This window comes from Streptomyces sp. NPDC032091 (assembly GCF_055580265.1).
In genome coordinates this window covers 497,915-581,852 of the sequence record NZ_JBVILR010000002.1, presented here as the reverse complement: position 1 = coordinate 581,852, position 83,938 = coordinate 497,915, and the positions used below count along the sequence as shown (strand labels likewise).

At 70.5% G+C, this 83,938-nt stretch carries 82 protein-coding genes and 15 pseudogenes (1 of these 97 only partly in view); 45 read left to right on the top strand and 52 right to left on the bottom strand.

The genetic code is table 11. From position 1 onward, the window contains the following. Positions 1-613: 613 nt before the first annotated feature. Positions 614-868 carry a hypothetical protein gene (locus ACZ5NJ_RS05810; RefSeq protein ID WP_468763123.1) on the bottom strand — a complete coding sequence of 85 codons (255 nt, stop codon included), beginning with the start codon at positions 866-868 and terminating at the stop codon, positions 614-616. A 378-nt stretch (positions 869-1,246) separates the two neighbouring features. Here ACZ5NJ_RS05810 and ACZ5NJ_RS05805 point away from each other — a divergent pair, with 378 nt between their 5' ends. Further along, positions 1,247-1,711, top strand: coding sequence for a hypothetical protein (locus ACZ5NJ_RS05805; RefSeq protein WP_468763121.1), 465 nt, complete (start codon positions 1,247-1,249; stop codon positions 1,709-1,711). Positions 1,712-2,179: 468 nt separating this feature from the next. On the opposite strand, the pseudogene ACZ5NJ_RS05800 reads toward ACZ5NJ_RS05805, so the two are convergent. Continuing rightward, positions 2,180-2,359: pseudogene (locus ACZ5NJ_RS05800) on the bottom strand (DUF305 domain-containing protein); the annotation flags it as partial. 810 nt (positions 2,360-3,169) lie between these two features. Continuing rightward, positions 3,170-3,466, bottom strand: coding sequence for a hypothetical protein (locus ACZ5NJ_RS05795; RefSeq protein ID WP_468763119.1), 297 nt, complete (start codon positions 3,464-3,466; stop codon positions 3,170-3,172). A gap of 217 nt (positions 3,467-3,683) precedes the next feature. On the opposite strand from ACZ5NJ_RS05795, the pseudogene ACZ5NJ_RS05790 reads away from it, so the two are divergent. Beyond that, positions 3,684-4,231: pseudogene (locus ACZ5NJ_RS05790) on the top strand (helicase associated domain-containing protein); the annotation flags it as partial. A gap of 358 nt (positions 4,232-4,589) precedes the next feature. Continuing rightward, positions 4,590-4,988, top strand: a complete 399-nt coding sequence (locus ACZ5NJ_RS05785; RefSeq protein ID WP_468763116.1) for a VOC family protein — start codon at positions 4,590-4,592, stop codon at positions 4,986-4,988. Positions 4,989-5,073: 85 nt separating this feature from the next. On the opposite strand, the gene ACZ5NJ_RS05780 is transcribed toward ACZ5NJ_RS05785, so the two are convergent. The 5 genes and pseudogenes from ACZ5NJ_RS05780 to ACZ5NJ_RS05760 form a co-directional block, all read right to left on the bottom strand. Beyond that, positions 5,074-5,397: a class I SAM-dependent methyltransferase gene (locus tag ACZ5NJ_RS05780; RefSeq protein WP_468763114.1), complete on the bottom strand. Its 324-nt coding sequence runs from the start codon at positions 5,395-5,397 to the stop codon at positions 5,074-5,076. Positions 5,398-5,446: 49 nt separating this feature from the next. Next, positions 5,447-6,106 (bottom strand): class I SAM-dependent methyltransferase, encoded by a 660-nt coding sequence (locus tag ACZ5NJ_RS05775; RefSeq protein ID WP_468763112.1) that lies wholly within the window; start codon positions 6,104-6,106, stop codon positions 5,447-5,449. 161 nt (positions 6,107-6,267) lie between these two features. Then, positions 6,268-6,738: a glycine-rich domain-containing protein gene (locus ACZ5NJ_RS05770; RefSeq protein WP_468763110.1), complete on the bottom strand. Its 471-nt coding sequence runs from the start codon at positions 6,736-6,738 to the stop codon at positions 6,268-6,270. 89 nt (positions 6,739-6,827) lie between these two features. Further along, entirely contained in the window at positions 6,828-7,055 is a 228-nt protein-coding gene (locus ACZ5NJ_RS05765; RefSeq protein WP_468763108.1) for a hypothetical protein, read from the bottom strand. 338 nt (positions 7,056-7,393) lie between these two features. Continuing rightward, positions 7,394-7,576, bottom strand: a pseudogene (locus tag ACZ5NJ_RS05760) (Scr1 family TA system antitoxin-like transcriptional regulator); the annotation flags it as partial. Between ACZ5NJ_RS05760 and ACZ5NJ_RS05755 the strand changes: the two are divergent. Further along, the gene (locus ACZ5NJ_RS05755) at positions 7,547-8,887 is read left to right on the top strand and encodes an XRE family transcriptional regulator (RefSeq protein WP_468763106.1); all 1,341 of its coding nucleotides are present in this window, start codon (positions 7,547-7,549) and stop codon (positions 8,885-8,887) included. The pseudogene ACZ5NJ_RS05760 and the gene ACZ5NJ_RS05755 sit on opposite strands and share 30 nt — an antisense overlap. Positions 8,888-9,119: 232 nt before the next feature. Here the strand turns inward: ACZ5NJ_RS05755 and ACZ5NJ_RS05750 are convergent, their stop codons facing one another. From ACZ5NJ_RS05750 to ACZ5NJ_RS05730, 5 genes are all read right to left on the bottom strand, one after another. Next, positions 9,120-9,578, bottom strand: coding sequence for a hypothetical protein (locus ACZ5NJ_RS05750; protein WP_468763104.1), 459 nt, complete (start codon positions 9,576-9,578; stop codon positions 9,120-9,122). 205 nt (positions 9,579-9,783) lie between these two features. Then, a complete protein-coding gene (locus ACZ5NJ_RS05745) occupies positions 9,784-10,494 on the bottom strand; it encodes a DNA cytosine methyltransferase (RefSeq protein WP_468763102.1) in 711 nt (236 codons plus the stop codon). A gap of 217 nt (positions 10,495-10,711) precedes the next feature. Next, positions 10,712-10,894: a 4-oxalocrotonate tautomerase DmpI gene (gene dmpI / locus ACZ5NJ_RS05740; protein ID WP_042811709.1), complete on the bottom strand. Its 183-nt coding sequence runs from the start codon at positions 10,892-10,894 to the stop codon at positions 10,712-10,714. A gap of 114 nt (positions 10,895-11,008) precedes the next feature. Continuing rightward, on the bottom strand, positions 11,009-11,908 hold the full coding sequence (locus tag ACZ5NJ_RS05735; RefSeq protein WP_468763100.1) for a LysR family transcriptional regulator: 900 nt from the start codon (positions 11,906-11,908) through the stop codon (positions 11,009-11,011). Positions 11,909-12,052: 144 nt separating this feature from the next. Then, positions 12,053-12,616 carry a hypothetical protein gene (locus ACZ5NJ_RS05730; RefSeq protein WP_468763098.1) on the bottom strand — a complete coding sequence of 188 codons (564 nt, stop codon included), beginning with the start codon at positions 12,614-12,616 and terminating at the stop codon, positions 12,053-12,055. 150 nt (positions 12,617-12,766) lie between these two features. Between ACZ5NJ_RS05730 and ACZ5NJ_RS05725 the strand changes: the two genes are divergently transcribed. Further along, positions 12,767-12,940, top strand: coding sequence for a CsbD family protein (locus ACZ5NJ_RS05725; RefSeq protein ID WP_468763096.1), 174 nt, complete (start codon positions 12,767-12,769; stop codon positions 12,938-12,940). A 269-nt stretch (positions 12,941-13,209) separates the two neighbouring features. Then, complete coding sequence (locus ACZ5NJ_RS05720) at positions 13,210-13,485, top strand: hypothetical protein (RefSeq protein ID WP_468763094.1); 276 nt, start codon at positions 13,210-13,212, stop codon at positions 13,483-13,485. On the opposite strand, the gene ACZ5NJ_RS05715 is transcribed toward ACZ5NJ_RS05720, so the two are convergent. Then, a complete protein-coding gene (locus tag ACZ5NJ_RS05715) occupies positions 13,486-13,971 on the bottom strand; it encodes a WapI family immunity protein (RefSeq protein ID WP_468763092.1) in 486 nt (161 codons plus the stop codon). It lies immediately after the preceding gene. Positions 13,972-14,009: 38 nt separating this feature from the next. Between ACZ5NJ_RS05715 and ACZ5NJ_RS05710 the strand changes: the two are divergent. From ACZ5NJ_RS05710 to ACZ5NJ_RS05680, 7 genes and pseudogenes are all read left to right on the top strand, one after another. Next, positions 14,010-14,525 (top strand): annotated as a pseudogene (locus ACZ5NJ_RS05710) (Tn3 family transposase); the annotation flags it as partial. Beyond that, positions 14,449-15,120 carry an amidohydrolase family protein gene (locus ACZ5NJ_RS05705; protein ID WP_468763090.1) on the top strand — a complete coding sequence of 224 codons (672 nt, stop codon included), beginning with the start codon at positions 14,449-14,451 and terminating at the stop codon, positions 15,118-15,120. The pseudogene ACZ5NJ_RS05710 and the gene ACZ5NJ_RS05705, both read left to right, overlap by 77 nt. A gap of 69 nt (positions 15,121-15,189) precedes the next feature. After that, positions 15,190-15,378 carry a hypothetical protein gene (locus tag ACZ5NJ_RS05700; protein ID WP_468763088.1) on the top strand — a complete coding sequence of 63 codons (189 nt, stop codon included), beginning with the start codon at positions 15,190-15,192 and terminating at the stop codon, positions 15,376-15,378. 249 nt (positions 15,379-15,627) lie between these two features. Beyond that, positions 15,628-15,801 (top strand): hypothetical protein, encoded by a 174-nt coding sequence (locus tag ACZ5NJ_RS05695; RefSeq protein WP_468763086.1) that lies wholly within the window; start codon positions 15,628-15,630, stop codon positions 15,799-15,801. 377 nt (positions 15,802-16,178) lie between these two features. Continuing rightward, the gene (locus tag ACZ5NJ_RS05690) at positions 16,179-16,613 is read left to right on the top strand and encodes a hypothetical protein (RefSeq protein WP_468763084.1); all 435 of its coding nucleotides are present in this window, start codon (positions 16,179-16,181) and stop codon (positions 16,611-16,613) included. A 64-nt stretch (positions 16,614-16,677) separates the two neighbouring features. Then, on the top strand, positions 16,678-17,217 hold the full coding sequence (locus ACZ5NJ_RS05685; RefSeq protein ID WP_468763082.1) for a hypothetical protein: 540 nt from the start codon (positions 16,678-16,680) through the stop codon (positions 17,215-17,217). Between the two features lie 96 nt (positions 17,218-17,313). Next, a pseudogene (locus ACZ5NJ_RS05680) lies at positions 17,314-17,826 on the top strand (helix-turn-helix domain-containing protein); the annotation flags it as partial. 1,003 nt (positions 17,827-18,829) lie between these two features. Here the strand turns inward: ACZ5NJ_RS05680 and ACZ5NJ_RS05675 are convergent. Together ACZ5NJ_RS05675 and ACZ5NJ_RS05670 are read right to left on the bottom strand one after the other, a co-directional pair. Continuing rightward, positions 18,830-18,979, bottom strand: coding sequence for a hypothetical protein (locus tag ACZ5NJ_RS05675; RefSeq protein ID WP_468763173.1), 150 nt, complete (start codon positions 18,977-18,979; stop codon positions 18,830-18,832). Between the two features lie 690 nt (positions 18,980-19,669). Then, a complete protein-coding gene (locus ACZ5NJ_RS05670; RefSeq protein ID WP_468763080.1) occupies positions 19,670-20,062 on the bottom strand; it encodes a hypothetical protein in 393 nt (130 codons plus the stop codon). A gap of 263 nt (positions 20,063-20,325) precedes the next feature. On the opposite strand from ACZ5NJ_RS05670, the pseudogene ACZ5NJ_RS05665 reads away from it, so the two are divergent. Then, a pseudogene (locus ACZ5NJ_RS05665) lies at positions 20,326-20,557 on the top strand (IS5/IS1182 family transposase); the annotation flags it as partial. A gap of 111 nt (positions 20,558-20,668) precedes the next feature. Here the strand turns inward: ACZ5NJ_RS05665 and ACZ5NJ_RS05660 are convergent. Beyond that, on the bottom strand, positions 20,669-20,809 hold the full coding sequence (locus tag ACZ5NJ_RS05660; RefSeq protein WP_468763078.1) for a hypothetical protein: 141 nt from the start codon (positions 20,807-20,809) through the stop codon (positions 20,669-20,671). Positions 20,810-20,937: 128 nt separating this feature from the next. Between ACZ5NJ_RS05660 and ACZ5NJ_RS05655 the strand changes: the two genes are divergently transcribed. Further along, a complete protein-coding gene (locus ACZ5NJ_RS05655) occupies positions 20,938-21,969 on the top strand; it encodes a hypothetical protein (protein ID WP_468763076.1) in 1,032 nt (343 codons plus the stop codon). Between the two features lie 184 nt (positions 21,970-22,153). Here ACZ5NJ_RS05655 and ACZ5NJ_RS05650 read toward each other — a convergent pair whose 3' ends face one another. From ACZ5NJ_RS05650 to ACZ5NJ_RS05640, 3 genes are all read right to left on the bottom strand, one after another. Next, on the bottom strand, positions 22,154-22,609 hold the full coding sequence (locus ACZ5NJ_RS05650) for a hypothetical protein (RefSeq protein WP_468763074.1): 456 nt from the start codon (positions 22,607-22,609) through the stop codon (positions 22,154-22,156). A 434-nt stretch (positions 22,610-23,043) separates the two neighbouring features. After that, on the bottom strand, positions 23,044-23,220 hold the full coding sequence (locus ACZ5NJ_RS05645) for a hypothetical protein (protein WP_468763072.1): 177 nt from the start codon (positions 23,218-23,220) through the stop codon (positions 23,044-23,046). A gap of 716 nt (positions 23,221-23,936) precedes the next feature. Continuing rightward, entirely contained in the window at positions 23,937-25,442 is a 1,506-nt protein-coding gene (locus ACZ5NJ_RS05640; RefSeq protein WP_468763070.1) for a S1 RNA-binding domain-containing protein, read from the bottom strand. 237 nt (positions 25,443-25,679) lie between these two features. Here ACZ5NJ_RS05640 and ACZ5NJ_RS05635 point away from each other — a divergent pair, with 237 nt between their 5' ends. Both ACZ5NJ_RS05635 and ACZ5NJ_RS05630 read left to right on the top strand, forming a co-directional pair. Continuing rightward, positions 25,680-26,570, top strand: coding sequence for an SDR family NAD(P)-dependent oxidoreductase (locus ACZ5NJ_RS05635; RefSeq protein WP_468763068.1), 891 nt, complete (start codon positions 25,680-25,682; stop codon positions 26,568-26,570). A gap of 104 nt (positions 26,571-26,674) precedes the next feature. Continuing rightward, positions 26,675-27,253 carry a TetR/AcrR family transcriptional regulator gene (locus tag ACZ5NJ_RS05630; RefSeq protein ID WP_468763066.1) on the top strand — a complete coding sequence of 193 codons (579 nt, stop codon included), beginning with the start codon at positions 26,675-26,677 and terminating at the stop codon, positions 27,251-27,253. 322 nt (positions 27,254-27,575) lie between these two features. On the opposite strand, the gene ACZ5NJ_RS05625 is transcribed toward ACZ5NJ_RS05630, so the two are convergent. Further along, positions 27,576-28,970: an MFS transporter gene (locus ACZ5NJ_RS05625; protein WP_468763064.1), complete on the bottom strand. Its 1,395-nt coding sequence runs from the start codon at positions 28,968-28,970 to the stop codon at positions 27,576-27,578. Between the two features lie 529 nt (positions 28,971-29,499). On the opposite strand from ACZ5NJ_RS05625, the gene ACZ5NJ_RS05620 reads away from it, so the two are divergent. Further along, positions 29,500-29,658, top strand: coding sequence for a hypothetical protein (locus tag ACZ5NJ_RS05620; RefSeq protein ID WP_468763062.1), 159 nt, complete (start codon positions 29,500-29,502; stop codon positions 29,656-29,658). Positions 29,659-29,772: 114 nt separating this feature from the next. Here the strand turns inward: ACZ5NJ_RS05620 and ACZ5NJ_RS05615 are convergent, their stop codons facing one another. Both ACZ5NJ_RS05615 and ACZ5NJ_RS05610 read right to left on the bottom strand, forming a co-directional pair. After that, a complete protein-coding gene (locus ACZ5NJ_RS05615; protein WP_468763059.1) occupies positions 29,773-30,573 on the bottom strand; it encodes a DUF6042 family protein in 801 nt (266 codons plus the stop codon). Continuing rightward, the gene (locus ACZ5NJ_RS05610) at positions 30,570-30,929 is read right to left on the bottom strand and encodes a hypothetical protein (RefSeq protein ID WP_468763171.1); all 360 of its coding nucleotides are present in this window, start codon (positions 30,927-30,929) and stop codon (positions 30,570-30,572) included. Before ACZ5NJ_RS05610 ends, ACZ5NJ_RS05615 begins: the two co-directional genes overlap by 4 nt. Positions 30,930-31,070: 141 nt before the next feature. Between ACZ5NJ_RS05610 and ACZ5NJ_RS05605 the strand changes: the two genes are divergently transcribed. Then, the gene (locus ACZ5NJ_RS05605) at positions 31,071-31,502 is read left to right on the top strand and encodes a DUF5958 family protein (protein ID WP_468763057.1); all 432 of its coding nucleotides are present in this window, start codon (positions 31,071-31,073) and stop codon (positions 31,500-31,502) included. A gap of 201 nt (positions 31,503-31,703) precedes the next feature. On the opposite strand, the pseudogene ACZ5NJ_RS05600 reads toward ACZ5NJ_RS05605, so the two are convergent. Continuing rightward, a pseudogene (locus ACZ5NJ_RS05600) lies at positions 31,704-32,276 on the bottom strand (transposase); the annotation flags it as partial. A gap of 312 nt (positions 32,277-32,588) precedes the next feature. On the opposite strand from ACZ5NJ_RS05600, the gene ACZ5NJ_RS05595 reads away from it, so the two are divergent. Further along, positions 32,589-33,080: a hypothetical protein gene (locus ACZ5NJ_RS05595; protein ID WP_468763055.1), complete on the top strand. Its 492-nt coding sequence runs from the start codon at positions 32,589-32,591 to the stop codon at positions 33,078-33,080. A 370-nt stretch (positions 33,081-33,450) separates the two neighbouring features. Here the strand turns inward: ACZ5NJ_RS05595 and ACZ5NJ_RS05590 are convergent, their stop codons facing one another. Beyond that, positions 33,451-34,146 carry a hypothetical protein gene (locus tag ACZ5NJ_RS05590; protein ID WP_468763053.1) on the bottom strand — a complete coding sequence of 232 codons (696 nt, stop codon included), beginning with the start codon at positions 34,144-34,146 and terminating at the stop codon, positions 33,451-33,453. A gap of 495 nt (positions 34,147-34,641) precedes the next feature. Between ACZ5NJ_RS05590 and ACZ5NJ_RS05585 the strand changes: the two genes are divergently transcribed. Together ACZ5NJ_RS05585 and ACZ5NJ_RS05580 are read left to right on the top strand one after the other, a co-directional pair. Then, the gene (locus ACZ5NJ_RS05585; protein WP_468763051.1) at positions 34,642-35,478 is read left to right on the top strand and encodes an alpha/beta fold hydrolase; all 837 of its coding nucleotides are present in this window, start codon (positions 34,642-34,644) and stop codon (positions 35,476-35,478) included. Positions 35,479-36,884: 1,406 nt separating this feature from the next. Then, on the top strand, positions 36,885-37,373 hold the full coding sequence (locus ACZ5NJ_RS05580; protein WP_468763049.1) for an ISL3 family transposase: 489 nt from the start codon (positions 36,885-36,887) through the stop codon (positions 37,371-37,373). A 7-nt stretch (positions 37,374-37,380) separates the two neighbouring features. On the opposite strand, the gene ACZ5NJ_RS05575 is transcribed toward ACZ5NJ_RS05580, so the two are convergent. Next, entirely contained in the window at positions 37,381-37,659 is a 279-nt protein-coding gene (locus ACZ5NJ_RS05575) for a hypothetical protein (RefSeq protein ID WP_468763047.1), read from the bottom strand. 153 nt (positions 37,660-37,812) lie between these two features. Between ACZ5NJ_RS05575 and ACZ5NJ_RS05570 the strand changes: the two genes are divergently transcribed. After that, positions 37,813-38,262 (top strand): hypothetical protein, encoded by a 450-nt coding sequence (locus ACZ5NJ_RS05570; RefSeq protein ID WP_468763045.1) that lies wholly within the window; start codon positions 37,813-37,815, stop codon positions 38,260-38,262. Between the two features lie 69 nt (positions 38,263-38,331). Here the strand turns inward: ACZ5NJ_RS05570 and ACZ5NJ_RS05565 are convergent. Next, a pseudogene (locus ACZ5NJ_RS05565) lies at positions 38,332-38,781 on the bottom strand (ATP-binding protein); the annotation flags it as partial. A gap of 861 nt (positions 38,782-39,642) precedes the next feature. After that, complete coding sequence (locus ACZ5NJ_RS05560; protein ID WP_468763043.1) at positions 39,643-40,260, bottom strand: TetR/AcrR family transcriptional regulator; 618 nt, start codon at positions 40,258-40,260, stop codon at positions 39,643-39,645. A 68-nt stretch (positions 40,261-40,328) separates the two neighbouring features. Between ACZ5NJ_RS05560 and ACZ5NJ_RS05555 the strand changes: the two genes are divergently transcribed. Further along, a complete protein-coding gene (locus ACZ5NJ_RS05555; protein WP_468763041.1) occupies positions 40,329-41,660 on the top strand; it encodes an alpha/beta fold hydrolase in 1,332 nt (443 codons plus the stop codon). A 316-nt stretch (positions 41,661-41,976) separates the two neighbouring features. Further along, positions 41,977-42,573 carry a hypothetical protein gene (locus ACZ5NJ_RS05550; RefSeq protein WP_468763039.1) on the top strand — a complete coding sequence of 199 codons (597 nt, stop codon included), beginning with the start codon at positions 41,977-41,979 and terminating at the stop codon, positions 42,571-42,573. Between the two features lie 192 nt (positions 42,574-42,765). Here ACZ5NJ_RS05550 and ACZ5NJ_RS05545 read toward each other — a convergent pair. Together ACZ5NJ_RS05545 and ACZ5NJ_RS05540 are read right to left on the bottom strand one after the other, a co-directional pair. Further along, a pseudogene (locus ACZ5NJ_RS05545) lies at positions 42,766-43,227 on the bottom strand (IS5 family transposase); the annotation flags it as partial. Positions 43,228-43,416: 189 nt separating this feature from the next. Further along, a complete protein-coding gene (locus ACZ5NJ_RS05540; RefSeq protein ID WP_468763037.1) occupies positions 43,417-43,800 on the bottom strand; it encodes a hypothetical protein in 384 nt (127 codons plus the stop codon). Between the two features lie 72 nt (positions 43,801-43,872). On the opposite strand from ACZ5NJ_RS05540, the pseudogene ACZ5NJ_RS05535 reads away from it, so the two are divergent. Beyond that, a pseudogene (locus ACZ5NJ_RS05535) lies at positions 43,873-44,378 on the top strand (transposase family protein); the annotation flags it as partial. 175 nt (positions 44,379-44,553) lie between these two features. Here the strand turns inward: ACZ5NJ_RS05535 and ACZ5NJ_RS05530 are convergent. Next, positions 44,554-45,513: an alpha/beta hydrolase family protein gene (locus ACZ5NJ_RS05530; protein WP_468763035.1), complete on the bottom strand. Its 960-nt coding sequence runs from the start codon at positions 45,511-45,513 to the stop codon at positions 44,554-44,556. Between the two features lie 160 nt (positions 45,514-45,673). On the opposite strand from ACZ5NJ_RS05530, the gene ACZ5NJ_RS05525 reads away from it, so the two are divergent. Continuing rightward, positions 45,674-46,273: a TetR/AcrR family transcriptional regulator gene (locus ACZ5NJ_RS05525; protein WP_468763033.1), complete on the top strand. Its 600-nt coding sequence runs from the start codon at positions 45,674-45,676 to the stop codon at positions 46,271-46,273. A 579-nt stretch (positions 46,274-46,852) separates the two neighbouring features. Here ACZ5NJ_RS05525 and ACZ5NJ_RS05520 read toward each other — a convergent pair. After that, positions 46,853-47,320: a hypothetical protein gene (locus tag ACZ5NJ_RS05520; protein WP_468763031.1), complete on the bottom strand. Its 468-nt coding sequence runs from the start codon at positions 47,318-47,320 to the stop codon at positions 46,853-46,855. 839 nt (positions 47,321-48,159) lie between these two features. On the opposite strand from ACZ5NJ_RS05520, the gene ACZ5NJ_RS05515 reads away from it, so the two are divergent. Continuing rightward, positions 48,160-48,333: a CsbD family protein gene (locus ACZ5NJ_RS05515; RefSeq protein WP_468763029.1), complete on the top strand. Its 174-nt coding sequence runs from the start codon at positions 48,160-48,162 to the stop codon at positions 48,331-48,333. A 274-nt stretch (positions 48,334-48,607) separates the two neighbouring features. Here the strand turns inward: ACZ5NJ_RS05515 and ACZ5NJ_RS05510 are convergent, their stop codons facing one another. The 3 genes and pseudogenes from ACZ5NJ_RS05510 to pdxR form a co-directional block, all read right to left on the bottom strand. Then, positions 48,608-48,916 carry a hypothetical protein gene (locus ACZ5NJ_RS05510; RefSeq protein ID WP_468763027.1) on the bottom strand — a complete coding sequence of 103 codons (309 nt, stop codon included), beginning with the start codon at positions 48,914-48,916 and terminating at the stop codon, positions 48,608-48,610. 208 nt (positions 48,917-49,124) lie between these two features. Then, positions 49,125-49,946 (bottom strand): annotated as a pseudogene (locus tag ACZ5NJ_RS05505) (IS701 family transposase); the annotation flags it as partial. Positions 49,947-49,987: 41 nt separating this feature from the next. Further along, the gene (pdxR, locus tag ACZ5NJ_RS05500) at positions 49,988-51,448 is read right to left on the bottom strand and encodes a MocR-like pyridoxine biosynthesis transcription factor PdxR (protein ID WP_468763025.1); all 1,461 of its coding nucleotides are present in this window, start codon (positions 51,446-51,448) and stop codon (positions 49,988-49,990) included. Between the two features lie 130 nt (positions 51,449-51,578). Between pdxR and ACZ5NJ_RS05495 the strand changes: the two genes are divergently transcribed. Beyond that, positions 51,579-51,854 carry a putative quinol monooxygenase gene (locus ACZ5NJ_RS05495; protein ID WP_468763169.1) on the top strand — a complete coding sequence of 92 codons (276 nt, stop codon included), beginning with the start codon at positions 51,579-51,581 and terminating at the stop codon, positions 51,852-51,854. Between the two features lie 233 nt (positions 51,855-52,087). Continuing rightward, positions 52,088-52,204 (top strand): annotated as a pseudogene (locus ACZ5NJ_RS05490) (IS5 family transposase); the annotation flags it as partial. Positions 52,205-52,220: 16 nt separating this feature from the next. On the opposite strand, the gene ACZ5NJ_RS05485 reads toward ACZ5NJ_RS05490, so the two are convergent. The 3 genes and pseudogenes from ACZ5NJ_RS05485 to ACZ5NJ_RS05475 all read right to left on the bottom strand — a co-directional run bounded on the left by ACZ5NJ_RS05485 (position 52,221) and on the right by ACZ5NJ_RS05475 (position 53,970). Further along, a complete protein-coding gene (locus ACZ5NJ_RS05485) occupies positions 52,221-52,640 on the bottom strand; it encodes a hypothetical protein (RefSeq protein ID WP_468763023.1) in 420 nt (139 codons plus the stop codon). 41 nt (positions 52,641-52,681) lie between these two features. Continuing rightward, positions 52,682-53,013 (bottom strand): annotated as a pseudogene (locus tag ACZ5NJ_RS05480) (helix-turn-helix domain-containing protein); the annotation flags it as partial. A 78-nt stretch (positions 53,014-53,091) separates the two neighbouring features. After that, a complete protein-coding gene (locus ACZ5NJ_RS05475; protein WP_468763021.1) occupies positions 53,092-53,970 on the bottom strand; it encodes a sigma-70 family RNA polymerase sigma factor in 879 nt (292 codons plus the stop codon). A gap of 79 nt (positions 53,971-54,049) precedes the next feature. Between ACZ5NJ_RS05475 and ACZ5NJ_RS05470 the strand changes: the two genes are divergently transcribed. Next, a complete protein-coding gene (locus ACZ5NJ_RS05470; RefSeq protein ID WP_468763019.1) occupies positions 54,050-54,460 on the top strand; it encodes a VOC family protein in 411 nt (136 codons plus the stop codon). Positions 54,461-55,019: 559 nt separating this feature from the next. Here ACZ5NJ_RS05470 and ACZ5NJ_RS05465 read toward each other — a convergent pair. Further along, the gene (locus tag ACZ5NJ_RS05465; protein ID WP_468763017.1) at positions 55,020-55,931 is read right to left on the bottom strand and encodes a short-chain dehydrogenase/reductase; all 912 of its coding nucleotides are present in this window, start codon (positions 55,929-55,931) and stop codon (positions 55,020-55,022) included. Positions 55,932-56,419: 488 nt separating this feature from the next. Here ACZ5NJ_RS05465 and ACZ5NJ_RS05460 point away from each other — a divergent pair, with 488 nt between their 5' ends. Both ACZ5NJ_RS05460 and ACZ5NJ_RS05455 read left to right on the top strand, forming a co-directional pair. Continuing rightward, positions 56,420-57,007, top strand: coding sequence for a hypothetical protein (locus ACZ5NJ_RS05460; protein WP_468763015.1), 588 nt, complete (start codon positions 56,420-56,422; stop codon positions 57,005-57,007). A 398-nt stretch (positions 57,008-57,405) separates the two neighbouring features. Next, a complete protein-coding gene (locus ACZ5NJ_RS05455) occupies positions 57,406-58,128 on the top strand; it encodes an SMI1/KNR4 family protein (RefSeq protein WP_468763013.1) in 723 nt (240 codons plus the stop codon). A 228-nt stretch (positions 58,129-58,356) separates the two neighbouring features. On the opposite strand, the gene ACZ5NJ_RS05450 is transcribed toward ACZ5NJ_RS05455, so the two are convergent. Beyond that, a complete protein-coding gene (locus ACZ5NJ_RS05450; protein WP_468763011.1) occupies positions 58,357-59,028 on the bottom strand; it encodes a response regulator in 672 nt (223 codons plus the stop codon). Then, positions 59,025-60,209 (bottom strand): sensor histidine kinase, encoded by a 1,185-nt coding sequence (locus ACZ5NJ_RS05445; protein WP_468763009.1) that lies wholly within the window; start codon positions 60,207-60,209, stop codon positions 59,025-59,027. Before ACZ5NJ_RS05445 ends, ACZ5NJ_RS05450 begins: the two co-directional genes overlap by 4 nt. Before the next feature lie 372 nt (positions 60,210-60,581). Here ACZ5NJ_RS05445 and ACZ5NJ_RS05440 point away from each other — a divergent pair, with 372 nt between their 5' ends. The 3 genes from ACZ5NJ_RS05440 (at position 60,582) to ACZ5NJ_RS05430 (ending at position 63,026) form a co-directional block, all read left to right on the top strand. Next, positions 60,582-62,057, top strand: coding sequence for an alpha/beta hydrolase family protein (locus ACZ5NJ_RS05440; protein WP_468763007.1), 1,476 nt, complete (start codon positions 60,582-60,584; stop codon positions 62,055-62,057). Then, positions 62,054-62,299: a hypothetical protein gene (locus ACZ5NJ_RS05435; protein WP_468763005.1), complete on the top strand. Its 246-nt coding sequence runs from the start codon at positions 62,054-62,056 to the stop codon at positions 62,297-62,299. The genes ACZ5NJ_RS05440 and ACZ5NJ_RS05435 overlap by 4 nt, the downstream gene beginning before the upstream one ends. A 100-nt stretch (positions 62,300-62,399) precedes the next feature. Next, a complete protein-coding gene (locus tag ACZ5NJ_RS05430; protein WP_468763003.1) occupies positions 62,400-63,026 on the top strand; it encodes a DUF6193 family natural product biosynthesis protein in 627 nt (208 codons plus the stop codon). On the opposite strand, the gene ACZ5NJ_RS05425 is transcribed toward ACZ5NJ_RS05430, so the two are convergent. Further along, positions 63,013-64,932 (bottom strand): SMI1/KNR4 family protein, encoded by a 1,920-nt coding sequence (locus ACZ5NJ_RS05425; protein WP_468763001.1) that lies wholly within the window; start codon positions 64,930-64,932, stop codon positions 63,013-63,015. The two genes, ACZ5NJ_RS05430 and ACZ5NJ_RS05425, sit on opposite strands and share 14 nt — an antisense overlap. A gap of 1,071 nt (positions 64,933-66,003) precedes the next feature. On the opposite strand from ACZ5NJ_RS05425, the gene ACZ5NJ_RS05420 reads away from it, so the two are divergent. From ACZ5NJ_RS05420 to ACZ5NJ_RS05410, 3 genes are all read left to right on the top strand, one after another. Beyond that, the gene (locus ACZ5NJ_RS05420; RefSeq protein ID WP_468762999.1) at positions 66,004-66,894 is read left to right on the top strand and encodes a phosphotransferase; all 891 of its coding nucleotides are present in this window, start codon (positions 66,004-66,006) and stop codon (positions 66,892-66,894) included. Beyond that, a complete protein-coding gene (locus tag ACZ5NJ_RS05415; RefSeq protein WP_468762997.1) occupies positions 66,891-68,852 on the top strand; it encodes an ATP-binding cassette domain-containing protein in 1,962 nt (653 codons plus the stop codon). The genes ACZ5NJ_RS05420 and ACZ5NJ_RS05415 overlap by 4 nt, the downstream gene beginning before the upstream one ends. A 79-nt stretch (positions 68,853-68,931) precedes the next feature. Beyond that, positions 68,932-69,654 (top strand): class I SAM-dependent methyltransferase, encoded by a 723-nt coding sequence (locus ACZ5NJ_RS05410; RefSeq protein ID WP_468762995.1) that lies wholly within the window; start codon positions 68,932-68,934, stop codon positions 69,652-69,654. Here the strand turns inward: ACZ5NJ_RS05410 and ACZ5NJ_RS05405 are convergent. Continuing rightward, positions 69,641-69,781, bottom strand: a complete 141-nt coding sequence (locus tag ACZ5NJ_RS05405) for a hypothetical protein (RefSeq protein WP_468763175.1) — start codon at positions 69,779-69,781, stop codon at positions 69,641-69,643. The two genes, ACZ5NJ_RS05410 and ACZ5NJ_RS05405, sit on opposite strands and share 14 nt — an antisense overlap. Positions 69,782-69,826: 45 nt before the next feature. Between ACZ5NJ_RS05405 and ACZ5NJ_RS05400 the strand changes: the two are divergent. Together ACZ5NJ_RS05400 and ACZ5NJ_RS05395 are read left to right on the top strand one after the other, a co-directional pair. After that, positions 69,827-69,970: pseudogene (locus ACZ5NJ_RS05400) on the top strand (integrase core domain-containing protein); the annotation flags it as partial. Positions 69,971-70,782: 812 nt separating this feature from the next. Next, positions 70,783-72,000 (top strand): lipase family protein, encoded by a 1,218-nt coding sequence (locus tag ACZ5NJ_RS05395; protein WP_468762993.1) that lies wholly within the window; start codon positions 70,783-70,785, stop codon positions 71,998-72,000. Positions 72,001-72,250: 250 nt separating this feature from the next. On the opposite strand, the gene ACZ5NJ_RS05390 is transcribed toward ACZ5NJ_RS05395, so the two are convergent. Continuing rightward, positions 72,251-73,105, bottom strand: a complete 855-nt coding sequence (locus ACZ5NJ_RS05390; protein ID WP_468762991.1) for a hypothetical protein — start codon at positions 73,103-73,105, stop codon at positions 72,251-72,253. Between the two features lie 507 nt (positions 73,106-73,612). Here ACZ5NJ_RS05390 and ACZ5NJ_RS05385 point away from each other — a divergent pair. Both ACZ5NJ_RS05385 and ACZ5NJ_RS05380 read left to right on the top strand, forming a co-directional pair. Continuing rightward, entirely contained in the window at positions 73,613-74,431 is an 819-nt protein-coding gene (locus tag ACZ5NJ_RS05385; RefSeq protein ID WP_468762989.1) for a glutamate ABC transporter substrate-binding protein, read from the top strand. Between the two features lie 188 nt (positions 74,432-74,619). Beyond that, positions 74,620-74,874, top strand: a complete 255-nt coding sequence (locus ACZ5NJ_RS05380) for a hypothetical protein (protein WP_468762987.1) — start codon at positions 74,620-74,622, stop codon at positions 74,872-74,874. A gap of 76 nt (positions 74,875-74,950) precedes the next feature. On the opposite strand, the gene ACZ5NJ_RS05375 is transcribed toward ACZ5NJ_RS05380, so the two are convergent. Both ACZ5NJ_RS05375 and ACZ5NJ_RS05370 read right to left on the bottom strand, forming a co-directional pair. After that, on the bottom strand, positions 74,951-76,522 hold the full coding sequence (locus ACZ5NJ_RS05375; protein WP_468762985.1) for an ABC transporter permease: 1,572 nt from the start codon (positions 76,520-76,522) through the stop codon (positions 74,951-74,953). Continuing rightward, positions 76,519-77,430, bottom strand: a complete 912-nt coding sequence (locus ACZ5NJ_RS05370) for an ABC transporter ATP-binding protein (RefSeq protein WP_468762982.1) — start codon at positions 77,428-77,430, stop codon at positions 76,519-76,521. Before ACZ5NJ_RS05370 ends, ACZ5NJ_RS05375 begins: the two co-directional genes overlap by 4 nt. A gap of 69 nt (positions 77,431-77,499) precedes the next feature. Here ACZ5NJ_RS05370 and ACZ5NJ_RS05365 point away from each other — a divergent pair, with 69 nt between their 5' ends. Next, complete coding sequence (locus tag ACZ5NJ_RS05365) at positions 77,500-77,988, top strand: GbsR/MarR family transcriptional regulator (RefSeq protein WP_468763167.1); 489 nt, start codon at positions 77,500-77,502, stop codon at positions 77,986-77,988. 29 nt (positions 77,989-78,017) lie between these two features. On the opposite strand, the gene ACZ5NJ_RS05360 is transcribed toward ACZ5NJ_RS05365, so the two are convergent. After that, a complete protein-coding gene (locus ACZ5NJ_RS05360; RefSeq protein WP_468762980.1) occupies positions 78,018-78,245 on the bottom strand; it encodes a hypothetical protein in 228 nt (75 codons plus the stop codon). 678 nt (positions 78,246-78,923) lie between these two features. Here ACZ5NJ_RS05360 and ACZ5NJ_RS05355 point away from each other — a divergent pair. Further along, positions 78,924-79,100 (top strand): annotated as a pseudogene (locus ACZ5NJ_RS05355) (DUF3117 domain-containing protein); the annotation flags it as partial. A 127-nt stretch (positions 79,101-79,227) separates the two neighbouring features. Here the strand turns inward: ACZ5NJ_RS05355 and ACZ5NJ_RS05350 are convergent. The 5 genes in view from ACZ5NJ_RS05350 to ACZ5NJ_RS05330 are tightly spaced (each overlapping or abutting the next) and all read right to left on the bottom strand, a layout consistent with a single transcriptional unit that may run on beyond the window. Continuing rightward, positions 79,228-79,965, bottom strand: coding sequence for an alpha/beta fold hydrolase (locus ACZ5NJ_RS05350; protein ID WP_468762977.1), 738 nt, complete (start codon positions 79,963-79,965; stop codon positions 79,228-79,230). Beyond that, a complete protein-coding gene (locus ACZ5NJ_RS05345; protein WP_468762975.1) occupies positions 79,962-80,792 on the bottom strand; it encodes a DUF1295 domain-containing protein in 831 nt (276 codons plus the stop codon). The genes ACZ5NJ_RS05350 and ACZ5NJ_RS05345 overlap by 4 nt, the downstream gene beginning before the upstream one ends. Next, positions 80,789-82,075, bottom strand: coding sequence for a class I SAM-dependent methyltransferase (locus ACZ5NJ_RS05340; RefSeq protein ID WP_468762973.1), 1,287 nt, complete (start codon positions 82,073-82,075; stop codon positions 80,789-80,791). The genes ACZ5NJ_RS05345 and ACZ5NJ_RS05340 overlap by 4 nt, the downstream gene beginning before the upstream one ends. After that, the gene (locus ACZ5NJ_RS05335; RefSeq protein WP_468762971.1) at positions 82,072-83,406 is read right to left on the bottom strand and encodes a class I SAM-dependent methyltransferase; all 1,335 of its coding nucleotides are present in this window, start codon (positions 83,404-83,406) and stop codon (positions 82,072-82,074) included. The genes ACZ5NJ_RS05340 and ACZ5NJ_RS05335 overlap by 4 nt, the downstream gene beginning before the upstream one ends. Beyond that, on the bottom strand, positions 83,403-83,938 hold the 3' portion of the coding sequence (locus ACZ5NJ_RS05330) for a DUF1365 domain-containing protein (protein ID WP_468763165.1). 169 nt of this gene lie beyond the right edge of the window; the window shows 536 of its 705 coding nt (coding positions 170-705); its start codon lies beyond the right edge, outside the window; it ends in the stop codon at positions 83,403-83,405. The genes ACZ5NJ_RS05335 and ACZ5NJ_RS05330 overlap by 4 nt, the downstream gene beginning before the upstream one ends.

The window sequence follows — 83,938 nt, the reverse complement described above, 5'->3', positions numbered from 1 at the left end:
CCCGCGGAGCGGGTACCTGAGCGCTGCGCGCTCAGGAGAGAACCGCCTCGCTGCGCTTGGCGGCGGACCGCTTCGCGGTCCTAGAGCCGGCCCTTCGGGCCGGTGTCCTACGCTTCGCTCCGGACAGTTCGGGGGGTTCCGCTTCGCTCCACCCCGAACGGCCTGCTCCGCCGGCCTGAGTGACCCCGTTTCACGGGGTCCGGGCCTACGGCCCGTTGGGTGGGTCCGCTCCGCTCCCCCACCCTGGGCCCTTTCGGCTCCGACTCCAGGACCAGCCCGTTCCCCGGGCAGCCCGCAGCAGTGGTAGGTAGGGGGTGGCGTAGGCTGATCCACGCCGCGGCGGGGGGCAGGTAGCGCAGAGGTCGACGCGCCCCCCTTCAAGGGGGTCTGACGCCGGTTCGAATCCGGTCCTGTCCACTCCGCCGCCCACTGCCCATGGCGCTTACGAGTAAGACACAAGAGCGTCACTGGCACCCCTGCCGGGCCGGTCTATAGCGTCGCCTAAGGGCTGTCCCGTCCACCACTCCATGCTGGGCACCGCCCAGCTGCAGAATCTCGCCCTGACCCTGTGGCCGAGGGTCAACCCAGCTCGGCCACGTCAAAGCCAGCCGACTTAGGGGGCCTCTGGACCGCATTCCAGCCGGGTTCCGTCGGCGTCCGTCACTGAGTACTCCAGGACAATCTTGGTCGGGTCGCCGTCCTCATAGGGCCACACCGTGATGCCTCCCTCCCAGACGAGAGTAGAGAACCAGACATCGATCCCCTCGGCCTCAGGCGCGACCGTGAAGACTTCCCCGGGCTTCAGATAGAAGTCCTCACCGTACGGTTCGATGAAGAGACAGAGATCGCCCTTGCCCGCGTTCTCCACAGGCAGCCTGCTGCGTCCCACTCGTCCCCCAAGACCGCCACTCCGATGAGCCATTCACAGTACCGCCACACCACCCCCGCCGGACTCAAGCCGCCTGCCCCTCCCTTACGCGGGCGAGGCACCGCGACACCCAGCTGCTTCAAAATTCCATCTGGGATAGGAACTGGCCCGACGGCCTACATGCGGATCACGCCCGTGTCAGGTCCTCCCGCCCCAGCCAAGCACGCCAACCACGCCCTCTACGCCAGCCAGCACGCTGCGGCTCGGGGTGGGCGGAAGGGGCAATTCAGGCTTTGTGGATCACACATTGCACCAGGTCAGGGGCGCCCCTACGATGAGCCGCACCCAACTCCCAGAACCAGCCCGGCGAGGACCCACGTGAACAAGAAGTCTGCTGAGCACTGTATATCCGTTGCCGCTCAGCTCTTCACCCCGGGCGAGCGAGTCGAGCTGGTCGAGGCGGTCCAGATAGGCAAGGTTTCGGCCAAACGCCAGCTGGCCGCCTCGGTGGCCGTCGGCATCGCCTCGGGCGGTACGGCGCTGGTAGCGCTGAAACCCCGCCCCTACTTCCTGGTGCTGACCGATCAGCGGCTGTACCTCATCGACAACAACAATGGCCGAGTGGGCAAGGAAGTCGTCTCCGCCGTCTCCCGGGCGCAGATCTCAGCCGGGCCGCTCCACAAGCACTTCCTCACGCTGTCGATGGAGGTCCAGATGGCAGCCCCCACACCCTGGCGTTTCAGCTGGGGCCGCGTCCAGTCGGACATGGCCCGACGCGTCGCCACAGCTCTCGGTGCTCCCGAGACGGACTCGCAGGCCCCCGCGGGCAGCCGCGCGTTCTGAGGCAGCCCTACGGTCACGCCGGCCCGGATGCGATCTCTCGGTTTCGTGTCAGCGCGCCACCTGCACGAATGCAAGATCACCAGATTCGGGGGGTCCCACTCCCGGTCGCACCTTCGGTCCCCCGCGTAGTGCAACCGTGCAGACAGCCCTCCAGCCCCCTTCCGGTGCAACCCTCCCGAAGGCCGCCGTGGCCTCCAGCCGGGGAGGCTTGCCCAGGTGGACCAGGCGGGTGAAGGCCGGCCCTGCGGCCCATCCGGGGGGAGCACCTCCCCGCCCAGGACGTCGTCACCGCTCTGCCCGGCCGCTGGAACGCCGTCGAAGCCGAAAGCCGGCTGGGGCAGCTAAGCAGTCCTGCGCCGCACCCACTGACTGAGCGAACGCGGCCAGGCGCGGCCTGAGGCGGGTGCCGCGCCCACGGTGCCCGTATGCCGGGTGCTCCCGGGGGCGGGCGCCTGCGGGGCGTGGGGTTCAGCTTTTGCCGAGGAGCTTGTTCATCTGAGTGATCTCGGCGGTCTGCGAGGTGATGATCGCGTCCGCCATGGTCTTGGCGTCGGGCAAGGCGCCGTCGGTCTTCTCCGTCTTGGCCATCGCCACCGCACCCTCGTGGTGCTTGATCATCATCTCCATGAAGGCGGTGTCGAAGGCCTTTCACGGTCACAGGTGTTCCGGCGGGGAAGTTGACGCGGATGGCGTCGATGCCTTTACACGAGACGTCGAACCTCTACGGTCGACCCCGCGACAGGCAAGACCCAACCCCAAGGTCTGCTCGTCTGGAACCTCAAGTCCCTTGAGCAAGCCGACGTGCGCGGCTGCGCTGACGACATCGCGGGCTGCTAGCGCGACAGCATCCCCGGACACGGCCAACGAACGCCTCGCTCCACGCCGTGAGGGCGGACGGACTTCCTCCTCCGCCGAGCTACAGGAGCAGCCCGCTGCGCAGTCCCTCAAGCGCCGTATGTCAATCCACGAAGTTCCGGACCGGTGGATCGTTCTCGCCACCGGCTGGGCGTCATGGTCGACTCCACCGTCGTCCGAACCCACCGCCATTCTGGTGGAGCCGGCAAGGAGGGGGAAGACCTCGGACTTTGAAGTTCCGCGGGTCAGGAGGAGCGTCACCTTGGCAACTTCATCGCTGTCGCACACGATGTCGAAGCGGAAGGGTTTGTCGCCGCTGGTGTCCAGGGTTGCCCGCAGGCCGGAGGCCACGTGCGGCGCGCCCGATTCGACGAGGCGTGTCGGGGTGTCATCGTCCTTCAGGATCGCCTGTGCACTTTGCAGGGCGTTGTCAGGCTCCCATTCCGTTCCTGGCACATACGGAGGCGTTTCATCGCTCGTACACCCAGCGAGAGCAACAGCGAGGGCTGAGGCCACAAGGGGCCGCGGTATCCGCACGATGGCATCCTCGGTCCGGGCCGGGGGCCCACGCCTGCCTCTGCGGGGGCCCCACGGCTGCTGGTTCTAGTGGCTGCGGCGATACAGCTCTGGTCCACATACTTCGCACAGGGGTCGTCCGGCCGGACGGCGCTCTGTGACCGGGCTGCCAGTGCTGCCGCGGGCGGGGGTACGCTGGTACTCCCGGCCGAAGGAGCCGGCCTGGGTGTTGCCGTACATGGTGACCTCGCCGTCCGACCAGCGGACGAACAGGTCGTCCTCCCAGTCGTTCATGCCGTACTCGCCGAGGGCGACGACGCGTGCATGGGTCCAGGTGGAGCTCGACTCGATGACTTGCTCGTTCTGCAGGCGTCCGGTGTTCACGTCGGGGAAGACGCTTACCGTTCCGCTGGCTGCGAAGTGCCGGTTCCGTGGCAGTGCCCGTCAGCCTGAAACGCCACCCCGTGTCAGTACGGCGAGGCCAGGCACCACCTTCCTGTCAGTGGACGCGCCGCCCCTGAACGGTTCACCATCGGCAAACCCCGAACCTGACCCGCTGTCACTGACAGCAGCCACTGCCACGAATCCGGCGCATCGCACCGACCGTGCCGCGGAACGCGCGGCGCAGCTGACCGCGATCGACGAGGACTGGGACTGCCCGTGGCCGCTGGACTGGCAGCGGCACTACCGCGTGCTCGCGGACCTGGTCGGTGCCGACGGGCAGCTGCCCGACATCGCCCCGGGCGTGCTGTGGGACGGCGACGACATCGGACGGTGGCTGCAGCAGCAGAAGCAGCCGGCCACCTGGGCGCGGCTGCTGCCCGAGCAGCAGGAGCGGCTGAACGAGCTGGGCGTGGAGCCCAACCAGGCGCCCGCTCCCGCTCCTGCGGCCAGTCGCGGGGCGAAGGGGCCGAGCAAGGCACAGCAGGCATTCCAGCGCGGCCTGGCGGCGCTCACGCAGTGGGTCGAGCGAGAAGGCGCCCACCGGCCGGTGCCCCGCGCCCACGGTGTGGAGATCACCGTCGAGGCGAGACGGAGCCGGTCGTCGTGAAGCTGGGCGTATGGATCTCCAACACCAAGAGCAGGCGGGACAAACTCACCACCGACCAACACGCCGCACTCGCCAAACTGGGCGTCGACTGGGCGTGACTCAACTCGGCGGAGAGTCCGAGTGCACGACTACACCGGCCGCAATCCCGATCAGCGCGGGCGGCACCCGCAGCGGGAGAACGTCGCTGCCCAAGCTGCAGGACCTGCTGGACGAGTGGATCACCGCCACTTTACCGACCGCGGGGGCTCGTGGACCGGCTCTGAACTGCGACGATTCATGGACTACATGTCCGCGACGGGAGTTGGGACGGCTGCTGTACATCGGCCGGGTGGACTCGTGGATGGCCCGTCGCCGGAAGGCTTCGCCTATGTAGGACGGCTGATGACCTAGACGGTGGCTACGGTCCGCTCAGTACAGCGCCCCAAGCGCGCTCTCCCCATCGAGGAAAGGATCGTTATGGCTGACAACAGCGCTGGCGAGGTTCCCCTGGGCACGATCCGCGGCCCTGCCATGTGGGCGCCGGACGGCCGGAAGCTTGCCGAATTTTATGCTGCGGCTGTGGGAGCCACGGTGGGCAACGCCTACCAGGACGAGGACGGCAGCGAGGTCGCTTTCCCGGTCCTGGTAGGGGAGTCGACATACTTCTTCATCACGGCGAAGTCGTTCAAGGCCCCGGACTGGCCCGGGCAGGAGCTGCCCTTCCACTTGGACCTGACATTCGGAGACGTCAAGGCAGCGGAGAAACGTCTGCTGGAGCTGGGCGCGACCAAGCCGGAGTTTCAACCGGGCGAGGGTCGCTGGACAGTTTTGTTCGATCCGGCGGGCCAGCCTTTTTGCATCACTCAGGCCCGCTGACCAGGTCCTTTGGAGCAGGTGCCTCTCCCGGCAGCGTCCTGCCGAATGTGATCGGCAGGACGCTGAGAATATGGACGGGAAAGGATCAGGTCGTTGACCCGTGGTCGGCAAGGCGGGCTTCGAGGTAGGCGACGCGGCGGTCCTGGAAGCGGAGGTTGGAGCGGGCGGCCTTGAGGCGTTCGTCGACGGTGGGGTTGTCGGTGGTGAGCTGGCCGAACCGCTCCCGGACGGAGTCGATCTGGGTGGTGTAGAGGTTCACGCCGACGGCCGCGGAGCCCGTGGAGGCCACCTGAGCGAGGTTGTCGCCTTTTCCCGCGCCGAGGTCCAGGACGCGGGTTCCGAGGCCGGTGTGAAGGAGTTCGATGCCGGTCCGTGGTCGGAGTGCTGGGTCCAGGAGAAGCGGTGCCACTGCTCCTCGGCCGCTGGGAACAACCCGAACTTCTCCCAGGACGTCTCGCTCATGCTGCGGCCTTGGCGGTGACCAGCAGGGTGCCGAGCGCGGCGTCGGGGCTAGGGATGATGTCGGCCTGGATGTCGGTGAAGCCGTGGCGCTTGAGGAGGTCGGTCCACTGCTCGGGGTTGTGCTGCCAGCGGAGCACGGTCAGTTCGGTTTCGCGGCCCTCCAGCCACTTGCCGCCCATCTTCTGGGCGCCGTACTGGCCCGCGGTGGGTTCGCGGTGGGAGAAGGCGAAGATCCCGCCGGGGGCGAGGCGGGCGGCGATGCGGGGGAACAGTTCGTCGGGGTCGGTGAACCAGACGGCGCCCCACGTGGAGTAGATGGCGTCCCACAGGCGTACGTCGCGGTCGAGGAAGGCGCAGGCTTCGGTGTGGACGAACTCCAGGTTCGGTACGTCCTGCCAGAAGTGGCGGGCGCGGTCGATCTGGACGGGGGAGAAGTCCACTGCGGTCACTTCGACGCCGGTGCGGGCAAGGAAGGCGGCGTTCTCGCCCTCGGCCGGCCCGAGGTCCAGTGCGGTCTTCGGGGTGCCGAGGATCTCGGCGCCGGGGCCGGTAGCCGGCAGGCCGGTCCAGTCGAAACGGTCAGCGGCCGGGCGGTCGCAGGTGGGGCGGTACTTGTCCCAGTACTCGGCTGCGGTGCTGGGGGCGGCGCTGGTCATTGAGGGGACCTCCGGGAAGGGTGCCGTGTCGAGGGGCGCCACGCTATCGGCGCTGTCCTCGGGGCAGGAGCGAAGGATAGAAACTCACACATATGGGCATAAAAGCGCCCGGAGGTGCGCGGGGCACCTCCGAGCGTGAGCGGGCCTACGGCTCTACCGGGTCAGTGGCACTTGGAGCCGGGGTGGCAGGGGCCGCACTTGGCGTAGTCGGCCTCCCACAGCTTCCAGTCCACCTCGAACCCGTTGTCGTGGATGATCTGCGCGGTGCGCTCTACCGAGCCGTCGTATTTGAACGCGATCTCGGGGATATGCTCCAGGAACCGGCCGCCGAAGTGCTCGTGGCAGAACTCCCGGTAGTTGCTGGTGTCGAGGATGAACACGTGCACGGCGATGTCCATGATCCGGCCGCAGCACATCTCCAGCGGCACCGGCTCGTCCCACTTCTCCATCGCCGTGATCAGGTAGGAGACCGCGGCGTGGAACAGCCGGGTCGCCATCACCTCGTCGAAGGGGTAGTCGCGCATCAGCAGAGTGATCTCGCGGTCCCAGACCTCGGGCTTCACGAAGTCGCGGGGGTTGCGGTACTGGCCGGCGCCCGTGCCTTCGACGGGCCTGGTCAGCATCTCGGTCATGTCGTGCTCCTCTCGATCGCGTTCGAGTGGAGCAGGGATGGAGCAGCCCGCCCCGGGGCTGTAGGAAGGCGGAGCGGGAGGTTTGGGGGTCAGCCCCGTTCGAGGCTGGAGGGATCCTTGACGATCCACTCCTTGCCGCCGCCGGGGGGCCGGGCGAAGACCGCGTTGGACATCACCACACGGGTCGCGGGGTCCTCCCACTCGCCGATGAACTGGACGATCCCGTTGCGGCCTTCGATGGGGTCCGTGATCGCGGTCCCCTCGGTGACCCAGCCGGGCACCGCCTGGCGCTGCCGCTCACGACCAGGTCGGGACATCGTCACTCCGTTCGAAGTCAGACCCGCGCATGAACTTCTCCCAGCTGTCTGCCGCGCGAACGCGCAGGGCCCGGCTCGGCACACCGGGGCTCGGATGCTGTAGGGGGAGGGTGCGTCCGCTGGATCCGATGCCGGGGACGGGCTTCCGGCGCGGCAGGGAGGTCATGGCCTTGCTCCTCTCCGACGGGGGGACGGCAGCGGACTGCGGGAGGCTGAGGGCCGGCGGCCCGCTGCTGGGTGGGCGCTTCCCTGAGCCGGTGGAGTGCTCCGGGGTGCGGGGACCAGTCAACGACTGGACGCTCCTGCCCCTCAACGTGATTGCGGCTGATTGCGCAATTTCACCCGAGGGCGTCGATCGCCGCCGTGATGAGGGCGCGGGCTTCGTCGCCGTAGACGGCCATGGACGACAGGGTGGCGAAGGCGCGGGCGTAGTCGGCGAGTTCGCGGGGCTGGTGGACGTTGATCTCGGCGGTGAGCGTCTCGACCACCACGTGCTCGTCGTCGAAGAGGTAGAACGCCTCGCGAGCGGAGGCGGAAGCATGGTGCGCGCCACTTACCCGGGCGCACGTGTCGACCGCGACTGCGTGAAAGCCGACAAACGCGGAAAGTCCGCCCTGAGGGACGTCTCCGTCCTCCATCGATTCGCCGAGGTCCTCGGCATCCCTCCCCAGGATCTCGGCCTCGCGCCGACCCCGGGCGTTCATCCGGAGCCGTCCAGCCAGCCAACCGGGCCGTATCCGAACCTGCCCACACCTACTCTGGGATTCCCAGGTCACGACGAGGGGGAGGATCCGGTGCGCAGCCGAAGGCAACTACTGGCGAACCTCGCGGTCACCGCGGCGGCCGCCATGGGCGCCCCCGTCACCGGGTCCATGCCGGGCAAGACCGAGGAGGCACAACTCGGCGAAGCGCTCGTCGCTGGGCTGCGCGACGCGATGCTGGGACTCGGCCGCGGCTCCTCGGACACGCCACTGGAACTCCTCGCAGCCGAGCTACGCAGGGCCTCTGCCGAGTTCAACGACTGCGCGTACTCCAGCCTCGCTCTCCGCCTTCCGCGCCTGATCTCCGCAGGGCACCAGTCCACCACCGACAGTTTCCGGTTGCTGGCGCAGGCGTACCTCTTGGCGACTCGGATCCTCGTCAAGCTCGACGAAGCGCAACTCGGCTGGATGGCAGCCGACCGCGCGCGGCAGTTCGCCGCCGCCGGCGGTGCACCGGTGGCTGTCGCGGAGGCGGCCCGTCAGCAGGCCGTCCTCGCCCGCAAAGCAGGCTGGCACGATCAGGCCCTCGCCCTCGCCCTGAACGCCGCTGACGACCCCTCGTTGCGTGAGCTCGGGAAGGTCGGGATCGCCCAGAGGGGCCTGCTGATCCAGTGCGCCGCCTACACCGTGGCCCACCAACGCGATCAATCCGGCATGCGTGAGCTGACCAGCGAGGCCGCCACCATCGCCAAAAGCCTGGGCGCCGTCACCCACCTCCGAGACACCAACGGCGGCTTCAGCCAGGCGACCGTACAACTGCACCTGATCTCGGCGGAGACCACCGCCGGGGATCCCTCAGCGGCCATCACCGCTGCTGACGCCCTCGCCCCCCAGGCGCTCCCCACCACAGAGCGACGCGCGCTCTACTTCACCGACCGCGCGAAAGCCTTCGCCCAGTGGGGACGACGAGACGAATGCATCCGAGCCCTCCTCCAGGCCGAGTACTGGGCCCCTCAGGAGACCCACGCCCGTCCCGCAGTGAAGACCCTTGTTTCCGGCCTGCTCGTCTCCGGACGCACCACACCCGAACTTCGAGGCCTCGCCGCCCGCACCGGCGTCCTGCACGGCTGATAGCCGGCCCGCGCTGCTCGTTCGCAACCAGTTGCCACATCACCAACCGCTCAGGGGCGCACCGGGGGACGTCGACGGCGGCCGGGTGGCGCCTGGAATCGGAGGTAGCGATGGGTGCGCGGCCACGGTCTGGTGCACGGACGGGCCGTCGCATAGCGCCCGCGTTCGCGGCACGCCTCTGCCCGGCCGGTGCTGTCGGCTCCGGCCGGGCGGGTGGTGGGGTTCGGTTCGGTTAGTTGGGGACGGCGAGGCTGCCGTCGTGGAGCTCCCAGCCGTCGGCGTCGACGAGTTCGCTGGGGAGGATCCAGTGGTCGCACACGGGGCTGGTGCAGTGGAGGGCTGCGGTGCTCGGCCGGTAGGCGAAGTGCCCGACGTCGCAGCCTCCGCAGCGCGGGTTGATCCATTCAGGGACGACCGGCTGCTCAGCCTCCCGCGCGAGCAGGAACTCGCGGATGGCTCGGATCATCTGGTCGCTGTCTTGGGCCAGGGTGCGGTATGAGGGGGGTGGGTCGTCCGTGCCGGAGTCGAAGACGATCCAGCAGTCGTCGGTGTCCTTGAGGGCGCATGCCTGGGGGCTGTGGTGGTCGCCGACGGGGTAGCGGATGTCGACGTCTCCGTTGGTGCGGCTGGTGCCGGTGACGGTGATCTCCCAGGGGCCGACGGTGAGGGTCAGGAACTCCGCACCGAGCACGGCCTTGAAGCCGTGGTCGGCGAGTGCGGGGAGGAGCTAGCTGTGGAGGGGCTGGCTGGCGGCGGTGTTGCCGGGTGCGGTGTGGTGCTCGGCGGCTGGGTTGAGCGGGTCGGTCACGGTTCTCCTTGCTGGCGGGTGTCGTCGGATGGGGCGGAGTACCGGTCGCCCCACCCGACGGATGCAGTTCTCTGGCGGTGGGTGAGGGTCAGAGGACGGCGGCGACTCGCGCGCCGAGCCACTGGGCGACGTTGCAGCTCACGGCGTTGCCCGCCTGCTGCGTCTGTTCCGTCTTGTTGCCGCGCATGATGTAGTCGCCGGGGAACCGCTGGGCGGCGAGCTGCTCGTGCGGCTGGAGCATCCGGAAGTGGCAGTCCTCGACGCTCAGAGCCTGCTCTACGGTGTCGGCCGGGGTGAGCACTCCGGCGGAGGCACGGGTGACGAGGGTCAGCATCGGCTCGCTGGTGGGCTTGGCGGCGCCCTTGCGGTAGGGGATGACCAGGCCGTGGTGGCGGCCCCGGGCGGCGAGCGTGGCGAGCGGGCGCTCGACGGTGTCGATGCGGCCGTTGCGGCGCATGGTGACGACGTAAGGCATGGTCAGCAGGGTTTCGGAGTCGCGGGTGGTGCGTGTCCGCATCGGCTCGGAGAGGTCGGTGGTGGTGTCGTTCCAGCTGCCTCCGGCCGGGACGAGCATCCCGTGGCGGCGGGGCACGAGCAGGCCTTCGCCGACCTTGCGGGTGCGGGAGGGAAGGGCTGCCTGCTCGGGGAGCATGGCGCGCCCGTCGTGGCCGCGGGCGATCACCCGCACCTGGCCCAGCAGCCCAACGGACTGGTACCTGGCGGTCAGCCGGCGCGCCGACGCCCTCGCAGCGAGGGCGGCCAGCGCGTCGGCGTCTTCGACGGTGGACCAGCCGGACAACTGGTGCTCGCCGGCTGGGTCGTCAGCGAGGACCGGGTGCGGGTCATCGCAGACAGAACCGGTGTGCGGCGCCGTCGGTCCCGGCCAGCGTCGGGGAGGCCACCGTCGGGCCCGTGATACTTCGATCGTGTCGTGGGCCGGCAGCCAGGCGACCACGGTGCGGCCGTTCGAAGTGCGGTTGCAGGGGGGTGATGACCACGAATGGGCCGCGCGGCTGCTACCGGTCGGCGGTGAGCTTGCCTGCGGCGGCCCAGCTGTCGGCGGGGACCTCGTGGATCCAGACCTGGACGGTCTCGGCGGGCAGCTGCAGGGTGTCCACGAAGGCGTCGGTGATCCGCGCGACCAGCTCGCGCTTGAGCTCGATGCTGCGGGGGCCCTGCTGGACGGTGACGATCGGCATGGTCTGCTCCTCAGTGTGGTTGCGTTATCCGGCTCCTGATGTCCGGTCTGCGCTCTGGGAACAGTCCACCGCAGAGCCCGGCGGCGAACCAGATGTGCTTCGCTCTGGCAGCGATCACGATTCGTGATCGTGCGCGGCCCGTCCCCGGCAGGCCGCGACCAGCAGCTTCGGGTGCGGCACGGTGCGGCGCACCCCGAGCCACAGCGGCAGGGTCAGCACCCGGTCCCGCAGCGGCCGGAAGGCGATCCGCGGATGGCTGGTCAGACGGGCGTTGGTCGCGTAGACCACCGTCCACATCGGGGTGCCGTTGCCGATCGCGGCGAGCGTGTCCTGCAGGGTGCTGGACGCCGGGCCGGGGACGGGCTGGAAGCCGGCCCGGTGGCAGGCGGTGAGCACCAGGTCGACCAGCGCCGGATGGTTGCGGCGCTCGGTGAGCCGCAGCGGCAGTTCGGCGAGGTCCGCCAGGTCGAGCGCACAACGCTCCGCGAGCGGATGGCGGGCGGGCAGCGCGATCGTCAACTCGTCGGCCGGCAGCGGCAGGAAGCGCACGTCGTCGGTGCCCGCGGGAATCTCGCCGCGGACGAACGCCGCGTCCAGGCGGCCGTCCGCGAGCCTGGCGAGCCGCTCCTGCACCGGGGCCGAGTGCAGTTCGATGCGGACCTCGGGCGCGTGCCGTTGGTAGGCGTCGAGGATCCGGTCGAGCCGCTCGCCGAGCCCGGTGATGGTACCGAGCCCGAACGCCCGGGCGCCGGGAGCGGCCAGTTCGGCGGCCAGCCCGGCGGCGGCCCGCTCGGCGGCCAGCACCTCCCGGGCGGCCGGCAGGAACCGCTCCCCGGCCGCGGTGAGCCGGACGTAGCGTGGCGAGCGGTCGAACAGCTCCACCTTCAACTCCCGCTCCAGCCGACGCACCTGCTGGCTCACCGCCGGCTGGCCGAGCATCAACCGGTCGGCGGCCCGTCCGAAGTGCAACTCCTCCGCGACCGCGACGAAGCACCGCAACTGGCGCAGCTCCACATGATCCCCCGGTTCCGGTCCCTGTCCTGAACTGCGGCGGCCCGCGAAGGCCCCCGGGCAGCCTACGGCCGGGCCGGGCCGCACCCGCCGCCCGGGGACACCCTCACCACCGGCGCAGGACGACCACGGACGGGGACGGCTCGGTCAGCGGGCCGGGAAGCGGGGCTGCTCGACCAGCCCGGCGAAATGCTCCCGGAAACCGGTCCACCACGCCATCGGCGCCCAGGAGGGCGACGCCCGCCAGCCGCTCTGACTGCTCGGCGCCCGCGCCCCGCAGCAGGAGCGTGCCCGTTCCGAGAGCGGCGACCGGATTGCCGTGCCCGAGCGCCTCTCTGACGAACCCCACGGCGTCGGGGTCCGCGGCCAGGCATCGGTCCTGTCCAGGACCACCACTGCGTCGTGCAGCACCGACGCCGTGGTGGGCAGAGGCAGGTCGACGGCCAACCGCTCGCCGTCGCGGACGGGCAGCTCGCCGCCGTGCGCGGCCAGCGTCTCCACGGCGGCGTTCGCGGGATCCGAGCTGCTCGTGGCGCCGCGCACCTGGGCGCCGTCGGCGCCCTCGGCGGCCAGCACCGCGACCTTGCGGGCCGTGATCCCGGAGCCGCGCAGGTCGGCCAGGCTCAGCCCGGGCGAGCTCTCCGGCCAGCGAGTCCGGCCCGCCCCGCCGCCCTCGTCATCCGCCGACCCGCTCCCCCACCCCCCACTCACCGCAGACGCCGCACCGTCCGACGGCAGGTCCCCGGCCTGCCCGGCTCCAGCCCCACCGACACGGCACAACACCACGGCCCACGTTTACCCGTCGCGGATGCGAGCAGGAGAGCGGTCACGACCGATCCGGTACAACACGAGGAGGTCCCCATGTCGGGCACCGAGAAGACCAAGGCCACTGCCGAGCAGGCCAAGGGCAAGACGAAGGAAGCCCTCGGCCACATGACCGGCAACGAGCGGATGACCGCCGAAGGCCGCACCGAACAGGCCAAGGGCGACGCCCGCCAGGCCAAGGAAAAGACCAAGGACACCTTCCGCCACTGACCGGGAAGACACATCCGGTACACGGTGCGGCGGCCCCCGACCCACTCCCCCAGGTCGGGGGCCGCATCACGCCCCCACCCCAACCCCCGGCGGGCCGGCGACCGGCCCGACCACCACGGATCGACGAAAACTCGGCACGAGCCTCAATCCGCCCAGACAACCGGCCGCGAGCCCTGAACGACCAGGAATTTCTCCGGGACTACAAGGCCGTCCTGGAACCCGGTGCCAGCATCGCCGGCCCCGCCGCCGAGAAGCTGAAGTCCGGCGCTTTGCCCGAGGCGGCCGTCGACTGGCTGAAGACGAACTTCTACAAGACCGACCTCGACCTGACCTGCGCGAAGTTCGTCACCACACCCGCCTATGCATCGCGGCTACGGGCTCGGCGCAAGGGCGAACACGCCCTCGCCACAGACGCCGCCAGCCACGGCTGGGCCCGCGAAGTCGAACGCCGCCACTGCACGGCCAGTCGCATCGAAAAGCTGCTGCCCGACCTCGGCCAGCCACTCGACGACCCGACCGACCCACCGGAGCATGATCACCGCTGATCAGCGGGTCGGGAAGGAAACCAGCGCAAGATCCCATCGGTCAGCAGCGTGAAGCAGCGCAGCCGTATCCAGCCCCACCTCCACGACGTACTGGTAGATGTCCGCCCCGTCATCATTGCCCTGCTGCCATGGGGGAGCCGCCGCCCAGGACAAGTGAACGCGAATCACCGCCCCGCTGCCGCTCCGATCGGCGAGGCTCAGGGCCAGCACCGGCTCGATGAAGCACGTGGCCGGATCCAAGCAGCCTTCGGCATCAGGTCCGGTCTCAGCCACGGTCCCCGCAGCCACCGCGCGCAACCAAGCGGACACCTCACGGGCTTCACCGGTCAGCAGACACGGATCGGCAAAGAACCAGCTGCCCTCGGGAGTCGTCACCGTTCCACCGACAATCAGCCAGTTGTCGCCATACGAGTCACCTCGGACCTCGGGGAACTGATACCGCAGCAGGCGGAGCTCGACACTGCTCGCGTGATCACTCAAAAGCACAGCCACAGGATGTCACGGGCCCTCGCGGCTCCAGGGGCTCCCTGGTGACCGGTCAGGTGCGCGCCTACGACCTGCTGCGGGTGGTCGATCCGGTGGACGACACCTACCGGCGGCAGATGAATCGTCAGCTCACCGTGCAGGAGTCGCGGCACAAGCTCGCCCGGGATATCTGCCACGGCAAGCGCGGGCAGATCATGCAGGCGTACAGGTCTGGGCAGGAGGACCAGCTCGGCGCACTCGGCTTGGTCCTCAACGCCGCGGTGCTGTGGACCACCCGCTACCTGGACGCCGCCGTCGAACAGCTGCGTGCCCTGCCCGCCGAACAGGGCGAGCACCCGGTACTGGACGAGGACGTCGCCCGGCTGTGCCCGCTCAAGCACGCCAACCTGACCGTGCTCGGCCGCTACAGCTTCACCGCCAGCGTCCCTGCCGCCGGCGCTCTGCGCCCGCTGCGCGGCCCGGACGCGTCGGTGCTGGATGAGGAGCCCCATCGCCAAGAACCTGCACGAGGTCGGCGAGCAGCGGCTGGCCCAAATGGACGACCAGGGCATTGACGTCGCCGTGCTCTCCCTGTCCTGCCCGGGTGTGCAGGATCTGCCGGAGGCCGACGCGGTCGCGGTGGCCCACGAGGCCAACGACCAGCTTGCCGAGATCGTCGCCTCCCGCCCCGACTGCTTCCAGGCGTTCGCCGCCATTCCCACCCAGTCGCCGGCCGCGGCCGCGGCCGAACTGGAGCGCGCCGTGTGCGAGCTGGGCTTTCCCGGCGCCATGCTGTACGGGCGTACGGGGGACAAGCTGGCCGACCACCCGGACAACGACGAGTTGTACGCCATGGCCGAGCGGCTGGCCGTGCCGCTGCACTTCCACCCGCAGACACCGGTCCAGCCCGTCATCGACGCCTACTACTCCAACCTCCCCGAGCCCATGGGACCCGTTCTGGCCGGAGCCGGGCTCGGCTGGTACTACGACCTCGGTGTCCAGTACCCGCGCATGATCTTCTCAGGGGTCTTCGACCGTTTCCCCGGCCTGCAGGTGATCGCCGGGCACTGGGGCGAGGTCGCGCTGTACCACCTCGACCACACCGGCTTCTTCGGCGAAGCAGGCCGCCTGCGCCAGCCCCTGGCGGGCTACTTCAAGCAGAACTTCTGAGTCGCCGGCAGCGGCACCAACAGCCCCCGCTCCCTGCGCTGGACCGCTGAAGTGATGGGAACCGATCGGATGCTGTACTCCACCGACTACCCCTTCACCTACGGCTTCCGCCCCGGCGGTTTCCCCTACGTCGACACCAGCAACGGTGAAGCCCGCTCCTTCCTGGAGCACTCGCCCTTCACCAGCGAGCAGAAGGCCGACATCGGCCGCCGCAACTGGGAACGCCTCACCGCCCGCGCCAAGCGCCCGGCCGCCTGAAACCCCCAGGGTCGGCCGGAACGCCATCGAGCGCTCCAGCCAGCCCTCACAGCCCCACGGACCTCGGCGCACGCCGGATCTGGTGGCGAACGCGGTCTCGCCATCCCCCCGCCCCGCGCTCAGGCGCCGGGACAGTGGACCCCTGCCTGTGGGCAAACGATCGTTTGACGACAGGTGGCAAGAGCCATCTCGGCCTCAGCCGAATCCGGAAGCGGTTGCTCCTCGAACGAGTGGGGCACAACTCGACCCATGGAGGACTGGGAGGTCGAAAGAGCAGTCGAGCGCGGGATACGGCGCGCGAACGGTGAGCACGTCGACGACGACGGCTGCCTCCCAAGCGGCTGCGGCTGCTTCTTCGGCCTCTTGCTCCTTGCATTCTTCGCATTTCTGGTCATCCAGTCCGGGGCTCCGTGGGACTGGTGAGTACCAAGGAGGCCGCTGAGACGGCACGACGCAACCTGGTGCGCTGACTGGGCGCCGGTCACGCCCAGGCCGTACTGGATGCCCGGCGGGGGCGACCAGGAGTCACGCGGGGCGACAGAAGTAGGCACTCAGGCCACGCGGGCGGGGCCGCGTTCCTCCTCGATCTCGTTGGCCATGCTCAGCAGGATGCCGAAGGAGAAGCCAGAGCGACCCCGGGCGGCCAGTCCTTCCTCTCGCCGTCTCGTCCAGGACCAGCAGCATCTCGTGCCGGTACCGTCCCGGCCGGTTCAGAACGCTTCTCGTCATGCGCCACGGCATACCGTCCGCCGGGTCACGCAGGAACGCACGACTCGTAGTGCCGCCGGAGGTTCACCCCGTTGATCGCCGACATCGAGATAGCCGCCCTCCCCGGGCCGACGGTCGAGGTCGGCGTACAGTTCGACGGCGGGGCCGACCGTGGCGATGCCGCCTCGCTCTCCGGTCAACCCCGGGCGCGGCCCCGCGCCTTCTTGCCCCCTTTGCGGTCGGCTTGCGATGGCTTGCCGCTCAGCGGGATGGCACAGCATCCCCGGCTCCGCGGTGCCAGACTCGCCACGACCCAGCTGCCGCCGGCTCCCGCCGCCGTCACGGTCGAGCGCAAGGTTCCGAACGACGGCGTCGTGATGGTGGCACGCCAGCGCCTGCGCGTCGGCCGGACCCACGCGGGCCGGATCATCACCGTCCATGTCGAGGACACCCACTTCCGCGTCACCTACGAAGGCGCCGAGATCTCGCTCCACGCCCGCCAGGACCAGCATCCCGTGACCCGATGAAAGGCCAAGATCCACGCGCCGAAACTCTGAGCGCATCGAGACTGCGTGCTCTACGTTGATCGACATGAGCGCCTCGGGCCGGGCCTACCGCTATGTCGGGCCGCCCCATGTGATCGATGCTCTCCAGTCTGCGGACGGTGGTGCCACGATCCGCACGGCCGCCGACTTTGCGGACTGGGTGGCAGCCCGGACTGTTGAGGAACTGGACGAGCCCTTCACCTTCGTCATCGCCACGGACGGTGACCTGCGGCTGGCCCCACGCCGCAGCGAACACCTCGCCTGCGCGAGCGGCGATCGGGTACTGGGCGCTGGCGAGGTCAGCTTCTACACCGAAGCCGGACGCTGGGCAGTGAACGAGGTCAGCAACCAGTCGACCGGCTACTGTCCGGACGTTGCCTCATGGCCGGCTGTCGCACACGCGCTGGATCAAGCCGACCTCGACCACCCGGACGCCTTCACACACGCAGTGGTCTTCCGCCGGTGTCCCACCTGCCAAGAGCACAACATCGTGCGGGAAAACCACTTCGTCTGCGTCTTCTGCGAGGCTGACCTTCCCAGGCACTGGAACGTCGATCCGAACGCGGAACACCCAGACAGGACCTGATCCCGCCCATCACAGCACTGCCATCAGCTCAGCGAACCGGCTTCGAAACGCGCTTGCCAGGTCTGTCCAGTAAGTCTTGAGCCTGTCAGGGGTCTAATAAGCCGGAAATATCAACTAAGTCTTGAGATTTCACACCTTCGCTGCTTCAGCACGTTGGTAACACAGCTGCGGCGTGAAGGAGCTGACGCGGTCCGCAGAGGCCGGCCGCGGAGTCTGCCGCTGGAGGGCCGGGTGCCGCTGGTCACGGCGTACTGGCGCACGAACTTGACGTTACGGCAGCTCGCACCGCTGTTCGGTGTCTCGAAGACCGCGGCCAACCGCATCGTCAGCCACCCATCACCAGGTGGTCATCGAAGCCGACACCGGGCGCGTCGTCGTGGTTGGCCAGCCATTGCCCGGCAACCGCGACGACTGCAAGGCATGGGAACTGTCCGGAGCCAAGGACGCCGTCGGCCGCACCACCGTGATCCCGACGGCGGCTAGCGGGGCCCCGGCTTGGTCATCCTGCACGGCCGCGAGCGCGGGCAGGGCGAACTGGCAGCCTGGATGGAAAAGCACAACACTTCCCACCGCCAGGTTCGCGCCCGTGTCGAAGACGCCTTCACCCGCCGGCTCTGCAGGCCTGAGTGACTTTGTCATATGGAGCTTGGGCCTGCAGCCCGTTGGGCGGTCCGGTCCGCTTCCCCGCCCGGGCCCTTCCGGCTTCGCCTCCAGGACCAGCCCGCCGCGCGGGCCGCAAGCAGGACGGATGTGGTTCCGTCGAAGGGCCTTCATCCGGTTCCAGGGGTGTGGCCCCTCGTGCGGGCCGTCCGAGTCACGCCTCCGGCTGGTCAGTCCTCGAAGAGCTCTCCCAGAGGCATCGCACTGCCCAACTTGGCCGCCAGGCATGAACCATGGACGTAGAACTGTTGGACTTCCACCCGGTCCGGCTTCGTCGCGGTCAGCTTGACGAACTGAGGGTCTGATTCCTGCAGCCCCTCAGAACATATGGCACACATATAGGAGGACAGGACGGTCCTTTCATGATCCAGGGTGCTCGGCCGCCTGACCGGGGCCGCCTTGTTCATCTCAGCCAAACGGGCGATCTCCCCTCAGCCTGGAGTGCCACCAGCCGCCCCTCCTGCGGGGATCTCGATATGCGAAAGGGTCGGGCAGAGTCCTTCGCCACAGCTCATCATCCAGGCGGGTGACAATGCCCCCCAATTCCTTACGCGCTGGTACCGGGAGGAGAAGCAAGACCCGTTCAAGCAGGTCCCTCGCCTCGGCAACATCCTCAAGCCCGTCAGAAGGACACGGACACACCGCGTACGAAATCTCCAGGTACCGGCCTGGCTGGGCCAAAAACCGCCGATACCAACGCAGAGCCACCTCAACACACCCTGGCCATACGCCTTCGACGTCGGGCCGCCTCTCAAGCCTGTCAACCACAGCAGACGTGCATGGTGACAAGCGGTCAATCCTGTAGGGACGGCCCAAAGCGCAAAGCCGCTGGTGAGGGGCACGCAACGCGCCCGGCCGCCTACGCGGCATAGCCCTTTCGGGCAGTGATCGTCATACCTCGCATGCTCACACGAACAACACCGCAACCACCAACCCATTGCTCGAACTGTCTTCAGCCGGATCGCCGCCTGCTCCGACAGAGTCTGGTCCACCTCGATGGTGGAGAGCTGCCGGGGGCCGAGCGGCGCGTGAGGAGGCTGGCGTTCCAGCCTGTACCGGTGCCGATCTCCAGCAAGCGGTGGCCGGGTCTCACGTCCAGCATGTCGAGCATGCGGAAGACGATGGACGGTGCGGAGGCCCCCCTCCTGCGACACCGTCGGCCAGGTCCAGCCAGGGGCCATCGAGGCGGAACGTACGACGGTCGGCGCCGACCACGGCCGGTGAGGCCGACGGCATGCCCACGGGTACCTCGATCTTGTCGCGGGCGAGCAGCCAGGCCACGATCGCCGGGCGGTCGAACTGCGGGGGTGCACGTCCGTGCCGCCGGACGGGGCGAGGAAGTCGTCTTGCCAGCGGCGCCAGTTCACCACCGCGGCCCGGCCCACCCGAGCCATCCGTGCTACCACGGCCAGCAGCACCCTGTCCCGGCCCGGGACAACCGGGCCCAGGGCGGCGAGCAGGGAGCGGCGGCCCGCGCGGGTGGCGCGCAACGCTCGCCAGTCGACCCAGGGGCGGACGACGGGTAGCAGGGCGACGTCCCAAGCAAGGCGCACCACGGCGTCGAAGTCGACGCGGCGGGCGCCGAGGCGCTGGGCGGCCTGGTCCGGGCCGAGGGGGACATGCCGGTCGAGAAGGGTCGGCAGGTCTCGGCGGCGGCTGAGGGCGACCACCTGATCCGGGTTGACCTCGGGGAACGCGGCGTCCCCGGCGAGGTGGCCGACCGCCGCCGCAGTCACCCGCTGTCGGCACCGCATCGGCAGGAACTCCTCACGTGGCGTGCGCAGAGTGGCTGTCAGTGTGATGCGCAGGGCCATGACAGCGGGGACGCAGAGCCGGCGGTGTGGGCAGCGGGCTCGGGGCCGTCGCGGCCGAAGAGGTGCGCCGGTTGGTACGCCATCGGCTCCGTATGTTCGAACAGGGCAGGGTCGCTCTGGCTCGCCTCGATGAGGACCCCACGCCGGCCGAGGCCGAGGAGGGGGTGCGGGTGCAGGTGGAGGCTGCGCTCACGAGCGACCCGGAGTTCGCGCTGCGGGTCCAGCAGGATGCTCAGCGGGATGTCATCAGGGCGGGTGGACGTCAATTCCATCAGCATTGGTGGTGGGGTCAAGGGGAGCACGATCACGATCGGCCCCGTGACCCTCAAGAAGACCCCCGGAGTGGTGGCTGCGTTGACGGTGCTCGCCATGGCCCTGGTACTACTGCTCGCCTTGGGGGCTGCGGGATTGTGCAACTGCTGGATCCGGACGGCAGCCCCGCGACGTCGCCCGGATCAGGTGTGGCTGGGGACGGCCTCGCCGGGGACACTGCCCCGGGAAGCGGTGAGTCCGGGCAGAAGCTGTAGGGGGAGGTGACTCGGCCACCGGATCGACCCGCAGGCAGGCACGCCGCCTGGACCGGTGAGCGGTCCGGGGGCGGCCGCCTTCTGTGGCGCGAGGCCAGGCGTTTCCTCGGATGTGGGCGGCCGACGGCACCTGGGAGAAGGTCTTCACCGCCCTCCTCGCTCAAGCCGACGCCGAAGGCGACCTCAACTGAGTCGTCACGGTCGATTCCACGATCGTGCGTGCCCATCAGCACGCCGCCGGGGCCCGTCAAAAGGGGCTCCGGTCGGCGAGCCGGCCGACCATGCCTCGGACGATCCCGCGGCGGCCTGACCACGAAGATCCACCTCGCCGCCGATGGCAGGGTCGTTGAGGGCCACGTCAACCGAACCGAGATGCTCAAGCGCCAGATGTTCGGCCGCGCAGGCTTCGAACTCCTCCGCAAACGGGTCCTGCTGTACTCGTGAAATTGCTCAGGGCGCATCGTCGAGCCCGAAGCCCTCCGGGAACGCTTCCAGGAACTCGCGGCGAGCCGGTTTGCTCTCGACATCTGCCATTTCCCCGACCAGCTCGATCAACTCCTGTCGCTGATCACTCGGCAGAGTGTTGAGCACGTGGGCAACTCCCTCCATGACGTTGACCGCGTGTCCGGCATCGCACAGGGGACCCGGAGCCGTAACCTCTCGGGCCGGCCTCCAGCCGGCTGAGAGCCGCATCGGCCGCGGCCTTAAGGTTCGGGATCATGACGAGGACCACGCCACCGCGCCCGCTCGACGTCGAGGGGCTCTTCCCCGGGATCGCCGCCCACCGCGGCACGACGACCCGGCTGCACCCGAGGCTGGGCAGCCCTGACGCGTCGGTGAGCTCCGTGGGCGGGCCGATGCTCTGGCCGGCGGACGAGCCGTGGCCGGTGTGCACTGATCCGCACCCCCACGGCGGCGGCCGACGCCCTGCGGACATCCACCGGGAGCGGCGGCTCTGGGCCGCCGCGTGGTCCCGGGACCCGGGCTCCGGCCTCACGGACGAGGAGCGGCGGCTCTTGAAGGAGCTCAAGCGCAGGCACCGCGCGGCGGGGGAGAGCGGGGAGTCGGATCCGCTGCCGATGATCGGTCTGGCCCAGCTGTACCGCCGGGACGTGCCCGACCTGCTCGCGGGGCCGGAGGGCAGCGATCTGCTCCAGGTGTTCTGGTGCCCCTTCGACGCGCACGGCGAGAACCGGACGGGCATGCTGCTGGACGTGCGCTGGCGCAGGTCGTGGGAGGTCGTCGAGGTGATGGCGCAACCCCCCGTGCCGGAGGTCGTGGGCTTCGAGGGATACGTACCCGAGCCGTGTGTGCTGCACCCCGAGCAAGTGGTCACGTACCCCTTCGCCGGGCTGCTGCCCGAAGAACTGCGCGCCCGGATCGAAGCCAGGGAAGAGGCCCTCGAAGAGGAGGCCGAGGAATCCGGCGTGGAGGAATGGGACTGGCCGACCTACCAGTTCGACCTGTCCATCCCGCCCGGCTGGCGCGCCGGGGGCTACGCGTCCTGGAACCTGACCGACGCCGCCGTCCTGGAGTGCCCGGCCTGCGCGGCCCCGATGGAACTGCTGCTGACCATCGACAGCTCGGAGTGGGACGGCGGAAGTGGCAGCTGGATGCCGCTGGAGGAACGGGATCCGGCCGTCAGCGGAGCCGGCGCGCACTCCGGGGTCGAGGTGGGCCGGTCGGGCAAGCTGAACGTCTTCGCCTGCAGCGCCGACCCGGCACATCCGCACCTCACGAGCATCCAGTAGCTGCCGTACGGACCACCGCAGGAGGACGCACGGGCGCCGGCCCCGGAACGGGCGGCGGGATGGCGGGGTACCCGACCTCCCGGGCAGTCGGCACCTGGCCGACCACGTCGTCGCCCGTTCCGAGTCGGTCCTGGCACAGACCCTGGGGATCGGTCGCGGAGGGTGCCGGTGGCGTTCGATGTGCTCAGTGCGCGATCGGCCGGTACTTCAGAGCCTCATCGACGATCTGCTCGGGAGACGGGTCCTGAAGGATGTCCGAGGGGTGGAAGAGCAGGTCACTCACCCGGGGATGCGATACGTTCGCCTCCAGGAGGCGCAGGTAGTAGTCGCTCTCCGCAGAGGCAGCCAGGAGTCTGCGAACGATCTCCGCGAGCTCGTCCCGGGTGACGTCCGCGACCACGGGGTGAGCCGGCCGGGCCGCCTCCCTCGCGAACTCCTCCAGGCTCCTGCTTCCGTCGTACTCGGCGAAGTCGAGAGCCGCGTAATCGTGACCGGTCATCGCGTTGAACGCCTGGATCGCCTCCCCCGCCGCCTCTGGGCGGGCGGTCAGCAGCTCAGCGATCCGCTCAACCTCAGCGCACAGCTCATTCAGTCGCTGCTGGCTCACGGGCGGGGGCAGCAACTCCGGTCTCAGATCCACAGCGGCATTATGTCCGCCGGTGCCGACACGCCCCCGGCCGACCTCCCAAGGCGCCCTCATTTTCTGAGCCTTCGATGCTGCCAGAGCTCCAATCCAGGGTCAGCCCTGCTGTCACGGCGTCGATCCAGGCGGGGAGTGTCGAGCCGAGGCGCAAGCGCGGCCACGTCTTCGCCTCCTGGACCGAGTCGGGCACCGCATCCACCGCCCTGTGACGTCGAACGGTCCAACGGCTACTCCGGCCGCGCGCCGGTCATCGGCCACCTCAAGCCCGCCCCCCTCGCGCCGGTACCGTTGGTCCTCGCGGTCACCGCCCTGACGCCGGCCCGGTCTGGGTCTTCAGCCGCCGTGGGCCAGGTGCGGCGAGGGCGTTCGCACCGGCGTGCTCGTCGGCGGGTGCTCGGGGGTTCGGGATGCCGGTGCGCGCGTTCACCGGCTCAGCGGCGTCGGCCGCGGGTGGTCCAGGCGCCGCCGACGCCGGCCACGTGGAGGGCGAGCAGCATCAGGCCGAGGATCATGAAATTGCCGGACGAGAACACGTGGTTCGTCGAGATCTCCGCCGCGTTGATCAGGAAGCTGATGAAGAACAGGACCGCGGCCGCGATACCAAGCATGACTGCTCCTTCCACAAGGTTGGGATGCGTCTGCCCGCACATCCCGGCCTCATGCGGCCGCCCGGACCAATGACCCCGTGGATGGACGGGGTTGACTCCGTGGGGGAAGGACGTTGATGCCTGGGTGGACGCCGTCGCCGAGACGCATGCCGCACTTTGTCTGGGTGACGATCTACTCCCCCGCAGGCCCCGCGCCCCGCCGAGCACCTCTCCGAAGACGGCTTCGGCCTTGCCACGCGGTGGATGTCTGCCTGGACGAAAACCGTGAGGGTCGGGATGGGTCGCATAGGGGACGCTCCAGTACGCCTCGCTGCAGGAAGCCCGGCGACAGACCTCGGCTTCGCAGGCGGCGACCTCGACGGCCTGAACCCCACACCGCCGGGCGCCACGCGCAACAGATCACCGGCCACCCCGGTGTGCCGGCCCCAGCAACGGCCGCGACGCCTCACCGGGAGAGTCGAGCCGTACGCACACCGCGCCGGCCCATGCGCCCCGCAGCCGGGGCGGGGGCCGAGGACACGGCTGCCGCGGCCTCACCGCATCCGTGCCGCGCGGGGGTACGGCTTCTGCACCACCGCTCGAACTTCGTTCGACGCCTGGTGGCGGTGGTTTGGGGAAGCAGCCGCGACATGGGCTTGCACCCCGCAGCTGCCGCGAAGTGGCAAGTACCTCGACGCAATCAGGCACCACTCGGCTGCACCGGATTCCTCTCGTCGTCAGTCACACGGCCGACCTTCTGCAGCGGAGGCCAGTGCCTGGACATGTGACAGGGCGATACGACGACGCGCGAGATCGACGTCGATGATCTTCACAGTGAGGGCGTCACCGACCTCGACGACGCCTCCGGACGATTCATCCAGCTCGCTGGTGTGCACGAGCCCCTGGAAGCCGTCCTCTCGGTCCTCGATACGGACGAAGACGCCGAACGGCACGATCCTGGTGACCGGCCCGATGACCACCTGGCCTATCCTCTGCGCTACCTGCGGCCACGGGTCTTCCTGCACTGCTCGGAGCGACAGCGGCACCCGTTCCCTGACCATGTCGACGTCGAGGACCTCGGCTGTGACTTCCTGACCGACGCTGACGACGTCTGACGGATGATCGAAGGGACGCCAGGACAACTCCGGGATGTTGATCATCGCGGTGAAGCCGCCGATGTCCACGAAGGTGACGCCGAAGCCGGCGATGGCCGTCACTGTGCCGGTGACGACCTGGCCGCGCCGCAGGGTCTTCAGGAACGCCCAGTTCCGGTCGCTGGGCGTCGGCTCGGTCTGCCAGCGAGCGCGCAGAGCGCCGTCGCCGTCAGGCAGTACAGCGGTGAACAGTGGGAGATCCTCACCGGCATACAGGGAGACGACACCGGCTGCACGCGCGCCGGCGAGCCGGGCGGTCGCTGCCTCGAACTGGGTCTCGTCCACCACCGCGCTCGTGATCTGCCTGCTCTCGTCCTCCCAGACGATCTCCACGAGACCTTCGTCGGGCAGAGCGGCCAAGGCCGTGTCGACGTCGGTGAGCAGGTCTGGCCAGATGGCCAGCTGTGCGCGGGGGGCCAGCTGGGAGCGCACCGCCTCGATGTTGTCGTGTGTGAGACGGTGCCACCGGGAGGCGTTGCCGGCGAAGACCTCCTCCAGGAACACCGCGCGGCGGGCACTGACGGTCCAGTGCAAGCGGGCCCAGAAGTCGGCGTCGGCCGGCCGCTGCACGTGCGCGGCGTCGTCGGGGGCGAAGTCGTACGGCGAGGCGTCCATGCGTTCCGGGAACAGGCCGAGCGCGCGGGTGCGGGCCAGCGCGGTTTCGCAGGGCAGGTTGCTGCCGATGTAGAGGTACTGGTCCCAGCCGACGTGCACCGTGAACGCTCCCTCCGCCTCCAGTCGGCACCAGGCCCCGTTGTCGCGGAGCATGGCCCGGACCAGTTCCAGGGCGACAGCGATCGGCACCAGTGCGCCGTCGTGGAACCCGGCCGGACCGGCCGGGAACAGGTCGGCCAGGCCGTAGCCGTCGACCGGTGGCTCCAGGCCGAAGCAGGCGAAGCCTCCGATCTGCGGCTCGCGGATCTCCAGTTGGTCAATGCCTGCCGCCTCCGCGAAGGCTGCGATTGCCGCCAGGTAAGCCTCCTCAACCGGCCCGTGGTCACTGACCGTGTCCTCGGCACCGGTGTAGTGCCCGCGCTCGTCACGGTGGGCGGGGTCGTACTTGGTGATCTGGTAGACGAACGGCGGCACGCTGCTCCCTGGGTGGTCTGAAGAGGCTCCCAGCGTAGGTTCCGCTGCCGAGTCCGGAGTCAGGATTTTCGGAGGGGGCCGTGTGGCGATCACTCTCCTCCTGCCCGACAGGCAGGTGCTCCGGGTGCGGCCACTGCCGCTGCCGCCGAACCATCAAGCGGATAGTTCATCCGGATGCGTGCTACCGTCTGCCTAAGTGGATGATCTATCCGATTGGTTGCCGGGGTGGAGGGGTACATGAAGAAGACAGCGGTGGTCACGGCCGGAACAGGGGGCATCGGCCTGGAGACGGCGCTGGGGCTGGCCGGCGCCGGGTTCGCCGTCACGGTGATCGGGCGCGACGCCGAACGCGGAGCCAAGGCGGTCGAGCGGATCAACGCGACGGGCACGGTGCACCCGGCCCGGTTCCTGTCCGCGGACCTCGCCTCGCTCGACCAGGTGCGTGCGCTCGCCCGGACGATCGCGGTCGACCACGCCGCCTCGGGGGAACCGCTGACCGTGCTGGTCAACAACGTCGGGGCGATGTTCGCCGAGCGCCGGACCCGGGGCGGTGTCGAGGCGTCGTTCGTCGTCAACCACCTCTCGCCCTACCTGCTGACCGAACTGCTGCTGCCCACACTCACGGCCGGTGCGCCGAGCAGGATCGTGAACGTGACGTCGGGTGCGGTCGCCGTGGCCAAGCGCGTGTTCGACGACGTCGAGCCGCCGGGCGGCTACTACGGCTTCCACTGGTACGGCCGCGCCAAACTCGCCAACCTGGCCTACACCTTGGACCTGGCAGGCCGGCTGGACGGCACCGGCGTCTCGGTCTTCGCCGTCGATCCCGGAGGGGCCGCGACCGACATGACCAACGGCACCATGACCGACCCGAAGATCGTCTCGCCCGGCCTGCGGCTGCTGTGGCCCCTGGTGCGCCGCACGTTCGAGCGCTCGACCTCCGGTCCGGCGTCCGCGGCAGCCAGGCCCTCCATCGTGGCCGCCACCGACGAGACGCTCACGGGCCGAACCGGCATCGTCCTCGGCGCCCAGGGGCACCCGGTCGCCCCGCACCGGGCGGCGGCCGACCCCCGCGTCGCCGAAGCCGTACGCCGGCTCAGCGAACGGCACGCGCCGCTCGCCCCCGCCTGAGCGTCGTACGCGCGATGCGGCGCGCGGCGGGTAGCCAGCGGGCGGCGGCCGGCGGGTGGCGGGCGGCGGATCATTCGGATGAACCATCCGATTAGCATGGCCGCATGACGACGCCTCTACGCAAGGACGCGGCCCGCAACTGGCAGCGGATCGTCTCCGTCGCCCGCGACCTGGTCGACGAGGGCACACCGTTGCAGCTCAACGACGTCGCACGCCGGGCCGGGCTCGGCGTCGGCACCGTCTACCGTCACTTCGCCACGCCCGAGGCGCTGCTGGAGGCCGTCGCCGCGCCATGCCTGGAGGCCCTGGCCGCCCACGGCCGGCAGGCGCTGACCGATGCCGACCCCTGGCGCGGCCTGACGGGCTTCCTCTTCCACACCGTCGAGGCGCAGGTCACCGACGCCGCCCTGCCCCCCGTGGCGGCCGCGGCCACGGACGCCGTGCCGCGCACCACGGAACTCAAGGAGTCACTGGCATCGGCCGGCGCCACCCTCCTCGCCCGGGCCCGCGAGGCCGAGGTGGTCCGCCCCGACCTCACCGCCGCCGACCTCGTCCCGCTCATGTGCGGCATCGCCCACGCCGTGAGCGTCCACGGCGGCACCCCCGCCGACCGGGTCGACACCGCACACCGCTACCTCGCCGCCCTCCTCGAAGGCTTGCGCACGACACCACCGACCGCGTAGGCGACCCGCCCCACGGTGTGCCGGCAGTCTCAGGCGGACCCGCCCAGCGACTCAAAACCGACCACGACCGGGGGCGTGTCAAGGCGTTGCGGTCCCACCTCGCCGCGGTCAAGGAGGGCGGGATCACCGTGCCGTTGAGCACAGTTGAAGCCGTCGAGTACCGGCTGGGCTGGTGTGCGGAGGCGACGGAAACTGGCCGGGATTCTCGGCCCCCGGTTGGCCATCCCGGCGGAAACCGAAGACGGCGGGTGCGACGCAGCCTGAGGGCCCGGGCCCCGGGCCCAGGCCGCGGTCGGCTTGGTGGCCGGGGCCTGGGAGCGGGTCAGTCGGCCTTGCTGTGCGTCTCCTTGGGCAGGCAGAACATCAGGGCCCACATCAGGGCGAGGAAGCTGCCGACCCACCACAGCACGGTGATGAACGCCTCGCGGGTGAGTCCGGCGTCCGGTGAGCCGCCGGTGGTGGAGAAGAACACGAGGGCGGTCAGCGCGGTACCGACGGCGATGCCCAGGTGAATCGCCGTGTTGAACAGGCCCGAGGCGGCCCCGGCGTCCTTGTGCGGGACTCGTGCCAGCGACAGGTCGGCGAGCGGGCCGCCGACCATGCCGAGACCGAAGCCGATCAGTACCACGGGAGCGGTCATCCCCAGCAGCGTCAGGTCGCCCTGGGCTGCGGAGGCCTGGACGCCGTAGCCGACCATCGCGGCGATCGTGACGAGTGCCCCCGTCTGGGGCAGGCGGCGGGCGAAGCGCCCGGCGCTCTTCGCCGCGAGCGTCGCGCCGGCCAGCTCTCCCAGGGAGAGCAGCACGAAGGCCAGGGCCGCGTGGACGGGGCTCAGGCCCAGGCCGTTTTGCAGGTAGAGGGTCCAGGTCGTGAAGAACAGCCCGCACAGCAGGCCGTGCATCAGCTGCGCGGCCGAGCCGCCGTAGAACTGCCGACCCCTGAAGAGGGACAGGGGCACGAGGGGGGCCTCGTCCTGCTTGCGTTGCTGGTGGCGCAGGAAGACGCCCAGAACGAGGAGACCTGCGGCGAGCAGGACGAAGCACCACAGCGGCCAGTGGTGCAGGTGGCCCTCGGAGAGGGGGAAGACGATCAGGACGATGGCCAGCGCGGACAACGCCATGCCGGTCAGGTCGAGCCGGTCGGCCTTCTGCACGGTCGACTCGGGGATGAACCTGCGTCCCAGGAGGAGTACGGCAAGGCCGACGGGTACGTTGATGAGGAAGATCGGCCGCCAGGACAGCCCCAGCAGGTCGGCTTCGGTGAGCAGGCCGCCCATCACCGGGCCCAGGACGTTGGCGATGGAGAGAACGGCCCCGTACAGGCCGAACGCCTTGCTGCGGCTCTCACCGTCGAAGGTGACGTGGAGGGTGGCCAAGACCTGCGGGATCATCAGCGCCACTCCCCACCCTTGGAGCATGCGGGCGCCGATTAGCACGCCCGGCCCGGCAGCCAGTCCGCACATGAGGGAGGCCGCGGTGAACACGACGGTGCCCATCAGGAGGATCCTGCGCCGGCCGTAGAGGTCGCCGAGGCGACCGCCGGTGATCAGCCCGAGGGCGACGGGCAGTGAATAGCCGGTGGTCAGCCACTGCAATGCGGACGGTCCCGCGCCGGTCGACTCCTGGATCGCGGGCAGGGCGGTCAGAACGACCGACTGGTCGAGGAGGTCCATGAGCTCGGCGGTCAGCAGGACCAGGAGGGCGATCCGGGCGGCCAAGGCCGTTGTCGGGTGGTGAGGTGCTGCGTCGTCCGGGGACGGGTCTGTGTGCTGTGGCTCGCTGTCGAGCGCGGAGGAAGACACGACGGGAAACTCCGGATCCAAGAGAAACGGGGAGCCCATGCCGACAGCCGCACCGGGGCCGGAAAACACGAAACCCGGGGCAGGTGGCAGAGCTGCACCCGGGAAAGACAGAGAACAGGGGGTGGGTGACGCAACTCAGACCAGCGCGACGTCCGCCCCCCGACACGTGCGACAAACCAGCACGTGGGGAACACGGACGGCTACTTGGCCTGGGCTATAGGAAGTCACCTCTGGAACGAACGACATCGAAGAATCGAAGAACGGACGATTCGGTCACTGCCGCCGATACCTCGGCACAGGAACCGAGCCACCATACGACACCCCCGGCGCCCGCCGCACGCCAGAAACCAGACCCCGGCCTTGGCCTTGGCCTCCTTGTCGTCAAGCTGTGGCCGTCAGCCCGCTGCGTAGCCTGTCGATCTGTTCGCACGGATGGGGGTGGGGCATGGGAGCGCCCGTGGAGGGGGCCGTCGCGGAGGTACTGCGTGACGGGGCCGGCGAGGCGGTCCGCCTGTACGTCGCCGCCTGCGCCGAACGCATGGCGCCCCTGTTCATCGGCCTGCGGGCGGGAGCGCGCGGGCGCGAAGCCGACCTGGACCTGTAAGCGGAGGCCGCTCGCGATCTCTGGCATGCCGAGGCGTCCGGATGCCGGTCCGGACTACGCCCGCACCGGCGTTCGTCGACACTTGGTCCCCTGCGGTGTCGTGCGCGGCCTCGGTCATCCGCGGATGACGTGGATGCGGTTCTCGTGGAGGTGCTCCCAGTCCATGACCAGGCGGAAGCGGCGGTGGGCCTCCAGACGCTCCGCGTCGGCCGGCTCCTCACCCCGCTGGACACGGGCGTCGCCGGATTTCACGAGCTCCGCGAGAGCGAGCCGGACGTCGTCGATGTCCTGGCCCGTGGCTGCCGCCAGCCGGTCAAGAGAGGTGAGGGTCTCTTCCGGTTCACCCAGGTCGTCGGCCAGGTGGTTGACCAGGGCGTCGAGGAGCGGGCCGGTGCGCAGCGTCCAACGGATACCGTCGAGGCGCTCGGTGAGTTCGGGGTCCAGGGGCAGCAGGTCGCCGGGAAGCGGCAGCGCGGCGGGCATGGACCATCGGGTGCCGTCCGGCGTCTCCTCGCGGCCGGCCAGGCCCCATGTCAGGTAGAGCTCGGACAGGTCCCGCACGGTCCGGGGCACTGGGTGGCCGGCGGCCGTGAGCATGGCCCCGAACTTCTCCCAGCGGCTCGCCTCGTGTGCTTCGCGTCCCTCGGGCGCCTCCTCGTAGTCCCACTCCTCATCCGGCCAGGAGAAGGTGAGCGCGCCGTCGAGGTCGCCGCCGATCATGGCCCAGCGGCCGTCGAAGATCTCCCGCAGGAGGTAGTCCAGGGAGCCGGTGAAGCCGGGCTGGCTGGCTGTTCCGATCAGCATGGTCAGCGGGAAGCCCTGGCGGGGCAGCACGTGCTCCCAGCCCGAAGCCCACCAGTCGTTGTGCATCGCCATGTCGCGGCGCGGGCCAGGCACGAGAGGGTTGTCAGTCATCGGGCGAACTCTCCTCGAAAGGGGCGGGCCGGACGCATGCAGCGTACGCACTGTGCGTGCGCTGGTTCAGTTGCCGCCGGTCGGCCGCCGGGGCGCTGAGTGCCTCGAAGTGCCGGCGCCGGCCACCGTGTGGGCCACAGGACGGGGGCGGGACGCCGACGCCGGTGGCCCGTCGTGACAACACCTCCGGGTGCGCTCGTAGTTGACGATGGCCTCGCCCAGGCGGCGTTTGAGCGGTGAGGGCAGGTCGCCGGCCAGAGGCAGAGGCCCGCCGCGCACTGCAGCAGCGTCGACTTGCCCGAACCCGGGGGGCCCGTGATGGCGGTGAAGGGGCCCGCCTCGAAGTCGACGTCCACGTCGTCGAGCGCCTGCACCCGGTTGTCGCCGCGCACCCGCCGCACCCACGCTAACGATGTTCATGACGGCCACCCGCCACCGTGCTGGCGTCGCCGGATACCGGCCCCCGTCCTGACCCGACAGCATGGAATGATCACGGGATGACCGCGCCGAACAGTGCGGACGGCCACGCCCAGACCGAGCTGGTCGTCAACGAGATCGCCCAGGAGCTCCGAACGCTGGACAACGGGGTGGTCTGGTTCTCCGGCCTCCCTCCGGCAAGCCGGCGGGAAGTACTGCGACAGGTCGGCGGCTACGCGATGCAAGCGCACATCACGGCCGCGGACGGACGCGTGGGCGTGGCGCGGTCCGGGGTGAAACCCACCGCCAACCCCTCAGTGATGATCTGCATGGACCCACCTCGCTACGGGTTCTTCGGCCTCCCCGCCGACGAACACGTCACAGCGTTCCGTGTCCTCGTCTCGGTATTCGCCGTCGCCGACACCCGTCGCAGACAGGCCTACTGCAAGAACTCCTGCGGACACCCATGGCACAACCTGCCCTCCGCCGGGAGCAGTCGGCAACCCTCGTAAGCGAGCAAGTCCTGCAGCGGGCTGCCCTCGTCGGCGGTCCGCGGCGCCGGGGGCAGCTGTCGAGGCCCAAGGTGTGTGCGGGGCCCGGCCTGCCACTGCCCCGCGGCGATGAGCCGCTCCACTATGCCTCGGAGCTGGTCGGCGGCGATCGCGGTCGCGTCGTCGACCGGGCCGAGCCGGACCGCGTCCAGGATCGCGGTCCAGGATGTCCGGGTCATCGGCCCGCCACTGGCCGGCCCCGATGAGACGTTCGATGACCTCGCGGACCCGGCCGGCGGTGACGGCGGCCGGGTCCGTGCGGGGCTCCAGCCGGATCGCGTCGAGCAACGCGGTTCACGAGGTCCGGCCCGTCTCCGGCGCGGCGACGGTCGAGTACGGCCAGCCGGGCACCATCTGGTGCTTGCCCAGACCGCGGCCGAAGGTGTGACAGAACGAGCGGTCCGAGGACGTGTCGGCGTCCGGCCGCAGCCACGGGGAGACGTCCACCGCCAACACCAGGCGACCATCGACAGCCCGGGGCAGCGCCCAGGGCCCACCTCAGCCGGGACACGCCGATCCGGCCCCGGTTCAGCCCGCAGTACCGGGCACTGCGGCCGCGTCGGTGCTCGGGAGCGAGAGCAGGTCCACGAGGATGGGGACGGGCCCGTCGGTACACAGCAAAGCGTCGCACAGCTCGAACAGTGCGTCGCTCCGGGAGAACAGGGGCGAGTACAGCTCGGTGCGGAACTCGGTCACAACCGTCAGCGCGCCTCGTTGAACCTTTTGCCCGACCAGTTCCACGATCCCGGCCTCCGTGCCGCAGCGACCCTGGCCACAGGATCAGGTCCTGGCCGCCGGCACATCTGGCGAACCGGGGGAGACCCGGACCAAGTTCGATCCGCGTGCCCAGGCGATTTCCACGGTCAGTTGTACGCGCCCGCGGATGGGGTCGACGGCACGGACTGTTCCCGTACAGCCTTCGAAGGGACCGCCCGTGATCGGTACCTCATCTGAATGTTGGCGGCGCGCGACATTCGCGTGCCGGCGCCTGATTCCGATTTCGGACCCAGTGAAAGGTGAGGCTCACCTGCTGTCTAGGGTGCGGGCATGGCTGTCCCTGAGACCATCCCTATCGCCCATGAGCCGGACTGTCGGACGAACACCATCGGCCGGTTCCGCGACGGCCAGTTTCTGGCTTCGGTCACTTATGCACTCCCAGATGGGTTCGCGATGGGGGACGGCTGGGAGGAGCAGAAGCGGCTCTTCGTCGTACTGCACAAGTTCGACCACGACGGGCATCACCAGGAGTCCGACATCTGGTGCGCCGGCACTTGGGCAGAACAGATGAAGCGTCCGCATGACGAGCGTTCCGTGGTTGCCCGCGCGGAAACCCGGCTGGCCGACGTCCTCGCCGGCCTCCCCGAGCGTGAGTACGGCGACATCGCGATCCAGCCGTTCCAGCTCACCGTTGATGGCGTGGTCTTCGGCCTCATCACGGAGTGCCATGCCGAGGACGAGGACGGCGAGCACGACTGGGCTGAGCTCCATCCGGATCGGTTGGGCTTCTCGGCCCCGTGGAACGGCGCGTACGACACGTGACAGATCACTGCGCCTTCCCGCACGCCCGCTGTGGTCTGTGCTGGCGCACGAACCGGTGTCCCCTCCCTGTGGTAAACGGCCCCTGACCCGGGGGGGCGGTCAGCCGACGCGCCCGGCCTCCGCCTCAGCGCGGCGGTCTTGGGCGAGGGTGGTGCAGCGGAGGCCGGCGCCGGGGTGCTACTCCATCACCGGGTTGGCGTCGGCTCCGTGCTCTTGGCACCAGCTCACCGGGGCCACCGCGCCGCAGTCGAACGGCGGCACACGCACTACCAGGGGCCGCGCGGCCGACCGGTCGTCTCTCGCGACGCGGTCGGAGCCTTGCCCCCGCCTCCGGGGCGCTCGGGTGTGGCCGGTCTGATCTCATGCCCGTTCACCGAACTCGGCGGTTGGTGGCCCGCAGGTTGAGCTGGCCGGCGGTGACGGCCAGTCCTGCGAAGAGCACCGCTGCCGCGCCGATCATGGCGATCTCCTCGTTGAGGGCCACGCGGTCCACGTGCGGCGCTTGCGGAGGCACCCAGCCGGCCGGATCCACCAGGACATCTTGAAACCGGCCGACCTCGGAAGGGCCGGAGCAGCCTTCATACCCCTCAAGGGCGGCGTGCTGCAGAGGCAGGCCGTCCGTGCGGCGTAGGTCGCACTTCCAACTGACGTGTCCAGCCTTGTCCTTGGAGCTGTGGGCGGCGGTCACCACCACCGGGGTACGCACTCCGCGCAGAACCATCACCTCGGCCCGGATCGCAGGCCTGGACGCAACCAGCAGGACGATCTCCAACGCGAGGGCCGGACCGATCACCCACCAGGTAGGCCGCAGCCCAGCCACCACGCCGAGGCCAGCGACGAGCACGACGAAACCCGTGATCCCGCAGAGCAGGCCGTAGTCCGGATTGCTCGCGAGAACCGCCAGGCCGACCAGGGCGCACGGGGTGGCGATCGCGGTCGTTACGCTCAGGAGCGTCACCAGCCGGGGTGACATCACGGTAGTTCGCCCGTTGCCGCGCCCCTTCCCGGCGCTCTTCCCGCGGCCCGCCTTCGCAGGGATCCGTCCACTACCGCGTCCGCTGCTCATCCCCTGCTCCCCCGCCGACGACCAGAACAGCCTGGCAAATTCCCGGGGCGTGAGAAAGGCCAGAGGCGGCTGATCTCGATGCCGGGGTCCGGAAGCAGCATCACCGCTTCCGTCATGCCATCCCCCTTCGTCGACGACCTGCGCACCGACCATTTCCGCCCGGACTTCCGCGTCAAGGGCGTACGCGTCGCCCCGGCGTCTACGAACTCACGTGGGCCCCGGACGGTCGCGCCACCTTCACCTACGACCGCGCACGCCACCACGGCCAGCACATCATCTCCCGTCCGTGACGCCGTCGACGCCGCCTTCATCGATGCGCTGCGCCTGGCGCTGCGTTGCGGCAGCGCAGCTCTGGCGGGGCGGCTCTGGTCGTCGCGCTGCTCCTTGCGCCCGAAGGGGCGTCTCCTCGCCGACCGTTGGTGGACGACCGGCGCGCGGCCGGAAGCGGTGCGGTGGTGGTGAGGTGGGGGCTCCCTGTCGGGATCTGAACGGATCGTGCGCAGTGACGTCAGCGGCAACCGGAAGAATGCGGGCATGAATGCGAATACGTATGAGCGAGTGATGGTGGACGGGGTCGAGACCGCCTACGTCGCCTCCGGCGAGGGCGAACCGCTGGTTCTCCTGCACGGGGGCGAGGGGCACCGCGGCCAGTTCGACACCTTCCGCCCCCTGCTGGGTGACGGCATCCGGGCGATCTGTTACGACCAGCGTGACACCGGCGACACACGCAACGGGCCCGAACCCTACGATCTGGCTCGTCTGGCCGACGACTGCGCCGGTCTTGTCAATGCGCTGGGTCATGAGCGCGTCCATCTGCTGGGCGTCTCGTTCGGCGGAATGATCGGCCTGCAGCTGGCGCTCCGCCACCCGGGACGGATCGCCTCGCTCACCCTTGCGGGGACGACCCCGGACCTGTCCCTGACCGAGGACCTCACCGATCGGATCGCAGCCCTGGAGCCCGGCGAGCAGCGGCAGTTCATGCTGGACTTGGTCCTCACCCCCGAGGGCCAAACGGCCGACCCGGAGCTGGTTGCCGCCCTCGGCCGCGCCCTGCGCGACCGCCCCGCGGACGCCGGCGCTCGGCGCGCCGCAGCGGTGCGGGGTTATGACTGCACCGCCCGCCTGACCGAGATCACAGCCCCCACGCTGGTCCTCCACGGCGCAGACGACCCGCTCATCCGCCCTGCGGTCGCCGAGCTCACAGCGGCGCGGATTCCGGGTGCGCGCCTGGAAGTCCTGCCACACATCCGGCACGGCATCACCTTCGAGGCCCGCCACACCACAGCGGCGCTTGTACGCGAGTTCATCCTGAGCCACGCCACGGGAACGTAGCGCGTTCCGGTCACAGCATCCGCTCCGCTCCACAGGGCCAAGGGCCGGGCCGTCCCGGAGGGAGCGGCCGCGCATGTAGATCAGGGGCTTGCTCGGAGCTCGCCTGCCTCTCGGCCTTGTCCCGGTCGAGGTACGGCGACGTCGGCACGTCCGAGGCGACCGGCCCCCAACCTGACCGTGGACACGGATCCCGACCTCGCCGTGGCAGGACTGCGGGCCGGACTTGGACGCCGCCAGTCGCCGCGCTCGCCGCCGCGCTCGTTTTCCCGCTCACGACCCCTCGTCGGCGTGCTCATCCCGCGCCTGCTGCTCTACCCCTTGGGAGGCCGGCCGCTGCCTGCGCCTGTACGCGCGCATCCGGTTTCGGCCCTGGTCCCGGCGGCCACCCGGCTGACCAAGGCCCCCAGCCACGAGAAGGCGAGGCCGTATCGCAGCGCCCCATGGTGAAACGGGCAGCCGTGGCTGCGTAGGTGAGAGCGCCGGCTCTGGTCCACTTTCTGTGGGCACGTACGCAGTGTGACTGTCGATCTTCGCTGGATGCCGTGCGATGTCGCCCGGAAATCGCCTGCGGTCAGTGGGGCTGGCCAAGAGTGCTTCGGCGTGAACGAAGTACGGACAACGCTCGAAGAAATGCTGCTCGCATCAGTTGAGGGCGTCCACGTGGTGGCGGTCGAGGCCGCGAATGCAGGTGTTCGGGTGGAGGTCCGGCCCACGATGGGCGGAGCGTTCTGTCTTCCGACCGCTGGTCAGCATGTGGTGTTGTGCTTGAGGGTCCGCCGGTTCTCCTGCACGGAGACTGCCTGCCCTCGGCGGACCTTTGTCGAGCAAATACCTGGCCTCACCCGCCGGTACGGAAGGCGAACCGAACGGCTGCGCTCGGCCCTCGCGTCCGTCGGCCTTGCATTGGCTGGCCGTGCTGGCGCCCGGATGGCCCATGTCTTTGGGGCACCGGTCAGCCGCAACACCCTCCTGCGGCTGATCACCTCGCTGCCGGATCCTGAGGCAAATCTGTGGCACAACCTCGGTCAGGCCGCTGAGAAATGTATCTACGGGCACCGAGGCTGCCTGCGGCCCGCACTGGTCCAGCCAGCGGAGCCGGACGAGCCAGAAGCGACGCCTGATTTACCTTCGCAGCCATGGCCTACGGGTCACCGGTTCGCCGAGCGCACCCGCGCCAAGCACGAGACCGTCCACGCGCTCCTGGCCGCTGGGCACAGTAAACGGTCCGTCGCCCGGCAACTCGGCATGGGTCACAGCACCGTCCTACGGTTCGCTGGCGCGGCCCCACCTGAGGCTCTGTTCACCGGACATTGGCAGAACCGCCGGACCGCCCTGAACCCTTACAGCCCTCTCTCCATAACCGCCGGCAAGACGGCTGCACCAACGCCGGGCAGCTGTGGCAGGAGATGAAGGAACAGGGCTACTCGCATGGTTACGCCAGCGTCCGCGACTACATTCGCTCCGTGCTGCGGGGCAGTCCCCAGCCCATCGGCCCGCGGCCGCCGACGGCACGCACCATCACCCGGTGGATCCTCACCCGCCCCGACGCTCTGCGGGAACCAGATCGAATCCAGCTCAAGACTGTCCTGGCCGCGTGCCCCGGACTTGATGTCCTGGCCGCACACGTGCGTTCCTTCGCCCGCATGCTCACTCAGCTGGAAGGTCACCGGCTGCCTGAATGGATCGTAGCCGCCAGCACCGCCAATCTTCCCGCCCTCCAGTCGTTCGCCCGCCACCTCGAACGCGACCTGGACGCCGTCGTCGCCGGCCTCTCACAGCCTTGGAACTCCGGAGTCGTCGAAGGCCACGTCAACCGGATCAAGATGCTGAAACGTCAGACGTTCGGCCGAGCGGGGTTCGAACTGCTACGGAAGCTCGTCCTGCTCTACTCCTGAAACCGACTCAGGACGCGTCCTCGACAAGCCCGAATCCTGCCGGAAACCCTTCCAGGAACTCCCGTCGGGCCGGGTCGGACTCCGCTTCAGCCATCTCCCTGAGCAAGTCGATCAGCTCCTGCCGCTGGTCACCCGACAGTTGGCTGAACAGATGGGCGGCTCCTTCCAGCACCTTCACGGCATCGTCCGGATCCATCTGATCGTCTTCGCTGCCCTCTATGAACCACAGGGCACCGACCAAGCCCTCGGCCAGGGCATGGGTCAGGGACGGATATACGGGCACCACAGTGGCCTCCCAGCAGGTCAACGGCAAAGTCCGGCCATACCATCACACTGGCGAGTTCTGGGAACGCCTCAGAGTCAAGCTCGTGGTTGATGTGCTCCGTGAGGTGAAATGGGGGACCTGGCGTCGCGGGCAGAATGAGAACTGGGGTGCGCGGTGGGGACGATACTCAAGGGCATGGGTCGCGTTCGGTGGCAGGAGCTGACGCACGCGTATGGATCGGCGGAAGAGGTCCCGGGTCGGCTGTCACGGGTGGCGTGGGGCGATGCACTGACCAGCGCTTCGGCGTTGAGTGATCTTGGGCTGTGGCTTGGTGAGCTGTCCGTCTTCGACGCGACTGCCGAGGCGGTTCCGTTCCTGTGGGACCTCGCGGTGACTGATTCTGTCGCCGGCCGCTCCGGTGTGATCCAGCTGCTCATGACGATCCTCGACCAGGCCAATCCTGCTCGGCTCGACGTTCAATGCGCGGCCCACCAGGCCGTGCTCGACGGCAGAGGCCTGGCAGACAGGCTGGCCCGTGACAGGGATCCCGACGTGCAGGCAGCGGGCCAGGACTTGATGGCCGCGATCGACAACCACATGTGTGAGGCCTGCCGTCCCGCCTGACCACAGGCCCGTTGTTGCTGCCCCGGCGACCGTTCACCGCACCAGGGAAGGTGGCGCCAATGCTTTTCGTCAGCTGACGCTCTGCTGTTCCGCTCGGGCTCGGATGGTGGCCAGGCGGTAGGAGTCGGTGCCGGTTTCGATGATATTGCCGCCGAAGGTGAGGCGGTCGACGATAGCCGCGCAGAGGCGGGGGTCGGTGAAGGTCTTGGTCCAGCCCGAGAAGGACTCGTTGGAAGCGATGGCGACGCTGTTCTTCTCCTCGCGTTCGGTGAGGACCTGGAAGAGGAGTTCGGCGCCGCGGCGGTCGAGTTCCATGTAGCCGAGCTCGTCGATGCAGAGCAGGTCGACGCGGCCGTAGCGGGCGATGGTCTGGTCAGCTGCTTCTCGTCGGCGGCTTCAACGAGCTCGTTGACCAGCTTCGTCGCCAGGACGTACTTCAACCCTGAAGCCGGCCATCGCCGCCTCGGTGCCGAGGGCGATCAGCAGGTGGGACTCGCCGGTGCCGGAGTTTCCGATGACTCCGGACGCAGATTTGTTCTCTGAACTTGCCGGTTGAGGCCTCTCGACGGCCTCCAGGACCTCGATAGAGTCGGGGCGATGACTGGGAACCGAGGCCGCTGGCCAAAGACCGATGAGGACCGTGGCGTCGAGGACGTGACGCTCTTGATACTGGAGTGGCTGGGCGAGCAGGGTGTGAACGCCATGATCAGGATGGACGCGGAGAGGCTGGCTGACAACGCGCCAGCATGGACGTTCGCTGCCAGTGGCGGCCCGTTGGAGCATGGCATGCGAGCTGACGGCAGGACTGTCCAGCAGTGCATGTCTGTTGCTCTGGCCCAGTTGCGCGACGCTGGACTGTCGGTTCCGTTTTGATCTTCGACCGCCGTTGACTTCGATCACGATGCTGGCTTCGGCGCTTCTTGTGGACTGGCCGAAACCTGGCATGCCGAGTTCGACGGCGGTCGACCGCCTGCTGATGAGTGCGTCGATCTGGGCGAGCTTGTCGTTGGCGCCCGCCAGACTGGCTTGCAGATCCTCAACCTCGCCGAGCCAGCCCTCGCGCTCGGCTTCGGCGATATGCGCGATGAGGTTGTTCCGCTGCCCCGCTCTGCAGATGGATCCCCGCCAGAGGCCACGCCTCATCGAGATCATCCGGAACCTCCGCGAGCGCATCACCGAGGCCCGCGCCAACGGCTGGCTCGGCGAGGTCGATGGACTCCAGGTCAGCTTCGACGCTGCGATGACCAAGCTCAACAGCCTCAAGCGATCTCCAACCGATGGCCGGCCGCAGTTGGTCGACCTTGGCATGCCGGTCTTCACCGACCATGCGCCTCACCCCTGCAGGGACCGGGAGGGCGCGGATAACCGGCCCTGATCCTCTCAGTGGGCGAGTTCGGCCTGGCGAAGGCCGCGGAACACCTCCGCGGTCGTCCATCCGCGCAGCGTGGCGTGAATCGACGAGCGGAATGCGGCTTCGGCCGTGCTGGCGTCGAGAGCCCCGGCCAGTTCGAGGGTCACAAGCCCGTGCAGGGTTGCCCAGATCGACAGGGCGATCGCCGTTGCGTCGCCAGCGAGGACGGACGCCGTCACGGCACGATCGATTGCCGAGAGGAGCGGACGGATCGGGTCACTGACACCGACCTCTCCCGACGGATCGAAGGACTGCACACCACCGAAGAGCACCGTGTACAGGTGGCTGTGTCCGCACCCCCAACGACGGTAGGCGACGGCCAGCGCGTAGAGGTCGGCGAGAGGGTCCGCGGACGTCTGCACCGCCGACACGTCCTGGAACAGGCCGGCTACGGCTCTGTCGCGGACCGCACCGATCAGCCCGTCTTTGCCACCGAACAAGGAGTACACCGCGGTCGTCGACGCCTCGGCGGCAGCGGCCACGGCGCGGACCGTGACCGACTCTCGCGGACGGGTGGCGAGCATCTCGGTCGCGCACTCCACAAGCCGCTCTTTGACGGCCTCGTCGTTCGTTCTGGGCCTACCCACGGTCAGCAGCCTACCTTCTTTGATAACGTCGTTTTGAAACGGTGTTCTGAAACTGTCGGAGGTCCGCTGTGCCCACGTCCGCCATACGCCTCGTCCGCTTCACCGGACGCTTACTGCTGGCCCTGGCCGCCGTCGTGGCGCTGGTCGTCGTCTTTCTCGCACTGATCGCCCTCACGGACGGGGCAGGTTCGGGGCTCGGCGCGTGGTTGACGACCGTCGGGGCCGGGACTGTCCTCGTGCTGTGGCGGGGCCGGCACCGCACCTGGCCGGCGAGGCTCGTGCCGTTCCTGCCGGTGATCGTCGCGGCGGCGTTGACGGCGACGGTCTGCATCCCGACCGTGCCGACGGCCCGGCGGTACCCGCCCGCCCTGCCCTTCGTGGCCGCGCAGCACTGGAGCCTGGCCACGGGCAGCCGGGTAGCTGTGTACCACTACCCGCCTGCGAGCCCCGGCACCCGGCATCCCGTCCCGTTCGTGTACCTCAACGGAGGACCCGTCCGCGGCATCTCGGTGCAAGACCATGGGTTTCTGCGACTCCTGGCACGCCAAGGCTACGACGTCTACGCCTACGAACAGGCCGGTGGCGGACGAAGCGACCTGCTCTCCATGGACCAGTACACGATCTCCAGGTCCGTCCGTGACCTCGCCGCCTTCGTCGACCGCTTGGACAAGGGCGAGGTCGACATCCTCGGATTCTCCTCAGGTGGAGTCGTGCTCACCCGAGCCCTGGCCGACCCTGGCGTCGCCGCGCGCGTGCACCGGGCGATCATCGCCGAGCCCGGGCCCATGGACGGCCCCACCGCACACATCATCGGGCACAAGGGCCGAGCATCCGCACGGGGCCTCGCGCCGGAACCGACCGGACCGCGATCGACGCACGTCCCCCGGTACGCCGTGGCATTCGGCCTCATGCGACTGGGACTCCTCACCCCCGACACCGGACTGATCGGGCAGGCCGAAGGCGACAACGCCTTCACCGCCGCGGATCTCGGCAGCGACACCGCATCCGCCTACTGTGCGCGCGACGCGCACCGCATCCCCACCGAGGACACCGCACAGAACTTCTCCTTCAGCCCCGCCGCCAGCCTCCGCATCCAGCAGACGGTCAAGGACTCACCCTCCATCGCCCCGCAACTGAGGCGCTCCCGGACCCCCGCGATGCTGATGATCGCCGAGTGCTCCTCCCAGATCCGTCAATGGGCGACCGCCGCGCTTGCCAACGACCCCGCCATCCAGCGCACGCAGTACATGCCCGGAGTCGGACACCACATGTGGAACGGCCTCGACAACAACGACCGGGCTGTCGCCGTCATCACCGCGTTCCTCCGGGACAAGCCGGCCCCCCTGCCGAACTACCCGACCCGCGACGAGATCCCTACCTTCCTGCGCGACCACAAATGAAGACATCGCCGCCTGGCACCGCAAAGGAGAGCGAAACCTCGAAGCCGCATGGGCCCTGCGCGAACTACAGCCAAGGACGAGCTCTTAGTCCGGAAAAGGGCATCCGGTCTCACCGGACTCCTTGCCCGCGAACTTCGCCATCGCGGCCGCGAGATCATAGTCGAGCACCTGCCCGTCCGCCTGCTGCGCGTCCTCAAGACGCCCACCGTCCGGGCCGAGCTGGAGACGGGACGATGATCCGACGCTTCCGCCGCTGCTGCCAGGCTCCGGCGCCCTCGCCCCCGAGGACCAGGCCGTCGTCGACCAGTTCCGCGCGATGCTTGCCGCCGTACGCTCCCCGGAGCCGTGGACGCCCGGCAGTGGCCAGGACGTCGCCGTGCGCATCGGCCCGCATATCGAGCGGGCCCACCCCCGGCCCGGCGACGACCACGGCACCGAAGTGATCGCCGTCGCCCTGGTCCACCCCGACACCGGTCACGCCGCGGCCTACCTCCACGGCCACCAGCTCGGCTACACCGACCGCGGCTGCCTGCGCTGCGAAACGACCGCGATCCTCGGAGCCTGGCAGCCGGCCTGCGCGATGCTCACCCACGCCGCCGCGAACCTCCCCCTCCCCGACGACCTCGGCATGGCCACCGCCCACTACGGCGTCCACGTCCAAGCCCGCCGCCCCGACGGCACCGGCTACACCTTGCTGAGCCTGGGGCCCTACGCCCAGACCTGGCACGCGTCCCGCGACGCCGACCGCCTCAACACCGCGTTGGCCGGCCGCGCCGCCACCGTGACCCCCGGCTACGCCGTCACCGCGCAGAACGCCGCGCTCGACGTCAGCGACCATGACAGCTACACCGACCTGCACGACGCCGACGTCACCGGGCTCCTCCCTGCCGCCGTCGCGAGGGTGAGCGCGTGACCACCACCAACCTCAACGAGATTGCAACCAGCGAGGACGACGGCACCCTGCACCCGCCTCACTCCGTCGTCGGGCGTCCCCCACCCTGACCACGCGCACCCGCGATGGCGGCCTGACAGTCGAAGGCCTGCTCCCCCGTGATCACTGGGGAGCAGGGCCTTTCTGTGTTTCCGGCGACGGTTGGGTCCTCTAGCGAGTGGCCAGGCCGCGCCACTGCTTTAGCTTGTTGATGCAGCGCTCGACGGTGTTGCGCTGTTTGTAAACCTCTCGGTCGAAGGTCGGCGGGCGACCACCCCGGTGCCGCTTGCGGTTGGCGGCCTGGTCGGCGGGCTGCGGGATCACCGCCCGGATGCCGCGTCGTCGCAGGTGGCGGCGGATCGCCCGGGACGAGGAGACCTTGTCGGCCAGGACCACGTCCGGCGTGGTCCTGGGACGGCCGAACCGCCAGCGAACCCGTAAGCGGGCCATGACCTGCTCGAATGCGGGTGCGTCACAGGCCTGGCCAGGCGTGATGCGGAACGCCAGCGGCCGGCAGCGACTGTCGGCGGGGAGGTGGATCTTCGTGGTCAGTCCGCCGCGGGAGCGTCCGTGGGCATGGTCGGCCGGCTCGCTGGCCGGAGCCCCTTTTGACGGGCCCCGGCGGCGTGCACCACTTCGCCAGGCGGAGCCCAACGACTGAGCGACTTGGGGTGGACTGCCCTGAGTCGCTGCGATAAAGCCGCAGTTCAGCGGGCATCTAGCTCCCCATCAGCGACTGAAGCGACTCAACGACGGACATAGCCTAAGGACTGTCCCGTAACTGCGGCCGGAGTGAGGTGTCGACTGTCTGGCCACTCCCCAACGTCAACCGAAGATGAGTTCGACATCCTTGTCTACGCAGAAACGTAGGACGACCGCCAGCTGCTGAGCGTCCTGGATGAGACGCTGGAGGAGTGGTTCATTGGGCTCCTCCTGCCATTCGCCGGTGATCGCTCGCAGGCGGGGCAGCATCGCAGCGCAGTCGGTAGCAGAGAGGGCGTCACCACCGACATCAGGGTGATCGAGGAGTGGCTCCAGGGTGGTAGAGGTGTCGCTCCACGGCCGGTCGCCCCCAAAGCCCGACATCTCCGGGAGGCTGAACCCCTCGGCCCGTGCGAGCCGTTCCCGGAAGTCGTTGAAGCGGATGCAGGACCATGTGACGTCCGGACTGCTGTTGTCTCCGTCCGCAGGAAACAGGATCAAGCCCACGTGGCCTCCTCGTTTGCGAAGTGGACAAGATCGGCCAGAACGAGGGGCGTCGGCAACTGGAATGATCGCGGGGTGGCTGGTGTGATCACGGCGTCGGACCCGTCCTGGATAGCCCCGTTCACCGGGCTCAGCCCGCGAGTCTTCGGGAAGCTGGTGACGGTTCTGCGGCGCGAGGGTGCGGACGCGGTCCGCAGGGACGGCCGTGAAGCCTTCCGTTGGAGGACCGGGCTCTGCTGGTCGTGGCGTACTGGCGCACGAACCTGACCATGCGGCAGCTCGCGCCGCCGTTCGGTGTGTCGAAGTCGGCGGCGGACCGGATCATCGACCACCTGGGGCCGATGTTTGCGCTCCAGCCGCGCAAGCGGTTCGCCAGGGACGCCGTGCTCATCGTGGACGGCACCCTGGTCCCCACCCGTGACCACACCATCGCCGAGCGGTCGAAGAACTATCGGTATTCCACCAACCACCAGGTCGTCATCGACGCCGACACCCGCCGGGTCGTCGTGGTCGGCAAAACCCTCACGATCGCCGACGGCGGCTACCCGGGAACCGGACTCGTCATCCCACACTGCCGCAAGCCCGCAGGGCCCCGAGAATAAACGACTCCGCCAAGTACCGCACCCTGCCACCCTACGGCGCCTCATTCTGCCGACAGGGCTTGACGATCAATAGGAGCATCAGCAGCCGGCCGGCCCTCCATCCGAGAGGCCGGCCGGCCGGTGAGCCCCGGCCCGACTGGGCGGCCTTCCCGGCCTACTTGGATTCGACGCGTCCGACGGGGTCGGAGTCGGCCGTCAGCGCGGCGCGCGCCGTCTGCCAGGCGGGGTCCTCGGGGTGGAACGCGCTGCGCAGGTAGGCCCAGGCGAGGTGGGCTAGGGCGGCGACCCGCTCGGGGTTCTCGTCGGTGGTCTCGGCGACGTCATATCCGGAGACCCCGCCGAGCCCGTGCTCCGCGCCGAACAGGGTGAGCAAGGACTTGGGGCCCGGGGCGAGGGTGTACGGGTCGGTGTGCCAGTCCGGGCCGCTGACCGTCAGGAAGGCGGAGTCGTCCTTGTCGCCGGCGACCACGAGTGCGGGGGTGGTCATCGTGGAGAAGTCGGTGGTCAGGAAGAAGGGGTAGTTCTCGACGGTGAACCCGGTGAGGGCGTCGCCGCCCCGGCCGGGCGCGGCGAGCAGCACGCCCGCCTTGATCCGCGCATCGGACAGGTCCACTGCGGTTCCGTCGTGGGGATCGGTGAGGCGGGCGCCGAGCAGCAGGCTCGCGGTGTGCCCGCCCATGGAGTGCCCGGTGACGGCGATCCGGCTCCGGTCGAGACGTCCGGCGAGCTGCGGAACGGCTTCCTCGATGGCGTCGAGCTGGTCGAGGACGCGCGTCATGTCCTCCGCCCGGGTGCGCCACTGTGCGGCGGCGGCGGAGGTTTCGGGGTCCAGGCTCAGCGCCCTGGAGTCCAGGTGGGTGGGCTGGATCACGACGAAGCCCCGTGCGGCCCAGAAGTTGGCGAGCGGGGCGTAGCCGTTCAGCGAGGAGAGATTATTGGAGAAGCCGAGGCCGTGGGAGAGGAGGATGACCGGCAGCTCGCTCCCGGTCACCGGAGCGGAGACACGCACCTGGAGGTCCATGGCTCGGCCGGGGGCCGGCAGCACCACCGGGCTGACGGAGAGGACGGGGGTGGGCGACTGGAGGGTGTGGGCTGTGTAAGCAGGTGCACTCATGAGGAGCATGCCCTTCGAGGACCCCCGCCGCCTGGCCGTGTACGGCGGCGGCGGGCATGGCGGAGTGCCCGCAGTCAGCTAATCTGAAAGCGGATCGCTGTTCCGATTAACATATGGAACGCTGATCCGTTTCGTCAACGGCCGCCGGAAGGAGAGTGTGGTGCCCGCAGCAGGCCCGGCCGAGGGAGCGTCCGCTCGGAGCAAGCGAGCAGACGCGGTACGCAACCAGCAGACGCTGCTCGACGCCGCAGCGGAGGTGTTCGCGACCTCGGGGATCGACGCACCGATCCGCCAGATCGCAGCTCGGGCGGGTGTCGGGCTGGGGACGCTCTACCGACACTTCCCCACCCGGGCGGACTTGGTCACCGCCGTCTATCACCATCAGATCGAGGCCTGCGCCGAAGCCGGCCCGAAACTGCTGGCCGATGCCGCCTCCCCGTTCGACGCGCTGCGCCAGTGGGTCGGCCTCTTCACCGACTTCCTGGTCACCAAGCACGGACTCGCCGACGCTCTCCAGTCCGACAGCGACCGCTTCGCCACGCTGCACACCCACTTCCTCGACCGGCTGATGCCCGTCTGCGCCCATCTGCTCGATGCCGCCGTCGAGGCCGACGAGATCAGGCCCGGCATACAGCCCTACGAACTCATGCGCGGCATCGGCAATCTCTGCATCGGGCACGACAGCGACCCCCTCTACGACCCTCGACGGTTGATCGAACTACTCCTCCAAGGGCTGCAACCTCATAAACACCAGCTGTGAGAGTTCCGCGAGGCGTTTCCGAGAGACTCCCGCCATGGGCCTGTCCCCGCCGAGGGAGACGAGGAGGCCGGCGCGAACCAGGCGCCCGACCGTGAAGCCGTCACCGGCATTGGCAGCTGGGCCGCCGCCTCCGCCTCGTCCGACTTCACGCGCCCAGCGCACCATCGTTCCACCGAGGACAGCCGATCAGTGATCAACTCGACGGGGGGAAGAGACATGTTGAAGAACACCGCCGGGTACTCGCGGCCCTGTCCCTGGCCGACGTGGCCGTCCAGGACCTGAACTACTACGAACAGGGGTGGAGCGACTTCTACCAGCTCGGCACCACCGGACAGGCTCAGCCCATGGAAGCCGTGAAGCAGTAGAGCCGCAGACCGGAGCCGGGACTGCCCATCGGCCGGCCCCCTTCCGGCCGGTGCCCGCTTCCGCTCCCCCGCTGTCGAAGCGGCTCATGCTGCTCGACGCGGCGCCGGCCCTTGCCGGCGCCGCGTCGGGAACCGGGACGTTCCAGAACTGTCGGCGGCCTCCGGCGACACGTAAGCCGGCCCCGTGCCGTAGCCCGGCTGATGCCGCCGTGTGTCAGGTGGGCTGGGGGACGCCGAGGTCGGCGCGGGCTTGTTCGTGGTAGCGGTTGATCAGTTCGATGAGCCTGCGCCCGCTTTCGGCGTCCGCCGCTCCCGGGTCGCGGGCTGTGCCCAGCTCCCGCCACAGGACGAGGTTCACCTGGTGGGCGGCGTCGATCGCGGCGGGTGAGGCAAGGAGGGCAAGGGTTTCGAAGAGGACGCTCCGTCTCAGTTCGGCGGCCTCCATAGCGGCGAGGTGTTCACGTCGTTCGTCGGTGCCTTCCGCGGCCAGCCGAGCTCGTTTGGCGGTGCTGGATATCTCCTTCACGCATGCCGCGTACTCGATGTAGGTGGTGAGTTTGCGCTCATCCCACCGTGTCGCCATGGCCCGTTGGTGGCGGGTGCGCTCGGCCATGGTCGTCGCCAGGAAGGAGGTCAGGGCGCCGATGAGGACGCCGGCGAGCGTCACGAGCTGACTGATCATGAAGGGCAACTCTTGCCCCGACCGGCCGTGAGATCAAGCTCGTCGAGCGTGCAGGTACGGCGCCGGGGGCGTTCCGTCGGTCGCTGCGGACGACGTTGCGCCCTATCCCCCGGCCACGGCCGCGTCTCACCACACCAGCGAGGCCGGCCGGCCGCCGGCCAACTCGACATGCACGCGCCCAGGCGCCCGGCCCGTCCCCAGCCCGCCCCGAACGCCCACCCGCTCCACCACACAGCAACCCGCCGACGAACCCCCCGCTCCCGCGACCGTGCTCACCCCGAATGGGCCTGCCGCCGACGCTCAGACCCCGCCGCCTGAAGACGTCGATCATCTGCGGCGCGCCACCCCGCCGGCCCGGCTTGACCGGCATTCGTGAGATCACTCCGCCCCATGCTGGGATCACGACGCTACGCCTCCTGCCCGCCAAGTGAACACCTGGCGTAGCGATCCGTGCGTAGCACGAAAACTGACGCGTCGAGACGACCGGGCGCACCGCGGGGCCGGCCGCAGCCGCCTACTCCGGCGGCCAGGATCCGGAGGACAAAACCGTACCGCTCAGAGTACGCGGCTGGGCCCCTTGACTGGTTGCGGCCCGGAAGCTGCGGGTCGGTCAGGAGGTGGAGCGGCTCGCCCCCGTGGCCCGGACCCGAGGCCTGCGCCGCTTGGCTGACCATGGCCGCCCAGACCCCTCCCGGCCCAGAACCGTACGGACTTTCGGCCCTCGGCCTGCCCGGCCCCAGCCCCACCGACGCGGCACGACAGATGACCCAGGTTTGCCTGTCGCGGATGTGAGCAGGAGAGCGGTCACGACCGATCCGGTACAACACGAGGAGGTCCCCATGTCGGGCACCGAGAAGACCAAGGCCACTGCCGAGCAGGCCAAGGGCAAGACGAAGGAAGCCCTCGGCCGCATGACCGGCAACGAGCGGATGACCGCCGAAGGCCGCACCGAACAGACCAAGGGTGACGCCCGTCAGGCCAAGGAAAAGACCAAGGACACCTTCCGCCACTGACCGCGGACACACATCCGGTACACGGTGCGGCGGCCCCCGACCCACTCCCCCGGGTCGGGGGCCGCATCACGCCCCCACCCCCCCGGCGGGCCGGCGACCGGACCGACCACCACGCATCGGCGAGAACTCCCCACCGGCCTCAACCCGCCCAGACGACCGATCGGGAACCTGAACTCGCTGTTCGGGATGCACATCCAGCCCTGCACGACGGGAGTGATCGACGAGATCCTGGCCAACCACCGCGACGACTTCAAACGGGCAGCGTGACGACGGATCATTTCGAGCTTGAGCGGAGGTAACGACAGGCCACACCGTCGTCGGGGTCACCAACCGTGACGAACAGGACGGTGGTACTGCCGTCCTTGCCCGACTCGACTTCGTAGCCGTCCAAACCCAGGGTCAGCGACAGTCGATGCGGGACGGTATCGCCCCCAGCGGGACCGAGCTTCCAGGAGCCGTCGCCGTCCACGGTCTTGGTCACCTTCGAACCGTCGCTGTCGACGGGAAGGCCGGTGACCCGCGCGGAGTGGTCCGCGTTGATCGTCAAGGTCGCCGGGCAGTTGGTACCGTTCCAGGTCCCCACGACCCGACTGTCGGTCAGCGGCATCGTGTCCCACGCCAAGCTCCCGTCCAGAAGGCTGCATCCACTGATCAGCAGGCCGCAGGAAAGGGCCGTGGCAGCGAGAGCGAGGGGTCGGCGGGGGGATCTCACGTATGTTCTATTCCGTTCGGATCAGGAGCGAGCGGCGCTCGTAGATCATCGTGCCAAGTGCCGACGTCGCACAAGGCTTGAGCCGGATCCGCAGGAGCACGAAGTGCCAGCTCAGGGCCGCTTTCGAGCCCTGGCGCCAGACCAGCGCCCGTCCGTGTGCACGTCCGGCGGCCAGCACGTGCTCACGCGGGCAGACCGGCCGGGTGCGGTAGCGCGGAAGCGGCCGAGGCCCCAGACCGCCGTAGGCAGGCTGGTGCGGTTCGGCGTCCTCACCATGGGCGGTCATCTCGCCTCTCACCTGCAGGACGTAGCCCAGACCGCGGGTCTTCCAGACCGTGGCGGAAGTCCGCGTGCACGCCGTAACCCGCGTCCGCGACCAGGGCACCGGGCCGAAGCCCGATGCCGGCGAGCTCGTCAGGCATGTCCAGCGCGAGCCGCCATTTCGGCTGGTGATGCTCGCCCTCGGGGATCCGGCAGGCCTTCCGGCGGTCGGCCGCGTCCGGACCGTCCCAGGACTCGGGCTGGAACAGGCGCCAGGACAGCGGACACGAGGCAGTGTCCGAGGCGGCGTGGACACTGACCCCGATCTGGCAGTTGCCGCCCTTGTCCAAGGTGCCGGAGTACTGCCGGGCCACCCCGGCCGAGGAACGGCCGTCTCTGGGGAAGCCGGTGTCATCCACCACCCACACCTGCGGCTGCACCGCCCGCTGCTGCAACTGCTGGTGATCGACACCGAGGCGCTCGGCCATCGGCTGCATCGACTTGCGACGGCCGTTCAGCAGCAGCCCTCGCATGTACAAGGCGCCCTTCTCACGCTGGTCCCGACGCACCAACGGTGCGAACACCTCGGACGCGATCTCCTCCAACCGGCCCCGCACCGCCGCAAGTCCCCAGCCCTCATACAGCCAGCGAACTACCGCACACCCGGCGTGACAAGACCAGCTAACAAAGCACTGCTAGCCGGTCACCCCCGAGCGCCGAAGTCGGTGGCTGGTCGAGGAGGACCTCCGCGATCTGTTCGGCTGCCCACTGCGCGCGGCTCGGGGCGAGTCGGCCGTAGCCGATGACCAGGGCCGGCGGTTGGCGTCGGGTGGTGTATCCGGAGAGGGCGGCGGTGGCGATGCCGCGGTCTGCGAGGTGTTCGACGATCATGTGGTCCTCGAGTCCGGGGGGCAGGGGGACCAACAGGTGCAGGCCGGCGGCGATGCCGCGGACCGGGCCGCAGTCGCGGATTACGGCATGGCTGCCCAGCGCGGTCACGAGGGCGTCGCGGCGGGCCCTGTACGTCTTGCGCACGCGGCGTAGGTGCTTGTCGTAGCCGCCGGTGCCGGCGAGCCTGGCGAAGGTGAGCTGGTCCAGGGTGCTGGGGCCGGCGGCTGCGGTGTCGAGGGCGTCGAGCAGCGGTTGGCGCAGCGCCGGCGGTGGGACCATCCAGCCCAGACGCAGTCCGGGATGCAGGGTCTTGCTGACCGAGCCCAGGTAGACGACGAGGTTGCGGTCGAGGCCGGCCAGCGCGCCGACGGGTCTGCGGTCGTAGCGGAACTCGGCGTCGTAGTCGTCTTCGACGATGACGGAGGAGCGCTGCACGGCCCAGGCGAGCAAAGCCCTCCGGCGTGCGGGGGACAGGGCCGCGCCGGTGGGGAACTGATGGGCCGGTGCACACAGCACCGCCCGGACATCTGTTCGAGTCAGCGCCTCGACGTCGAGGCCCTCGGCGTCCACGGCGACCGGCACGGTGGGCAGGCCGGCGGCGGCCGCGACCCGGTGCAGACGGGGCCAGCCGGGGTCCTCGACAGCCAGGTGCGGGACCCCGCGTGCGGCCAGGACCCGCGCGACGAGCGACACTCCGTGGGAGGTACCGCAGGTGATGAGTACCTCGTCAGCCTCGACCGCCAGTCCGCGTACCCGGCTCAGATGGGCGGCAACGACCTCCCGCAACCGCTGCGCCCCCGCTGCCTGCGGAAAGACCGATGGTTCCCAGTCGGCGCCGGCGAGGACGTGGTGCAGGGACCGGGTCCACGCCGGTGCAGGGAATGCGGCCACGTCCGGTGTGCCCGGCCGGAGGTCGGCCACCACCGGCAGAGCGGAAGGGGCCCGCCGGGTCGTCGGTGCCCGGTCCGGGTTGGGCCTGGTGGGATGGGCCGTGACGCGCGTGCCGGAGCCCTGCCGCGTCTGCAGTTGGCCCTCGGCGGCGAGCTGGGTGTAGGCCTCGTTGACGACCCATCGGGAGCAGCCGAGTTCGGCGGCCAGCGCGCGGCTCGGGGGGAGCAGGTGACCCGGTCCCAGGCGGCCCTCCGCGATGGCGGTCCTGATCCCACTCGTCAAGCGCTCGTACAGCGACCCACCGTCCTCGGACAGTTCGATGAGGAGGCCGCTGGCCCGATTGGTTCGGTCATTGTCCATGAAAGAGGACTGTATAGCCGGACTACTTGCCCCTAGCGTCGTCTTGTGCAGCTGGTGGCAACGGGTCACCGCGCCATGAACAGGAACACCCACCCTGATGACGAACATCGAATCTGACGCATTGTCAGTCGTGGCTCAGCTGCGGGCCAAGCCCGGCAAGGAGCAGGCTCTGCACCAGGCACTCACAGCGCTCGTGGCGCCCACGTCGCGCGAGCCGGGCTGCGTCACCTACGACCTGCACGTGGACGTGGACGACCCCGCCTCGTTCTGCTTGTACGAGATCTGGCGCAGCCGCGCCGACCACGCCGCGAACCTCCAGACCGCCCACCTCCAGGACTTCGCAGCCCGGATGGACGACCTCCTCGACGGCGAGCTTCGCGTCAGTCTTCTGCGCCACATCGCCTGAGTCCGCCCGTTCGACGGGCGAGACGTCACACACGGCCGTATCGACCCCAGCAGTTCGTCGGAGAAGCTGCCCGGCCGGCGGGCGCCTGGCCGTGCCGGTGAAACCGGCGGGCGTTACACGGCGCATCGAGCGGGTCCTCCCGGGTCGAGGCCCGCTGCCGGCAATCGGCACCCCGCGGACGGACGAGATCGCGGGGGCGCCGGGAGTTCGGCACCGAGATCGTCGACCAGGTCCCGGTCGAGTGCGGCATCAACCGCCTCAAGCGTCACCGGGCAGTGGCCACCCGCTACGACAAGCTCGCGGTCCGCTTTGAAGCCACGGTCCTCTTCGCGGCCATCAACGAGTGGTTGCGATCAGTACACGTCTCTACAGCTCGTAGTCCTGGGCCAGCTCCTCCCAGCGAATGCTGCGAAGCGCAAGGTCAGCATCCTCACCGGCTGGTACCTCCGGTGCCGACTGGAACCAGGCGACGACGAGGGTCGAACCGTCCATCGCTGGGTCGAGCGCCGTGGAGCCGAAGACACCGATGCAAGCCACGGAAGGCAGCACCTCAACGGGACCGAAGGCGCCAGCGGTCTCCTCCGGGTACTCACGGGAGGGCGCAACGAGATGGACCGGCGTGGAGGGAAACGCGCGTTCGGCCTGCCGCTGGAGCCAACTGACCTTCAGATCGTTGATGCGCTTGCACGGGTAGCCCTCCAGCATCCCGCCGTAGGTCGAAGACATCCGCAGCTCGGTGAGCCGGATCGAACGGCCGGACGGGAGGACTATGTGACCCAGTGACATGCCGACACTCTATGCGCACGATTCATTTCCGATACACGCTTTTTCATGCGGGCGAAGGTGTGCTCGACGCGGGCCCGAGCGCGTCGGTGTTCGGCGTTGTCCTCCTCCTGCCCGCGGAGGAGGGGCCGTCCGGCCCTTCTGCGGTGCGGGACGATCAGCCCGGTGCCCAGGTAGGCGCCGTCAGCGAGCACCGTCGTCCCGGCCGCGGGGCCGGCTCCAGTGCGAGCAGCGGCCCCAGCCGCTGGATGACCCGGCAGACGGTGGCCGAAGAGATCCCGAAGAGCGGGGCGAGCTGCCGCATCGTGAGGTTGGTGCGGTAGTAGACCGACACCAGCAGGACACGGTCGACCAGCGGCAAACGCCACGGCCGGCCGCCTCCGGGCCCGTTTCCGCCCGTCGGAGGCGGGCGGCGCCCTGGTCAAGCGTCACGGGGGCAGCGTGACACAGCTGCTCACGCCGGGTCCGGAAGGTTCATCCGCGCGAGCTTGGCCGGGTCGACCACGACGCCGATGGCGGTGATACGGCCGTCTGTGACAGTGAACGCGAGGACGGAGAGGGGGGTCCCGTCCGCGTGCCAGGAGACAACTCCGGGAAGGCCGCCCACGAGGGCTGCCCGGCCCAGCGTGGCCGCGCTGGCGGCCAGCCGCGCGCCGGCGGCGACCTTGGTGGCGCCGAGGGTGACAACCAAGCCGCCTGGAGTGTCGACGGCGAGCCGCACCTCGGGGTCGAGCATGCGTAGCAGACCCTCGAAGTCTCCACGGCGGGCGGCCGCCAGGAAGGCGGAAACCACGTGGCGCCGCTCCCGGTGTGCGCTGGCAGGCTGCTCGGTTGCCTGGACCTTTCTGCGGGCTCGGCTGGCCAGCATCTTTGCTGCGTCCGTGGATTTGCCGAGGATGCTGCCGATCTCGTCGAAGGGCACCGCGAACAGGTCGTGCAGCACGAACGCCAGCCGCTCGCTGGGCCGAAGCGATTCGAGCACGACGAGGAGCGCGAGTCCGACCAAGTCGGCGAGCACCGCGTCGTCGTCCGGGGCAGGAGCGTCGTCGAGCGTCACCGCGAGATCGGGCAGACGGTCGTCCAGGGATGCCTCGGGGCGGGCCTGGCGCGACCTGAGGACGTCAAGGCTGATCCGGCCGACCACGGTGGTAAGCCAGCCAGCGAGGTTTTCGATCGTGGTCGTGTCCTGGCGGGAGAGCCGCAGCCAGGCTTCCTGGACGACGTCCTCGGCGTCGGCATGCGATCCGAGCACGCGGTGGGCGACCGCACGCAGCCGGTCGCGCTGGACTTCGAACGCCTGGGCCACCGGGTCCGCCGCGCCAGTCTCGAACATCTTGTTACCTTCCCTGAATCCGCTCCGTCATGTGGGATGACGGGCCCGAGGGGGCTCAGGTAACCGCTGGAGGAGCACCATGCTGACGAACATCATGTACGTGACGCTCTATGTCACCGATCAGGAGCGCGCGCTGAGGTTCTACACCGACCAGCTCGGCCTGGAGAAGCGCGTCGACTATCCGGGGCCTGACGGACGCTTCCTCACCATAAGCGTCCCCGGCAGCCCGCTCGAAATCATCCTCTGGCCACACCCCACGGCCGGCGCGCAACCGGCCGAGCTTCAGCCCGGCGCCACCCCCGGCCCTGTCTTCCTTGAGTCGGACGACCTGCGCGCAGACTTTGAGGTTCTCCGGGACCGCGGGGTCACGTTCGACCAGCCCGAACCGGAGGACTACGGGTACGGGGTCCGCATTGAGGCAGTGGACCCCGACGGCAACCGGATCTCGCTGCGCCAGCGCGCCGCCTGGCAGAGCCGTGGCGATGGCTGACGGCGGGGAGACCCGGCGTGGCTGGCGCCGTCCGACTCCGGCCATGCCGGGCTCAGAACAACGACTGGGAGAGGCCAACGGTGTTGACCACAGACCCGGGCGGACGAGGTACTCCGCCATGCCGGTGACGACCTGTTCTGCGGTCCGGACGAGGCAGTGCGCAGGGTTGCCGAGGTGGGTGCCACTCTGGCGGATTCAGATCTGGCCGCCGCCGTCGAAGAAGGCATTGCAGGTGGTGCCACCGTGGTGATGTCGGCGCAACCCACGCCGAACGGCCACCGGGCGGTGCTGCGGCACCCTCACGGCGGCGTGTACGAACGTGTACGAAACGTCGGCCCCTGAGACCTTCAGCCCTTGCCGCTCCAGCACCTCCTCGGTGACAACGACATCGGCCGGAGTGAGCAGCGGAGCGGCGGGTCGAGGCCTGCCGGGAGACGGCAGATCGAACTGGCCGAGCAGGAGGCTGAAGGGGGTGGTCCGGCGGTGGTGTACACCGCGGCCTGTGCGAGGTAGTCCTGTTCGACGGCCCGGCCCCAGGCGCGGACGCGCCCCGTGCCGGTCAGGTCTGGGGCGGAGCCACCGGCCGAACCGGCAGCGCCGCGCCGCGCGCCCGCAGGTCGGCGGCACCGCCCGCGCCGAGCACCCCGGTGGTCCGCTCCAGCTCCTCGGACGGCAGCGCCGACAACGACCGCCGTGCCACCGCCGACACCACCATCGGCAGCACCGGACGTAGGGGTTGTACCAGACGCAGCCACGGTGGGGCGTAGACGCTGACCGCGCGCCGTTCCACCCCGCGCACCAGCCATCCGGCGACCCGCTCGGGACTGTGCACGCGGCGGGCGGGCGCGGGCTGATGGGAACGCAGGGCCCGCAGCACCGGGTGGTCGTCGAGGGCCGCGATCATGTCGGTGCCGGTCCAGTGCAGGTACGCGATGCCGACCCCCACGCCCGCCGGACGCACCTCGGTACGCAGGGCCTGGGCGAACGACTCCACGCCCGCCTTCGACGCGCAATAGGCGCTCATCAGCGGCGCCGAACCGAACGCGGCGGTGGATGCCACCTGAAGAAAGTACCCCCCGGTGGAGGTGAGTTGGGGCAGGAAGACGCGGGCGGTGTTCGCGCTCCCGATCAGGTTGACCTCGACCACCCGGTCGAACAGCGATGCCTCGCACGTGGCGAACGGGCCCGCGGCGGCGATCCCCGCGTTGGCGATCACCACCGAGGCGGCCCCCATCCGTGCGCCGACGCAGCGGGCCGCGCCCTGGAGCGCCGCCTCGTCGGTGACGTCGACCTCGAAGCAGTGCGCCTCGGTCGGCAGCCCGGCCGCGACCTGGCGCAGCGAGTCAAACTCCCGGCCCAGCAGTGCCAGCCGCATGCCCCGCAGGGCCAGCCGGCGTGCCACCGCCGCTCCCACACCGCGAGCAGCCCCGGTGACCACCGCGATCCGCGCGTACGATCCGCCCTCAGCCATGACCGCCTCCAGGCCCGCCCTTACGACCCGCGCCGCACCGCGCACCCGCACAGTCGACCACGCCCCCGCCCGACCCGCCCGCCACCGCCAGCCATGAGGGTGACGGCACCTGAAGTAGCCGAGGCAGGTGCCGTCGGGGTCGTGGTGGCTCTGTCGGCTGAGACCGTCGGTGCGTCCAGAACAGAAGGTGGCGTGCGTGCGTTGCGGGGCACTTCAGCCGAAAGACGGCACACGGCATTCCTCCAGCGGAGTCAGGCCACTCCCGCGCCTATGCTCCGTGCCGGCTCGGCGCCGGGGACGGAGCAGCTTCGGGGGTGGCCGGCGTTTTGGGCGGGGGTCCTCGAAGACCGTAGTGTCTGATCATGACCATGTCGTCTTTCCCCAGCCCGCCCGACACGTCCGGGACCTCGCAGCAGTCGCACGCGGACCCGGGGGCAGACGGCCCTGTGGGTAGGCGGAGGGGCAGGAGGACGGTACTGATCGTCGCCGTGTCGGTCGTGGGCCTCCTCGCCGCGGGATTCGGGGTGCGGTGGATGGCGAGCGGGCCGGACGAGTACCGGCTCTCCATGCCCGACACCTTGCTCGGTGGCTCCTACCAGCGGTCTGAGGACGGTCCGCCGAGTTCGAAGGACGATGCACCCACGGGGACTTCCGGCACCGCTGCCGGGGAGCCCGCCCGCGTCACCGCCCAGTACGAGAAGGGCTCGGCGGGTACCCGAGAGGTCCTCATGGTGACGGGAGCGTACGGCCACTTCACGACCCCCCATGACAAATCCCGCACGGCCCTGCTGTCGGGAGCCTCCGCGCCGACCGAGGCACAAGCGCCTGTCCCGCCCAAGGACATCACCCCGCCGGGCAGCGACATCACGGTGAGCTGCCAGGTTCTCACCCGGCCCGGCGACGATGACGTCCGGGTCGACATGCCCATGTGCGCATGGTCCGACAGGAACACCATGGCCCTGGTGGCGCTGGTGACCCCGGACGGCCCGCAGCCGGCTCCGGAGAGCATCGATCTGGACCGGCTCGCCGCCATGACGCTGCAGGTACGGTCGGAGGCCCGTCAGCCGGCCGGTTGATCTGCGGCGTGAACCGTCACCACAGCTTGTCGACGTCCCCGGGACGCAGCTCGATGCGGCAGTGCTGAGACGTCGTCCACGCCTTGCGGCCCCGCTACCGAGAAGAAGTCCGACATCGCTGTCCACCCGCAGTCGGCAAACCACTCGCCCCCATCTCCCTGCGGTCGGCCATGCCCTACTGGAGAGCGAGCCTGTCCAAACGCTGTGGTCCAGTCCGTGCCGATGGCATTCTGCGCCGCGGTGAGCTGCACCTTGCCCGAGCAGACCGCCTTGGACAGCTTCGCCTCCACGGTGTCCTTCGGATTGTTTGGGCCGGCGCCGGGCCGCCGAGGACGAACGAGAGGCTGGGCCTGCAGCGGCTCGCCGCCCGGGTTGCAGAAGGCGGTAGCGTTCTCGGCATGCTGGACGGTCCTGATGTAGCGGTGGCTCTGCGAAGCGGGGTGCGTACCCGCTCCGATGCGTGGCAGTTCGTGCGCTGGTTCGCCGATGTATGGATGGGCCGTCCGGTGGGTCCGGAAGACGGCTTCACCGCAGCAGAGTTGGCGGCCGTGGAGGCCGATCTGGGATTCGAACTGCCGCCCGCCTTGAGTGAGGGCTATGCGCTCTTCGGCCGTCGGGACGACATGACCTGCCAGCAGGACCCCCTGGTCAAGCCGTCCGGTCTCTATATCGATGACGCCGTGGGCGGCGTCCTCGTCTACCGCCGTGAGAACCAGGACTGCGCTTCCTGGGGAATCCCGCTGGCTCACATCGAGCAGGACGATCCCCCGGTGGTGGTGGAATCGCATCAGGGGTGGATTCCCTTTCTCGACCGGATGTCCCTCGCATGGGTGGAGCTGGTGCTGAGCGAGTCGCTCTTCGCGGCGGACCACCTCTATGACGCCTGCGAGCTGCCCGACACACTGATGCCGGATCTCCACGCCCGCTATGCCCGGGTCCGTTTACCCGACCATCCGATGTGGGCGAGCGGGGACGACTCTCCGGTCCGCTGGTACGCGGCTCCCGGGAGGTTGGTTCGCCGGGACGGCCTTCAGGACCAGTCGTGGATTCATGCGCGTGGGCGCACCATTTCCGATCTTGAGGCCGTTCGTGAGGAGCTCCCAGGCCTCTGGGTTGGCTGAAGCCCCGCCGCTACCGGTGCGGGCGTAGTCGGTGTGGGGATCGAGCAGACGAGCCGCCCCGCGGGCGGTTGAGGCCCTCACCTCCAGTACCACCTCCACCAGGCGGGCGAGGAAGCTCTGCCACGGCGTCTCGTCCTGGCATCCTCCCGGCCCAGCACCCTTTGAGGCGAGGGCACAAGCCCTGGCCGAGCCCGCGGCCGAGCGCCGCGGGTCGGCTCCGGTGTGCCGTCAGGTGGGGTGGACGAGGCGGCTCTCGTAGGCGAAGACGACGGCGTGGATCCGGTCGCGCAGGTCGAGCTTGTGCAGGATCCGCCCCAGGTGGGACTTCACCGTGGCCTCGGCGAGGTGCAGGACGGCCGCGATCTCGGTGTTGGACAGGCCACGGCCCACCTGGACGAGCACCTCGCGCTCCCGGGTGCTGAGCCGCCGCAGCCGCGCGGCGCGGGCGGCGCCGGCGCTGTCCCCGGCGTCGGGCAGGTGCGGCCGGAGGCTGTCCAGCAGGAGCCGGGTGATCCGTGGGGAGACCACCGCCTCGCCCGCCGCGACGCTGCGGATCGCGCCGAGGAACTCGTCCGGCCTGGTGTTCTTCAGCAGGAAGCCGGAGGCTCCGGCGCGGAGGGCGGTGAAGGCGTATTCGTCCAGGTCGAAGGTGGTGAGGATCAGCACCCTGCTCCGCGGGGAGACTTCGACGACCCGGCGGGTCGCCGTGATCCCGTCCGTCCCGGGCATCCGGACGTCCATGAGGACGACGTCGGGGCGCAGCTCCCGCGCGAGGCGGACGGCCTGGTCGCCGTCGCCGGCTTCGCCGACCGGTTCCATGTCGGGTTGGGCGTCCAGGACGGTGCCGAAGGCCATCCTCAGGAGTGCTTCGTCGTCGGCGATCAGGATGCGGATGGTCATGCCGCTGTGGCTCCGGCGCTGTTGAGGAGGAGTCGGGTGCGGACTTGCCAGCCGCCGTCGGGGAGTGGTCCGGCCTGCAGGGTTCCGCCGTAGGCGGTGGCCCGCTGGCGCATGCCGGCGATGCCGTGCCCGGCCGGGTCGGCGGTGACGGTGACGGTGGGAGTGCGGGGCGGGCGGGGGCCGGTGTCGGTGACGTCCACGGTGACGGTGCCGGCGGCGCACCGGATCAGGACGGTGGCCCGGGTTCCTGCGGGGGTGTGCTTGAGGGCGTTGGTCAAGGCTTCCTGTACCAGGCGGTAGACGGTGAGTTGGGCGGTGGCGGGCAGGTGGGTGTGGTCGCCGTGGACGTCGAGCCGGGTCGGGAGTCCGGCGGCGCCCATCTGTGCGGCGAGGGCGTCCAGTTGGGCGATGCCGGGGAGCGGGTGGCGCTCGGCGTCGGGTTCGTCGGGCCGCAGGATGCCCAGGGTGCGCCGCATGTCGGTGAGGGCCTGCCGGCCGGTCTCGGCGGCCTGGACCAGCGCGGCGGTGGTCCGGTCGGCCGACCGGTGCTGCGCGGCGAGGGCGGCGTCGGTGAGCGCGACCATGACCGACAGGTTGTGGGTGACGATGTCGTGCATCTCCCGGGTGATCCGGGTCCGTTCCTCGGCGACGGCCAGTCGGGCCAGGTGCTCCTGTTCCAGCTCCAGGCGGCGGGCGCGTTCCTGTTCGGCGGCGAGGTAGGCGCGGGTGGTGCGGGCGTTCACGCCGAGGACGGCGGTGGCGAGGACCGTCGCGGTGACGGCGACGAACGGGGTGAGGAAGGCGCCGTCCGTCGTCCAGCGCAGGCACGCCATCAGTACGCCGGCCTCCAGGACGGCGCCGGAGGCGAGGGTGACGCGCCGGCTGGAGCGCGCGGCGACCGTGTAGAGGACGATCAGCAGGGCGACGTCCGCCGGGAGTTGGACGCCGGCCAGCCACTGGACGAGGGCCGCGGCCGCCACCGCGCCGAACACCGCGAGCGGGGCCCGGCGCCGCCACAGCAGGGGCAGCGCGAGGGCGGCGGTGAGGGCGAGCGGCGCCGCCAGCTCGTGAGGCGGGTAGATGGCCACGACGTGGAGCAGGAGGAGCGCCGGCAGCAGCGCGTCCACGACCACCGACGGCAGCCGCCGGGCGACGGTGACCCGGCGCAGGGCTCGTGGCACTCGCCGCGCTCGTGGCGTTCGTGGCAGTCGTCGCGTTCGTGGCGTTCGTGGCGCTGGTCCGGAGGCGTCCTCGGTCATCCCACGCCCCCTGTCGGTCCGGTGTCACGGCAGCCCCGGCGCGTACCGCGGCCCTGCCACGGTAGGCGGTGGGCCGGGCGGCGCACATGCGTCCACCGGCTGATCACCCGGTGCCGGGGTACGACCGCAGGAGGAGTCCCACCACCTCCCGCGGTCGCAACGCGGCGGCCTCCGGGGTGGGTTCGGCTGCCACTCGGGTGGCACAGGGACGTGCCGCGGAGGCCGACCGCGGGTGCACGGGTCGGCGACCCGGGGCCGATGCGGCGGGGCGGAGCCCGCGCCGAGGATGGCCGGATGACCGAGACGATCACGGGAGTTGCCATGTCCCTGCTGGAAATCCTCACCCTGCTCGCTGCCCTCGCCCTGGTGGTGGCGCGCTGGCTTCCCCCCGGTGCCCGCCCGCGCGCCACGCTCGCGGCGGGCGCGGTGCTCGTGCTGTCCGTGCTCGCGCTGGGCCTGACGAGCGGGATCCGCTGGCAGCTGCTGCCCGTCCTGGCCGGTGCCGCCCTCGCCCTCCCGTTCGCGCTGGCTCCCCTGCTGCGGCGGCGTACGGGTCGGGCGCCGTGGCGGGCCCGCTGGTGGCTGGCGCTGCCCGGGTCGCTGGCCTGCGCCGGTCTGGTCGCCGCGGGACCGGTGGCGGCCTGGGCGTTCCCCGTCCCCGAGTTCCCGGAGCCGTCGGGGGAGTTCGCGGTCGGCACCCGCGTGCTGCAGTGGACCGACTCCGGGCGCCCCGAGACCTTCACCGCCGAGCCGGACGACCGGCGCACCGTCGTGGTCCAGCTCTGGTACCCGGCGCGGCCGAGCCCCGCGGACGTCCCGCGGGCGCGGTACCTCGGACGCACCGAGCAGGAGGCGCGGACGGTCTCCGCCGCGCTCGCCCGTGGGGTCGGCCTGCCGGGGTTCCTGGTGGAGGGTGTGCCGCAGGCCCGTTCCCGGGCGGTCTTCGACGCGCCGGTGGAGGGCCGCGGCGGACGGTTCCCCGTCGTCCTCTTCTCCCCCGGGTCCGGCGGCGTGCGCACCCAGAACACCGCCTGGGCGGAGGAACTGGCCAGCCACGGCTACGTCGTCGCCGCCCTCGACCACCCGTACGACTCCGCCGCCGTGGTCCTCGCCGACGGCCGGACGGTCACCACCGCGACCTCCTCCAGCGGCGACCGGGACGAGGACGAGGCGCTGGCGGCCCGCTGGACCGCGGTGCGCGCCGCCGACCTCGGCTTCGTCCTCACCCGGCTCGACGCCCTGGACCGCGGCGAGAACGCCGACCCGCTGACCGGCCGCCTGGACACCGGCCGGGCCGCGGTGACCGGCCACTCCCTGGGCGGCGCCGCCGCCCTCCAGGCCGCCCGGCAGGACCACCGCTTCCGCGCCGTCGTCGACCTGGACGGCTACCCCCACGGGCCCCTCTCGCCCGCCCTCGGGCAGCCGACGCTCGCCCTCACCCAGGACCTCACCTCCGCGACCGACGCGCGCTACCTGCCGCGCCTCACCGAGGCGCTCGCCTCCGATACCGCGACGAGCTACCGGCTCACCGTCCCCGGCGCCGCACACCTCACCTTCATGGACGGCCCGCTCTACCTGCCGCCGGTGCCGGCGATCGTCGGCACCCTGGGCCGCACCGAGAGCCCGCGCATCGTCGCCGGTGCGACCCTCGCCTTCCTGGACGCCGCCCTGCGCGCCACCCCCGGCGACCCGGCCGCCGCGCTGTCGGCCTATGGCGAGCTGAGCATCCACCACCCGGACGGGACGTGGGTGGCCGCGCCCTCCCGGTGAGCCCGCCACCCCGTCGGCAGGGGGCGGGCGTCCCGTCGGCGCCCGGCGGTGCGACGGCGCGGTCAGGCGAGGCGTCCGCCGCCGTCGGCGTGCAGGTCCTGTGGCGGATCGACCGCAACCGCGAGGGCACCATGGCGTTCCGGCGCGGATCCCTGGAGCAACAGCCGAACGGCTACAAGCACTGGGTCTTCGGTGACGCGCCGTCCACCAGCCACACCACCGGATCGCCATGCCGATCCTGACGGGCGTGCGCGCCGGGTCCGGACCCGCGCTGACCGTCCACGAGGGCAGGATCACCATCGTGTGGCGCCACCCCGGGCCGGGCGAGACCCGGTGCCCAGCATGTTGGGGGCAGTACCGCCAGGCCGTCTGGCCTCGGCAGCCGGGCTCGTGCCCGTCCGACCGAAGCCGTACAGCCGTCGCCTACGGCGGGTCTTCTGCGTGACGACCGGCTGTTCGGCACCGCGCCGTCGGCTGGGCAGGCGGCCTGACAGCCCATTGAGACGCAGGCCATCGGACATTAGGGTTCCGAAAGCACCTCAGAGGGGGGACCTGAACATGGATGTACCAGGCGATTCCGGTGAGTCGGTCGAGGCAGAGTGGGACCTACGGGCGCGTGCCGCCGCGCAGTGGGACGAACGCTCCCGAAGCTCCACGACGACATGGGTGCCCCCGATCATGGAAGCGCTCGTTGAAGCAGCTCGGAACAGCGCACTCGCCCGGTTTCATCCCTTCACCAGCCACGCCAGGCTGTGTTTCAGCACTGGTGGCCGGCACTGGGTGGGCGACGGCCAGGTACTCCCCGTGTGCATCGCGCTCCTCCCCGGGGACACCTACTCGGTGGCGCACAAGCACGATCCCGCCCAGGTGCTGCTCGAAACGACCAGCGCCGACGAGGCCGTGGCCACGGCTGTAGCGGCGCTCCATGAGCATCTCCAGGCAGGGGCCAGCGGGGTCAGCCGATGCTGATCGTCGTGTACGTCTCTCCGGGGCCGGGAGGGCGGCTCCAGGAGAGCGACTCGAAGGTGTGCAGCCGGCCCTCGGTGAGGGCGAGGCGGGGCAGGGTGACGCCGTGGAGGCGGGCGATGGAGTCCAGGGCGCGGGCTGCGGCCGCGGCCTGGCCGTCCTCGTCGGGGGCATCGAATCCGAGGGTGGTCCAGGTCAGTTCGGCAGGTACCTCGCCGGCGGCTCCTTCGAGCGTCCCGGCGCGCACGGTGAACGCGTAGCGCAGGGTGCCACCCTCGGCGGCCGATACGTGGAAGACCGGGATGTCCCAGCGGCACTCGTGCCAGATCACGATCGCCCACCCGCCGCCGGCCGAGGCGACCGGCGCGGGAGAGACGAAGCGCGCGGTGTCGAATCCGGCGGAGGGGTCCTGTTCGAAGGCGAAACTCCAGCCCGGTCCGGCCCGGCCGACGCTGAGCAGTGCCTTGTCGTCGTAGCTGGAGAAGACCCGCTGGTCGGGTCGGTGGTGCCGGGTGACGTCCCACTGCCGCAGGGGCGGGGAGAGCCGCGTGCCGGGCGATGACCCGAGCAGCGCGGGCAGCTCGTCCGGGGCTACGCCTTCGACGAGGATCATCCGGTAGTCGCTGACCGAGGTCTGCCAGGGGCGCAGCCCGCCGGGCCGGACAAGCCAGGACAGGCCGTCGGGGTTCCGGTCGGCGGCGGGGGCCGGGGCCGGGCCGCTCTCGCCGCCGCGCGGGGTTCGCAGGAGTTCGAGGCGCCGTTCTGCGGTCAGTACCGGGGCGAGCAGGGGGTCGGCGAGCAGGCCCACCGGCGCGATGTGGCCCGGGCCGAGCGGCTCCCACGACGGGATCGCAGCGCGCACGACCTGCCAGGCGGCATCGGTGTCGCCCCAGCGGGCCTGCCGGCGGGCTTCAAGCACGGCCTCGCCGAACGATCCACCGGGCCGGTAGCGGTACGTGCCCTCGCGTACGGCGCGCTGGATGTCGGCCGCGGCCTGCGCGGTGTCGGGGAAAACCTCGGGGTCGGAGTAGTGCCAGTCTTCCGCGGGCCGGCCGCTGTCGAGCAGCACGGTGGCGTACAGGGGGAGCTGTTCGCTGAGGAAGCGGGGGTTGTCGGGGTGCGGCTGCGGGGCCCCGTACCCGCGCGTGCCTTCCAGCTGTGCGATCTGGTCCAGGAGTTCGTGTGCGTGGGGCCGGCCGTACTTCTGCGCTTCCGTGAGCAGGGCGGCCGCCTCTTCGTGCCGGCCGCGCAGTGCCGCGGTCCGGGCCCGGGACACGGCGGCGTCCTGGGCCCGGGTCGTGTCGTTGATGAACGCGGGGCCGTCCACCCCGTTCCGGCCGGGCGCGAGCGTGTGGAATTCCTGGTGCATGGCGATCATGAACGCCGCGAACGACGGATACCGCTCAGGGTCCCCCTCGGCCCGCCAGGACGCCCACACCCGCACCGCCCATTCGCCGTCCGGCCCCACGTCCTGCGGGTCGAGCAGCACGAAGGTGATGTCCGACTCGACGTCCAGTTGCAGCGCCCGGGACCACAGACCCACCTGAGCCCGCACTTCCTCAGGGTTGTCCTCCTCGCCCCAGAATGCGTCGAAATCCTCGCCGAGGCCCATCGCATCGTCGTGCCAGTGCGCCTCACGGGTGCCGGCCAGTTTCCAGACGAAGGCGCCGGCGTGCCGCCAGCCGTCACTGACCCGCAGGAACTCCCGGTAGGAGGGCGGCATCGTCCGGCCGAGCCGGTCCTCCATCGCAGCGATGTCCGCCTCGGTGGCCGGATCGACTCCGAGCCACCTGCCTCGCCATGCTGCGACATCGTCGGGGCTCAGCTCATCGACGTCCCCGTGCGCGTCCGCCCACTCTTCGCTCCACCGGGACAGGAAGTTCCGCCAGTCGACATGTTTGATCTCCATGCCGGTGATCCTCGCAACGGGCACCGACAAACAGGGTGCCGCGACGTGCCTCAGGGCTCGGTCTGGTCCGGACGGAGTGCCGCCCGTGCGTCCCGACGCAGCTGCTCTTCCCACCCGGCGGCCCGGTCTTGAAGCCCGGGCGGTCCGCCGGGGGCGGGGACGGCGAGGCGGCGGCTGACTCGTCTCGCGCAGCACCGGGGCGGCGACGCCGACGCCCCCGAACAGCGGTTCACCGTCTGGCGTGCAGTCCCAGCGCTCGGGTGCGCGGCGGCGTGCCAGTGCGCGGCGCAGCTTCACAGGGGCGCAGCGGGGGGCGGTGCGTATTTCGAACGTAGCGGCCGGTCCGCGGGCGTGGGCACCGAACGCGAGAACCTCACCCGGACGTGCGCCGACCGCGTCGAAGGTGCCGATGTTAGCCGCCGTCCCGACCGTCGAGGGGCAAGACGCTCCGGGTACTCACCCGGCCGCGGGCCAGATCGAGCCACTCTCGCGGGCGCCGGATTCCGGGCTGGCCTGGAGAGTTCCAGAAACCTTTCCTCCGACATCACTCCAGTTCAGAGCGCCCCAGCTCGCCGGTGGCGGCTGGTGGCAGAGCGGGCCTGGGATGACCGGATCCCGGTGCTGGCGGCCCGGATTGTCAGTGGTGTGGGCGAGGGTCCGTCCGCAGAGCGAAGCCACACCACACCGAAGGAGACGGGTGCTGTCGACGCGTCATGCAATCCGCCGCTCGGGCGACCGTCCCGCAGCCTTCCCCGTACGTGTGAATCGAACGAAGCGAGAGGTGCCGCCCACGCAGACGGCACTTGCCGTCCGCGTCCCGACGTCGAACCTTTGCTCGGCTCGTCGCCCACGGCTTCCCGTAGCGGCCCTGCGATCGCGTCCGTTGTCCGGGTGCTCCACCCCGTTTCCGAACCGAGGAGAAACAGTGAATCCCGTCCGCTTGGTCACCCTTCGCCCTGTTGTCGAGAACCCTCCTGCCGCGGCCGCCGAGGCCCTCGCGCACCGGCGACCCGTCGACGTCCGCCGCGTCCTGTTCGCCGCAGCATCACGACCGTCATCGGGGTGGGGGGCATGACCGACCCGACCACCGCGCCCCCGGCCCTGCTCGCGTGGGCCGGGCGGGCGCTCGGCGCCCGTCCCGCCATCAGGGACGTCAGCCACCCGCGCGAGAGCTCCCGCGTCTGGCGGCTCGACCTGCCCGGAGCGCTCCGCTTCTACCTGAAGGTCTCCCCCAAGGCCGTGAGGTACGAGCGCGAGACGCTCGCGCTCCGAAGTGCCGCACCGGCCCTCGGCGCCGGCGGTGCGCCGCAGCTGCGTGCGTCGAGCGCGGAGAATCTGGCACTGCTGCTGACCGCCGTCCCAGGACGGCCGCTCAAGCAGCTGGAGCTCTCGCCCGTGGAGGAAGCCCGCGCGCACCGGCACGGCGGCGCCTTGCTGGCCCGCCTCCACGCGGCCGGTGACCTGTCCGGTCCTCGACGGGCCGAGGCAGCGCAGGCTCTGCGGGCCGCGGCCGACGGCGCCGAAGGGCACCTGGCGGCGGCCGGGGACCGGCTGACCACACCGGAGCAGAACCTGGTGCGCCACTCGGCCGACGAGCTGCGGGCCATGCCGCCGCTGCCACTCGCGTACATCCACGGCGACGCGTGGGACCGCAACCTCATGTGGTCGACCTCCCGACAGCAGGCCGGATGGATCGACTTCGAGCGCTCCCGGGCCGCGACCGCCGTGCAGGACTTCGTACTGATGGCCTGCTCCACCTGGACCGACCGGCCCGACCTGCGCGCCGCGTGCCTCCAGGGCTACGGCCGCAACCTCACGGTCAAGGAGCAGCACGCCTTGAAATGCCTCGCGGCGATCGACGCGGTGAGCTGCCTGGTCCGAGGACCGAAGCTCGACGACCCCCACGTCACCGCACGAGGACGGCGCACCCTGGACCGGCTGATGGCGGGGGTGTTCGCATGACCGCACCGCACCACCAAAGCGACGCCCCGGCCGCCGGCGCAGCAGACGTCAGCGGCGCAGCAGACGTCAGCGGCGAGGCGGCGTCCCTCCCGGCCGCACGGACGGGCCCTCCACAGCCATCGGCACCACCGGAGCTCGACTACAACGGGCGCAAACACCGGCGGGCGATGGACGACGCCACCTTGTGGGACATGGCCCGCCGCATCCCCGCCGCTCTGATCCAGACGGCCCGCCTGGCCTGGAGCGTCGACCGGCGCATGGCCCTGACGATCGTGGTGTGCCAGGTGCTGTCCGGCGTCGGCACGGCCGTGATGCTCACCGCCGTCGCGAAGGCGCTGCCGCGGCTGATGGTCGACGACCCCCGACAGGGCCTGGCCCATGCGTGGCCGGCGCTGGCCGTCGCCGTCGTCGCGATGGCCACCGGCGCGTCCATGTGGATCCTCGCGGACTGGGCGACCCGACGCCTGAATCCGAAGATCGCTTCCGCCGCGGACCTGCAGCTCGTGGATCTCCACATGCGGGCCGAACTCGCCGCCTACGACGCGGAAGGGTTCGGCGACCGGAGCCAGGCGGCGGAGATCGGCGCGCTGCGCGCCGTCGACCTCGCCGACGACGCCAAGACCCTCACCAACGGACTCGTCCAGCTCGCTTCCGCCGCCGTGGTACTCACCGCCTTGCATCCCCTGCTCCTGGGCGTGCTGCTGCTGTCCGTCGTCCCCCGCGGTCTCGGCGGCGTGATCGCCGCCCGGGTCGACTACCGGGTCCACGACCAGACCATCTCCGCCCGCAATGTCCGCGGCATGATGCGCTGGTGGCTGACGACGGCCGAGCTCGCCGACGAGCTCCGGGCCAACACCATGCGCGGCTACCTGCACTTTTGGTACCGGTCCATGTGTGAACGGGTCGAGATGCGGGAGGTCGCCGGGGCGCGCCCGTATCTGAGGATCACGCTGCTGGCCGCCTCGCTCGGCGGCCTGTTCACCCTCGTCATGTGGGCCTCGCTGGCCGGCCTGGTCCTCACCGGGTCCATGACCACCGCGATCGCGGGCACGGCGGTCGTCGCCTCGCAGACCGCCGGCCGCGCCCTGAACTCGATCATCCGCTACTCGACGGTCATGTTCCACCACGGCCTCTACCTCTCCGACTACTACGAGTTCATCGACGAGGTCCGCGCCATGACCACGGCCCGCGGCACCGCGCGGGCCAAGCCCCCGCGGCAGATCCGCCTGGAAGGAGCCTCCTACACCTACCCGAGCAAGGAGGCCGCGGCCGTCCAGCCGATCACCCTCACCCTGAACCGCGGCGAGGTCGTCGCCCTCGTCGGGGAGAACGGCGCCGGCAAGTCCACACTGATCCGCATGCTCACCGGACTGACCGTCCCGACCGACGGGAAGGTCCTCTGGGACGGCACCGACCTGGCCGGTGCCGACGCGGAGTCGGTGTGGCGGCACGTGGGCCTGGTGCCGCAGAAGCACGGGCACTGGCCGCTCGCCGCCCGGGAGAACATCACCCTGGGACAGCCCCGCGAGCACGGCGACGAGCGGATCTGGGACGCGGCCGAACGCGTCGGCATGACCAAGACCCTGCGTGATCTCCCCCAGGAACTGGAGACGCTGCTCGCCCGGTCGGTGTGGGGCGGCCACGAGCTGTCCGGAGGGCAGTGGCAGAGGCTGGCCTGCGCGCGGGCGATGTACAGGGAGCCGGCCGTGCTCGTCCTGGACGAGCCGACCAGTGAGATGGACGCCCGAGGAGAGCACCAGATCTTCCGGGAGCTGCGGGCCATGGCCTCGGAACGGATCACCGTGGTGGTCACCCACCGCCTCGACAACGTCCGGATGGCCGACCGGGTGATCGTCCTCGATCAGGGAACGGTCCGGGAGCAGGGCTCCTTCGACGAACTCGTCGCGACCGAGGGGAGTTTGCTCGGCGAGCTGTACGCCCTCGCCCAGGACCGCTGACCCGCGGCCCCCCGCAGAGTTCCCCGCGGGGCCGCGCATACGACGCGGCCCCGCCACTGTCCCGACGTCAAGGAACGCCATGCACAGCGCCGAGTCCGAAGCCGTCAACGCCCGCGCCTGGGCCACGTACGGCAGCCACCATCTGCAACGGGGCACCGACACCCCGGAAGCCGACCGCATCTTCTGGGGATTCTGGCCGACCGGCCCCGGCGCCGAAGTCCTCGGCGACCTGACCGGCCTGCGCGTCCTGGACCTGTGTTCCGGCCTGGGCAGACACGCCGCCCACCTGGTGCGCGAGTACGGAGCCACGGTCGACGCCGTCGAAGCATCCGCCAGTCAGCACGCACGCGGCCTCGCCCGCTACGGCGAACTCCCAGGTCTCACCCTCATCCACGCCGACGCCGTCGACCACCTGCACCAGGCCGAGCCGTACGACGTGATCTACTCCCTTCACGGCTTCGGCTACATCGACCCCCACCGCTTGCTGCCCGCCCTCCGGCTGGCCCTGAAGCCCGGGGGGCGCCTCGTCTTCTCCGTTCTGCACACCAACGCCCTCGGTCACGAGCCCTCTTCGAGCGTCACGCCGCGCGCGGAGATCCTGCCGCTCGCCGGCGGCCAGGACCAGTCTGTGGAGATGTGGGTTCTCACCCCGGAGCTGTGGGAGGACCTCTGCGTCGACAACGGCCTCCTCCTCGACAGGATCGACGCACTCGACGCCCCCGAGGACGACGATCCGGTCTCCGTCCGCCTCTACCGCGCGCACGGTCAGACCTCTGCCAGGTCGTGTTTCAGTTCTCGCTGACCTGCCTGGTCGGCCGTCCGGGGAAGTCGCGGGCGGCCAACCAGATGGTGAGGTCGTGGGCGATGTCGTTGATGCTGGCCGCCGTGGTGACCTCGTGCTCGTTGCGGGTGGTGTCACGGCGGACCACGATCGAAGGCAGGGGGCCGCGCGCCGGATCCGGAGGGACAACGCCGGTGTCGTCAGCGACGACACCGGCGTCCTGAACGAAAAGCTCCGAGAATGGGAGGACTACTACAACTACCACCGCCCACACGGCGCTCTCGACGGCCAGACACCCTACGAACGCCTCAAGCAGAAGACCCAGAACCGGATGTAACCAAGCTCCGGCAGACGCACACCTAGCCGCTTAGACCAGGGCGGAGCGTTCATCACCGCAAAGAGTGCACTGTGCCCTGGATCACGCCTTGGAGTTGAGCTGCGCGGCGCGACGGGCGGCGGCGGTGCGGTCGACGCCAGCAGTCCGGAACCGGTGCCACGGCCGGGTCCCGTACGACGAGGTCCGCCGGCGCCTGGAGGAGCAGCGGATGTGTGAGGGGAGGCAGGAGAAGACCGAAGCGCACGCCCGGCGGATGCAGGAGCAGCAGGGGGTGGCCCCCGCCCACTCGGGCCCGGGCGGGTCGGAGGGCAGCTCGGTGACCCTGACGGTGAGCGCGCGCACCGAGGGCCGGCGGGTCTCCAGCGGGGCGGCGAGCTCGGGTGGGTCTGCTTCGGAGGCGCACGGGGGCGCGGAGTCCCGATGGCCAGTGCCCCTTGGCGCGGTGCGCGCGCCAGGTGTCGTTGCCGCCCGGACCCGATCAGCCCACATACCTTTCGGCTGTCGGCAGGGCCGCGCAAGTCATCGGTCGTGCGGCGCCGAAGCCGGCGCCGGCGCCAGGCGTACTCGGGCAGCCAGAACCGCCACCGGGTCGCGGCGCCACCCGGCCGAAGGCGGTCCCTGCGGTGACTCATCCGGCAGACGAGGGAAGGCGGCAGTACATGACTATGCGCAGTGGCGAACCAAAGGTCGACGTCAGTACCGACCCGTGGACAGATGCGGAGGGCGCCGACAAGGCACAGGGCGGGGCGCCGGAACCGCTCCGGCAGGGAGTGCTGTTCACGCCCGCACTGCGGGGGGACACGGCCCGTAAGGTGAACAAGCCGAATACGGTATGGCAGCTCACCGGCGCGTTCGCATACGAGGGGGAGACGGCCACCGGCACCGCCGCCGTCTACTACGGCCTCGACGCCGACGGCACGCCCCACGAGGGCCTGGTCAACCCGATGATCTTCGCGGACGGGTTCAACTACGGCGAGAGCGAACTCGGCGACCTCTACGCCCACCTCGACGCGCCCTACAACGCCGACGGCAAGCGGCTGCTCAGCCAGCTGCTCGCCGCGGGCGTGGACGTCATCCTGCTGGGCTTCAAGGAGCGCCACACCCACATCCAGGCCAACGCAGCCGTCGCGGTCAGCGCCATCCGCAGGGCCATCGCCGACCGGCAGGAGGGCGGTTCCCCCCTGATCGTGGGCGGCGTCAGCATGGGCGGCCTCATCACCCGGTACGCGCTGGCCTGGATGGAGAACGAGGGCGAGGACCACGAGAGCCGCATCTACCTCTCCTACGACTCACCGCACAACGGCGCCTGGATCCCGGTCGCACTGCAGCAGCTGGCGTACTTCTTCGAGTCCGTTCCCGACCCTTCCGGCAAGCCGAAGCAGGCCGAGCTGATCAGGAGCGCCGCCGCCCAGCAGCTCCTGTGGGCCTGGGTGCCGAACGCCAAGGACTCCGGCGCCGTCGCGACCTGGAGCGAGAAGCGCGTCCGGTTCCTCCAGGACCTGAAGGACATCGGGTGGTTCCCGTCCAAGCCGGGCCTGCGCAGGATCGGCGTCGCCAACGGCACCGGTGACGGGACCGGGGGGCCGCTGCTGCCCGACGAGCCGGTCTTCGACTGGAGGGCCCCGGGAATCGCCCGCGCGGTCCTGCGCACGCAGCCGGCCTTCGGCCAGCTCCAGGAAGTCGTACGGATGTCGGCCCTGATCTTCGGTTACCGTACGAGCCGGACCAGCGAGATCCCCCCGCTCGACGGCGCGCCCGGTGGCACTCTCGCCTCCTACGGCATGCTCGCCGACGCGCTCGGCGCCGCGATCGACGAGCGCCACCGCTCCGGCTGTTTCGTGCCCTCGGTCAGCGCCGTCGCCCTCAAGTACGACCCCGTCACCTGGGACGTCGACCTCACCACCCACCTCAACGACCTTCCCCCCGGCCGTAGTGAGCTGGACGCCTTCAAGTGCGACGACACCAATTCCGAGCACAGCCTGGTGACCGAGAGCCTCGCCGAGTGGATCCTCGCCGAACTCATCGGCTGACCGCACCGGCCGCCACCAGCAGGGGCGGAACCGAACCGAGTACAACACCGGGCTGTCCGACCCGGCGGAGCTGCTGATCCTCCCAGCCGGCCCGACGAGGACCCAGCCACGTCACGGGGCCCCCGCGCACAGCGCCGGGGCCCTTCGCGTCTCTCAAGAATGGCGATGTCCTCCACCACGCCGTGCATGCCGTTGCCCTGCGCCCACCGTCTTGAAGGTGATCGTTCTGGCAGCCCGGCCTGGCGGGCGGTCAGCCCCGTACTACGGTGAACAGCACTGGCGTGCGGATGCCGAGGTGAGCGGCAGAGTCGGCCACCGTCGCGGCGAGCCAGCCGACAGCGTCGCAGGACCACTCCGCCAGCTCGCCGGAGAGTGTCACCCCCTGCGAGGGTGGACCGTTCCAGAAGCGGTCGTCGAACGGCGGGGCCGGGAAGGCATCGGGGGGTACGGCCTCGTCGATCCTGCCGGTGAACACATGCTGGTCCGCAGGGGCGATGCGGCGGGCGAACTGTGGGGCCATCGCGGGGATCGCCGGGTCGAGGCCCCCGTCGACGCGGACCTTCACCGGCACCCGGGCCCGGGGGTCGCACTCCCCGAACCAGCCCGGTGTCCGCATGGAGGGCACCAGCGCGTAGGGCGGGCGAGCCGAGGCGTCGATGCCCTGCATCGGTAGGAGAACCTGGACCGCGGAGAGGTGCGCGGCGCCGATGCGTTCTGTCGTGTCCTGCGCGCAGCGCAGGAACGGTTGCACGGGAAGGGGCCTGTCGTCGGCCAGCGCGCTCACTTCGACCTGGAACCACGAGATCAGGTGTGGTCGCGGAGCGGCAAGGGGGTGGGTCCAGCCCGCGTCGTTCATGGCCCACAGCCCCGGGGCGACGTGCGTGCGCCGGCCGGAGGCGTTCGCTTCCTCAGAGCCCGCCCTGTCGTCAAGCCAGCCCATCGCCAGCGATCGCTGGTGGAACAGCTGGTATGCGTCGTGCTCTGACGCGGGATCGTGCCACGCGTACGCGACGAGCTCTCCGTAGAGTGCGGCGAACATGGTTCCCGTAGTGCGACGAGCGGCGGGCGCCACTCCCGGCTGCGCGACGGCGTCCTGCTCCGACATGTCGCTCTCCCTCTGTACGGGAATGGACGACCCACCTGCGGAGGGGGCCGACAGAGCCCTTGGCTGCCACTCCAGCAGCAATGACGGTGAGACGGAGCCTGCCGCTGCGCATGAGAAGTCCCCTTCGGAAGAGGGGAAATCTACCTCTATGGGATGAACCAAGGTGTCGCTCGACAGCCGGCTCGCCGGCTCGCCGTGGTGACCGCGCCGGAGCCGTCTCGGCTGGCCGATGCTGCTGGGCGCGGAGCGTGAAGGACCGGACGGGGGGCGGCCGGCCGGGATGGTGGCGGTGGCGGTGGCGGTGGCGGTGGCGGTGGCGGGCGGAACTGGGCAGAAACGCCGGTCGAGCCGGATCGTTACCTCAAGTTTTGCCCAGATCAAGTGACACCGCGGCGGCAGCATTCATAGCTTCCTCGTACACGCGTCTTGACGCTTTACGACACCGCGGTTCCACGCGCACCGGCGATCCCGCTCCGCGTCCCGCGTACCCGAGGAAAGAGTTGCAACATGAAGGTCCCCAAGGCTGGTGCGATGGCCGCTGTGATCGGCCTCGCCCTGACCGCCACCGGCTGCGGCGGCGACGAAGGACCCAAGGGGACCCTCTCCATCGGCATCGCCTTCGATCAGCCCGGTATCGGCCTGCGCGAGGCGGGGGACACCTTCTCCGGCTTCGACGTGGACATATCCAGGTACATCGCCAAGGAGCTCGGCTACAAGCCGGAGCAGATCGAGTTCAAGCGGGTCGACAGCTCCGAACGCGAGCTGCTGCTCCAGTACAACGATGTCAAGTTCGTCGCCGCGACCTACTCGATCAACGACAAGCGGCGGGAGAAGGTCGACTTCGCGGGCCCGTACTTCACGGCCCACCAGGACCTGCTCGTCCGCGCCGGCGACGCCACCATCACCAAGGCCGAGGACCTCAACAACAAGAGGCTCTGCTCCACCACCGGCTCCACCTCGGCGCAGAACATCAAGCAGAACCTGGCGCCGAAGGCCAGCCTGCTTGAGCTCGACGGCTACTCGGAGTGCGTGGTCGCCCTCCAGGACGGCCTGGTCGACGCCATGACCACGGACAACGCGATCCTGGCCGGTTACGCCGCCCAGAAGGGCAACACGGGCAAGTTCCGCCTCGTCGGGCTGAACCTGAGCAACGAGAGCTACGGCATCGGCATCAAGAAGGGCAACCGGGATCTGCAGGCCAAGATCAACGCCGCCCTCAAGAAGATGGTCAAGGACGGCTCCTGGGACGCGGCCGTGAAGAAGAACTTCGGCCAGGCCAACTTCAAGCACGAGCCCGCCCCGCAGGTCACCTCCGCAAGCAGCTGACGACGCCACGCCCCGGGCGCGCCAGGGGGGGAACACGCCCCTCTTGCCGCGCCCGGGTCAGGTCCCCGAAGACCGCCCCCGCCGCCTCCATGTCCTCCGCCGGCAGCGTACGAGGCCTGCCGGGGCGGCAGGAGGGGTGCAGTGCACAGGGGCCGCCGCGTGTGCGGCGGTCTGGCATCCTGCGACGCATGACCTACTGGGACCCGATACCCGCCGTCCGCGCATTGGTGGGCAGGCCGCACCCGTTGTGGCGGAACGGCCTCGTGCGGGCCGATTGGTCCGAACCGGCGCCCAACGGCTGGGCGAACCGGGATTGGCGCAACGTTCCGGGCCCGTTCTACACGGCCGGCACCGACAACTGCTTCACCGGCCGACGGTGCGCGCCGGACCATGTCGCGTACGAGGACGAGTACTGCACCGGCCTCCCGGAGCTCGGCAGGTAGGTCGGGGGCACCGCACGGCGGTGCCCGGTGGGCCGGGGGCGGGGTGGCGGGTTCCGGGAGGGACGGCCTGGCGGGTCTACGCCGGCATGTCGCGGCGGCGCAGGGCCGCCAGGCCGGCCGCCGTCAGGGCCGCCGCCAAGGCGGTGAGGACCAGGAGCGGCACCGGCTGCCAGCCGCCGGGGCCGGGGAGCCTCGGCAGGTGGGCGAAGGGCGAGAGGTCCAGCACCGGCCGTGGCAGGTCCAGGGCCGGACCGAGCCAGCCCAGTGCCAGCGCGGCCCCGGCCGCCGCCCACGCGACGGCCGCGTACCGCGGGGCCGCCCCGTACAGCAGGGCGGCCAGTCCGCCGAAGACCCACACCGCCGGGAGCTGCACCAGGCAGGCCCCCACCGTGGCGGCGTCCCCGCCGTGCCCGAGGGCCAGTCCGATCCCCGCCAGGAGCAGGATGAGGGCCGGGCCCGCGAAGGCGACGGCCAGGTGGCCGCCGGCCCAGCGCAGCCGGCCGACGGGGTGCGCGAGCAGCGGCTCGGCGCGCTGCGAGGTCTCCTCCCCGTGCAGCCGCATGACGCAGGAGACGGCGAACAGCGCGGCGGCCATGCCCAGCAGCCCCGCCATCGCGGCGAGGAAGGCCTCGGTGAGCCCGCTCCGCCCGCCCATCCGCTCGATGATCTCGCGGGTGCGCTCGTTGCCGCCGACCACCTCGGCGACCCCGTCGGCGATCCCCCCGAAGACCACCCCGGTGGTGAGGAAGGCAGCGCTCCAGCCGAGTACGGCCGCCCGCTGGAGCCGCCGGGCCAGTGCCCCCGCCGAGCCGAGGCGCCCTTCGGCCGGGCCCGGCCGGGCGGGCAGGAAGCCCGCGCCCAGGTCGCGGCGGCCCGCCAGCGCGTAGGCGGCGGCCGTCAGCGCCGCCGCTCCGGCGGCGAACAGCCCGAGCACCCACCAGCGTTCGTCCGCGAAGGCCCGTACGTGCTCCAGCCAGCCCAGCGGTGAAGCCCAGGTCAAGGCCGACCCGGCTCCCGGGGTACCGGCATCGCCCGCCGCACGCATCACGAACGCGGCCCCCAGCGCGGCCGCCACCAGCCCCTTCGCGGCCCGGGCGCTCCCGGTCAGCTGGGCGGCGACGGCCGCCACGGCGGCGAACACCAGCCCGGTCCCGGCGATGCCCAGTCCGAGCGCGAGGGCCCCGGCCGCGCCCTCCCCCGCGAGCCCGCCCGCGATCAGCACGGCCACGGCGGCATCGGCGGCGAGCGCGGCCAGCAGGGCGGCCGTCAGCGGGGCCCGGCGGCCGACCACCCCGGAGCAGAGCAGCTCGTGACGGCCCGTCTCCTCCTCCTCGCGGGTGTGCCGCACGACGATCACCAGGCTCATCACGGCGGCGAGCACCGCCCCGAACACCCCGGTCCGCCAGGCGGTGAGTGCCCCGAGGGACTCGCCGAACACCGGCCCGTACAGGGCCCGCATCGAGCCGTTGGCGTTCATCGAGGCGGCGACGGAGGCCCGTTCGGCCCCGGTGGTGTACACGGCGCCGAGCGCGCCGGGCATGCTCACCACCAGCAGCCCGGCCGCCAGCACCCAGACCGGCGTCGTCACCCGGTCGCGGCGCAGCGCCAGCCGCAGCAGCGTGCCGGTGCCGGTCAGCGGCCCGTTCATCGCCCGTTCACCCCGCCCGGCCGGCCCTCCGGGGCGTAGTGGCGCAGGAAGAGTTCCTCCAGCGTGGGCGGGGCCGCGGTCAGGGAGCGGACTCCCGAGGCGGTGAGGGCGCGCAGGACGGCGTCCAGTCCGGCGGTGTCGGCCTGGAGGCTGATCCGCGGTCCGCGCACCTCGACGTCGTGGACGCCGGGCAGGTGCGCGATGCCGTTCGGGGGGCCGGCGAGCTCGGCGGTGATCGCCGTACGGGTGAGGTGGCGCAGGGCGGCGAGGGTGCCGCTCTCCACGGTGCGGCCGGCGCGGACAATGCTGACCCGGTCGCAGAGGGCCTCGACCTCGCTGAGCAGGTGCGAGCTGAGCAGGACGGTGCGGCCGGCGTCGCGGGCCTCGGTGACGCAGTCCCGGAAGACCTCCTCCATCAGCGGGTCGAGCCCGGAGGTGGGCTCGTCGAGGACGAGGAGTTCCGCGCCGGAGGCGAAGGCCGCGACCAGGGCGACCTTCTGGCGGTTGCCCTTGGAGTAGGTACGGCCCTTCCGGGTCGGGTCGAGTTCGAACCGCGCGAGCAGGTCGTCCCGCCGGGCCCGGTCGAGGCCGCCGCGCAGGCGTCCGTACAGGTCGATGACCTCGCCGCCGGTGAGGTCCCGCCAGAGGGTGACGTCGCCGGGGACGTAGGCGACGCGGCGGTGGAGGGCGACGGCGTCGGCCCACGGGTCGCCGCCGAGCAGGGTGGCGGTCCCGGCGTCGGCGCGCAGCAGGCCGAGGAGGATCCGCAGGGTGGTGGACTTGCCGGCGCCGTTGGGGCCGAGGAATCCGTGGACCTCGCCGGTCGCGACGTCCAGGTCGAGCCCGTCCAGGGCAGGGGTACGACCGAACGCCTTGCGGAGCCCGGCGACGCTGATGGCCTTCGTCATGAGTCCGAACGTACGCTCATTTCACAAAGTTGTGAAGATAGGGAATAACGTAAAATCCTGGATGTGACGATGGACGACGACGGAACCCGGGACGGGGAGGCGGCCTCCCGCTTCGTGGAGCGGTTCGCCGCGCAGCTCACCGAGGCGGGCATGCAGCGCATGGCCGCCCGGGTCTTCGCCTGCCTGCTGGCCAGCGACAGCGGCGCGATGACCTCGGCGGAGCTCGGCGCGGCCCTGCGGATCAGCCCGGCGGCGGTATCGGGCGCCGTCGCCTACCTGGCCCAGGTCGACATGGTCAGCCGGGAGCGCGAACCGGGCTCCCGGCGGGACCGCTACGTACTCCACAACGAGCTCTGGTACCAGACCTTCACCCGCCGGGACCAGGCCCTCGCCCGCTTCGAGCAGACCCTGCGCGAGGGCGCGGCGGGCCTGGGCCGGGACACCCCGGCGGGGGCGCGGGTGGCGGAGACGGCGGCGTTCTTCGCGTTCCTGGAGCAGGAGATGCACGGCGTGATGGACCGCTGGCGCGCCCACCGGGCCACCCTCGACCTCCCCTGACGCCTTCGTGCCCCGCCGTCCGCGTCCGGTCAGGTGAGCGGGCCGACGAGCGTGCTTGCGGCGTCCGGGGAGTCCTCGGAGAGGTGGCGGCCGTCGGTGTCGCGGTGGGCCGGCCAGGCGCCGGTCAGGTCGTCCGTGGGCGCTTGGGACCGTGGGAGGACGAGGGGGTGGCAGTGGTTCCACAGGTCGTCCAGGGCCTGTGCCGCGGTGAGTTGACCCGGCGGGGTGAGGTGTCCCGCCGGCCGGTCGGGGACCATGTCCGGCCGCCGCCAGACGGTCCGCGTTCGGGCGGCCCGTGCCGGAGCCGATGTCCGGGACCACCGCGTTCGGCAAGCCGGTGCTCCCGCTCGTGGGCGACTCGCACGTCCACCGCTCGGACGACCCGCTGCGCCAGGACGCACCCTGTACGGGCGACGCGGGAGTTCACCCCGGGCGCGCACGACCCCACGACCGACACCTCGTACGGGCCGTTCACCCGGGCCCGTATCACCCGCAGCCGACCGAACGCTGCCGTGAGCCGGGAGGCCGGCCACGCCCGATGACGCCCGGGCCTGTCGCCCGGCCCCGCTTGCGTGGCCGTCGGTTCGACACCCGGTTCGGGCAGGGGGAGCATGGACGGAGCGGCGCGTTCGCGATCAGTGGTGCGGCGCCGCATCGGTAGCCACAGCTTTCCATTCGTCTGTTGTCCCGCTGTGGCCGGAGGGACCACCCCAAGAGCGCCCATGCGGCTACCTGTCTCCGTGTTCCGGTGACGCCCTCCGCCCATGACCAGGGAGGAGCTCGTGATGGCTCGGCGCATCCGACGCAATGCAGTCGTCTCACTCGTCGCCTCATCGTTTCTTCTGGGGGCCACCAGCGTCCTCACGCCTGCCGCCGGTGCCCTACCCGCTCCGGCGGCGTACACGGTCAAGACGGACATCAACGGGACGCGGGCGGTGTCCCTCCACGAGGGTGCGTTCCCCCAGGGCCGGCTCCGGCCGCGGACCGGCGACGGCCCGCTCGAAGCCGTCAGAGAGGGGGAGAAGGTCGTGATGCGGATACCGCTCGAAGGCGGCGGTCGGCTGGTGGTCGAACTGACGCCCGACGAGGCTGATGCCCTCGCCAGCGCACTCAGCAACCCGGCGGAACCCGAGCAACCTCAGCAGTCCGAGGAACCTCAGCAATCCGAGCAACCTCAGCAATCCGAGCAACCGTAACCAAGGCCTGACGGGCCGTCGGGGTCGCCGAGGTGCCCTTCGGTCACTGCCCGGGCAGGGTGATGTCGGCGGCGTCGAGCGGGTCGGGGCTCCAGGTGGTCGCTGTGCGCTGTCCGCCGCCGGGTGGTGGTGCCAGGCTGAGAGCGGTCGCGGCGCAGGCCGTGGTGAGGCGGTGCCACAGGCGGGCGTCGCGGATCATGGCGTGGTGACCGAGGGGCATGCGGATGCCCAGGACTCGGGCACCGGCCAGATGAGCGCGGGCGAGGTAGCTCCAGGTGCCGGTGGCGGAGGTGACCCGGTCGGCCTCGTCGTGGAGGGCCATGATCGTGCGGTCTGCGAGGTGGGCGACGGGCTCACCGGGCGGGCACCACGGGGCCAGGGCGACGACACCTCGGACCTGTGGGTCGTCGGCGGCGCGCAGTGCCGCTCTGGCGCCCATGGAATGCCCGACGAGCGCCACGGGCAGCGGCCCGGCAGCGTGCCGCAGTTCTTCCAGGGCGTGTCTGGTGTCCTGGACGGGGTCAGCCCGGTGCCCGTTCCAGCCGCGTAGCCGGTAGCGGACGGAGGCGATGAGAACGTCCGCGAGGAGGGGGTCTTGGTTCATCGCGCGGGCGAAGGGACGCATGCGCAGGCCGGGCAGGTTGAGCAGGGGTGGTGGCGCGAGGGAGTCGGCGCGGCCGCCGTGCAGGAGGAGGATCGCCGCGGACGCGGGCCGCAAGGGCGGCCGCGCCGGCTTGAGGGCGCGGTGGTCCCCTGCGCCGTCGAAGGCGTGCCCTCTCACCTGGGGCCCGTCCGCCTGCCCGGAGCGGGCTTCTTCGGGGGCAGCGGCAGGAAGCCGCTGGTGCGTGCGGCGTATGCGGCGTAGCCGGGGCGGTCGGCCATGTGCTTCTCCAGGAGGCGTTTGCCGCTGCCGACGGTCAGCAGCAGGGTCATGAGGACCGGGGAGAGGAGGACGGCGAGGGCCGGCTGCCAGGCGGTGCAGGCCAGCAGGTACAGCCCCCACCAGACGAGGCTGTCGCCGAAGTAGTTGGGGTGCCTCGTCCAGGCCCACAGGCCCTGGTCCATGATGCGCCCGCGGTGGGCGGGGTCCTGCTTGAAGCGTGCCAGCTGGTGGTCGCCGACGGCCTCGAAGCCCAGTCCGAGGGCCCACACCGCGATCCCGCAGAAGGCCGGGACGTCCAGGGGCACGGAGCTGTAGGAGGCGGCCTGGACGGGGAGGGAGATCAGCCAGACCAGGGCCGCCTGCGCGAGGTAGACGGTGCGCAGGGCGTACCGGGTCCGGTTGCCGGGGGCCTTGTCCAGGAGGGCGGTGTAGCGCGGGTCTTCGCCGTGCCCGCGCGAACGCCAGGCGATGTGCGCGGCCAGCCGCAGCCCCCAGACAGCGGTGGCCGCGCAGGCGAGCAGCCGCCGCCAGTCGTCGCCGTGTCCGGCGGAGAGGAGCCAGGTGGCGAGGGCGACGGCGGTGAAGGCGAGGCCCCAGGCGATGTCGACGATGCGGTGCAGCCCGCGGCGGACGGCCACGGTGAAGGTGGCGAGGAGTACCGCTCCCGCCGCGGCGGCGGTGAGGGCGAGGTTGAGGCCGAGGGCGCCCCAGTCGGTGCCGGTCATGCCGGGCTCTGGGCTGCGTACCAGGTGGCGGGGGTGGCCGGCATGGCGGAGCCGCCCTCACGGGTGGGGCGTACGGCGAGGATCTGGTCGACCCCCATACGGCGTTCCGCGAACGCCAGCGCGGCCCCCGCCAGGTAGAGGCGCCAGACCCGCCCGGTGGTCTCCCCCACCAGGGCGCGGACCTCGTCCCAGCGGTCTTCGAGGGAGGCGCGCCAGGCCTCGATGGTGGTGGTGTAGTGCTCGCGCAGGGATTCGGTGGCACGGACCTCCAGTCCGGCGTCTTCCAGCAGGCCGACGGTCCGGCCGACGGGGCGCATGTGCATGTCGGGGGCGATGTACGTCTCGATGAAGGCGCCTCCGCCGGGGGCGTGCGGACCGCGGGACATCTGCTGGATCAGCAGCCGGCCCTCGGGGCTCAGTGCGTCGTGGAGCTTCGTGGTGAAGGCCGGGTATGCGGCGTCGCCGACGTGTTCGCCCATCTCGATCGCGGCGGCCGCGTCGTAGCCGCCGCCGTCGATGTGCCGCCAGTGCAGCAGTCGGACGTCGACGAGGTCGGCCACGCCCTCGCGGGCGGCCCGTTCGGTGACGAAGTCGCGCTGCGCTCGGGAGAGGGTGACGGCGGTGACGCGTGCCTTGTGCTCGCGGGCGGCGTGGACGGTGAGGGAGCCCCAGCCGCAGCCGACGTCGAGCAGTCGGTCCCCGGCACGCAGTCCGAGCTTGCGGCAGGTCAGTTCGAGTTTGTCCCGCTGGGCGTCGGCGAGGGTGTACGCGGGGTCGTCGGGCCGGGTCCAGTAGGCGCAGGAGTACGCCATCGACTCGTCGAGGAGGAGGGCGTAGAACTCGTTGGACAGGTCGTAGTGGTGGCTGATCGCGGCCCGGTCCCGGGAGGCGCTGTGCAGGGGGCCGCTCAGCCGGGCCCGCCCGTGCGGGCGCGGCGGGGGCGGACCGGCGGCGCCGAGGCGTACGGCCAGTGCGGCGGCCGCGGCCATGCCCGCGGGCCGGGGGCGGGCCGCGGGCTGGTCGCGGACGGTCCGGCCGGCCTGGGAGAGGGCGTGGGCGAGGTCGCCTTCGACATCGAGGTCGCCGGTGACGTATGCCTCGGCGAGGCCGAGTTCGCCGGGTTGCCACAGCAGACGGCGCAGGGCTCGGGGTGAGCGGAGCGTGACGAGGGGGGCGTCGGCGGGGCCTGTCCGGCTGCCGTCCCAGGCGCGGATGCGGACGGGGAGGGGGCCGGGGAGGAAGTGGCCGAGCAGCTGGGCGAGTCGGGCGGCGGCGGGCTTCACGTTCGGGTCCCTTCGGTGAGGAGGAGCTGGCGCACGTCGAGGTAGCCGGAGCGGAATCCGGCTTCGGAGTAGGCCAGGTAGAACTCCCACATGCGCTGGAAGACGGTGTCGAAGCCGAGGGCGGTGACGGCGGGGCGGTTGGCGGTGAACCGTTCCCTCCACAGGCGCAGGGTTTCGGCGTAGTGGGCGCCGTAGCCGTCGTCGGCGACGGTGTGCAGGCCCGCGGCGGCGGAGTGCCGGGCGATGGCCTCGCGGGAGGGGATCAGGCCGCCGGGGAAGACGTACTTGCTGATGAAGGTGTGGGTGGCGGCGGTGCGCAGCATCTGCTGGTGGCTCATCGTGATGGACTGCAAGGCGATGCGGCCGCCGGGGGCGAGGGCGCGGCGCAGCGCGGTGAAGTAGGAGGGCCAGTATTCGGCGCCGACCGCTTCGATCATCTCGACGCTGATCACGGCGTCGTGGCGGCCCTCGGCGTCGCGGTAGTCGCGCAGCTGGACGTCGACCCGGTCGGCGAGTCCGGCCGCCTCGATCCGCTCGCGGGCCAGGGCGGCCTGTTCGGCGGAGAGGGTCAAGGTGGTGACGTGGGCGCCGCGGGCGGCGGCCCGCAGGGCGAGTTCGCCCCAGCCGGTGCCGATCTCCAGCAGCCGCGTGCCGTCGCCCACCTGGGCGAGGTCCAGGAGGCGGTCGATCTTGCGGTGCTGGGCTTCGGGAAGGGTGGCGGGGCGGGCGGGGAAGGCGGTGAAGACCGCTGAGGAGTAGGTGAGGGTCGGGTCGAGGAAGGCGGAGAACAGGTCGTTCGACAGGTCGTAGTGCCTCTGGACGTTCTCGCGGGACCCGGCGCGGGTGTTGCGGTCGGCGGCGGGCCGGGCGGACACCCACAGGCCGCGCAGCCGCCGCAGCGGGGCGGGGACCAGCTCGTCGACGTGTTCGGCGAGGACGGTCAGGACGCCGGCCAGGTCGTCGCTGTCCCATTCCCCGGCCATGTAGGACTCGCCGAAGCCGATCAGGCCGTCGCGGCCGATGCGCCGGTGGAAGGCGTCCGGGTCGTGGAGGGTCAGCAGCGGGCCGCCGGCGGCGCCGGACGGCGTGGTCAGGCCGAGGCGGTCCAGGGCGCGGCCCACGAGGTGGCGGGCGACGGCGGTCCGGGCGGCTCCGGACGAGGGCGGGCGGGCCACGTCGGCCCAGCGCTCCGCGTCGACCTCGGTGCGGCGGGCGGCGGAGGGACCGCCGGTGCGGGTCGTCCGCCGGCGGGGCTCGGGCTGCGGGGGGATCCCGACGGCCCGGCCGGGGGGCCGGGTGCGGCCGGGGGACGTGGTGGCGGGCTGGGTCACGACGGCGTGCCTTCCTTCGGGGTGGACCGGGGACGGGGGTGTACGGGCAGACCGCGCAGCAGCAGGGCGATGCCGTGGCGGCGGATGCCGGCCCAGACGGCGGCGGTCGACCACGGCCTGCGGACGGCGGCGGACAACAGGGCGGGGACGGTGGCGGGGCGCCGGCGGCCCCGGACGACGGCGGTGAAGGCGCGGCCTTCCGCGTGGTCGAGGTGGACGGCGAGCCGCAGCCGGTCTCCGGGCAGCGGAAGCCGCATCCGGTAGCTGCCTTCGACCGCGAAGAAGGGCGAGACGTGGAACTGCTTGTCGGCCTTCGCCTCACCGCTGTCGTCCGTGTGCAGCAGGTAGCAGTGGCGCTGCCCGTAGGTGTTGTGGACCTCCGCCACCACGCACACGAGGGCGCCGGAGCGGTCGTGGCACCAGAACACGCTGAGCGGGTTGAAGACGAAGCCGAACACCCGGGCGTGCGCCAGCATGATGACGCGTCCGCCGTCCAGGTCGATGCCGCGGGTGGCGAGGTAGGCGTCGAGTC

Excerpts from the sequence above, each read along its gene's own strand:
- ACZ5NJ_RS05785 (WP_468763116.1), top strand. The coding sequence starts at position 4,590 with ATGGCTGACAACAGCGCTGGCGAGGTTCCCCTGGGCACGATCCGCGGC.
- ACZ5NJ_RS05775 (WP_468763112.1), bottom strand. The coding sequence starts at position 6,106 with ATGACCAGCGCCGCCCCCAGCACCGCAGCCGAGTACTGGGACAAGTAC.
- ACZ5NJ_RS05770 (WP_468763110.1), bottom strand. The coding sequence starts at position 6,738 with ATGACCGAGATGCTGACCAGGCCCGTCGAAGGCACGGGCGCCGGCCAG.
- ACZ5NJ_RS05765 (WP_468763108.1), bottom strand. The coding sequence starts at position 7,055 with ATGTCCCGACCTGGTCGTGAGCGGCAGCGCCAGGCGGTGCCCGGCTGG.
- dmpI (WP_042811709.1), bottom strand. The coding sequence starts at position 10,894 with ATGCCGATCGTCACCGTCCAGCAGGGCCCCCGCAGCATCGAGCTCAAG.
- ACZ5NJ_RS05725 (WP_468763096.1), top strand. The coding sequence starts at position 12,767 with ATGTCGGGCACCGAGAAGACCAAGGCCACTGCCGAGCAGGCCAAGGGC.
- ACZ5NJ_RS05705 (WP_468763090.1), top strand. The coding sequence starts at position 14,449 with ATGAGGAGCCCCATCGCCAAGAACCTGCACGAGGTCGGCGAGCAGCGG.
- ACZ5NJ_RS05700 (WP_468763088.1), top strand. The coding sequence starts at position 15,190 with ATGCTGTACTCCACCGACTACCCCTTCACCTACGGCTTCCGCCCCGGC.
- ACZ5NJ_RS05695 (WP_468763086.1), top strand. The coding sequence starts at position 15,628 with ATGGAGGACTGGGAGGTCGAAAGAGCAGTCGAGCGCGGGATACGGCGC.
- ACZ5NJ_RS05685 (WP_468763082.1), top strand. The coding sequence starts at position 16,678 with ATGAGCGCCTCGGGCCGGGCCTACCGCTATGTCGGGCCGCCCCATGTG.
- ACZ5NJ_RS05675 (WP_468763173.1), bottom strand. The coding sequence starts at position 18,979 with ATGCTGGACGTGAGACCCGGCCACCGCTTGCTGGAGATCGGCACCGGT.
- ACZ5NJ_RS05670 (WP_468763080.1), bottom strand. The coding sequence starts at position 20,062 with ATGGCGAGCACCGTCAACGCAGCCACCACTCCGGGGGTCTTCTTGAGG.
- ACZ5NJ_RS05655 (WP_468763076.1), top strand. The coding sequence starts at position 20,938 with ATGACGAGGACCACGCCACCGCGCCCGCTCGACGTCGAGGGGCTCTTC.
- ACZ5NJ_RS05645 (WP_468763072.1), bottom strand. The coding sequence starts at position 23,220 with ATGCTTGGTATCGCGGCCGCGGTCCTGTTCTTCATCAGCTTCCTGATC.
- ACZ5NJ_RS05635 (WP_468763068.1), top strand. The coding sequence starts at position 25,680 with ATGAAGAAGACAGCGGTGGTCACGGCCGGAACAGGGGGCATCGGCCTG.
- ACZ5NJ_RS05630 (WP_468763066.1), top strand. The coding sequence starts at position 26,675 with ATGACGACGCCTCTACGCAAGGACGCGGCCCGCAACTGGCAGCGGATC.
- ACZ5NJ_RS05620 (WP_468763062.1), top strand. The coding sequence starts at position 29,500 with ATGGGAGCGCCCGTGGAGGGGGCCGTCGCGGAGGTACTGCGTGACGGG.
- ACZ5NJ_RS05615 (WP_468763059.1), bottom strand. The coding sequence starts at position 30,573 with ATGACTGACAACCCTCTCGTGCCTGGCCCGCGCCGCGACATGGCGATG.
- ACZ5NJ_RS05605 (WP_468763057.1), top strand. The coding sequence starts at position 31,071 with ATGACCGCGCCGAACAGTGCGGACGGCCACGCCCAGACCGAGCTGGTC.
- ACZ5NJ_RS05595 (WP_468763055.1), top strand. The coding sequence starts at position 32,589 with ATGGCTGTCCCTGAGACCATCCCTATCGCCCATGAGCCGGACTGTCGG.
- ACZ5NJ_RS05590 (WP_468763053.1), bottom strand. The coding sequence starts at position 34,146 with ATGAGCAGCGGACGCGGTAGTGGACGGATCCCTGCGAAGGCGGGCCGC.
- ACZ5NJ_RS05580 (WP_468763049.1), top strand. The coding sequence starts at position 36,885 with ATGAAGGAACAGGGCTACTCGCATGGTTACGCCAGCGTCCGCGACTAC.
- ACZ5NJ_RS05550 (WP_468763039.1), top strand. The coding sequence starts at position 41,977 with ATGCTTGCCGCCGTACGCTCCCCGGAGCCGTGGACGCCCGGCAGTGGC.
- ACZ5NJ_RS05530 (WP_468763035.1), bottom strand. The coding sequence starts at position 45,513 with ATGAGTGCACCTGCTTACACAGCCCACACCCTCCAGTCGCCCACCCCC.
- ACZ5NJ_RS05520 (WP_468763031.1), bottom strand. The coding sequence starts at position 47,320 with ATGATCAGTCAGCTCGTGACGCTCGCCGGCGTCCTCATCGGCGCCCTG.
- ACZ5NJ_RS05515 (WP_468763029.1), top strand. The coding sequence starts at position 48,160 with ATGTCGGGCACCGAGAAGACCAAGGCCACTGCCGAGCAGGCCAAGGGC.
- pdxR (WP_468763025.1), bottom strand. The coding sequence starts at position 51,448 with ATGGACAATGACCGAACCAATCGGGCCAGCGGCCTCCTCATCGAACTG.
- ACZ5NJ_RS05485 (WP_468763023.1), bottom strand. The coding sequence starts at position 52,640 with ATGTCACTGGGTCACATAGTCCTCCCGTCCGGCCGTTCGATCCGGCTC.
- ACZ5NJ_RS05475 (WP_468763021.1), bottom strand. The coding sequence starts at position 53,970 with ATGTTCGAGACTGGCGCGGCGGACCCGGTGGCCCAGGCGTTCGAAGTC.
- ACZ5NJ_RS05470 (WP_468763019.1), top strand. The coding sequence starts at position 54,050 with ATGCTGACGAACATCATGTACGTGACGCTCTATGTCACCGATCAGGAG.
- ACZ5NJ_RS05465 (WP_468763017.1), bottom strand. The coding sequence starts at position 55,931 with ATGGCTGAGGGCGGATCGTACGCGCGGATCGCGGTGGTCACCGGGGCT.
- ACZ5NJ_RS05455 (WP_468763013.1), top strand. The coding sequence starts at position 57,406 with ATGCTGGACGGTCCTGATGTAGCGGTGGCTCTGCGAAGCGGGGTGCGT.
- ACZ5NJ_RS05450 (WP_468763011.1), bottom strand. The coding sequence starts at position 59,028 with ATGACCATCCGCATCCTGATCGCCGACGACGAAGCACTCCTGAGGATG.
- ACZ5NJ_RS05440 (WP_468763007.1), top strand. The coding sequence starts at position 60,582 with ATGACCGAGACGATCACGGGAGTTGCCATGTCCCTGCTGGAAATCCTC.
- ACZ5NJ_RS05430 (WP_468763003.1), top strand. The coding sequence starts at position 62,400 with ATGTTGGGGGCAGTACCGCCAGGCCGTCTGGCCTCGGCAGCCGGGCTC.
- ACZ5NJ_RS05425 (WP_468763001.1), bottom strand. The coding sequence starts at position 64,932 with ATGGAGATCAAACATGTCGACTGGCGGAACTTCCTGTCCCGGTGGAGC.
- ACZ5NJ_RS05420 (WP_468762999.1), top strand. The coding sequence starts at position 66,004 with ATGACCGACCCGACCACCGCGCCCCCGGCCCTGCTCGCGTGGGCCGGG.
- ACZ5NJ_RS05415 (WP_468762997.1), top strand. The coding sequence starts at position 66,891 with ATGACCGCACCGCACCACCAAAGCGACGCCCCGGCCGCCGGCGCAGCA.
- ACZ5NJ_RS05410 (WP_468762995.1), top strand. The coding sequence starts at position 68,932 with ATGCACAGCGCCGAGTCCGAAGCCGTCAACGCCCGCGCCTGGGCCACG.
- ACZ5NJ_RS05390 (WP_468762991.1), bottom strand. The coding sequence starts at position 73,105 with ATGTCGGAGCAGGACGCCGTCGCGCAGCCGGGAGTGGCGCCCGCCGCT.
- ACZ5NJ_RS05385 (WP_468762989.1), top strand. The coding sequence starts at position 73,613 with ATGAAGGTCCCCAAGGCTGGTGCGATGGCCGCTGTGATCGGCCTCGCC.
- ACZ5NJ_RS05380 (WP_468762987.1), top strand. The coding sequence starts at position 74,620 with ATGACCTACTGGGACCCGATACCCGCCGTCCGCGCATTGGTGGGCAGG.
- ACZ5NJ_RS05375 (WP_468762985.1), bottom strand. The coding sequence starts at position 76,522 with ATGAACGGGCCGCTGACCGGCACCGGCACGCTGCTGCGGCTGGCGCTG.
- ACZ5NJ_RS05370 (WP_468762982.1), bottom strand. The coding sequence starts at position 77,430 with ATGACGAAGGCCATCAGCGTCGCCGGGCTCCGCAAGGCGTTCGGTCGT.
- ACZ5NJ_RS05365 (WP_468763167.1), top strand. The coding sequence starts at position 77,500 with ATGGACGACGACGGAACCCGGGACGGGGAGGCGGCCTCCCGCTTCGTG.
- ACZ5NJ_RS05360 (WP_468762980.1), bottom strand. The coding sequence starts at position 78,245 with ATGGTCCCCGACCGGCCGGCGGGACACCTCACCCCGCCGGGTCAACTC.
- ACZ5NJ_RS05345 (WP_468762975.1), bottom strand. The coding sequence starts at position 80,792 with ATGACCGGCACCGACTGGGGCGCCCTCGGCCTCAACCTCGCCCTCACC.